The organism is Microbacterium sp. GCM10027623 (assembly GCF_042666935.1).
Classification (GTDB): domain Bacteria; phylum Actinomycetota; class Actinomycetes; order Actinomycetales; family Microbacteriaceae; genus Microbacterium.
In genome coordinates, this window is record NZ_JBHTHE010000002.1 from 610,342 (window position 1) to 723,281 (window position 112,940).

The following is a 112,940-nucleotide window of genomic DNA, read 5'->3' on the forward strand; positions in this document are numbered from 1 at the left end:
GGCGTTCTGGGCGGCGTCCGCGCAGGGAGCCATCGAGGGGGAGCTCGTGCTGCACGCGTCGTGGCTCACACCGGACACAGGGGTCTCGTCCGCCACCTTCGCCGTCCCGCCGAGCGCCGCGACCTCCGCCTACCTCGATCATCTGCGTGCCGTGGCCTTCGACGGGGACTACGCGGTGCTGATCTCCGCACTGCTGCCGTGCTTCTGGCTGTACACCGACCTGGGCGTGCGTCTGCAGGCGGGGGAGTTCGGCGAACGGACGCGCGATCCGCAGCATCCGTACTCGTCGTGGCTGGCCACCTATGCCGATCCGGCTTTCGCCGCCGCGACGGAGCAGGCGATCGGGCATGTCACCCGTGCGGCGGCTCGAGCGGACGAGGAGCGGCGCCGGAGCATGCATCGGGCGTTCGCCACGTCGTCGGCGCACGAGCGGGCCTTCTTCGACGTGTGACGCGACTGCGGGCATGTGACGCCGCCGATTTGCGGAGGCGGCGGAATCGGCGCTACTGTCACGGCATGCCTTCGGTCGCCTCGCTCTCGCTCCTCTCGAGCGTCGCAGACGTGCGCCGACGCCGCCTCGGCCGCCGATTCTAGGCGACCCCGCGCAACTCGAGCCGTCGCGGTTCGAGGTCGAAGCCGGTGTCGCCGCCCCGGCCAGGCCCGTCATCGGGCGCACCTCGACCGTTAAGGTAGATCTATGACGTACTCCGTCGCCGTCTCCGGCGCATCCGGCTATGCGGGAGGCGAGATACTGCGGATTCTCGCAGCCCACCCCGACATCGAGATCCGCACGGTGACCGCGCACTCCAACGCCGGCCAGCCGCTGATCGACCACCAGCCGCATCTGCGCTCGCTGGCGCACCTCACCCTGCAGGACACCACCCCCGAGATCCTCGCCGGGCATGACATCGTCTTCCTCGCGCTGCCGCACGGCCAGTCCGGCCAGTACACGGACGCCCTCGGCGATGTGCCGCTGATCATCGACGCCGGAGCCGATCACCGACTCACCTCGCAGGCATCCTGGGACGCCTTCTACGGGGGAGCGTTCCACGAGCCGTGGGCGTACGGCGTGCCCGAACTGCCGGTGGCCGCGGTCTCCACGGGCGATGTCGCGAAGCAGCGGGAGGTGCTGCGGACCGCGACGCGCATCGCCGCCCCCGGCTGCAACGCCTCGACGGTGAGCCTCAGCCTCGCGCCGGGGGTCGCCGCGGGCGTGATCGATCCCTCCGACATCGTCAGCGTGCTCGCGGTGGGGCCCTCGGGGGCGGGGAAGAGCCTGAAGACCCACCTGCTCGGCTCCGAGATCCTGGGCACCGCCAACCCCTACGCGGTCGGTGGCACGCATCGGCACATCCCCGAGATCCGTCAGGCGCTGGCGGCCGCATCCGGCCCGGCATCAGGCTCCGGCGGCCAGGATCCGGAGAGCATCCGCATCTCCTTCACCCCGGTGATCGTGCCGATGGCGCGGGGCATCCTCGCGACCTCCACCGCGCCCATCGTTCCCGGCGCGACCGACGCGCAGATCCGGGACGCGTGGCAGAGCGCGTACGGCGACGAGACGTTCGTGCACCTGCTCCCCGAGGGCGGGTTCCCGCGCACCGCCGACGTGCTGGGGGCGAACACCGCGCTGATGGGCCTGGCGATCGACCGGGCGGCGAACCGCGTGGTCGTGGTGACCGCCGTCGACAATCTCGTCAAGGGGACCGCCGGCGCCGCCGTGCAGTCCATGAACCTCGCGCTGGGCCTTCCCGAGGACCGCGCCCTCACTGTGAACGGAGTGGCGCCGTGAGCGTGACCGCACCCCAGGGCTTCGAAGCATCCGGCGTCGCCGTCGGGCTCAAGAGCACCGGCCGACCCGACGTCGCCGTCGTCGTCAACCGCGGCCCGCGCAAGGTCGGCGCGGCCGTGTTCACGACGAACCGCGCCAAAGCCAACCCCATCCTGTGGTCGCAGCAGGCCATCGCCGACCGGACCGTCGAGGCCATCGTGCTGAACTCCGGCGGGGCCAACTGCTTCACCGGTGCCTTCGGCTTCCAGACCACCCACCTCACCGCGGAGCGGACCGCCGAGCTGCTCGACGTCAGCGCCGGCGACATCCTGGTGTGCTCGACCGGTCTGATCGGCACGGGCGACGAGGTCTTCCGCGGCAAGGTGCTCGACGGCGTCGAGCAGGGGATCGCCGCGCTCAGCACCGACGGTGGGCCCTCAGCCGCCGAGGCGATCATGACCACCGACACGGTCTCGAAGACCGCGGTGGTGGCCCGCGACGGCTGGACCATCGGCGGGATGGCGAAGGGCGCGGGCATGCTCGCGCCGGGACTGGCGACCATGCTGGTGGTGATCACCACGGATGCCGACCTGGAGGCGGCCGAGGCGGATGCCGCGCTGCGCCGGGCCACCAACGTGAGCTTCGACCGGCTGGATTCCGACGGCTGCATGTCGACCAACGACCAGGTCACGCTTCTGGCGAGCGGCGCCAGCGGCGTCCGCCCTGATCTCGACGATTTCACCGCCTCCCTCACCGAGCTCTGCGGCGAACTGGCGCGGAAGCTGCAGACGGACGCCGAGGGCGCCAGCCACGACATCACCATCGAGGTCAGGAACGCCGCCACCGAGGAGGAGGCCGTCGAGGTCGGCCGCTCCGTGGCCCGCAACAACCTCTTCAAGGCGGCGATCTTCGGCAACGACCCGAACTGGGGTCGGGTGCTCGCCGCCATCGGCACCACGAGTGCGCAGTTCGACCCCTACGACGTGGACGTGACGATGAACGGCGTGCGCGTCTGCACGGCCGGTGGCCCCGACCGCCCGCGCGAGGAGGTGGATCTCACGCCCCGCGCCATGCACCTCGAGATCGACCTGAAGGCCGGCCCGACCACGGCCACCATCCTCACCAACGACCTGACCCACGATTACGTGCACGAGAACAGCGCCTACGCCTCATGACAGATCTGCAGGACACCGCCCCCGAGGAGGCCGCCGTCAAGGCCGCCACCCTCATCGAGTCGCTGCCGTGGCTGAAGCGCTTCCGCGACCAGATCGTCGTGGTCAAGTACGGCGGCAACGCCATGGTCAGCGAAGAGCTGCAGGACGCGTTCGCGCAGGACATCGCCTACCTCCGCTATGTGGGGGTGCAGCCGGTGGTGGTGCACGGCGGGGGCCCGCAGATCTCGCAGATGCTGGACCGCCTGGCGATCCCCAGCGAGTTCAAGGGCGGCTACCGCGTCACCAACACCGAGGCGATCAGCGTGGTGCGGATGGTGCTCACCGGACACGTCAACCCCACACTCGTCGCGAAGATCAACTCGCACGGGCCGATCGCCACCGGGCTCAGCGGTGAGGACGCCGGTCTGTTCGGCGGACGTCGCCGCGGGGTGATCGTGGACGGCGAGGAGGTGGACCTCGGCCGCGTCGGCGACGTGGTGCAGGTCGATCCGACACCGGTCATCGACCATCTGGCCGCCGGTCGCATCCCGGTCGTCTCCTCCATCGCGCCCGACCTGGACCACCCCGGTCAGTCCCTCAACGTCAACGCCGACGCCGCGGCCGCCGCGCTCGCGACCGCGCTGGGCGCACGCAAGCTCGTCATCCTCACCGACGTCCCGGGACTGTACGCCGACTGGCCCAACCGCGAGTCGCTCGTCTCGCACATCACCACCGCAGCGCTCACCGAGCTGCTGCCGTCGCTGGAGTCCGGGATGATCCCGAAGATGCGCGCCTGTCTGGACGCCGTCGAGGGCGGAGTGGACGCCGCCGCGATCATCGACGGACGGGTGCCGCACTCGGTGCTCGTGGAACTGTTCACCAGCAAGGGAATCGGCACGGAAGTGGTCGCACAATGAACTGGAACGATGACGCCGCACGCGATCTGATGAGCCTGGGTGGGCGGCTCGCGCTGCTCACGCACGGCGAGGGGTCCTGGGTCTACGACGCGGATGAGAACCGCTATCTGGACTTCCTCGGCGGCATCGCCGTGAACTGCCTGGGTCACGCGCATCCCGTGTTCGTGGAGGCTGTCACGCGTCAGGCCGCGACCCTCGCACACGTGTCGAACTACTTCGCCACCCCGGGGCAGCTCGAGCTCGCCGCGCGCCTGAAGCGACTGGCCGGCACGGGGGAGCAGGGACGGGTGTTCCTGGCGAACTCGGGCACCGAGGCCAACGAGATGGCGATCAAGCTGGCACGTCTGCACGGCGCGCCGTCCGGCCGCACGACGATCCTCGTCCTGGAGGGCGCCTTCCACGGCCGCACCATGGGCACGCTGTCGCTGACGCCGAAGGCCATGTACCGCGATCCGTTCCTGCCCGCCGTGCCCGATGTGGTCACCGTGCAGCACTCGCTCGAGAGCCTCGAAGCGGCTTTCGCCGCGGGCGGCGTGGCCGCGATGATCGTCGAGCCGATCCAGGGCGAGGCGGGAGTCGTCGAGCTGCCCGAGGGCTTCCTCGCCCGCGCCCGCGCGCTCGCCACCGCTCACGACGCGCTGCTCATCCTCGATGAGGTGCAGACCGGTTCCGGACGCACCGGGGAGTGGTTCGCGTTCCAGCGGGAGGGGATCGTGCCGGATGCCATCACCCTGGCCAAGAGCATCGGCGCCGGCTTCCCGCTCGGTGCGCTGATCACCTTCGGCGCCGCCAGTGACCTGTTCTACCCGGGAACCCACAACTCCACGTTCGGCGGCAACCCGCTGGCCAGCGCGGTCGCCAACGCCGTCCTCGGACACATCGAGGACGAGAACCTGCTCGAGAACGTGACGGCCAGAGGAGCCCAGCTCCGCGCGGGCGTCGCGGGACTGCCGCTGGTCGAGGGCACGAGCGGAGTCGGACTGCTCATCGGCATCCGTCTGTCCGCACCGGTCGCCGGGGAGGTGCGCGAAGCCGCCCACGCGCGGGGCCTCATCATCAACGCGCCGACCGCCGATGTCATCCGCATCGCACCCGCCTTCACCATCGGCGACGCCGAGGTGGCCGAGTTCCTCACGATCTTCCGCGCGGCACTGGACACGGTCGCATCCGCACACGACACTCTGGAGACCCCCGCATGACCCGTCACCTGCTTCGCGACGACGACCTGACCCCCGCCGAGCAGAAAGAGGTGCTCGATCTCGCCGTCGAGCTGAAGAAGGACCGCTGGGCCAGCAAGGCGCTGGAGGGGCCGCAGACCGTCGCGGTGATCTTCGACAAGTCGTCCACGCGCACCCGCGTCTCCTTCGCCGTGGGCATCGCGGATCTCGGGGGCTCGCCGCTGATCATCTCGACCGCCAGCAGTCAGCTCGGCGGCAAGGAGACCCCCGCCGACACCGCCCGCGTGCTCGAGCGCCAGGTCGCGGCGATCGTCTGGCGCACCTACGCCCAGTCGGGCCTGGAGGAGATGGCGCGGGGAACCCGCGTGCCGGTCGTCAACGCGCTCTCCGACGATTTCCATCCCTGTCAGCTGCTGGCCGATCTGCTGACGATCCGCGAGCACAAGGGGGAGTTGAAGGGACTCACGCTGACCTTCTTCGGTGACGGACGCAGCAACATGGCCCACTCCTACCTGCTGGCCGGGGTCACCGCCGGAATGCACGTGCGCATCACGTCCCCGGAGGCCTACGCGCCGCGTGCGGATGTCGTCGTGGCCGCCGAGAAGCGCGCCGCCGAGACGGGCGGTTCCGTCACTCTGCTCACCGACCCCCGGGAGGCGGCGCTCGGCGCGGATGTGGTCGTCACCGACACCTGGGTGTCGATGGGCAAGGAGGAGGAGAAGATCGAGCGCCTGCGCGACCTCGGCGGGTACAAGGTGACCCACGAGATCATGGCGCTGGCCGACCCCGAGTCGATCTTCATCCACTGCCTGCCCGCCGACCGCGGCTACGAAGTCGACTCCGAGGTCATCGACGGCCCGCAGAGCGTCGTCTGGGACGAGGCCGAGAACCGGCTGCACGCGCAGAAGGCGCTCCTGGTCTGGCTGCTGGGCAAGCAGAGCGAGCGGAGCGGGACGAAGTGAGCGGCGCGCACGGTACGAATGACGGCGCACTCTGGGGCGCTCGCTTCGCCGGCGGGCCGTCGCCGGAGCTCGCCGAGCTGAGCCGCTCCACGCATTTCGACTGGATCCTCGCCCCCTATGACATCGCCGGTTCCCACGCGCACGCCAAGGCCCTGGAAGCGGCGGGCTACCTGAACGCCGATGAGGCGCGCATCATGCACGCCGGCCTCGATGCGCTCGCCGCCCGGATCGCCGACGGCACGCTGCTGCCCGATCCGGGCGACGAGGATGTGCACGGCGCGCTGGAGAAGGCGCTGATCGCCGAGATCGGCCCCGAGGTGGGCGGCCGGCTGCGGGCGGGTCGCAGCCGCAACGACCAGATCGCGACCCTGGTGCGGATGTACCTGATCGACCACGCCCGGGTCATCGCCCGTGACCTGCTGCGCGTCATCGACGCGCTCGTCGCGCAGGCCGAAGCGCACCCCGATGCCATCCTGCCCGGACGCACGCACCTGCAGCACGCGCAGCCCGTGCTGCTCGCGCATCACCTGCAGGCGCACGCGTGGCCGCTGGTGCGCGAGCTGGAGCGCCTGGTCGACTGGCGTCGTCGCGCCGGCTTCTCGCCCTACGGCGGGGGAGCGCTCGCCGGGTCCACGCTCGGTCTCGATCCCGCGCTGGTCGCACGGGAACTGGGCCTGGACCGCCCGGCGGAGAACTCCCTCGACGGCACGGCCGCGCGCGACGTGGTCGCCGAGTTCGCGTTCATCGCCGCCATGACCGGCATCGACCTGTCCCGGTTGAGCGAGGAGATCATCCTCTGGAACACGCGCGAGTTCGGCTTCGTCACCCTCGACGACTCGTACTCGACGGGTTCGAGCATCATGCCTCAGAAGAAGAACCCCGACATCGCCGAGCTCGCCCGAGGCAAGTCCGGTCGCCTGATCGGCAACCTGACGGGCCTGTTGGCGACGCTCAAGGCTCTGCCGCTGGCATACAACCGCGATCTGCAGGAGGACAAGGAACCCGTCTTCGACTCCGTGCAGACCTTGGAGGTGGTGCTGCCGGCGTTCGCGGGCATGATCGCGACGCTGCGCTTCGACACCGACCGCATGGCGGGTCTCGCCCCCCAGGGGTTCTCGCTCGCGACCGACGTCGCCGAGTGGCTCGTGAAGCGGCGGATCCCGTTCCGCGACGCCCACGAGATCTCCGGAGCGCTGGTGCGCGCCTGCGAGGAGCGCGGCATCGGACTGGAGGATGCCGACGATGATCTGCTGCGTTCGGTCTCGGAGCATCTGACGCCGGAGGTGCGCGAGGTGCTCTCGATCGAGGGATCGGTGGCGTCGCGTGAGGGTGCCGGTGGCACCGCACCGGTGCGCGTGGCAGAGCAGCGGGCCGAGCTCGTCGCGCGCGCTCAGGCGGCTGCGCACGCGCTGGGCCTGTAGGAGGGCCCCGACGCCTCGCTGATAATCCCAGTACATCAGAATATTCCTTATGAATCTGGATTATCAGTGATACGCTGATGCAATGACCATCGCTGTGACAGCCGACATCATCGGCTCCCGTCAGCTCTCCGACAGGGCCGCCGCCCAGCGCGCCTTCGACGCGGCGATCGCCCGCGTCGAGAAGGATCTGCCGGTAGCGGTGCGCGGGCTCCGGCCGACCGTCGGAGATGAGCAGCAGGCGGTCTATCCGACGCTCGAGGCCGCGATCGCCTCCGTGCTGCTGCTGCGACTGGCACTCCCCGACGGTGTGGAGTTCCGCTACGGCATCGGGATCGGCGAGGTCGGCGTCGTCCCCTCGTCAGCGGCGGCAGCAGGCATCCCCGACGGACCCGGCTGGTGGGCGGCTCGCAACGCCATCGACCAGGTGCAGACGCTGCAGAAGCGCACGGCGCCGCAGGCGCGCAGCTGGGTCGTCGCTCACGAGACGGCGAAGGAGGTGCCGCCGGATGCCGTGCGCTGGATCAACGCGTACCTGCTGGCACGGGACGAACTCGTCGGCGCGATGAGCGAGCGCACCCGCCGGCTCACCTACGGGCGCTGCCTCTCCAGGACCCAGGCGGAGCTCGCCGCGGAGGAGGGCATCACCCAGTCCGCGGTCTCGCAGGCGCTGTCCTCCTCAGGCGCGGGGAGCATCGTCGAGGGCTATCGACTGCTCGGGCCGCGCTGAGCCGCCGGGCCGGCACTCAGACCAGGACGGCCGGTTCTCAGACCAGGACGAGCCGGTTCTCAGACCAGGACGAGCCGGATGACCGTGCCGATGGAGCCGGCCCAGAGCAGACTGGCGAGCGTGCCGATGATGAACCGCTCCCGCGCCTCCGACTCGGCCAGCTCCGGGAAGCGGCCGATGCCCTTCACCGCGATGATCGCGGCGATGGCCTCCGGGAAGCCGACGGCGATCGCGATGACCGTGCAGATGCGCTCCAGATAGCCGATCACCGTGCCGCCGCGCATCAGCGTCCGCGTGTGCGCGGGGTCGGCATCGTGCGCGGCGATGATCAGGATGCCGCCGTCCTCGGTCTCCCGCACGCGCTTGCCGGTGGCGATGTCGAGCGCCCTGCGCGTGAACGGGTTGCCGCCGATGGTCGCCGCCGCGAACCCCAGCACCGTCAGCGGGATGCCGAACACGGGTGCAGCCGAGGGCGGCAGCACGATCACGAGGGCCACGGCGGCGGCGACCAGCACTCCGGCCGTGGCCATCACCGCCGTGCTGGGCGTCCGCACGCTCAGCAGCGACAGCGCCAGCACCGCGACCAGCGCCACGATGATCGCGATGGACAGGACCGCGGAGAGCAACGGATCGACGAGCGCCATGCCGCCAGCTTGGCACGAGCGTCCGACGTCACGACGGCACGGAGGCCGCGATCCGCGCTGATAACCTGGAGCGCGTGTCGAATACCGCTCTGACGACAGCTCCGCAGGCGATCGATCCCACGTTCGAGAACGTCTGGGATGAGATCGTCTGGCGCGGGCTCGTCCACGTGTCCACCGACCAGGAGGCGCTGCGCGCCCTTCTTTCCAGGGACCCCATCACGTACTACTGCGGCTTCGACCCGACCGCGCCCAGCCTGCACCTCGGAAACCTCGTACAGCTGCTGCTGCTGCGTCGCCTCCAGCTCGCCGGACACCGCCCGCTCGGGCTGGTGGGCGGGTCGACCGGACTGATCGGCGACCCTCGGCCCACCGCCGAGCGCACCCTGAACACGCCCGAGACCGTGGGGGAGTGGGTCGATCGGCTGCGCGCGCAGGTCGAGCGGTACCTCAGCTTCGATGGCGACAACGCCGCCCGCATCGTGAACAATCTCGACTGGACGGCGCCGATGTCGGCGATCGACTTCCTGCGCGAGATCGGCAAGCACTACCGCGTGGGCACGATGCTGAAGAAGGATGCCGTCGCCGCGCGTCTGAACTCGGATGCCGGCATCAGCTACACCGAGTTCAGCTACCAGATCCTGCAGGGGATGGACTTCCTGGAGCTGCACCGGCAGTACGGCTGCGTGCTGCAGACCGGTGGCAGCGATCAGTGGGGCAACCTCACCAGCGGCACCGACCTCATCCACCGCGTCGAGGGCGTCTCCGCACACGCGATCGGCACCCCGCTGATCACCAACAGCGACGGCACCAAGTTCGGCAAGAGCGAGGGCAATGCGATCTGGCTGGATGCCGAGATGTGCAGTCCGTACCGGATGTACCAGTTCTGGCTCTCGACCGCCGATGACGACGTCATCCAGCGGCTGAAGATCTTCACGTTCCTCACCCGCGCCGAGATCGAGGAGTACGCGGCGCTGGTGGAGTCGGAGCCCTTCCGGCGCGCCGCGCAGAAGCGCCTCGCTCTCGAGGTGGTGGCGACTGTTCACGGCATCGATGCCACGCAGGCCGTGATCGCCGCGTCCGAGGCGCTGTTCGGTCAGGGAGACCTGTCCGCACTCGACGCCGCGACACTGCGCACCGCGCTGGAGGAGCTGCCGAACACGACGGTCGCCGCCGGCACGCCGGTCGTGGACGCACTGGTCGCGACCGGGCTGGTGTCCAGCGTCTCGGAAGCGCGACGCGCCATCAGCCAGGGCGGTGTCAGCCTCGACGGCGAGCGCGTGAGCGACGACGCGGCCGCGGTGCAGGGCACCCTGCCCGGCGGTGTCTCCGTGCTGCGTCGCGGCAAGAAGACGCTGGCCGGCGTCTTCCTCGCCTGACCTCGCGGGCAGCGGATGCCGTTCACACCCAGCCATGCCGTCGTGGCGCTGCCGTTCGTGCGCACCCCGCTGGTGCCGGCGGCCGTCGCGATCGGAGCGATGACACCTGACCTGCCCCTGTTCGTACGGGGCGCCGGCTTGTCGTACGCATTCACCCACCAGGCGGTCAACATCCTCTGGACGGCGCTGATCGCCTTCGCGCTGCTGCTGGTGTGGCGCGTGGTGCTACGCCCCGCGTTCGTCTCGTTGGCGCCCGATGCCCTGGCAGCGCGTCTGCCGGAGGAATGGCTGACCACAGGTCGGACTGCGGTGCTCGGCCTCGTCGTTCCCCGCCGGCGGCCCGGCGACCCGCTGCTGCTGGCGACGTCATTGCTGATCGGCGTGGCCTCGCACATCGCCTGGGACCTGTTCACGCACGAGGGGCGGTGGGGTGTGGACGCCGTGCCTCTGCTGCAGCAGGATTGGGGACCGCTGTCCGGATACAAGTGGCTGCAGCACGGCTCGAGCGCGATCGGGCTGCTGATCCTCGCCGTCTACGCCCTGCTCTGGGTGCGTCGGCGCCAGGTCGTGCACCGACGACGGTCGCTTCCGGTCTGGGCGCGGTGGGCCTGGTATCTCAGCCTGCCGGTCTTCCTGATCTCCGGGTGGCTGTGGGGACTGGCGGTGCTCGGACCGCTGACCGACGAGTTCACGCTGCAGCACCTGGCGTATCGGGTCCTGCCGCCGGCATCCGGGCTCTGGGGCGGGATGACCGTCCTGCTGTGCGTGGCGATCGTGATCTGGCCCGGTCGCCGAGCGGACTGATCGCCCCCGCGGACTGATCGCCCCGTACCTGATCGCCCGGACGCGATCACCCGTACGCGATCACCACCATGCCGCGGCGTCCGCTCCCCAGGGGCGCGGTGCCGCGAACCGTTCGGGTGCGCCGGGCCAGGTGACGGCCGGCACGACGGTGGTCACCTGCTGCCCGGCGACGTCGAAGGTCTGGGTGCGCGGGTGTTCCTGCGCCGTCTGCGTCGGTTCCGAACGGGGCATGCCGAGCAGTTCGGCGGCGACGCGCCGCAACGATGTGCGCACGTACCACGCACCGCCGTGATCGCTGCGCCGGCGCACTGCCACCGCGATGCCCGCTGCGAGGAGATAGCCGGCGGAGTGATCCAGAGCCTGAGCGGGCAGGGCGCCGGGACTGGTGCCGTCGGCGGACTCGATCCACGAGATCCCGCAGTCCGCCTGCACGATGCTGTCGAAGCCGCGCGGGGAGTCCGGCCCCGGCCAGGCGCTGAGCTGGGCGATGACGAGATGCGGATGCCGGTCCGCCAACTCTCGGGGGTCGAGGCCGAGCCTGCGCAGGCCGCTGCGCCGGTAGCCGAGCACGAGCACGTCGGCGTCGGCGAGGAGCCGGTCGAACCGGCGGGGTTCCGCCGCGATGTCGAGCAGTGCCGTCCGCTTGCCGTGCCCGGTGTCCAGATGCTGCAGCGGGATCTCGGCGTTCCCGGGCGGGTCGATGCGCAGCACGTCGGCGCCGGCGAGGGCGAGGGTGCGCGTCGCGACGGGGCCGGCGAGGACCCGTGTGAGGTCGAGGACCCGTATGCCCGCGAGGGGAAGCGCGGCGTCTCCGGTGAGGGGGCGACGGGGGCCGTCGCGCAAGGGGGTGAGGGCGATCAGCGGATGCCGCCGGAGCACCTCGTCCGCGTGCGGGTCCTCCGGCCGCACGACGACACCGATCCCCGCCGCCGCGGTGATGGCGGACGCCGCCTGCGTAGCCGTCATCGCCTGGAGCACGGCGGCGAGGTCATCCGGACCGGCGTCATCGGCGAGCCCCAGCGAGCCGTGCAGCGCCGCCGCGTGATGCGGGTAGTTCGCATGGGTGCGGATCCAGCCGTCGGCCGTGCGCCAGAACCCCGAGAGCGGAGACCACACCTCGGGCGATCGGCCGTCGATCCGCAGGTGGCGGTCGCTGCGGTAGGCCGCGGCCACCAGTCCCGGTTCCGGGGAAGACGGCGGACCCGACGCGAGAGCCGCACCGGCCATCGCCGCACTCGACCAGGCCAGCTCACCGACGGACAGTCGGGACGGTAGCGGTGCAGGGGAGGGAGTCACCGCGTCGAAGCGACGCGCGTCGAGCCCGAGCTCGCGGGTGAGCCGCCCGAGAAGCCCGGAATCACGGGCGTGCGCACTGTCTGGCATGGGGAGACACTACGCCGCGAAGCTCGCGTCCGCCGCCCTGCAACGGGCGCGACACGCCCGGGATGCCGCACGGATTTGCCCGATGCGCGGAGCCCACGTAAATTATTACTTGTTCGCCCCAAGCGGTTGAGCGGAAGGCCTGAAGGGCCTGGCTCCCCTCCAAGAGGCGGACGAGACCCCCATCTTCCTCCGACGGAAACGTTGGTGTAAGGTAGGGAGTCCGACTCCGGTTCGGCTGCTCGTCAGCCCCGGTCCTGTCGGACGACATGATTGTGAAGTTGCCCTGCGCTTCTTGCCTTGGTTGGTGGGTGTGTGGGTGCGTCCGATCCTTGAGAACTCAACAGCGTGCACTTGTCAAATGCCAAATTATCCTCGTCCAGCTTTTTGCTGGGTTGAGAATTCCTTTGGATCAAAGTCCAGGCCTTTTTGGTCTGGCGTATGGATATGTCAGCAATGATTTATTCATTTTGGTCATGATTGAACTCGCTGCGTTGCACTGTTTTCCCGGTGTGCGTGGCAATCGTTTTTTACGGAGAGTTTGATCCTGGCTCAGGATGAACGCTGGCGGCGTGCTTAACACATGCAAGTCGAACGATGAAGCCCAGCTTGCTGGGTGGATTAGTGGCGAACGGGTGAGTAACACGTGAGCAACCTGCCCCTGACTCTGGGATAAGCGCTGGAAACGGCGTCTAATACTGGATATGTCCCGTCACCGCATGGTGTGCGGGTGGAAAGATTTTTCGGTTGGGGATGGGCTCGCGGCCTATCAGCTTGTTGGTGAGGTAATGGCTCACCAAGGCGTCGACGGGTAGCCGGCCTGAGAGGGTGACCGGCCACACTGGGACTGAGACACGGCCCAGACTCCTACGGGAGGCAGCAGTGGGGAATATTGCACAATGGGCGCAAGCCTGATGCAGCAACGCCGCGTGAGGGATGACGGCCTTCGGGTTGTAAACCTCTTTTAGCAGGGAAGAAGCGAGAGTGACGGTACCTGCAGAAAAAGCACCGGCTAACTACGTGCCAGCAGCCGCGGTAATACGTAGGGTGCAAGCGTTATCCGGAATTATTGGGCGTAAAGAGCTCGTAGGCGGTTTGTCGCGTCTGCTGTGAAATTCCGAGGCTCAACCTCGGGCTTGCAGTGGGTACGGGCAGACTAGAGTGCGGTAGGGGAGATTGGAATTCCTGGTGTAGCGGTGGAATGCGCAGATATCAGGAGGAACACCGATGGCGAAGGCAGATCTCTGGGCCGTAACTGACGCTGAGGAGCGAAAGGGTGGGGAGCAAACAGGCTTAGATACCCTGGTAGTCCACCCCGTAAACGTTGGGAACTAGTTGTGGGGTCCTTTCCACGGATTCCGTGACGCAGCTAACGCATTAAGTTCCCCGCCTGGGGAGTACGGCCGCAAGGCTAAAACTCAAAGGAATTGACGGGGACCCGCACAAGCGGCGGAGCATGCGGATTAATTCGATGCAACGCGAAGAACCTTACCAAGGCTTGACATACACGAGAACGGGCCAGAAATGGTCAACTCTTTGGACACTCGTGAACAGGTGGTGCATGGTTGTCGTCAGCTCGTGTCGTGAGATGTTGGGTTAAGTCCCGCAACGAGCGCAACCCTCGTTCTATGTTGCCAGCACGTAATGGTGGGAACTCATGGGATACTGCCGGGGTCAACTCGGAGGAAGGTGGGGATGACGTCAAATCATCATGCCCCTTATGTCTTGGGCTTCACGCATGCTACAATGGCCGGTACAATGGGCTGCGATACCGTAAGGTGGAGCGAATCCCAAAAAGCCGGTCCCAGTTCGGATTGAGGTCTGCAACTCGACCTCATGAAGTCGGAGTCGCTAGTAATCGCAGATCAGCAACGCTGCGGTGAATACGTTCCCGGGTCTTGTACACACCGCCCGTCAAGTCATGAAAGTCGGTAACACCTGAAGCCGGTGGCCTAACCCTTGTGGAGGGAGCCGTCGAAGGTGGGATTGGTAATTAGGACTAAGTCGTAACAAGGTAGCCGTACCGGAAGGTGCGGCTGGATCACCTCCTTTCTAAGGAGCATCTGATGCCCGTTGTTCGTTGAACTTCGTGGTGTCCAGAACCCGGTTCGAAGGCGTCTGTTCTTCGCTGGGAGCTCATGGGTGGAACATTTGACATGGCATTCGAGCCAATGGTTTGAGTTAGTACGCTGCTTCGGCAGTTGGAATGCTTGGCCGGCGGTGCGGGTGTCTGCACGCTGTTGGGTCCTGAGGGACCGGGCCGGCCTTATGGTCGTTCTGAACCTCTTGGCCCCTTTCGTCGTTCCTTTCGGGGTTCGGTGTGGGGGGACCGCCCGTACTTTGAGAACTACACAGTGGACGCGAGCATCTTAAAGAATTATTGATCATCAGTCTTTTCCTGGACTGGTGGTTACTCATGTGATTTCAAGTCTTTAAGAGCAAACGGTGGATGCCTTGGCATCTGGAGCCGAAGAAGGACGTAGCAATCTGCGATAAGCCTCGGGGAACTGATAAGCGAGTTTTGATCCGAGGGTGTCCGAATGGGGAAACCCCGCCAGGCGTTTTGCGACCTGGTGACTCCCGCCTGAATATATAGGGCGGGTAGAGGGAACGTGGGGAAGTGAAACATCTCAGTACCCACAGGAAGAGAAAACAACAGTGATTCCGTGAGTAGTGGCGAGCGAAAGCGGATGAGGCTAAACCGGGTGTGTGTGATAGCCGGCAGGCGTTGCATGCCCGGGGTTGCGGGACTTTTCTGATCATTCTGCCGAGTGGTCGACGTGATGTGACGATATAGACGAATGGTCTTGAAAGGCCAGCCATAGTGGGTGCCAGCCCCGTAGTTGAAATGTTGTGCGCAGCGTGAAGAGTATCCCAAGTAGCACGGGGCCCGAGAAATCCCGTGTGAATCTGTCAGGACCACCTGATAAGCCTAAATACTCCCAGATGACCGATAGCGGACAAGTACCGTGAGGGAAAGGTGAAAAGTACCCCGGGAGGGGAGTGAAATAGTGCCTGAAACCGTTTGCTTACAAACCGTTGGAGCCTCCTTAGTAGGGGTGACAGCGTGCCTTTTGAAGAATGAGCCTGCGAGTTAGTGATATGTGGCGAGGTTAACCCGTGTGGGGTAGCCGTAGCGAAAGCGAGTCTGAATAGGGCGATTCAGTCGCATGTCCTAGACCCGAAGCGAAGTGATCTATCCATGGCCAGGCTGAAGCACGTGTAAGAACGTGTGGAGGGCCGAACCCACTTAGGTTGAAAACTGAGGGGATGAGCTGTGGATAGGGGTGAAAGGCCAATCAAACTTCGTGATAGCTGGTTCTCTCCGAAATGCATTTAGGTGCAGCGTTGCGTGTTTCTTGCCGGAGGTAGAGCTACTGGATGGCCGATGGGCCTCAACAGGTTACTGACGTCAGCCAAACTCCGAATGCCGGTAAGTGAGAGCGCAGCAGTGAGACTGTGGGGGATAAGCTTCATAGTCGAGAGGGAAACAACCCAGACCACCATCTAAGGTCCCAAAGCGCGTGCTAAGTGGAAAAGGATGTGGAGTTGCTTAGACAACCAGGAGGTTGGCTTAGAAGCAGCCACCCTTGAAAGAGTGCGTAATAGCTCACTGGTCAAGTGATTCCGCGCCGACAATGTAACGGGGCTCAAGCACGCCACCGAAGTTGTGGCATTGACATTATTGGTAGGCCTTCGTGGTCCAGCCGTGTTGATGGGTAGGAGAGCGTCGTGTGGCGCGTGAAGCGGCGGTGTGAACCAGCCGTGGACGCCACACGAGTGAGAATGCAGGCATGAGTAGCGAAAGACGTGTGAGAAACACGTCCTCCGGAAGACCAAGGGTTCCAGGGTCAAGCTAATCTTCCCTGGGTAAGTCGGGACCTAAGGCGAGGCCGACAGGCGTAGTCGATGGACAACGGGTTGATATTCCCGTACCGGCGAAGAACCGCCCAAGCTAATCCAGTAGTGCTAAGTATCTGAATCCCAGTGACTGATCCCTTCGGGGTGACGCTCTGGGCCTAGCGTACGACCCCATGCTGGTGCGGTTAGCGTATTAACAGGTGTGACGCAGGAAGGTAGCCCAAGCCAGGCGATGGTTGTCCTGGTGCAAGCGTGTAGGCCGAACGGTAGGCAAATCCGCCGTTCATGATGGCTGAGACGCGATGCGGATAAAAAGTGGGTGATCCTATGCTGCCGAGAAAAGCATCGACGCGAGGTTCAAGCCGCCCGTACCCCAAACCGACTCAGGTGGTCAGGTAGAGAATACCAAGGAGATCGAGAGAATCGTGGTTAAGGAACTCGGCAAAATGCCCCCGTAACTTCGGGAGAAGGGGGGCCACCCGCTTATACCCACTTGCTGGGAAAAGGGTGTGGTGGCCGCAGAGACTAGTGGGTAGCGACTGTTTACTAAAAACACAGGTCCGTGCGAAGACGCAAGTCGATGTATACGGACTGACGCCTGCCCGGTGCTGGAAGGTCAAGAGGACCGGTTAGCCGCAAGGCGAAGCTGAGAATTTAAGCCCCAGTAAACGGCGGTGGTAACTATAACCATCCTAAGGTAGCGAAATTCCTTGTCGGGTAAGTTCCGACCTGCACGAATGGCGTAACGACTTCCCAACTGTCTCAACCGCGAACTCGGCGAAATTGCATTACGAGTAAAGATGCTCGTTACGCGCAGCAGGACGGAAAGACCCCGTGACCTTTACTACAGCTTGGTATTGGTGTTCGGTGTGGCTTGTGTAGGATAGGTGGGAGACTGTGAAGCGGATACGCCAGTATTCGTGGAGTCATTGTTGAAATACCACTCTGGTCACTCTGGATATCTAACTTCGAACCGTGATCCGGTTCAGGGACAGTGCCTGGTGGGTAGTTTAACTGGGGCGGTTGCCTCCCAAAAAGTAACGGAGGCGCCCAAAGGTTCCCTCAACCTGGTTGGTAATCAGGTGGCGAGTGTAAGTGCACAAGGGAGCTTGACTGTGAGACTGACAGGTCGAGCAGGGACGAAAGTCGGGACTAGTGATCCGGCAGTGGCTTGTGGAAGCGCTGTCGCTCAACGGATAAAAGGTACCTCGGGGATAACAGGCTGATCTTGCCCAAGAGTCCATATCGACGGCATGGTTTGGCACCTCGATGTCGGCTCGTCGCATCCTGGGGCTGGAGTAGGTCCCAAGGGTTGGGCTGTTCGCCCATTAAAGCGGTACGCGAGCTGGGTTTAGAACGTCGTGAGACAGTTCGGTCCCTATCCGCTGCGCGCGTAGGAAGTTTGAGAGGATCTGACCCTAGTACGAGAGGACCGGGTTGGACGAACCTCTGGTGTGCCAGTTGTTCCGCCAGGAGCACCGCTGGTTAGCTACGTTCGGGATGGATAACCGCTGAAAGCATCTAAGCGGGAAGCCGGCCTCAAGATGAGACTTCCATCACCTTCGGGTGGAGAGGCTCCCAGCCAGACGACTGGGTTGATAGGCCAGATGTGGAAGCACCGCAAGGTGTGCAGCTGACTGGTACTAATAAGCCGATGACTTGATAACACCAATTCTTTCCAAAGATGAACGCGTCCACTTTGTGGTTCTCGACGTACGGTCGGGAATCAAACAACACACACTTTCGTTGTGATGTTGCCTGAAACGTCAATAGTGTTTCGGCGGCCATAGCGTGAGGGAAACGCCCGGTCACATTCCGAACCCGGAAGCTAAGCCTCACAGCGCCGATGGTACTGCAGGGGGGACCCTGTGGGAGAGTAGGACACCGCCGGACTTCTCTTAAGCAAGATGGCCACCCAAGGTTGGGTGGCCATCTTGCGTTAACAAGCAAACAGGGAGTCAGAATGTCGGAAGAGCAGCGGGACCGCCGAGACGGTGAGGGCGCGCGCGATCGACGTTCGGACTCCGAGCGCAAGCCACGCGATTCGGACTCGTCGTCACGCGGCGCAGGCGGCGAGCGTCGCCCCCAGGGCGATCGTGACCGCTCCGGTGAGCGTCGTCCCTACGGTGACCGTAGCCAGTCGGGTGAGCGTCGTCCGTATGGTGATCGCGATCGCAGCCGGGGTGACCGTCCGCAGGGTGAGCGCCGTCCCTACGGTGACCGCGACCGCAGTCAGGGTGACCGCCCGTACCGGGGTGACCGTCCTCAGTCGGGTGAGCGTCGTCCGTATGGTGACCGCAGCCAGTCGGGCGAGCGTCGTCCGTATGGCGATCGCGACCGCAGCCAGGGTGACCGCTCGTACCGGGGTGATCGTCCTCAGTCCGGTGAGCGTCGTCCGTATGGTGACCGCAGCCAGTCGGGTGACCGCCCGTACCGGGGTGATCGTCCCCAGTCGGGTGAGCGTCGTCCGTATGGTGACCGCAGCCCGTCGGGCGAGCGTCGCCCGTATGGCGATCGTGACCGCAGCCAAGGAGACCGCCCGTACCGAGGCGACCGTCCTCAGTCCGGTGAGCGTCGTCCCTATGGTGACCGCAGCCAGTCGGGTGAGCGTCGCACGTACGGTGACCGTGACCGTCCTCAGGGTGACCGCCCGTACCGGAGCGATCGTCCCCAGTCGGGTGAGCGTCGTCCGTACGGTGATCGCGACCGCAGCCAGGGTGACCGCCTGTACCGGGGTGATCGTCCTCAGTCCGGTGAGCGTCGTCCGTATGGTGACCGTAGCAAGTCGGGTGAGCGTCGTCCCTACGGCGATCGCGACCGTCCTCAGGGAGACCGCCCGTACCGGGGCGATCGTCCCCAGTCGGGCGAGCGTCGCCCGTATGGCGATCGCGACCGCAGCCAAGGAGACCGCCCGTACCGAGGCGACCGTCCTCAGTCCGGTGAGCGTCGTCCCTATGGTGACCGCAGCCAGTCGAGTGACCGCGACCGCAGCCAGGGAGACCGCCCGTACCGGGGCGATCGCCCCCAGTCGGGTGAGCGTCAGTCGTTCCGGGACCGTCCGCGCGGCGGCGTCGACCGCCCGATCAACGAGTTCGCGCCCGTACGCGAGCACATCCCCGAGCCGCCGCTGCCCGATGAGGTCACCGCTCGTGACCTGCCGAGTGCCGCACGGAACGAACTGAAGACCCTCAGCAAGGAGAACGCCGAGCAGACCGCACGCCACCTGGCCATGGCTGCGCAGCTGATCGACGACGAGCCGGACCGCGCACACGAGCACGCCCTGGCGGCATCTCGACGAGCCGGCCGAATCGCCGTCGTCCGCGAGACCCTCGCGATCACGGCCTATGCCACCGGGGACTTCGCCCTGGCGCTGCGCGAGCTGCGTACCGCGCGTCGGATCTCGGGCAAGAACGACATGATCGCTCTGATCGTCGACAGCGAGCGCGGAGTGGGCAAGCCCGATCGTGCGCTCGAGGAGGGCCGGACGGTCGACCGTGCCGAGCTGACGCCAGAGGTGCGCGTCGCGCTCGCGATCGCGATGTCCGGCGCACGACTCGATCGCGGCGAGACGGAGCTCGCGCTCGGTGAACTGGAGATCCCGGAGCTCGACCCCGACCGTGCGTTCGAGTGGAGCCCCGCGCTGTTCTCGGCTCGCGCCGCCGTGCTCGAAGACCTCGGTCGCGCCGACGAGGCGGCCTTCTGGGCCGATCGCGCCGAAGTCGCGGCAGCCGCGCTCGGCCTCGACGGTCAGTTCGACGAGATGATCGTCGAGGACGGTCTGGTCGAAGACGGTCTGGTCGAAGACGGTCTGGTCGACGGCAACCACGATGACGCGGCGGATCACGATGACGCGGCGGATCTCGATGACGCCGCCGCCGCGGAAGAGGAGACCACCGAAGAACTCACCTCTGACGATGAGATCGCTCATGCGGAGATCTCCGGGGAGGAGATCTCCGCAGAGAAGATCACCGAGGAGGCAGAGGCCGACGTGCACGATGAGGAGACCGACGACTGATGGCACTGTTCCGCCGGGCGAAGCCGGCCGCCACCCCTCTGACCGATCGTGACGCGCTGCTCGCGGACCTCGACGGCGTCGTCTACGCAGGGCCCGGGGCTCTGCCGCACGCCATCGAGAGCCTCAACCGCGCCGGCGAATCGATGCGCCTCGGCTACATCACGAACAACGCCTCGCGCACCGACGCGACCGTCGCCGAGCACCTGACCAGTCTCGGGCTGACCGTGGCGCCCGATGACGTCGTGACCAGCCCGCAGGCTGCGATGCGCCTGCTGGCCACGATGGTCCCGCCGCCGGCGACCATCCTCATCGTCGGGGGAGACGGACTGGTCGATGAGACGCTCAAGGCGGGCTACACGGTGACCCGCAGCGCCGAGGACTCACCGGCGGCCGTCGTGCAGGGCTTCGCCCCGGAAGTCGCCTGGACGGACCTCGCCGAAGCCGCGTTCGCGCTGCAGCTGCCGGAGGACGAGGGCGGGATCCCCTGGATCTCCACCAACACCGACTGGACCATCCCGCGTGAGCGCGGCGTGGCGCCGGGAAACGGCACCCTGGTGTCGGCCGTGCACACCGCGATCGGCCGACTGTCGATCGTCGCCGGCAAGCCCGAGAAGCCGATCTTCGAGGTGGCCGTCGAGCGCTTCGGCGCTCAGCGTCCCCTGTTCCTCGGCGACCGTCTCGACACGGACATCTCCGGCTCGACGCGCGCCGGCATCGACTCCGCGCTTGTGCTCACCGGCATCGACCGTCCCAAGCACGTGCTGGCAGCACCGCAGGGTTCGCGTCCGGACTACATTCTCAGCGATCTGCGGGAGCTGCACGAGCCGTACCCGCAGACCATCGAGAAGAACGGCGTGTTCACCGTCGGCAGGTCCTCTGTCCGGGTCGTCGACGCCGACGTGCAGATCATCGCCGCGGGCGACTCGCAGATCGATCTGCTGCGCGCTGGTGCCGCGGCCATCTGGGCCACCGGGCTCGCCATCTACGCGTTCCGGGTTCCCGAGCAGCTCTACGCGGATCCTTTCCACAGGCCCTGAGCGTCTCCCGGCACGCCCCGGCCCCTGGCGTTACAGTGGTCGGATGGAGCAAACGCACGACGAGCCCACCGACGCCCTCTGGAGCCGGCTGCGTCTCATCGAGGGCCAGCCCCTCGCTGCGCGTGCCGACGCGTACGGCGCCGTGCACGACGAGCTCATGAAGCGTCTCGAGAGCGCTCCGCGCGGCGACGCCGCACCGGGGAACCGATGACCAGACTCGACGCCGCCCTCGCCGCGCGCGGGCTCGCACGCTCGCGCACGCACGCCGCCACCCTGATCTCCGAGGGGAGAGTGCGCGTCGACGGCGTCCCGGTCGTCAAGGCGTCCACACCCGTCGACGACGAGGACGTGATCCACGTCGACGGCGACGACCACTACGTCAGCCGCGGTGCGCACAAGCTGATCGCCGCTCTCGACGGCTTCGGCATTGCCGTACCCGGGCGCCTGGCCCTGGACATGGGCGCCTCCACCGGAGGATTCACGCAGGTGCTCCGCGAGCGCGGAGCGCGCCGGGTGCTCGCAGTCGACGTCGGCCACGGCCAACTCGCGGATGCCGTCGCAGCCGACCCCGGCGTCACATCCGTCGAGGGATTCAACGTCCGCCACATGACCGCCGCGAACCTCACCGAGGCGACCGGCGAGAGCGAGCGGCCCGACCTCGTCGTCGGCGATCTCTCCTTCATCTCCCTCGAGCTCGTGCTGCCCGCCGTCGCCGGCGTCGTCGCACCGGGCGGTGACGTCGTGCTGCTCGTCAAGCCGCAGTTCGAGGTGGGGCGCACCGCCGTGCGCGGCGGGCTGGTCACCAACCCGACCCTCCGCATCGACGCCGTGGAACGCACGCTCTGGGCCGCACACGACGTCGGACTGGGGATGCTCGGCATCCTCGCCTCTCCGATCCGGGGAACGCACGGGAACGCGGAGTACCTGGTGCACGTCGCGCCCGGGCGGGGCAGCGATCCGTCAGAATGGACCAAGCAGATCACACGCGTGGCAGGAGGACGATGAACGAGCGCCGCATCCTGGTCGTCGCCCACGCCAAGCGGCCCGACACCGTCACCGCCGCCCTGCGCGTCATCGACGCGCTGCGCGAGGCGGGAGCCGTACCGGTGCTGCCCGCATCCGACGGTGACGAGCTCATCGCCGCGCACCCCGGCTTCGCCGGGATCAGCCTGCACGGCGACGACGAGACTGCCGACGACCTGGAGCTGGCGATCGTCCTCGGCGGCGACGGCACGATCCTGCGGGCGGCCGAGCTGGTGCGCGATTCCGGCGCTCCCGTGCTCGGCATCAACATGGGCCACGTCGGATTCCTCGCCGAGATCGACCGCGAGGACATGGATGCTGCCGTGCACAGGGTCATCGACCGCGATTACGAGGTCGAGGAGCGGCTCGCACTCTCCGTGCGCGTCAAGGACGTCGCAGGTCACGTCGTCTACGAGACGTGGGCGCTGAACGAGGCGACCGTCGAGAAGGCCAGCCGCGAGCGGATGATCGAGGTCGTCATCGAGATCGATGGGCGCCCGCTGTCGAGCTTCGGCTGCGACGGGATGGTCGTCTCCACCCCCACCGGGTCGACGGCTTACAACTTCTCAGCTGGCGGGCCGGTCATCTGGCCGACCGTGGAGGCGATCACCGTGGTGCCGCTGTCCGCGCACGCCCTGTTCGCCAAGCCGCTCGTGGTGGGGCCGGAGGCCTCCGTCGCCATCGAGATGCTCGAGCGCACCGACGGCTCCGGCATCCTCTGGTGCGACGGCCGCCGTTCTCACGACCTGCCGCCGGGAGCTCGCGTCGTCGTGCGCCGGTCGTCCCGGCCCGTGCGACTGGCTCGTCTGCATCCGACCGCCTTCACCGAGCGGCTGGTCCGCAAGTTCCAGCTGCCCGTCGCCGGATGGCGGGGAGCGTCGTGATCGACGAGATGCGCATCCGCGGTCTCGGCGTCATCGACGACGCCGTGCTGCCGCTCGGGCCCGGATTCACCGCCGTGACCGGCGAGACCGGCGCCGGCAAGACCATGGTCGTCACCGGGCTCGGCCTGCTGCTCGGGGCACGCGCCGATTCCTCCGCCGTGCGCGCCGGCGCGGCGCAGGCGTCGGTGGCCGGCGTCTGGCTGGTTCCGCAGCAAGGCCCCGTCGCCGAGATCGTCACGGATGCCGGCGGAGAACTGGAACCGGCAGGCGATGCCGCCGAGCTGTACGTCTCCCGCACCCTCAGCACCGAGGGACGCAGCCGTGCCAGCGTAGGCGGGCGCGCCGCCCCGGCATCCGTGCTGGCGGCCCTCGCCGACGAACTCGTCGTCGTGCACGGCCAGTCGGACCAGCTGCGCCTGCGATCCGCGTCCGCGCAGCGGGAGGCGCTCGACCGCTTCGGAGGAGAGCGGGTCGCCGCAGCCCTGGCCGCCTACACCGAGCGGTTCGACGCGTGGCGGCGGCTCGATGCGGAGATCGCCGACCTCACCGAGAACCGCGATCGCCGTGCGGCGGAGGCCGCGGCGCTGCGCGAACAGCTCGCCGAGATCGAGCAGGTCGAACCCCAGGCGGGGGAGGACGTGGCGCTGGGCGAGCGCGCCGAACGCTTGGCGAACGCCGAGGAACTGCGCGTGGCCGCATCCGTCGCGCGCTCCGCACTCTCCACCGACGACGATGAGCCGGACGTCGCGCTGCTGCTCGCCGAGGCGCGCCGCTCCCTGGAACGGGCCGCCGACCCGCAGCTGGCGGAGATCGCCGAAGCCCTCGCCGATCTCGGCTACCGCGCGGCCGATCTCGCCGGACAGCTCTCCACCTATCTCGCCGACCTCGATGAATCCGGGCCGCATGAGCTCGCAGCCGTCGAGGAGCGCCGCGCCGCGATCGGCGCGCTCATCCGGCAGCACGGCTCCCTCGAGGAGGCGCTGGAGGTGTGGCGCACCGGATCACTGCGCCTGGCGGAGCTCGACGACGACGGCGACCGCATCGAGCGGTTGACCGATGAGGCCTCGGAGGCCCGCGCCCGGCTCGACGACGCAGCGGCGGCCCTCACGTCCGCGCGCACCGAGGCCGCGGTCAGGCTGTCCGCCGCGGTCACCGAGGAGCTGCGGGCTCTCGCCATGCCGGACGCCCGGCTCGAGGTGCGCGTGGCCGACGGCGGCGAGACTCTGCACGGCCGCGACGATGTCGCGATTATGCTCGCCCCTCACCCGGGCGCCGAGCCGCGGTCGGTGTCGCGGGGAGCATCCGGCGGTGAGCTCTCGCGCGTCATGCTGGCGATCGAGGTCGTCATGGCGGGAACCGATCCGGTGCCCACGTTCGTCTTCGACGAGGTCGACGCCGGGATCGGGGGCGCCGCGGCGATCGAGGTCGGCAGGCGCCTCGCGCAGCTGGCCCGCACCTCGCAGGTCATCGCCGTCACACACCTCGCTCAGGTCGCCGCCTTCGCCAACAACCACCTGTCGGTGGTGAAGTCCAGCGACGGCGCCGTGACCGCCTCGAGCGTCACACGTCTGTTGGGCGAGGAGCGCGAGGCGGAGATGGCGCGACTGCTTTCCGGACTCGCGGACTCGGACGCCGCTCTCACCCACGCCCGCGAACTCCTGAGCCTCGGCTCCGAATCGAACTGATAGGATAAAAGCCCGTGATGAACTCTTCTGTTGCGGGGCCCAAGAACGACACCACCAGACACATCTTCGTGACCGGCGGTGTCGTTTCGTCGTTGGGGAAGGGCCTGACAGCGGCCAGCCTGGGGAATCTGCTGACCGCACGCGGTCTGCGCGTCGTGATGCAGAAGCTCGACCCGTATCTGAACGTCGACCCCGGCACGATGAACCCGTTCCAGCACGGTGAGGTCTTCGTCACCGACGACGGCGCCGAGACCGATCTCGACATCGGTCACTACGAGCGCTTCCTCGACATCAACCTGTCGCAGGCGGCCAACGTCACCACCGGCCAGATCTACTCGCAGGTGATCGCGCGCGAGCGGCGCGGCGAATACCTCGGCGACACGGTGCAGGTCATCCCGCACATCACCGACGAGATCAAGCGCCGCATGCGCCTGCAGGCGACCGAGGAACCCCGCCCCGACGTGATCATCACCGAGGTCGGCGGCACGGTCGGCGACATCGAGTCGCAGCCCTTCCTCGAGGCGGCGCGGCAGCTGCGCCATGAGCTGGGCCGCGGCAACGTCTTCTTCGTGCACGTCTCTCTCGTGCCGTTCATGGGTGCCTCCGGCGAGCAGAAGACCAAGCCGACCCAGCACTCCGTGGCCGCCCTGCGCCAGGTCGGCATCCAGCCCGACGCCCTCGTGCTGCGCAGCGACCGGCCGGTCAGCTCGAGCAACCGCAACAAGATCGCGCTGATGTGCGACGTCGACATCGAAGGCGTCATCAACACCGTCGACCTGCCCAGCATCTACGACATCCCCTCCACCCTGAACGACCAGGGCCTGGACTCGTACATCACGCGTCGGCTCGACCTCGACGACAAGGCAGGCGAGGTCGACTGGTCCCGCTGGCAGAACGTGCTGCACGCGGTGCACAACCCCAAGCACGAGGTCACCATAGGTCTGGTCGGCAAGTACATCGACCTTCCCGACGCCTACCTCTCCGTCACCGAGGCGCTCAAGGCCGGCGGGTTCGCCCAGGAGACGAAGGTCAACATCCGGTGGATCCCCTCCGACTCCTGCGAGACGCCCGAGGGCGCTGAGAAGGCGCTGGGCGACCTTGACGGCATCTGCGTGCCCGGCGGCTTCGGCATCCGCGGCATCGAGGGAAAGCTCGGCGCGCTGCGCTTCGCGCGAGAGCAGGGCATCCCCACGCTCGGTCTGTGCCTGGGGCTGCAGTGCATGGTGATCGAGTACGGCCGCACCATGGCGGGCATCGAGGGCGCGTCGTCGACCGAGTTCGACCCGGAGACCTCTGAGCCGATCATCGCGACCATGGCCGAGCAGGTCGAGATCCTCGATGGCGGGGACCTCGGGGGGACGATGCGTCTGGGACTCTACGAGGCGGCACTCGGGGAAGGAACGCTGGCACGCGAGCTGTACGGCTCGGACGTGGTATCCGAGCGCCACCGTCACCGCTACGAGGTCAACAACGCCTACCGCGACCGCCTCTCCGCGGCCGGCCTGGTCTTCTCGGGACTCAACCCCGACCTCGACCTCGTTGAATACGTCGAGCTGCCGCGCGACGTGCACCCGTTCTACATCGCCACGCAGGCGCACCCCGAGCTGCGGTCGCGCCCCAGCTCCCCGCACCCGCTGTTCCGCGGCCTGGTCGGAGCCGCCATCGAGCGCTCCCGCTCCAGCGAGCTGTTCGACGATGTCGACGCCTGACACCGGGTCGGCTGTCGACGACCTGAAGGACGAGCCCTTCGAACCCGAGATCCTCTCCAGCGACCTGGTGTTCACGGGCTGGGTGTGGGATGTGCGCTCGGACCGGGTCGCCTACGGCGACGGCGAGATGGTGCGCGAGTACGTCGCGCACACCGGCGCCGTCGCGGTCGTCGCCCTCGACGACCAGGACCGCGTGCTGCTGATCCAGCAGTACCGCCACCCGATCCGTCATCGCGACTGGGAGCTGCCGGCAGGGCTGCTCGACATCCCGGGGGAGGACCCGCTGCTCGCCGCGCAGCGGGAGCTGGCAGAGGAGGCGGACGTCACCGCCAGCCACTGGGAGCACCTCGTGTCGTCCTGGACCACGCCGGGCGGCAACGACGAGATGATCCACATCTACCTCGCCACCGGCATAGCCGCGGCGGAGGCCGCGCACCAGCGGGAGGACGAGGAGGCGGACATCCGCGTCGAATGGGTGCCGCTGTCCGAAGCCGTGGATGCGGTGCTGGCAGGTCGGATGCACAACGGCATCCTCTCCATCGGCGTGCTGGCCACCGAGCGGCGGCTGCGCGAGCGGACCTGAGATGCGGCTCGATCGGGCTCTCAACGCGTATCTGCGTCACGTCACGATCGAACGCGGTCTCTCGGAGCACTCCATCGCCGCCTACCGGCGCGATCTGAACGGCTACCTCGACTGGCTCGCCGAACAGGGCATCGAGGACACGGGCGACATCACTCCGGCGGTCGTGTCGGCGTTCATCTCCGAGCGCTCCTCGACGGAGCCGCCGCCGGCGGCCACCAGCCTGGCGCGCCTGCAGTCCTCGGTGCGCGGCTGGCACCGCTTCCTCGCACGCGAGGGGATAGAGCAGGACGATCCGACCGGCCGGATCCGGCCGCCGAAGATGCCCCGCCGTCTTCCCAAGGCGCTCACGATCGAGCAGGTCGAGCGGCTTCTCGCCGCGCCCTCGCCCGACGAGCCGCTCGGCATCCGCGATCGCGCGCTGCTCGAGCTGCTGTACGCGACCGGCGCCCGCGTCTCGGAGGCCGTGTCGCTCGACGTCGACGACCTGGCGTACGGCGATGTGCTGCGCCTGCGCGGCAAGGGCGACAAGGAGCGGATCGTGCCCGTCGGCTCGTACGCCCGCGCCGCGGTCGACGCCTACCTCACCCGCGTGCGCCCGCAGCTGGCTGCCAAGGGGCGCGCCTCCGCACGGCTCTTCCTCGGGGCGCGGGGAGCCCCGCTGTCGCGGCAGAGCGCATGGCTGGTGATCCGCGCGGCGGCCGAGCACGCCCAGATCGTCGCCGAGGTGTCGCCCCACACGCTGCGCCATTCCTTCGCCACGCATCTGCTGCAGGGCGGTGCCGACGTGCGCGTGGTGCAGGAGCTGCTGGGCCACGCATCCGTCGCGACGACCCAGATCTACACGCACGTCTCCGTCGACGCGCTGCGCGACATCTACGTCACATCTCACCCCCGGGCCCGCTGAGAGCGCCGCGCGCCGCGCGGCGAGCCTGAGCCCGCCCGCCCTGCGGCTACAATCGAGCAAGCACGAAGGAGCAGGAGCACTGGTGGCGGAGAAGGCGACGAAGTCCAGGTCGAAGGCGACGAAGAGGGATGACACCCCTATCGGTCCGACCGGCCGTCCCTATCAGGGCTTCGCGACCCCGGAGCCGCTGGACTCCCACGGACCGGCGCGGATCATCGCGCTGTGCAACCAGAAGGGCGGCGTCGGCAAGACGACCACCTCGATCAACCTGGCCGCGGCGCTGGCCGAGTACGGCCGCAAGGTGCTCGCGGTCGACTTCGACCCGCAGGGCGCACTGTCCGCCGGCCTCGGCATCATCGTCCATGACGTCCCGACGGTCTACGACCTGCTGCTGGACACCAAGCGCGACCCGCGCGACGCGATCGTGCACTCCGCGACGCCGAACCTCGACGTGCTGCCGGCCAACATCGATCTGTCCGCCGCCGAGGTGCACCTGGTCAACGAGGTCGCACGCGAGACGATCCTCTCGCGCGTGCTGCGGCAGGTGGCGGGCGAGTACGACGTGATCCTCATCGACTGCCAGCCCTCGCTCGGTCTGCTCACGGTCAACGCGCTGACGGCCGCGCACGGCGTGCTCATCCCGCTGGAGTGCGAGTTCTTCGCGCTGCGCGGGGTGGCCCTGCTGATCGAGACCATCGACAAGGTGCGCGACCGGCTGAACCCCGCCATCACCCTCGACGGCCTGCTCGCGACCATGTACGACCCCCGCACGCTGCATTCCCGTGAGGTGCTGGAGCGCGTGGTCGAGGCCTTCGGCGACGACGTGCTGGAGACCGTGATCGGCCGCACCGTGAAGTTCCCGGACGCCTCCGTGTCGGGGGTTCCGATCACCGAGTTCGCGCCGGAGCACGCAGCCGCCCAGGCCTACCTGCGACTGGCTCGGGAGCTGGTCGCCCGTGGCGCCGTCGCCTGAAGACCGGGATGCTGTCGCGGTTCCTGAGCCGGTCGCGGTCCCTGAGCCGGTCGGGGTCCCTGAGCCCGTCGAAGGGTTCCGCGTCTCGCTGTCGAACTTCGACGGGCCCTTCGACCTGCTGCTGAACCTGATCTCCAAGCATGAACTCGACATCACCGAGGTGTCGCTGAGCAAGGTGACCAACGAGTTCATCGCCTACCTGCGCGAGCTGGACGGGGACGAGGAGCTCGATCAGGCCTCCGAGTTCCTGGTCGTCGCGGCGACCCTGCTCGACATGAAGGTCGCGGGACTCCTGCCGCAGGGCGAGCTGGTGGATGCCGAATCCGTGGCCCTGCTCGAGGCGAGGGACCTGCTGTTCGCGCGCCTGCTGCAGTACCGCGCGTTCAAGGAGGTCTCGGCCTGGTTCGCGCGGTGCCTGCAGCGCGAGGACCGTCGTCACGTGCGCGCGGTGCCACTGGATGAGAAGCACCGCAGCAGGACGCCGGAGCTGGTCTGGTCCCTGAGCCTGGACGACTTCGCCGCTGTCGCGCTGCTGGCCTTCGCTCCGAAGGAGCTGCCGACCGTCGGACTCGACCACCTGCACGCCCCGCTGGTCAGCATCCGGGAGCAGGCGGCCGTCGTCGTGACGCTGCTGCGCAGCGCCGAGTCCCTCACCTTCCGGGAGCTCGTGAGCGGTGTCGGCGAGCCCGGCATCATCGTCGCGCGCTTCATCTCGGTCCTGGAGCTGTACCGCCATGCCGCCCTCTCGTTCGAGCAGCTCGAGCCGCTGGGCGAGCTCACTCTGCGATGGTCGGCGGAGACCTGGTCCGACGAGCAGTTGGCGACGTTGGGAGCCGATTATGACCGATGAGACGATGAAGATCGAAGAGACGGATGCGGAGGCGGATGCCGAGGCCCGCACCGGCACGCCGCTCTCGGAGCGGGTGGAGGCGATCCTGCTGATCGTCGACGAACCCATCGCACTGGTGGCGCTGGCCGCCGCCGTGCACGCGCCCGTCCCCGCCGTGCGCCAGACGCTGGAGACGCTCGTCGACGACTACGACGGGCGGGGGAGAGGACCGCGGCGCGGGTTCGAGCTGCGCGAGGTCGGCGGCGGCTGGCGACTCTATGTGCGCGAGGACCACGACGACCTGGTGGCCGACTTCATCGGCGGGCAGGCACCGGCGCGCCTGTCGCAGGCGGCTCTGGAGACGCTCGCCGTGATCGCTTACAAGCAGCCGGTGACCCGCGGTCAGGTGGCCTCCATCCGCGCCGTGAACGTCGACTCCGTGGTGCGCACGCTGCTCGCCCGCGGGCTGATCACCGAGCTCTTCGCCGATTCCGAGACCGGCGCCATCAACTACGGCACGACCGATCAGCTGCTGCAGCACCTGGGGATCAACTCGATCGACGAGCTGCCCCCGATCTCGCCGCTGCTCGACGACGGCGCCGAGGGATTCGATGAAGGAGTGATCCGATGACGGGCCCGACCGGTTCGCACGCCGAGCGAGTGCGTCTGCAGAAGGCGCTGGCGAACGCCGGCGTGGCCTCGCGACGCGTGATCGAGAACTACATCGTCGAAGGGCGCATCCGGGTGAACGGCCGCACCGTGACCGAACTCGGAACCCGCATCGACCCCGAGACCGACCTGATCGACGTGGACGGCACGGCCGTTCAGCTGGACGTGTCCAAGCGCTACGTCATGCTCAACAAGCCGACCGGCATCTACAGCACGATGCGTGACGAGAACGGGCGCCCGGACCTGCGCCGGTACACGAAGGACTGGCCGGAGCGGCTGTACAACGTGGGCCGGCTGGATGCGGAGACCAGCGGGCTGCTGATCCTCACCAACGACGGCGACCTGGCGCACGTGCTCGCCCACCCGTCGTTCGGGGTGACGAAGGTGTACATCGCGAAGGTCAGCGGTGAGGTCACGGCGCAGACCATCGCGAAGCTTACCCGCGGGTTCGACCTGGACGACGGCCCGATCAAGGCCGACAAGGCGAGGCTGCTGGACGTGTCCCGCGGCGCGAGCCTGGTGGAGTTGACGCTGCATTCCGGACGCAACCGGATCGTGCGCCGCATGATGGCCGCGGTGGGGCATCCCGTCGAGGATCTCGTGCGTCGGCAGTTCGGCCCGCTGCACCTGGGAACTCTCCCGGTCGGGCAGACCCGCGAGCTGAGTAAAATCGAACGTGGCGCTCTGCTGACTCTGTCGCGCCAGGATTCTCCCGCGGCCGCCGGGGACGACGACACGCAGGAGACCGAGTGATCGATTCCACCAACGCACGCGAAGCGCGCGTCTCGGGCACCGTGCGCATCGTCGGCGCCGGCCTGCTCGGATCGAGCATCGGGCACGCGCTGCGCGCGAAGGGCGTCGACGTCGTGCTCGCCGACGCCTCGCCTTCGCAGCTGCGCCTGGCGATCGACTACGGCGCGGGGCGTGCCGCGCGCGTGGACGACAGCCCTCGCCTGATCGTCGTCGCCGTGCCGCCGGACGTCACGGCCGACGTCATCCAGGCCGAGCTGGCCGCGCATCCGACCGCGGTGGTCACCGACGTCGCGAGCGTCAAGCTGGAACCTTTCGACCAGCTGCGCCGGCGCGGGGTGGATCTGACCCGCTACATCGGCTCGCACCCGCTCGCCGGGCGGGAGCGCGGCGGGGCGATCTCCGCCCGTGCCGACCTGTTCGTCGGCCGTCCCTGGGTGGTGTGCCGCGACGGCGAAACCCGTGCGGCCGATCTGGCGCTGGTGGAAGCGCTCGCACTCGATGTGGGCGCGATGCCGGTGGAGATGAGTCCCGAGGAGCATGACCGCTCGGTCGCGCTGACCTCGCACGTGCCGCAGGTGGTCGCGAGCCTGCTGGCGGCTCGGCTGGCATCGGCCGACGAGGACTCGCTGAGCCTGGCCGGCCAGGGCGTGCGCGACACGACTCGCATCGCGGCGTCGGCGCCCGAGTTGTGGGTGCAGATCCTCAGTGCGAACGCCGAACCGGTCGTGGAGGTGCTCGACGCACTCGCCGACGACCTGCGGACACTGACCGCGGCGTTGCGCGAGCCGGACGCGCCGGGGGCTCGGCGCGTGGTCGCGGATGCCATCCGCCAGGGCAACGAAGGCGTGGACCGGCTGCCGGGCAAGCACGGCCAGAACCGCCGCTTCGAGCAGCTCGTCGTCATGGTGGACGACACCCCCGGTCAGCTCGGACGCCTGTTCGGCGAGCTGGGCGAGCTGGGCGTGAACGTGGAGGATCTGCGCCTGGAGCACTCTCCGGGCGCGCAGTTCGGCCTGGCCGAGATCAGCGTGGCGCCGGCCGCGCTGCGCGGCGCCATCGAGGGCCTGGAAGAACGCGGCTGGCGGATTGCGGGGAACACCAATGACTGATGCGCAGAAGTTCATCGCGATCGACGGACCGGCCGGTTCCGGCAAGTCCAGTGTCTCCAAGGCGATCGCGCGCAGACTCGGCTACGGCTACCTCGACACCGGGGCCGCCTACCGCGCGCTGGCGTGGCACGTGCTCGAGCAGGGCGCGGACACGGCGGATGCCGACGCAGTGCGCTCCGCAGCATCCGACTTCCCCCTGAACCAGCGACTGGACCCCGACGACCGACGGGTGCTGGTCGGCGAGACGGACGTGACCGACGCGATCCGCGCCCCGCGCGTGTCGGCGGCGGTCAGCGGAGTGGCACGCGTGCCCGAGGTGCGCGTGCAGGTGAACGAGATGTTCCGCAGGGTCGTGGCCGAAGCCGCGTATCCCGCGGTGGTCGTGGAGGGCCGCGACATCACGACCGTGGTCGCCCCGGATGCGCCCGTGCGCATCCTGCTGACCGCGGCCCCCGAGGTGCGGGCCGCCCGCCGCGCGGGGGAGCTCGCCGGTGAGAACGCGGCGGCCGTCGCCGAGGCGCTGCACAAGCGCGACGCCTCCGACAGCAGTGTGGTCGACTTCCTCAACGCCGCCCCCGGCGTGGACGTCGTCGACTCGACAGAACTCGATCTGATGCAGACCATCGATGCCGTGCTCGCAGTGATCGAGCAGCGGCGCGATGACGATAAGGAGCTTGACCATGGCTGATGACGACTACGAAGGCGGTCCCGACGACCTCGCCGAGAAGATGTCGGAACTCGACGAGGAGCTCGCTGAGAAGCGCGCCGACCTCATGCGGGCGACCCTCGCCGACTACGACCTGGACGAGGACGACGCCCACCTCCTGGACGGGGTGACCCGCGGCGAGGACGGCATCGAGTACATGCCGGCGCTGCCGGTCGTCGCGATCGTGGGCCGCCCGAACGTGGGCAAGTCGGCTCTCGTGAACCGCATCCTCGGCCGCCGTGAGGCGGTCGTGGAGGACACCCCCGGTGTCACCCGCGACCGCGTCACCTACAAGGCGGAGTGGATGGACCGTCGGTTCTCCCTCGTCGACACGGGCGGCTGGGAGCCGGATGCGAAGGGCATCGACCGCTCGGTCGCCGCGCAGGCCGAGGTCGCCATCGACCTGGCCGACATGGTGCTGTTCGTCGTCGACGCGAAGGTGGGCGCCACCTCGACCGACGAGTACGTCGTGAAGATGCTGCGCAAGAGCGGCAAGCCGGTCTTCCTCGTGGCGAACAAGATCGACGACGCGCGCCAGGAGCCGGAGGCGGCGGCGCTGTGGAACCTGGGTCTCGGGGAGCCGTACCCGGTCTCCGCGATCCACGGGCGCGGCGTCGCCGACCTGCTGGACAAGATCATGGAGAAGCTGCCGGAAGTGTCGGCTGTGGCCAAGGCCGAGATCGGCGGGCCGCGCCGCGTGGCGATCCTGGGACGGCCGAACGTGGGCAAGTCCTCGCTGCTGAACAAGGCGGCGAAGGAGGAGCGCGTGGTCGTCAACGACCTCGCCGGCACCACCCGCGATCCGGTCGACGAGATCGTCGAGCTGGGCGGCAAGATGTGGCGTCTGGTCGACACCGCCGGCATCCGCCGCCGCGTGCACCTGCAGCAGGGCGCCGACTTCTACGCGTCGCTGCGCACGTCGGCCGCGCTGGAGAAGGCCGAGGTCGCGATCGTCGTGATCGACGTGAGCCAGTCGATCAGCGTGCAGGACCTGAACATCATCGACATGGTGCTCGAGTCGGGCCGTGCGCTCGTCCTCGCGTTCAACAAGTGGGACCGCCTGTCGGACGAGGACCTGGAGAACGCCGACCGGCGCCGGTACCTGGAGCGCGAGATCGAGCAGGACCTCGCGCACGTCGCATGGGCGCCTCGGGTGAACATCTCGGCGAAGACCGGATGGCACTTCGACAAGCTCGTGCCCGCGTTGGAGCGCGCCCTGGAGAACTGGGACCGCCGCATCCCGACCGGCAAGTTCAACGCGTTCCTCACCGAGCTCGTGGCCGCGCACCCGCACCCGCTGCGCGGTGGCAAGCAGCCGCGTGTGCTGTTCGGCACGCAGGCGAGCACGCGTCCGCCGACGTTCGTGCTGTTCACGACCGGTTTCCTCGACCCGGGCTACCGCCGGTTCATCCAGCGCCGCCTGCGCGAGCTGTACGCGTTCGAGGGCACGCCGATCGTCATCAACATGCGTGTGAGGGAGCGGCGCCAGCGCTGAGCACTCTCTGAGGCGGCCCGCCGCTGACTGAGGCACAATGGGAGCGGATGCCATGATCCCGGCATCCGTTCCCGCCTGGCCCACGAGGCCCGCCGAAGGAGACTGCGATGACGCACACCCTGCCCCTGCCCGATTTCGCCCACGAGCGGGTGGAGGTGATCACGGGTTCGCGCAGCGGTCTGTTCCTGGCCGTGGCGCTGCATTCGTCCGTTCTCGGCTCCGCGCTCGGTGGTGCGCGACTGTGGACGTATCCGCAGTGGAGCGACGCCCTCGGTGACGCGCTGCGGCTCTCCGCCGCGATGACGCTGAAGAACGCCGCCGCGGGGCTGGATGCCGGTGGCGGCAAGTCCGTGATCCGCCTGGCCCCGGGCGAGACGTTGGATGCCGACCGCCGTCGCGCCGCGTTCCTCGATCTCGGCGACGCCGTGGAGCTGCTGGATGGGCGCTACCGCACGGCGGAGGATGTCGGATCGACCACGGATGACATGCTCACCGTCAGTGAGCGCACGCAGCACGTCGTCGGCCTGCCCTCGACCGTGGGCGGCTCGGGCGAGCCGGCCGGTCCCACCAGTCTGGGCGTGTACGCGTCGCTGCAGGCGGTGCTGGAGCGCGTGACCGGGTCGGCTTCTCCGGAGGGGCGCCGGGTGACGATCTCAGGACTCGGACAGGTGGGTGGACGTCTGGCGTCGCGCCTCGCCGAGCACGGCGCTCAGCTGACGGTCACCGACATCAACCCCGCTCGGCAGGCGTTCGCCTCGGAGATCGGTGCGACGTGGGTGGAGCCGGGCAGTGAGCACCTGGTGGCGGGCGACGTCTTCGTTCCCGCCGGTATCGGCGGCGTGCTGACGGATGAGGTCATCGATGCGCTGGATGTGAAGGCCGTCTGCGGTCCGGCGAACAACCCGCTGGCCTCGCGTGCCGGCGCGGACCGCCTGGCCGCGCGCGGGATCCTGTATGCGCCGGACTTCGTGGTGAACGCCGGTGGGGTGATCTACCTGGACCTCGAGGCGAAGCAGCTCGGCACCAGCGAGGAGATCATGGCGCGTGTGGCCGGAATCGGTGACACGGTGCGCACGATCCTCGACGGCGCGGAAGAGCGCGGCATCACACCTCTGCAGGCCGCGGAGGAGCTGGCCGCGTCGCGACTGCAGGCCGGTGCCGAAGTCGGGGTCCGGTAGGACTCGGGGCCGCGCAGGACGACGGCGGTAACGCGCCGACTCGTGCCGCCGGGTGCGGCGAGGCTGTGAAAGGCTGGAGGGGTGACGATCATCCCTCCAGCTCCCGGTGAGCCGCGCCGACCCGACGGTCCGCGAAACAGCGGGGATGCCTGGGTCGTCGCCCCGACGGGGGAGAAGTACTGGGGGCGCTACGGCGCGGCCGGACTGCTCGCCGTGGACGCGGAGCGGGGCGTGCTGCTGCAGCACCGCGTCGGCTGGAGCCACTTCGGCGGTACCTGGGGCATGCCAGGTGGCGCACTGCACGAGGGTGAGAGTCCGCTGGCCGGTGCGCTGCGCGAGGCGCAGGAGGAGGCCGGGATTCCCGATGGCGCCGTCCGGGCGCGGTTCGCCAGCCTGCTGGATCTGGGCATCTGGTCGTACACGACCGTGGTCGCAGACGTCGTCGTGCCCTTCGACCCGGTGATCAGCGACCCGGAGAGCCTGGCGTTGGAATGGGTGCCGGTCGATGAGGTGGACGAACGTCCGCTGCATCCCGGTTTCGGTTCGTCCTGGCCGATGCTTCGCTCGTTGCTGCCGGTGCGTCCGGTGATCGTCGTGGATGCCGCGAACGTCGTCGGTTCGGTGCCCGACGGCTGGTGGAAGGATCGGCCAGGTGCGGCGGTGCGGCTGCGCGACCGGCTTTCGTCCTGGGTCGCGGGTGGTGTGTCGCCCGATGAGCTCGGGCTCGACGCCTACCGCTGGTTCCCGCGGGTGTCTCTGGTGGTCGAGGGCGAGGCGCGGGCGATCTCGGAGGCGGACGACCGGAACGGTCTGCGTGATCGGGTCGAGGTCGTGCGTGCGGACGCCGGTGGCGACGACGCGATCGTCGATGAGACGCAGCGACTGCTCTCCGGCGGCGCGCGAGCGACGGTCGTGACGAGCGATCGCGGCCTGCGTACCCGGATCGAGGCGCTCGGCGCGGAGGTTCATTCCGCCGGCTGGCTGCTGGGCCTGCTGGGCTGAGGCTCGCGCTCCCGTGGGGTGCTGGGGCGTTGGGGTGCTCGGGTGCTGGGGCATTGGGGTGCTCGGGCGCCGTGCGCTCCGGCGCTATCGAGTCGCGATGCGGCCCAGCCGGATGCATTGAGGCCAGGTGCGTTCCGGTCGGTCGGTGCAACCCAGTCAGAAGGGTGCGTCGGCCATGGCGGGTGTCACTTCGGTATCGAAGGCGAGGCGCTGCCCTGGCGGTGGTGGTGCGTGGGGTGGTTCGGCATTCGGTGGTTCGGCATTCGGTGGTTCGGATGGTGTGAACATGACGCGCCGCGGTGCGGGGTCGGTGTAGTCGCGGCCGGTAGGGCTGGTCCACGTGACCGTCTGGTCGGGGAGTTGTCGGGCTGTCCACCGGTGTGCGTCGGGGATGTCGGGATGTTTGAGCGTGTGATGTGCTCTGCAGAAGTGCGCGAGGTTGTCGATCGCGGTACGCCCGCCCAGGGCGTGGTCGAGGTTGTGATCAGTGTCACAGCGGTGAACGGGTTGTCGACACCCGGGGAAGCGGCAGTGCTGGTCCCGAGCACGCAGATACCGGCGCATGGGCTCGGGAGGGGTGTACGTGTCGGTCTGGGTGACGAAGCCGCGAGGGCTCAAGAACAGGCGCGTCCATCCAGTACGGGCTCCCGCGAGCGTGCGGGCGATGTCGGGGTGCAGCGGACCATGGCCGTCGAGTTCAGCGGGCAGATCATCGGCTCCGGTGAGGGTCGAGCCTGCAACGGTGACCTGGATGGTCGCACGGATGTCGTCCAGGCCCGCGCCGTGCACCTCGTCGGGAGCGCCGGCGAGCAGGAGGTCGGTGAACAGGTCGGCGCGGAGCTGATCCATCGTGCGGGGGTCGGCCGGGATGTGGACGATGAGCGGACTGTCATCGTTGAACCGCGGATCCGTGGCAGGGTCGGCTTCCACGGCCTGCGCATCCCTGATAGCTGCGGCCTCGGCCTCGAAGTCGTCGCCGTCCTGCCGAGACAGGGGATCACTGATGAAGGTGTCGCCCGCGAAGATCCTGTCGGCGAAGGCGTCGGCTGCGCGCGCGTGGGCGGCGTCGGTCTCGGCATCCCATCCCGCTTCCTCGGGGGTGACGGGCGGCAGAGCGGGGTCGCGATCGTCGGGGTGCCGGGCCATCGCGGTGAGCCGGTCGAGGATGCCGATCGCGAGGTGTTCTGGCAGTACGGCCTGCAGCAGGGCGAGTCCGTCGCCGACCGAGCGGACGGTCACCGTGCGCTCTTCGGTCGCCTTCTTGTGCCGCTCCACGATGGTGAGGCCGGCGAGGGCGGCGGCGACCTGTCGGGCGTGCGCTTTGGTGCGGGCGGGGGTGTCATGCTCTGCGACCTCCAGCACCGCTGCCTCGTACAGGGCGAGGGTGTCTGCAGCGACATCCCCGGCGCTGACCGCGTCGCGCACGGCCTGCGACTCCCGGATGATCTCCCGCACATGCGCCGGCGTGAGCCTCCCACCCTGGAACGCGGTGCGGACGAGATCGAACTCGGCATGCAGCAGGCGGGCGTCGGTGAACGCGAACTCCATCGACCCGTTCGAGAGGTGTCCGGCTGCCGAATACTCCGCGGTCATCGAGCGCTCGATGACATCCCGATGCAACGGAGCCGCCGCGATCTCGTCCTCCATCAACGCCCACCGCTGCGCCAGTAATCCGGCCGCCTCGGCCTGCAGCATTGCGATCTGTCTCTGCGTGTCCCGCCACGCATCCAACAGCGCCACGCGCCGTTCGATGAGAGTGGAGACGTCCTCGGCCATATCCCCAGTTTAGAACAAAACTACGAAGAACGGAAGGGGATCCGTGACTGTGGATAACTCAATCCTCGCCCGAATCCCGGCCCCTCAGCCGGTCGATCTCACGGCGCTCCCGCTTGGTCGGGCGCCCCGCTCCACGGTCGCGCACGCCGAGCATAGCAACCGGATCGCGGGGAGGGGTGCGATCGTCGTAGGCGGTCACGGCGATCGGTGCGCCGACGCGCTTGACGAGGGTCTGCTTCACGCCGAGGATCCGGTCGAATCCGGCGATGCGCACTCGCACCTCGTCTCCCGGCTTGACGGTCTGCGCGGCTTTCGTCTTCTCTCCGTTGACGCGCACGTGCCCGGCACGGCATGCGGTGGTGGCTGCCGAGCGGGTCTTGTAGATCCGTATCGCCCACAACCAGCTGTCCACGCGGACCGGCTTCACCGCATCCGTCATCTCGACTCCCGCTTCGCGAGTGTGCGGAGCACGCCCCAGACGATCAGTCCCTGGCCGATCGTGTAGGTCGCCATGACCGCCGGGCTCGTCCAGTCGGGCATGCTTGCGGGCAGGAAGAGTCGGAAGGCGAGGATCGAATCGCTGGCGAGGAAGAACGCTCCACCGACGGCGACGACCGGGTGGCAACGGGCGGAGGTGGCGGCGGTGCCGGCCAGGATGAGTCCGTAGCCCGCGACCGCGGGAAAGAGGTCCTCGGTGTGCGGTCCGAGGGCCGCCAGCATCCCGACCCACCACGCGACGTAGACGAGGGTCCACCAGGGCAGTCGTCGGACGCGCGCGAAGCGCTGGAACACGGTGATGTAGCCGATGTGCGCGATGCCGAAGAAGAGGAGCATCAGCGGCAGTTCCGGCCCGTCGGGGAAGAAGGCTCCCGCACCGTCGCCGAGCCAGGAGAAGGCGATGGCACCGATCAGCAGAGCGAGGAGGAGAAGCGAGCGCAAGCGGGGCGCGGCGAGCAGGACCGGGATCGCCAGCAGCGGCATCAGTGCCAGCTTGGTGGGCCCGGCGAGGGGGCTGACGACCGAGAGGGCCAGGACGTGGATGACGGACAGTGCGAGGTACGGGACCCAGGCCACGACGTCGAGGGCGCGGATGCCGACGGAGCTTCCCGCATCGCGGATCGTCGACGGGGCAGGGGCGGTATTCACGACTCGACCGTGACCCCGGTGACGGCGCCGTCTGCGTCGAGGTGCGCGGCCGGCCAGTATCCCTCGGGGAAGTGCTCGCCGCAGGTGTCGGCGAAGTGCAGCACGAACGTTCCGTCAGCCGCCGTCTCGATGGCCTCCAGCTGCAGATCCTGTGCGCCTTCGTCGAGCTCGTGCTGTTCGGGTTCGATGTCGCTGAACTGCGTGACCACGGCATCGGATGCAGTGCGGCGGATGCCGTCGAGGTCTGCGACCACGACACGCAACCGGGGGAGCAGCGTCTGCACGGATTCGGTGTCGGTGCCGTCGATCATCAGCTCGATCGCGGAATCGCCGTCGCGGATGCTGCCGACGTACCAGTCGTGGACGGCGACGGTTCCATCGTCGAAGACGCTCTCGCCTCGGACGAGCTTTCCGAGGACCGGATCGTCGAGGAAGGGATGCTGTGCACTCATGGCTTCACGGTAGCGCGGGGCGTCACGTCAGCTGGCGAACCACGAGCACGCGTCCTCGGGTCAGGGGCTCTGCCTCCTGGAATCCGCGGGAGAGGAACGTCGAGAGGGTGCCGTGGAACAGATCGTTGGAGCGGTGCTCCCCTTCGGAGGTGTCGACGGGGTACGCCTCGATCATGCGGGCACCCGACTCCTTCGTATAATCGATCGCGGCGTCGAGCAGCTGACCGTTCAGGCCCATGCCGCGGAACTCGCGGCGCACGACGAAACACGTGACAGCCCAGACGCTCGGGTCGTCGAGAGGTTCGTCGGTGGCGGCCACGATCGCCCTCGTGCGGAGGATGCGAGTCTGCACCGTGCGAGGTCCGATGCGGATCCATCCGGCGCCCACGCCGTCGACATAGGCGAGGAGCCCGGGCGGAGGACCGGAGGAGATCTCGTCGTGCAGCATCCGCCGGCGCTGTTCGAGGTTCGTCGCCTCCCAGTCCTTGTTGCTCACGACCGGCCAGATGCACTGACAGCTGCGCCCGTCTCCGCCGCCGGAGAGAGAATGCTGCACGTCGTCCCACCGAGTGATCGTCGCGCGTTCTGTGGTGATCGTCGCCATGCTGGCACGCTACGCGCGGTGGCCGACATCGGCAACGGATGCCGCGCACCACGCCCGACCAGCACGGTTCGCGACGGTGTTTCGGGTGGGCTAGGATAGTGGAGTTGCCCGCGCGAAAGCGCGGACTGCCACGGGCTGTGGCGCAGCTTGGTAGCGCACTTGACTGGGGGTCAAGTGCGGTAACGACTCGGTACGGCTCGAAAATAGAACAACGGGATGTGGCGCAGCTTGGTAGCGCACTTGACTGGGGGTCAAGGGGTCGCAGGTTCAAATCCTGTCATCCCGACAGAAAAGCCCAGGTGAGAGGAGGTTTCTCACCTGGGCTTCGTCGTTTTGTTGTCCTTTCGGAGGGGTTTATGGAAGCATCCATCCTCGGGTGCTGATGCCTTCCGAGGCGCTTCGAATGCAGCCGTTGCGACGAGCCGGGACCTGGCCGGGACCTGGAACCCGCTTTGGCCCCCGATCGGGCGCCTTTTCATCGACGAAGTGCCGTCGGGCGACTGGACGGAGCGGGGCTGTCGCGGTCGGGGTTGTCGTGTCCGTCGAGGAACGCGTTGGCGCGTGCGGCGGCGTCGGTGAGGTGCCTGGTGTCGGGGTGGAGGTAGCCGCGGGTCGTCTCGATGGATGGGGTCTGATGCAGGAACAGGTGACAGTTCTGGTTAGGCCGCGAGGGCCAGTTCTTGGTTCATGATGGTTTCGAATTCGATGGGCGTCAAACGGCCCAGGCGTGCTTGCCGGCGTCGGCGGTGGTAGGTCCGCTCGATCCAGGTCACGATCGCGATGCGCAGGCCCTCGCGTGTGGTCCAGGAGCGCCGGTTTAGGACGTTCTTCTGCAGCAGGCTGAAGAACGATTCCATTGCCGCGTTGTCCCCGCATGACGCGACTCTGCCCATCGATCCGACGAGGTTATGCGTGGCGAGTTCTCGGCGTAGTTTCCGGCTTCGAAATTGCGATCCTCGATCCGAATGGACGATGCAGCCCGCAACGTTGCCGCGCATCCGGGCGGCGTTGCGGACAGCGCGGACCGCGAGTGGCGCTTTCATCCTGGAGTCGATCGAGTAGCCCACGATCCGGCCGCTGAACGCGTCTTTCACGGCGCAGAGGTAGAGCTTGCCCTCGGCGGTCTTGTGCTCGGTGATGTCGGTCAGCCAGAGCTGGTTCGGCCGGGAAGCGGTGAACTGGTGTCGTTCGCGTCCGTGCTCGTCGATGACGACGCAGAGGTCGTCGTGAACGGCAGGACCCGGCTTCTTGCCGTTCTTGCTCCGCTTCTTCCCGAACACGCTCCACCAGCCATTCTCGGATGCGATCCGCCAGGCTGTCCGGTCCGACATCGCCTCGCCCTCGTCGCGGGCTTCATCGGCGAGGAGCCGATACCCGAACTCGGGGTCGTCGCGGTGAGCATCGAACAGTGCATTCGCACGATACGCCTCCTCGAGTTCCCGCTGACTCACGGAGTTGCGCAACCAGCGGTAATACGGCTGACGAGCAAGCTTCAATACCCGGCACGACACCACGACAGGAATCCCGTCCGCGGCGAACTCGCTCACGAGCGGGTAGAGCCTTTTCCCGGTAAATGAGCCTGAGACAGATACGCGGTCGCGCGACGCAGGACCTCGACCTCTTGCTCGAGGAGGCGATTGCGCTTGCGGAGTTCACGCAGCTCCGCGGATTCCGACGACGTCTGTCCGGGCTGCTCGCCAGCCTCGATCCGCGCCTGACGCATCCACTTATCAAGCGTGCCGACATGGACACCGAAGTCTTTCGCGATCTGCGCGAGAGTGACCTCTGGATCACGGTGCTCCGCAACGCGGATCACATCGTCACGGAACTCCTTGGGGAACGGCTTGGGCATGATGACATCCTTCCAGGCCAGCCCTCTCGGCTAGCCACGTTAGATGTCACCTGTTCCTGCATCAGACCCACCAGGGAGAACCTGTATGTCGCGCTCACCCGCGGCCGGGAGACGAACATCGCCTACGTCGCCACCGACAAGCCCGACGACTCCCACCAGGCAGCCCATCCCGGCGACAACACCGAGGCCACCGCGAGGTCGGTGCTGTTCGGGGTGCTCGCACACGTCGGGGCTGAGCTCTCCGCGCACGAGACCATCACGGTCGAGCAGGAGGCCTGGGCGAACATCGGCCAGCTCGCCGGCGAGTACGAGACGCTGGCGGCCGCAGCGCAAAGCGACAGGTGGGCGAACCTCGTCCGCACGTCCGGTCTGACCGACGAGGAAGCCGAGGACACAATCGCCTCCCCATCGTTCGGGGCGCTGACCGCCGAGCTCCGCCGCGCCGAGGCCAATCACCACGATATCGAAACGCTGCTGCCCCGCCTCGTGCGCGCACGCGGCTTCACCGACGCCGACGACATCGCCGCCGTCCTCCACTACCGCGTCGCACGAGCCAGCACCAGGTCAGCGGGTTCCGGGCGCGCACGGAAGACACCCCGCCTGATCGCCGGCCTCATCCCCGAAGCCACCGGCAGCATGAGCACCGAGTTCCGGCAGGCGCTCACCGAACGCCGCGACCTCATCGAGACCCGCGCCGACGCGCTGCTGGACACCGCTCTCACGCAGCGCGAGAGCTGGACGAAGGCGCTTGGTGCGCCGCCGAGGGACGCCAAGACCGCCGCGACGTGGCGGCGCCACGCCCGCACGGTCGCCGCCTACCGTGACCGCTACAGAATCACCGACCCCACCCCGCTCGGCGCGGCCGTCGAGGATGACGCGCAGAAGATCGACCAAGCGCGCGCCGCTGCCGCATTGCGGGCCATTGCGCAGGCGAAACAGGTTCCCGTGCTTGAGCGCCGACTAGCCAGACAAGCGGCTCGCGGACTCGGGTTCTGAGGCGGATCGTGTCGGCCTGTCATCCTTATTGGAGACGGAAGGACGAGGATGACGCAAGCGGAGTTGGCAGCCGATGTGGCGCGCCGCCTCGGCGTCGTCGCCCACCCCGCCGTGACGCAGATCGCCGAAGCAGTCGCCCTGTTCGCTCCGCTGGGATGGGCGATGTGCGATCGCTGGCACCAGGCCGGAACCGTCCGCGTCCTACGCCTTGCCGCGAAGGGAGCCGAGCCCGCAGCGATTGATGAGGCGATCACCGAGGTCTGGAACTCCGACAACCAGGTGCTTCTCCGCCACGCTGCGGCACCGATCCGCCGATGGTCGAACTCTCACTACCCGTTCAAGCAGGTGCTCTGGGATCGTGTGGCTCTAATCGAGAAGGCGATCGAGCACCATCTTGCGGGTGCTTACGAGGCGTCCATCCCGATCATCCTGGCGCAGATCGACGGGATGAGCCGCGACTTGACCGGGCAGTCCTTCTTCTCCAAGGCCAACGCAGACCCGTACCTTGATGATGCGACGCTGGCCGGGATGGAGGAGAACCTGCCGGTCGTCCGCCGCGTCTTCTCTGAGAAGGTCGATGAGTCCGGCAGCTTCGGCCTCGTCTCGCGCCACGGTGTCCTGCACGGTCGAGACCTTGGCTACGCGACGCGAGTGAACTCGACCAAGACGATCGTGCTCGTCGCCGCCCTGGCCGAGTATTTCCCACGGATCGCCGACGACGCGGGCGCCCGATTGCGCCGACTCCACGAAGAAGCCGTCGCAGGCTCAGCAGAGCTCGATTACGCGGGCCGCCTGGTCGATGACCGGCACATCCCCGAGCTGCTGAACTTCGCCTACGACTTCGACACCGAGTACCTCAACGCCGTGCTGCTCCGCCCCGGTTCGTTCGACGCTCACAAGACCCTCGTGCAGGTCGCAAGAAAGCACACCCTTGATCCCGATGCCTTCACCGCCGGGCGAGATCAAGTCGGATGCTGGTGGCACTACACCGTCCCCGCAGGACAGACCCTCGGCTACGCGGCCCGGCCGACAACCAGCACCGAACGGCGCCACCCCGACGTGTGGCGCTGGGATGCCGCGGAACGGCCCAGCGTGCCGCCGTGGACGGACCCGGCGGGGTGGCGCTCTGATGATGACTTCCCGCGTTCGCCCAACTGCGGACGCGATCCCGTCATCTGAACTCAACCGTCGCCGGTCGCTATGTGAGGCGAGTGCCCCCTTTCCGATGTCAGAGCGGCGTCGTACAGTGGATTGCGAGGCGGCCTCTATTGGCGCTGTCGCTCCCCGTGACGGTATGACCATCCCGCACGCTGCGGGCGGTCCTTTCAGGTTCTTGTCGCCGAACCCCTGGAAGGACTGTGCCCATGTTCCGGCTCATCTGGGCGGCCAGCGTCCGCACCCACAGCATCCTCAGCTACGCGCCCACCAACCTGCTCATCGCCGCCACTCGTACCCGCCGCGGACTGCGCTGGGGTATCCCCGCGATGCTCCTCGCGATCCCGTACCTCCTCGCCGCCTACTGGTGTGTCACGACCATTGAGGCTGGCGGTCCTAGCTGGCTCAACCTCTTGGTGCTGCTGTGCGCGTGGAACTCGATCAAGCTGATCCTCAACGGCCCGATCACCGTGATCCTGCTGATCCGTGCCACTCTGCGCGACCACCGGGCACACGGCGCTGCGCGAGGCGTCGAGCGTGGCAGCCCAACCCCAGCGTGATGCCTACTGACGGCGCAGATGTGTCGATGGCGGGCTGACCAGGAGTTTTTTCGAGCGTCTGGGGTGGGGCAGTAGAGTGGCCCTGGGGTCATGTCGGCCCGGCGCGTCGTTCACCCTCGACGGTATCGGTCGTGTTCTCCTGGAGGTGAACGCCAAAGTCTGGAAGGAGTGCTGACGCGTGGCCAAGTATGCAGTGAAGCTCGAACGCTCAGCGCCTCTCACCCTTCCGAGACATCCGGATGCCCCCGATGACGAGAAGTTCGCCGAGTGGTGCGCCGCCGAGAAGGAAGCTGGACGCCCGCTTGCCATTGACCTGTTCTCCGGAGCAGGAGGCCTCGGCGCGGGCGTGGAGGCAGCCGGATGGAGTGTGGTCACCGCTGTCGACCACGACAAGGCCGCCCTAGAGACGCACCGCGCGAACTTCCGCGGGCAGGCTCTCGACGTGGACATGTCGGATCAGGCTCAGGTCGGCGCGCTGATTGAGAAGCTACGTCCGTTGGGCATCGATCTCATCGCAGGCGGGCCGCCTTGCCAGCCGTTCAGCAGGGCCGGCCGGGCCAAGATTCGCAGCCTCGTCGAAGACGGCGTGCGTGATGCGGTCGACGCCCGCAAGGAACTGTGGCGCTCCTTCATCGACGTCGTGACCGCGCTGCAGCCTCGCGCCGTGCTCATGGAGAACGTCCCCGATATGGCGATCGGCGATGACCTCATCGTGATCCGAGAGATCGCGGAAATCCTCGAACGAGCCGGCTACATGGTCGATTACCGGCTACTCGACGCATGGCGGCATGGTGTACCGCAACACCGCAAGAGGTTCATCCTTCAAGCCCGACGCGACGGCGCCGTTCCCGAGTGGCCATCGCCCAGCCCCTACCGTCCGACCGTCCGCGATGCCATTGAGGATCTCCCGTCCTTGAATGACACCACCGGCGGTCGGGAGCTTCCACACTCCGGCGAACCCAGGAGCGAACTCGCGAAGGCGCTACGTGCCTCCGCCGAGACAGGCGTCATCTACGACCATATGACTCGTCCCGTGCGCGCAGACGACAAGGAAGCTTTCGAGCTCATGACGTCGTCCACTCTTTACTCGGACCTTCCGGACCGTCTCAAGCGCTATCGCTCCGACACCTTCAACGACAAGTACAAGCGTCTGCCCTGGGACGATCTGAGCAGGACAATCACCGCCCACATAGCGAAGGACGGTTACTGGTACATTCACCCGGCCGAGCACCGGACGCTGACAGTGAGAGAAGCTGCGCGCATCCAGACGTTCCCTGACGACTTCCGATTCGCGGGCACTAGGAGCGACGCGTTCCGACAGATCGGGAACGCTGTTCCTCCGATCCTCGGCCGCGTCGTCGCGGAGATGGTTCTCCCGCTTGACCTTCCGCGGACGGACGTCGCTTCCCTGCCCGCGATGCGCGATCGACTCACCGCATGGGGACGACAGCAGCGCGAATCCACGTGGTGGCTCTATCCCGGACCCAAGATGACTGCCGCTTCCGCGGCGGTCGTCGCGTTGCTTGACCTCCATCGCCTCCCGAAGGAGTCCGCCGCTTCCATCATGCATCCGCTCCAAGGAGTGCAAGACCTCTCCATCGCGTCGCTCCAGCACATCGACGTACACGCGCTGAGCAAGACGAAGAAGCAGTCGCTTCGCGAGCTTCGCGAGATGCTGCGCGGGCCGGGAGCCGTGGACTGGACCCCCCTAGTGGCCGCCTCGCTGGGAACGGCGCAACGCAAGCTCTTCTCCCTCCTCAGAGGAGGGAACGAACTGATCGTCAACGAACGCGTGAAGAACGTCGTCGCCATGCTCATGGACCTGCCTGAAGCGCAGACCGGCCTCCACACCGACATCAAGGTCGCTCTCGCTCAGCTTGTATCCAGCGGTCCTGACGCCGCGCTCAGAATGAGCGCGCTGCGTTTCATCACCGTGTCCGAGGCCCGCGCGCTCATCAAAGCCACGCCGAGCACGACTACCAGAACGAAGGCGGCCTTATGAATGACGACGCCTCACAAGCAACCAGAGACGCTCCTGACGGAAGGGGCGCGCTGCGGCCCCGCGCACGCCTGCTCCGCACCCTCGGCAATGACCTCATCAGCAGTGACAAGGTTGCTCTAATCGAACTCGTCAAGAACTCTTACGATGCGGACGCCACCACGGTCCTAATCCGATTCGAAGGTCCGCTGGAAAGCGGAGAAGGCCGCATCGAGGTGTGGGACGACGGGCATGGGATGGACGTGCCCACACTTCAACGATCCTGGCTCGATATCGCCACCGACACGAAACGACGCAAACCCAAGAGCGACGGCGGACGCCGAGTCCTCGGCGAAAAAGGTATCGGGCGACTGGCGGCTGCGAGGCTCGGCGACGAGCTTCTGCTGGTCACACGGAAAACCGATGGCCGCGAAATCAACCTCCTCATCGACTGGTCACAGTTCGATGAAGAGGACGCCTATCTTGACGAGATCGAGGTGGCCTGGGAGATCAGCGACCCTGACACCTTCTCGGAGGACGGCCAAGCCGCCTCTGTCTTCTCCGAGTCCGGCAGCGAGACCTGGACGCACAGTCGAGGGACACTCCTCCGGATCGAGAAGCTCACTCACGCATGGGATGCGGACGATTTCATCGAGCTCCGCACAGCATTGACCCGGCTGATCCGTCCACGTCCAGCCGACCATGCCGCGACAATCGACGCGGTCGAGGCGAATGGCTCCGAAGAAGGCCAGAAGGCAGCGCAACCCGACTTCCAGATCCTCGTAGAGCTTGAGGATGTCCCTGAGTCGCTACAGGGCTTTGCGGGTCCGATCGATCCGTCCAGCGACCTGAGGACACCGCATTACCGGCTGAGCGGGTCGGTCGACGCCAACGGGGTTGCTACCCTTCGTTACGTCCAGCAGGAACCGGCGGTTGACGACGACCTCGGCGAGAAGACGCTCTGGAACAACGACAAGCGTGCCCCGCAAGCCGGACCGTTCGAGTTCGAGATCAACGTCTGGGACCGAGACAAGGACGCGATCCAGCGGACGCTGACAGCGTCGAGCCCGGACGGGCCGCCGCCAACGCCGAAAGACCTAAAAGGATTCCGGGAGACTCTCGACGATGTTGCCGGCGTCAGCATCTACCGAGACGGTTTCCGCGTCCTGCCCTTTGGCGAGAGTGGCGACGACTGGCTCGGCCTTGACCTCAGACGAGTCCAAAGTCCGACCCTCCGACTCTCGAACAATCAGATCGTCGGCCACGTGTTCATAGGCGCCGATGCCAATCAAGGGCTCAAGGACCAGTCCAACCGCGAAGGTTTCCTCGCTGGCACGGCCTACTCCGATCTCCAAACGCTCGTGCGGGCGGCGCTCAACGAGCTCGAGCGTCGTCGCTACGAGGCACGCCATCCCGAAAAAGCGCAGCCCGAGAAGAAGGGCGGCCTATTCGAGCGGTTCGATCTGGGGGAGATTCGTGCCGCACTCGCAGCGAACTATCCCGGAGACTCCCGTTTGATCGGGCTGATCGACGACAAGAACCGTGACATCCAGGAAGGCGTCGTCGAGGTGCAGCAAGTCCTGTCCCGGTACTCGCGTCTTGCGACGCTGGGATCGCTCGTCGATCGAATCCTTCACGACGGGCGAACCGTCGTGACGCGCTTGAAGAACATCTCGCGCTTCGGCAAACGCGACCTGGGCAAGACGACTCTGTCAGCCGCCGAAAAGATCGCTATCGCTCAGAAGTCGATGGGGGAGACCGCGGACCAAGCGGACATACTGGCGGCGCTGTTCAACCAGATCGAGCCCTTCGGCGGGCGCAAGCGGGGACGTCCAAAGGAAGTACGGACTCGCGAGCTGATCGAAAAGGCGATCTCGATCATGCAAGTTGAGGCGGACGACCGCGGTGTTAGTCTCGCGGCCGGGGATGCGGATATCTCAACACGGCTCGACGAGGCGGAAGCACTGCTCGTGCTCGTCAATCTGATCCAGAACGCGATCTACTGGGTCTCTACGCAGCCACGAGACGCAGATCGCAGAGTCATGGTGGACGCCCGCAACAACGCCGACTCGTCGCTCACGCTGATCGTCAGCGACTCCGGCCCAGGCGTGGCCGACGATCTTCGCCACCGCATCTTCGACCCCTACTTCTCGACCAAACCAGACGGTGTCGGCCTTGGCTTGAGCATCGTGGGGAACATGGTCGAAGACATCTATGGTGGTGAGCTGGCTCTCGTCCAAGAAGGTCCCCTCGGCGGAGCGACGTTCGAGGCCACGTTCAGGAGGCGCGTCTGATGACTGGGAAGACATGGCGCGTGCTCATCATCGACGACAATCCTCAGATGGCGGCAGACGCCCAGCGCGAGATCGTCGACGTGTTCGAGCAGAATCCAAATATCGACGTCGAGGTTTCGATCGAGACTGACTTCGAGAAGGGCTTCAACATCGTCAAGGACGGCGGGAGCGATGTGGTCGTCCTCGATGTTCGACGCGATGCCACGAACTTGACTCCGGTTGACGAGACCGTGGGGCACACGGTGTTCCATGAGATCAGGGAAGCGAGATTCGCTCCGGTCATCTTCTGGACCGCTCTTCCCGAGAAGGTCGAAGAAGAGGCCATGGCGCCGCTTGTCGCTGTGCTCGGCAAGGGCGACATCGAAAAGCTGCCGGCTGCTGTCGAGGCGGCCATCACAAGTCGTACAGTCGACACGATCGCCGACATCGAGAATCATGTGACGTCCGTGCTCACGAAGCACATGTGGACCGAGCTCGGCCCGCATTGGTCGGAATACACGGATGGCGTAGACCCGGCCACGGTCGCGCAGGTGCTCATCAGCAGGCTTGCGCGCATTCTGGACGAAGACCGCGAGCATTCGTTCACCGCCCATCCAAGCCACCGCTACATCTACCCGCCCGCATCGGATACGCGTGCCCCAGGTGACGTGCTCCGGGAGCCGGGTGGCGACTGGTGGGTGGTCTTGACGCCGGCGTGTGACTTCGAGCAGAAGAAGTTCGAGTTTGTCCTCCTCGCTCGCGCGGGACAGCTCAAGACACACAAGAAGTACCTCGACTGGATGGCGACGAAGTCCTCGGGAAAGTGGGGAGAACTTCGCAAGGATGTCTTGATGGCAACGCAGGGTAGGTACCACTACCTTCCTGCATTTCGAGACATACCGGACCTCGTAATCGACCTTGAGAACATCCGATCCGTCACAGCAGATGCGCTAGAGGCGATGGAGGCGGTCGCTTCTCTCGTGAGTCCCTTCTCGGAAGCACTTCTTGTTCAGCACAGTCACTTCCGAGGGCGCATAGGTGTGCCCGACCTTGACCCGGAACTGATGAAAAAGCGCCTTGAGTCGGCACCGTCGGCCAGTGCGTAGTGCAGGTTCGGCCCCGCCGTGAAGTGGACCAATGAAGTGACAAACGGCCTGCAAACCCTGCAAAACGTGACGCGCAGAGCGCGCTCCTGAAACGTAAAACCCCTGGTCAGGCGGGCTAAGACCCATCATCCTGGCACCTGGGGGTCAAGGGGTCGCAGGTTCAAATCCTGTCAGCCCGACCGATCTAGGCCCGGAAACTCTGAGGAGTCTCCGGGCCTTTTGCATTCCCCGAAAACGTGTGAGACTCCAAAAAGACCCCGGTTATCCACAGGGACATGCCAGGATATGGCTGTGAGTGTTCCTGCCAACGCCGAGATCGTCGCTGGGTTCGAAGCGTCGATACCAGAGGCTGAAAAGGCTGTCATCATGGCGGCGCGAAACGTCGCTACCTATGCCGAACAACGCGGTGACGTGGATGTGCTGCGCATCTACGCGAACCTCCAGTTCTTCATCACTCAGGTTGAAGGCGAATGGGGCGGCGGAATCGTCACAACACGCATCGGAAAGTGAGTCAGCGCCGAGACGGCTCGACCATCCACGCGGACTCTCCACCGTCTTGGGTCTGATGGAGACTCGGGGTATGTGATTCCGGATGAGGAAGCCTGCCGTCCGCATCCCGACACCGAGTGCAACCGTGTCACGAAGACCCGGTGAGCGCACGAATATCAGGAAGTCAGTCGATCCTGCCCGACTTCGATGCCGAGGTCCTGCATGTACTGGGCATAGTCTGCTTCTGCGCTCGCCGCTTGGCCGTGGGCGCCGATGGAGGTCAGAGCGTGAATGAGACCCTCATGCGCTCGCCGCTCGTACACGTCGAACCTCAGGATGCGCCGGTACGCATCGATTCGGCTGAGATGATCGCCCTGCTCGCTCGCCGCCAGCGCGAGGGCGTAGGCGGCCTCGAGGAAGGCGTCGTGGACTTCACGCCGGTAGTGGAGTACCCATGGTTCGTCGGGTTCGTCGATGAGAACGTCACCCTCGTAACTGTCCAGTGCGGTCGTCAACAGGTCGATGCGCGTCGGCGCATCCGTCGTGGGCTTGAGTGCGGCTCTCACAGCGCTCATGAAGCTCTCGGCATCGATCTCGATCAGGCGGGTGTTCACACGCACGACATCCCCGCGAGTCTCCACGAACGTGTTCGGGGAAAACTCTGTCGCGGAGTCGAGTGCTCGACGGATCGTGCTGATCGCGACGGCCAGCCGGTTGTTCAGCCGGTCGATCTGCTCGTCGGGCCACAGCAGGTCGATGAGACGCTCCCGCGTTATGGGGGCGCCTCGTCGAGCGACGAGGATCTTCAAGAGCTCGCGCGCCTTCTTCGATTGCCACCGAACCGGCTCTCCCTGCACCGAGATGGTGTCGAACGCTCCCAGAATTCGGATCGCGGGTCTGGCGTCCGGATCGGGGGAATCGACGCCCCGAGCATCGCGGTCGCGGTGTCTGCGGATCGACGCGAGCAGGGACGCGGCAAGTTCTTCGAGTCTTCGCAACCGCAGTGAACGAGCCGCAGCGAGTGCCTCGGCGGCGAGTGTCTCTGCCTCCTGCGCACCCGCTGGGTCGTCACGTTGCAGGAGCAATCCGGCCAGGCCGATCTGAGCTTCGGCCAGCCAGGGGTGCGCCGCGAGTTTCGCGGTGAAGGCGATGCCGGCTCGATAGTGATCGATGGCCTCGTCATCATCGCCGAGGAGAAGACTCAGGCGCGCGAGGGGAAGATGCACGGTCCCCAGGCAGGTCACGCTGGAACCCATCATGATGAGCCGGTCGCGGAAGGGCCGCAGCGTCGTACGAAGCAGCGCCGCGCTGTGACGGTCGCCGAGCTCTGCACTCACCGACGCGAAGAGGCTCAGCGTGGCCAGCCAGTTGCGATCCCGTATGAGCGTGTCGGCTGGGGGGATGGTCTCGAGCAGCGCACTCGCTGCGATCCGCCGCCCTTGCTGTGCCCAGACCCACGCGAGATGCACAGCCCAGAAATGCTCATTCGGCGCGTTCTGGCGAGCTTCGAGAACGAGGGATTCGAGCTCACCGCTGCGGTCCTGAAGCCAGCAGATGACGGCGAGGGGTCCGAGCCAAAGACTCTGGCCTCCTGGTCGTTCAGCAGGCGGCGCAGCGCTCTGCCCCGCCTTGATGATGGCTTCCGCACGGTCCGTCTGTCCGTCCAGGATGGCCCGCAGACATCGAAACCGCATCGTCGCCTCGTCATCCTCCAGCCAGGGAGCTGCTGTCAACAGGGCTCCGGCCGGATTCAGGACGCGGTCGAGTTCCGCCATGGCGCCGCTCTCAGCGAGCTCGACCAGCAGCAGGAAATACGCGCCGGAGAGAAGCTCGCGGTCGCGACTGTTCCGCGCGATGAGCAGCGCTTCTTCGCCGTTCGCCAGACGCTGCTCGAGTGATGACCCCGGCGAAGGCGCGACGCAACCGGCGAGCAGCGACCACCCGACCGAGCGATCGTCCCCGGCCGCCTGCGCGTCCGAGTGCGCAGCAACAGCGGCCTCCCGTGCGGCAGACGGGTCGATTTCGTGCAGGACGCACGCGCGGAGCGCGTGGATCCGGGAACGTTCTGCGTGGGCGTGCGGAGGAAGCTGCGCCAGTGCTGCGGAGAGATCCTGCGCCTGCGCCACGGCCTCCGCAACAGAGGAGCGCAGCAGTGAAACGACAGAGAAGCTCATGCAGCAGACGATACGAACGTCGATGAGAATCTTCTGTCACTCGGTGGCGCCCGCGTGAAAGGCGCCTTTCACGATGCTTGAACTCGCCGCCGATACGTTGTGGGGCAGTGCAGCATCGCCCGCCCTTTCCGCTCGGTGAAGACGAGAGGTGTGCGCACACAGATCTGGAAGGAATCTGATGACGACACGTCACACGCAGGAGTTCCCGCGACGACGGGAACGACGAGCTCGGAAGCTGACCCTCGGCATTGCCGCCGCCGGAACGATGACCGCGAGCGCCCTGGCTGCCACACCTGCGCTGGCCGCTGACTTCACTGTGTCCACGGGTGCGGAGCTGATCCAGGCGATTGCGGATGCGAACGCGACACCCGGGCTTGACTCGATCACCATCGACGGCTCGATCGTGCTGGAGGCCGACCTGCCGCAGATCACGGATGACCTGGTCATCCAGGGGCAGAACGGTGCGACCGTGGACGGGGCTGCAGGCGCGTACCGAGGGATCCTCGCTGAGGAGATCGACCTCTTGAGCATCGAAGGCGTTGACTTCCGCGCGCTCGCGGGCACGGCGATCGATGCTTCTGACGTGCAGGAACTCGTGGTCTTCAGCGTCGGCATCGAGCAAGTCACCGGGTACGGGGTCAACGTCTACGCCAACGGCACGAGGGTCGAGATCGCTGATCTCGACGTGCGCGAGTCGCGCTACGACGGCATGCGGATGCGCCTGTTCAATGGCGCCTTTGCCGATGTTCGCAACGTGTCGGTCCGCGACTCCGGTCGTGTCGAGGCAACACAACCCGCCCGCGACCGAGGTGGTGTTTCTGTGCAGGCGATGCATCGCGCTACTGCGGAGCTTGCCAGGATCGACTATCTCGAGAGCACTGATGCGCGGGACCGTGGGGACGTGAGTCGCGATTTCGCCGGGGTCGTCCTGAGCAGTTCCGAGAATGCCAGGGTGACCGTCTCTGATGCGACCATCATCGGACCGATCGACGTCGCGCTGCAGCTCACCGGTGCAGGTGACAGCGAGATCAGCATCGCGGAGCTCTCTATCGAAGGTGTTCCGTTGCGCACCGAGCATGCCGTCGACATCCAGGCCTCCGAGACGGCGCAGGTCGACGTGAGTGACTTCCGTGCCGTCGGCAGTGGTTCGCTCCTCGCGGAACTCGGCGACAGCTCGCAAGTGCGTCTGTCTCGGGGTCTCTTCGACGGTTCGGGTACCGAAGCCGCGATGGCTGCCCACGGTAGCGACCCGGCGGCGAACGGTCGGTTCGAAGCACGCGAGGTGACGATCCGAAACGCACCGTGGACGGGGTTGTGGGTCGATGGCGTCGCTGACACCGACCTGACGTCGATCACTTTGGCTCACAACGGTACGGCGGAGCCCGGCCCCGCACTGACGCTGAGAGGCAACGACACTGTGCGAGTCACCAATTCCACCATCAGCGACAACGACGGCCAGGGTGTCATCGTCCGCAGCTCGGACGCGCCGCAGCAAGTGCTGATCAACTCCACGACGATCGCCGACAACACTGCCGAGCAGTTCGCGGTGCTGCGCGCTCAGGGGGCGCAGACGCCGAGCGTGAAGCTGCGCAACAGCATCGTCTCAGGAGCCGCGGAGCTGGAGTTCGAGGGGCCCCTCGACGGCTTCGAACGGGACCAGAGCGGTGTGACGAGCAGCTACAGTCTGTGGAACGGAGTCTCCGCAGACTTCGCCGACCACATCGCCGCCTCGGGTAGCGGCAACATCCTGAACGACGATCCGCAGCTCGGGGCTCTGGCCGACAATGGCGGATTCACCCTGACACGGTTGCCCGCTGCCGACAGTCTTGTCATCGATGCGGGAGACCCCGACCCGACGGGCACACCGGCCACTGACCAGCGTGGTGCCGCCCGCATCGACGGAATCATTGACATGGGGTCCGTCGAAGCCGGTACTCACGATGGGGGCTCCGGTGATGGGGGCTCCGGTGACGAGGGCTCCGGTGACGGTGGGGCCGGTGACGGTGGGGCCGGTGACGAGGGGTCCGCTGACGGGGGGTCCGCTGACGGGGGGTCCGGCGAGTCGGAGTCTGGACTCGGTGTCACTGGGCCTGACGCCAGTGCGGAGGAGCTGGCCGCGACGGGGGCTGCCAGGATGACGGGGCTTCTGCTGTCTGGCGGTATCGCGGCGGCAGCTGGACTCGTGCTGCTCCTGTCGACGCGTCTGCGACGACAGTCGACCTGATCGGGGTCACGGTAGGGCGCTGGGGAGAGAGCGGATGCTTCTCTCCTCAGCGCCCTACCCGTTCCCCTGAGAGGTGCGCGAGCGCGTCGACTCGCCGTCAAAGACGGCGTCAGCGCGTGGAGGCGTCAGCCGAGCAGATGGCGCGTATGCGCGGCATGGTCGCGCACCTCGACGGCCCAATCCGCGTAGGGCTCTTCGGAGAAGGCTGCACCGCGGTAGAGCCGCTTCGCGGCGAGCCTGCCGGCCTCGTCCTGTCTTCCGGCCAACGAGAGGAAACGCTCCAGATCGATCTCCACGTGCTCGGTCTCCAGCCGGATGGAATCGCCTTCGGTCACCACGTGATGCTGCGTCGGCCGCATCCGCTCGGGGTCGAGCGCGCGGCGGATCACATTCACCGCGACCGAGAAACGATTGCTCAGCGCGATCGGATTCTCGCCGGGCCACAGCACGTCCATGAACACCTCCCGCGAAGTCGGAACCCCCCGCGCCGCGATCAGCATCTTCAGCAGCTCACGTGCCTTCCGCGAGGTCCATACAGCACGCTTGCCGCAGAGGGAGACGACCTCGAAGCTGCCGAGCACCCTGATGTGCGGGCGATGCATGGCTCGTTGCGCGAGGGCGGCGAAGCCGCGAGCCTCTGACGTCATTCTGGCCTCGGCGAGCAGCTCGTATGCGGGGATCTCCGCAAGACCGTGACGCAGAGCGAACTCGGCCAGCTCGATCTGCGCCTCGGCGAGCCATGCCAGAGCACCGGTGCGCCCGCTTGTCTCGATTGCCAGCTCGAGATGTGTGCGGGCGGCATCGAGCAGCCCGAGACGCTCCTCGAGCAGCCCCAGCGTACGGGCCGCGGTTCCCCAGAACGACACCCCGATCCCCACGGGCACAAGATGGTCTGCGAAGGGCAACAGCAGCTCACGCAACTGCATCGCATTCTCCCGCGTGCCGCCGCGCACCGCGATCTCGGCGAGAACGGTGATGGTGGAAAGCCAATATCTATCGCGAGGGATCTCAGGTGGCGGCGGCAGCGACCTCAGCATGGTCTCGCTCGAGGTGCGGCGCCCTTGAAGATGCCACAGCCAAGCCAGGGACGCGGACCAGAGGAGTTGTTCGGGGTATTCCCGACGGGAGGCGAGGAAGCCCTCTTCGACACCGTCGACACGTCCCTGCATCCATCGGATCATGCCGAGCTGGGTGGTGTACAGCGCCCGGGCGACGGTGCCGCTGCGTGGAGACTGCTCGAACAGAGTCTCTGCTTGCTGCTCGGCTTGCGCGGCCTCGCCGTCGAGGATCAATCGCAGGCAGCGAAACCAGACCACCGGGTTCGCGTACGGCTTCTCGCGCAGTTCGGCCATGGCGGCACGGCGCTCGAGCAGTTCGGTGTCGAGTGAGCGAATCTCGCCCTGCTCCAGAAGGCCCGTCAGCAGTAACGCGTATCCCACCGGGATCAGGGCGGTCTCGCCGTGCCGGCCGGCGATATCGAGGACTTCCTCAGCCACCTCCACGCGACGCGACGTATGTTCCGGGCCGGGCCGGGTCATGCCCCAGGCAGCCAGCGCATACGCGCGGGCGATCTCGTCCCCCAGCAACTGCGCCCCGCGCGACAGCTCCGTGGCAGCGGTGGCGGCGGTGTCCAGGTCGCACTGCGCAGATCGCAGCGCGGACGGGGCGATGAGCGCGGCGGATCGGAGCTTGAGGGCGAGAAGAGGATCGAGTTCGCCGAGCTCCTCGAGAAGTTCCTGGCAGCGCCGCTCATACTCGGCGGCGGCAGCGACAGTCAGTCCGAGCGGAATTCCCTCTTCCAAAAGCCTTACCGCACTCCACCGCGCTGATGCAGCTGGCAGTGATCCGTCGACAGTTTTGTTCAGCATATGTCTCAGACCATAGCGTGACTGCGGGTTTACCATTGTCGTTGCCGTGCCAAGGGGTTTTCATTTTGCTCACAGACGGCGTCCTACCCTGGCGTCTATGAAGCAATTCTCCGTCCTGGTCTGCGCTGGTGTGGTCACGAGCATTCTTGCGGGCTGCGCCGGCCCTCCGGATCACGCTGCGCCCTCGACGACTCCGAACACAACGTCGGCCGCTCAGCAGACAGAGCAAGAGGCCGGAGCGGATCAGCTCCCCGCCCCTGCAGATCCACTGACGTGTCTACACGGCACCTGGCTCGCCGATAATGCGTTCTTCTTGGAGCGCATCAGAGAATTCGGCGACGAGGTCCGTGAGGTGAGCGGACAGGTGCTCCTCCGATTCGATGCCGATGGCGCTCTCGCCACCGAGTATCAGGACTGGACCATCTCTGCCATTGCGGAAGGCGTGGATGTGGAGATCGTTCGTGCCGGGGTGGACATCGGGACCTACGTCGCGAGCGGTGGCGATGTTCACCTCAACGAGACCGAGATCGGCTCCATGCTGACCGTAAGGCGAGGCAGTGTGGAGATGCCGATCCACCCTGCCCCTGCGACATATCAAGCGGCTGCCTATTCCTGCAGCGAAAATGCCGCAGAGATTCGAACTGCCGACGGTGCACTCCGACTCAGCAGGAACTAATCCGCACTCTACGCAAAAAAGGAGAGGGATGCGCTTTCTCACTCAAGTACGGAACCGCTTCGGTCGCGGTGTCGACGTGACGATGAATATTCCCGAGGACTTCGCATGGGAAGACCGGGAGATACCGGTCGATCTGAATCTCAGAAGCCGCCCAGGCCAACCGGATACGACGGCAGAGGTGTCTTTTCACCTTTATGACGAACCGCAGGGAACCCGGGCGAACAGCGGCACCGAGGACGGTGTCAACTATCGTTGGGCGATGGACGAACGGATCGATCTGGCGTCGGGTATTTCACTTGCTTTTCCGGTCCGCATGCCGCTCCCATTCGATGGCGAGGCGATCGCCGAAGCGACCGCCGCCGTCCGAGACGGAGAATCGATCGGTGCGAAGCTGGCTGGACGGCTCATGCTCGGTGCCGCGCTTCCACCGACCCATCTTCGGTGGTTCCGTCTCTGTGTCTCCGTGAAAGTCGAAGGCGCGCTGCTGGGCGCGCGCGCTTCGGGAAAGATCCGTTGCAGGGACGCCAGGGCGCAGTTCTCCGTCGGCCCTTTCCGGCTCTGACGAAGCTGCCGCTGAGAAGGATCAGTCCTTCTCAGCGGCGGTGACGCTCACGCGCTGCTTTCCATCAGCGTGCACATCGTTGAGAATCGTCAGGTAGCGAGTGCCGTTGATGAAGCCGTCCGCTGCAAGCGATGCCTGGTTCGTGAGCTCACCCGGTGAGTACGTGTACGCGTCGAACCCCGCATCCTTCAGCAGGGTGAGATATGTCGCTGCAGCATCCTTCGCTTCGCCGGGATACTCGACGCTTCCATCCACCGTGATGTCCTTGCCGAGCTTGCCCTCGACGAACTCGTCGAGCACCGCCCACCCTTCGGGAATCGGAAACGGGAACTCGGCGCTGGCCGCGTATGCGCCGGCGGGAATCGTGATCTCCGTGGAATCGACATCGGCCGCGGAGTCAGTCCTGGGTTCCTGAGGGGTCTCATGTGTGGTGTTCGTCGCTGCACCCGTAGCGTCGGATGCGCTCTGCGGGCCGTCGGACGCGCAGCCAGTTAGCACGAGAAGGACAGCGATCCCGACGGCGAGTGGTGTGGTTCGTTGTGCACGCATGGTCACACCGTACGGAGGGTTCTGTGAGCATTATGAAAGCCTCACACCTCTGCAGTGGCCACGCCCGTACGCATTTTCATCATGCTGACAGAGTGATTTCTATCATCCTGAGACATGGATGCTTCTCGATTCACAAGCGCGCGCCTGCACCGTCTAGCTGCTCTCGCCCTCGCGTTCCCCCTCGCGCTGACCGCGTGCAGCGCCCCGCACAGCCCGGCGTCGACATCTCCCGCCGATGAGAGCACTTCCGCGTCGGCCGTCGAATCTCCGCCTGCCGCAGCAGCCACCGGCGACGCGGGTGCGACCTTCCGGATCGGCGGAGACACCTTCGAGTTCTCGCCCATGACGTGCCTGGTGGGTGAAGAGGACATCGTGGTGCAGGGGCCAGGCCGCAACACGGGGAACGGGGAGATCGCATTCCTCGACGTCGACCTCACCGCCTACGAAGGCAGTCACGTCGGTGGCGCAGACATCGAACTGGGAACCGACAGGCCGTTCACTTCACCGGATGACTTCTACCGGCTTGACGCACTGGTCGACGATGCCGGCTTCGCCCTCTCTCTGGACGGCGAATCGTTCACCGTGGACGGGACCTTCTACGGACACGGCTCCGCGCGTCTGCCGGATGGCGACTCGGCGCCGGGGGTCCTGACGGTGCGCTGCGACGGAACATAGTCGCAGCGAGCATGCGGGTGGGGCATCTCGTACATTCGCGGTCGGCCGCGCGAAGCACCCGTCCCGTCAGCGCATCACCGTCGCGGCGACGGTAGCGCCGAGTTCGGCCGCGCGATCGAGGTGCTCCGGCGTCACCTCTCCCGTGAACACGACCGGCTCGGCGGCGAGCGTCCAGCCATATCCGGTGGTGATCGCGGTCAACGCCCGCTCGGCTCCGGTCGTGTCGTAGCCTCCGTGGATCCAGTACGAGAACGGGCGCTTCGCGGTGTCCTCCCGCACCTGGTAGTAGGTCGTGTCGAAGAAGTGCTTGAGCGCACCGGAGATGTATCCGAAGTTGGCCGTCGTGCCGAGGAGGATGCCGTCGGCGGCCCGCACGTCATCCGCCGTGGCCTCGAGTGCCGCCCGCTCGACGACATCGACGCCGGAGATGCCGGGATGCCGGGTGCCGCGCAGGACGGCGTCCGCGATGTCCCTCACCCGTGGTGAGGGGGAGTGGTGCACGACGAGCAGGCGGGGCATGGTTCCTCCTGCCGAGACTCTACGCGGCGGCGAGGGAGGTGCGATTCATCCGAGTCGCCGGGAAAGTTTTTTTGTGACATTCGCCCCACGCGCTCCGTCTCAGTCCATAGAGCGTCGCACATCGCTCGCTGGATGGTGTGGCTGTGGCCGCGCCAGTCGATTGTGGAGGTAGTTCAGGTGGCTACGGATCAGACGAACACGGCGGTTGCATCTGAGGCGACTGTGCCGGAGACGCGCGCGGCCAAGGTGCCGGGCGCCACGTCCCGGGTGGACCACGTGACCTCGGCCGCCCGTGTTCCGGCGGGGGCCGAAGATCAGCCGACGGGTCGTACGACGATCGCCGAGGGCGTGGTGGCGAAGGTCGCGGGCATCGCTGCGCGTGAGGTACCCGGCGTCTACGCGCTCGGTGGGGGCGGCGCAAGGGCACTGGGGGCGATCCGTGACGCTGTGAACGCCACAGATCTGACACAGGGGGTCAGAGTCGAGGTGGGGGAGACCCAGGCCGCGGCTGACATCACCATCGTCGTGGAGTATCCGACGCCGATTCAGACCGTCGCGGAGAACGTCCGCACGGCGGTGACCGACGCGATCACTCGTCTCGTCGGTCTGCAGGTCGTCGAGGTGAACGTCGACGTCAACGACGTGCATCTGCCCAGCGACGATGCAGACGACGACACCGAGTCCCGCGTCTCATGAGCACCACGCTGAGCGGTGCGCTGATCGGCGCGGTGCTGGCGTTCGCAGCGTTGACCTTCGGATTCTGGGGGTTCGTCCTGGTCGCGGCGCTGATGGGGATCGGCGCTCTGACCGGGCGGGTCGTGTCGGGGCAGTTGGACCTGCGCGCTCTCGCCGGGGCGTTCACAGGCCGACGCACCTCGTCGTGAGCGCACTGCTGACCGAACCCTCCTCTGGGGACATCCAGCGTCGCCGGGAACACGACATCCATGATCGGCGGGAACGTCTACATCTCGACGAAGGCCGCCCTCGAAGCCCACTCCCGCAACCTCGCCGCAGAACTCGATGGCACCGGTGTCACGGTCAACGCCTACCGGCCGGGCGGCGTCGACACCGACATGCAGAAATGGATCCGCACCCAGAGCCCGGAGCGCATCGGCGCCCTGCGCGATCGGTTCGCCGGCCGCTATGAGGCGGGGGAGCTGATCAGTGCGGAGGAGTCCGCAACCCACCTCCTCGACCACCTCCTCGGTTCGGATGCCGAGGCGACCGGCGCGATCTGGGATCTCGGCCACACGGTGCCGAGGTAGGACAACCGCCAAGAACACACCCGACCAGCCCACCATCCAGGAGAAGAGGAAGAACATGCCCACTGTCGAACTCACCGACGAGAACTTCGAGACCACCATCACTGACAACGACATCGTCCTGGTGGACTTCTGGGCGGAATGGTGCGGCCCGTGCCGTCAGTTCGCGCCGATCTTCGAGACGTCTGCGGAGGCCAACCCTGAGATCGTGCACGGCAAGCTCGACACGGAGGCGGCCCGTCGCGTGGCGGCAGCTGCCGGCATCACGGCGATCCCGACCCTGATGGCGTTCCGAGAAGGAGTTCTCGTGTTCAACCAGGCCGGGGCTCTTCCTGCGCCTGCTCTCGCGCAGGTCGTCGAGGGCGTGAAGAATCTCGACATGAAGGAAGTCCACGCCGACGTCGCTGCTCAGACGGACGGGTCGACCTCGGAGGGGTGATGCGACACGATGACTGAGGCGTCGAGCGAGCTGAACGCGCTCCTCCGGGTGATTCCCGAGGGCTGGACGCGCACCGAGATCGACGGGAGCAGCTGGGCGGTCACCCGGACCACGCGAGCAGGAGGCAAAGTCGTCTCCGTCGACGCGGAGCAGCTCGGCACCGCGGAGCGGTTCGGAGCGAACGTGTGGATCACGGACGACGAGACGATCCTGAGACCGTGCGAGGTGCCCGCGGAGAAGGTGATGCGGTTCCTGCGCGCCGCAGCGGCCACTCTCTCCGCGTGAGCCCGGCCGCTCACTCCGCGTGAGCCCGGCCGCTCACACCTCCCGACCGCGTACCGACGATCGGATCATCGCCGGATCCTCACCTCGGATGCTCGTGGTGAACGACGCGTCTTCGCGTTCGACGTCGGCCGCCAGCCGGAACGCCTCATCGGCGAGGCCGGCGGGGACGATCACGGCACCGGCCGCGTCGGCATGCACGACGTCGCCGGGCAGCACCGTGACGCCGCCGACGACGACAGGCACGTTCGCGGCGACGGGCATGACATCGGCGGTGCCCGCCTTGATCGTCTCGCCGCCGCAGTAGAACACCGGGTCGAAGTCGGCGAGCTCACCGAAATCGGTAACCATGTCGGTGAGCTTCGCGCGATCGGCCGCGGTCTCCGCGCTGGCCGTGATCCCGCCGTCGATGAATCGGTCGACGTGCGGTTGCGGTCGGTATCGTCCAGCGGGACGACGATGGCGGGGCGACGGCGCGGGACGTCCCGGTCGGCGTCGAGCCGATCAGCGAGTCGGTTCCTCGTTCGGCTCCAATTGGGCGCGCACATCATCCGCGACGCGCAGCCCGCGCTGCTGCAGACTCGCGATGAATCTGGCCGCCAAAGGATCAGGATCGGCCGCTGTCACGGCGAACACCTGTCGCCGCCATGCCGGTGCGAACGGTCGCACGGCGCCGGGGAATCCTGCGCTGAGAGCGCTCACCGGGCTCACGGCGATTCCCAGCCCGGCGGCCGCCAGCTGCGGTGCCGCCGACGTCACGGCCGTTCTCATCGAGACCTCCGGCCGAACGCCGGCATCCGCAAGCGCGCGATCGAGCCAGGCGCTCAGTCCGTTCTCGGGCGCGTAGTGCACGAGAGGGACACCCTCGAGCTGGTCGAGGCGCACTGCCGGTGCGCCGGCCAGCGGGTGATCCGTCGCTGCGCTCAACACGATCTCCTCCACGGCCACGACCGACCCGGTCAGGCGGGCGGGAGGGGCGCCGGGGATCAACGAGATGTCGACCTCGTTCGCCTCGACGGCTCCGAGGAGTTCGCTCATCGAGGTGGATTCGCGCAGACTCACGGTCACCTCCGGATGCTCGCGGCGCCAATCCCGGATGATCGGTGCGAGCAGCGCCACGCTGAGGCTCTGGACGCACGCCAGCCGCAGTGCCCCACCGCTCGCATCGCCCACGGCGCGAGCCGACCGCACTGACGCGGCGGCCGCCTCGACGGCCCTGCGCGCCTCGACGACGGCGGCTCGCCCCGCGGGTGTCAGCGTCACTCCTCGCGCCTCCCGGCTGATCAACGCGGTACGCGCCTCGCGCTCGAGTGAGGAGAGCTGATGGGAGACGGCGGGCTGGGATGCATGCAGCAATCGTGCGGCCTGGGTGATCGACCCGGTGTCGGCAACCGCGACGAGGCACTCCAGAGCGCGGAGGGTGGCCATTCGCTCGTCCTCTCGCCGTCGTTGTTCGCAAGACCTCAATGATACCGATGGCTCAGATCGAAAGTATGAGGTTTATGAAGGGAATCTCGAGCGTCCTCCGGACGCTGCACCCCGCAGACGGCGCGACTCCACGCACCTCATACGACGAAGGACACGAAACATGCCTCTGGCGCTCATCCCACTCGCGGTCGCCGCCTTCGGGATCGGACTCACCGAATTCATCATCGCCGGCCTGCTGCCGGACATCGCCGGCGACTTCGCCGTGGACGCCCCGACCGCGGGCTGGCTGATCTCCGGCTATGCGCTCAGCGTGGCCGTCGGAGCTCTGGGCATCACCGCCATGACCATGCGCTTCACGCGGAAGAAGGTGCTGGTGTCCCTGATGATCGTCTTCGTCGTGGGCAACCTGCTCTCGGCTGCGGCTCCTGACTACGGTGTGCTGCTGGCCGGTCGGATCATCGCGGCTGCCAGTCACGGCGCGTTCTTCGGCGTGGCGGCGGTGGTCGCGGCCGGGTTGGTGCCGGCCGAGCGGAAGGGGAGAGCGGTCGCGCTGCTGTTCTCCGGCCTCACGGTCGCCAACGTGCTGGGAGTGCCGCTCGGCACCGTTCTCGGCCAGCAGCTCGGCTGGCGCAGTGCGTTCTGGGTGATCACGGTGGTCGGGATCGTCGCCCTGGCGGGTGTCTGGGCGCTCGTGCCCTCGGACCACGAGGTGGACGCGCCGGGGGTGCTGCGCGATGAGCTGCGAGCGTTCCGCTCCACGCAGGTGTGGCTGTCGCTCGTGATCACGGTGCTCGGCTTCGGCGGGATGTTCGGTGCGCTCACCTACATCGCCTTCACGCTGACCGAGGTGTCGGGCTTCGCCGCCTCCGCCGTGCCGTGGCTGCTCGTGGTGTTCGGCGTCGGTCTCGTCTTCGGCAACTACGCCGGTGGGCGCCTGGCCGGCAGATCGATCGACGGCACGCTCGGATGGTCGCTGGTCGGCTTGGTGATCGCGCTGATCGTCTTCGCCCTGACCGCCGCGAACCCCGTGATCACGGTGGCGTCGATGCTGCTGGTGGGCGCGTTCGGTTTCGGGCCGCTCTCGGTCTACATGGTGCGCGTCATCCACTACGCCGGCGACGCGGGTACGCTCGCTTCGGGTGCGACCATCGCCGCGGGAAACGTCGGGAACGCCATCGGCCCGTGGCTGGGCGGCCTGGCGATCACCGCAGGCTTCGGCTTCACGGCGCCGCTGTGGACCGGAGCGGCGACGACGGTGCTGGCCGTCGCCGTGCTGCTGTACGCCACGGCGGCCGTCCGTCGTGATCTTCGGCTCACAGCGGCGACGACCGTCGTCGAACCTGTTTCAATCGAGGAGTGACCATGCCCAGAACCGTTCCGACCTACACGGTCGCCGAACTCGAGTACCTCAACGACATCGATCTCGCGGCCTTCGGCAACGACGATGCCGTCCGCCTCGGCCAGATCGCCGTGGAGGTCATCACCGAACGCGATCTGAATCTCGCGGTCGACATAGTGCTGGCGGGTGACCTCGTGTTCCGCGCGAAGCTCGGATCCACGGGGCCGGGGAACGATCCGTGGCTGGCGGGCAAGGCCGCCGCCGCGCTCATGTTCGGCGAGTCCTCGATGCTCGTCAAGCTGCGCCACCTCGACGCGGGGACTCCGTTCGACGAGCGCGACGATGTGGACCACGGCGTGGTCAAGGCGTATGGCGGCGCGATCCCCCTGAAGGCGGGCGGTGAGATCGTGGGAACGATCACGACGTCCGGCGAGGCGGATGCCGTGGATCATGAGGCGGCCGCAGAGGCGCTCACCCGGTACGTCGCACGCTTCCGACAGTGATGCCGGGCCTCTCTCGCTGCGGATCGGAGCAGTATCCTCACGCGTCTTGACGCGGTCAAGCCCCTCCTCGCCGTGCCTGTGCAGGCCCTAGGTTCGAGAGACCCAACACAAGAGGAGACACGATGAGCGATCCGTCGAACACACAGGGAACTCCCGGACCGGACGAGGAAGCGGACATCGCCTCGGGCGGTGCCCCGGAGAAGCCGGACGACGTGCTGGAAGAGGAGACCACCGACGAAGACGGCAAGCCGCTGGAGAATCCTTCGGGCGGTTGACCGGATGCCGACCCCCGCAGCTGACCGCATGGTCGGCTGCGGGGGTCTTTCGTCTGCCTGTCCGGCCGATCCACAGACACGGGTGGACGACCGTGTCGGAGTGGCACTGGCTCGATCCTCGGCTACGTACTGATCCGCGTGGTGCGGCTGCGGTGAGGCGACCGATGCGCTTCCGGAGTACGCCTGGGCTGGATCCTTGATGCGCTGCGGACCGAGCAGGGGTGATGACGCATCACCGAATCACAGCAGATCCACAAGCTTCCGGGACCAATCCGGGGCACTGCCGCGTTATCCCCGATGACGCCGCAGCCAGCGACGCCGACGAAGGAGAGACATCATGTCGCACGAGTACCGCAAGACCCCCGAGGCGCTGAGCCGTCTCACCGCCCACCAGTTCGACGTCACCCAGAACGGCGGCACGGAGCCGGCGTTCCGCAACGAGTACTGGGACAACCATGAGGACGGCATCTACGTGGATGTCGTCTCCGGCGAGCCGCTGTTCTCGTCGAACGACAAGTTCGAGAGCGGCACGGGCTGGCCGAGCTTCACCAAGCCGATCGAGGCGGACGCCGTCCGCTCGAAGACCGACTACTCCCACGGGATGATCCGCACCGAGGTCCTCTCGGTCGGAGCCGAGAGCCACCTCGGGCACCTCTTCGACGACGGGCCCGTGGAGGCGGGAGGACAGCGCTACTGCATGAACTCCGCATCGTTGCGCTTCGTGCCGGCTGCGCAGCTCGAGGCCGAGGGGTACGGGCAGTTCCGGTCGCAGTTCGAGATCACCGATGAGGAGAAGGCATCATGACCAGCGGAATCCATGACAGCGGAGAGATCACGCGCGATCCTGGGACGGAGACCGCCGTCCTGGCCGGCGGCTGTTTCTGGGGTCTGGAGGATCTGATCCGACGCCAGCCGGGCGTGCTCGACACGCGGGTCGGCTACACCGGCGGAGACAACGACCACGCGACCTATCGGAACCACCCCGGACACGCGGAGGCCGTGGAGATCGTGTTCGACCCGACCGAGACCACCTATCGCGACATCCTGGCGTTCTTCTTCCAGGTGCACGACCCGACGACGAAGAACCGTCAGGGCAACGACGTCGGCACGAGCTACCGCTCGGCGATCTTCCCGCTCACGCCCGAGCAGGAGACCGTCGCACGGGAGACCATCGCGGATGTGGATGCGTCCGGCCTGTGGCCGGGCCGCGCGGTGACCACGATCGAGCGGCCCGGGCCGTTCTGGGAGGCGGAGCCCGAGCATCAGGACTACCTGATCACGTATCCGAACGGGTACACGTGCCACTTCGTCCGCCCGGACTGGGTGCTGCCCCGTCGCACCGCGGCCTGACGACCCCGCGGCCTGACCGCTGCGGGAGGGGCGTGCGCAGCGCGCCCCTCCCGCCGTGCCACCTCGGCTCTCACGGACTGCCGGACTCCGAGCGCGCGCGTGCCACGACGAGTCCGCGCTGCGACGTGGGGAAGCGCTCCAGCATCGCGCGCAGCTCACCCGCATCCACGTCGGCGCCGAAGGCCTCGCCACCCGGCTCCAGCATGATCCCGGACGCGAGGTCACCGGCGACGACCGGATCGAATCCGAGATCGTCGACCAGCCGCGCCACCTGCGCCAGGTCCTCGGCGTCATCGCCGGCGATGGCGATCGCCTTGCGCCCCGCGGCTCCGGCGGGCCGAGCCTCGTCCTCGAGATCCTGGTAGCCCATGTGCCCCAGTGCCTTCACGACTCTGGCGCCCGGCAGGAACTCCTGGACGAGCTCACTGGTCGAGGTTCGCGGGTCGGTCAGATCTGGTCGGACCCCGTCGGCTCCCCACCAGTAGTTCATGGCGTCGATCACCAGCATCCCGCGCAGCCGGTCCGCAGGCAGTGTCCGGTAGCTGCCGAGGGGGAGGGCCAGGACCACCGCATCCGCGTCATCGATGACCGACGCGATGGTCCCGACCGATGCGCCGAGCGCCGTCATGGCCCTGGCGATGGGCTGGGGGTCGCCGGAGCGCGCGACCCGCACGCGGTACCCGGCCGCGACGGCGAGCGAGGCGAGGGTCGTGCCGAGTCGTCCCGCACCGATGATTCCGAGGGTGCGGATGCCGGTCTCCATATCGCCATGCTACGGCCGGGATGCCCCCGGCCCGGGCCGGTCATCCGGTCATGCGACGAGCAGTCGCTCCTCGTGGGCGACTGCTCCGAGCGCATCCCGCACACGGCAGCGCGCGTCGTACGTGCCGTCGGGAAGGGCACGCAGGGCCCTGACGTCCTCGAACGCGAGTCCGTCGCGCACGGCCTCGCGGACCAGGTCGTCGCGTGTGGCGGGGTACTCCATCGCGGCGAGGAAGTGCTCGAGGTCGGAAGTCGCCTGTGCCATCTGTTCGTTCCTTTCCTTCGTCATGAGGGAGGGGGGGAGGGGGCGGAGCCGTGAACGGCCCCGCCCGCTCCGGATCATGCCGCCGCGATCTCGCTGCGGTCGTCGAGCGACTCCACGGCGATCTTGCGCGGCTTGGCGCGGTCGCTCACCGGGATGATGACCGAGAGCACGCCATTCGAGTAGGAGGCGCTGATGCGGTCCGCGTCCACGCCGTCGCCGAGCATGAACTGGCGCAGGAAGGATCCCGAACTGCGCTCGCGCGTGAGCCAGCGCGATCCTTCGGCCGTGTCCGCCGTGCGCTGCGCGCGGATGGAGAGCTGCGCGCCGTCGACGTCGACGTCGATCGAGCCCGGATCCACGCCCGGAAGATCGGCGTGCAGCACGTACCGCTCGCCGTCACGGAAGAGGTCCACCGGCATCAGGCGGGGTGACCGAACGGAATCCAGCACGCTCGCGGCGAAACGATCGAGCTGGCTGATCGGATCGAATGTCATTCCCATGATGTACTCCTTTCCTTCGGCCCGTAGAGGGCGATCTCGGTATGCAGATTATCTGCATCTGACGGTGTAGATTTGTTATAGATGAAATTTAGGATGTTCGCAACCCGTCCCGAAGGAGGGATCTCAGCTGTGACCGAACCCGACATCCGGACCCCGCTCTACGGCATCGCCGTCGCCGCGCAGCTCGTGGACATGCCCGAGGCGACCCTGCGCCTCTTCGAGCGTCGTGGGCTGCTCACGCCGTCGCGCAGCGACGGCGGCACGCGCCGATACAGCAAGGGCGATATCGAGCGCCTGCGGCGCGCCGGCCGGCTGCGCGAGGAGGGCATGAATCTCGCCGGGATCGGGCGGATGCTGGACCTCGAGGATGAGAACGCCGACCTGCGCGAGGAACTCGCCGCGGAACGCGCACAGAACAAGCGGCGCTGACTCAGCGCTGCCCGAAGGCGCTGTGCGCGCTGGGTGGGTGCCGAGGGTGGCTGGCGCGGGGGCGGATCAGGCCGTGACGAGCTTCCGGTGCAGAGTCGCCAGCGCGTCTCGCACACGCCGTCGTGCGTCGTAGCCGCCGTCCGGCAGGCCGCCCAGTGCGGCGATCTCCGCCGGGGTGAGTCCGTCACGGAGCGCCTCGCGGAGGAGGTCGTCCTTCGTCGCCGGGTACTCCATGTCCGTGAGGAACCGCTCGAGGCGGGAGGTGGCGGTGGTCATGGTGTGTCGTTCCTTTCCGGGGAATGCACCGAGAGCCCGAGGTCGCGGATCAGTGCTCGCGCAGCATCTTGATCAGCTCGTCCTTCTTCTTGCCGGAATAGCCCTCGATGCCCAGTTCCTTCGCGCGGTCACGAAGCTCGTCGACGGTGCGGTCCTCGTAGTCCTCGGCCTCGCCTCCGCGGTGCCCGACCGCCGAGCGTCCGTCGCGGGCGGCGGCGTTCGAGATGCGCGCGGCCTTCTCCTTCGAGGCGCCGTCATCACGGAGCTTCTCGTAGAGCTCTTCGTCCTTGAGTTCCGGCTGGTCGGGCATGGAGTGCCTCCTCGAGTCATCGGACGCCGCGCTCCGCGGCACCTGCGAAGCTATCCCGCAGCCGCGGGGCGCACCAACGCCCTTGACACCCGCTGCGGGCTGAACTAGGCGCCGCTCGGCCGCAGCCCTGTTACGGTCGGGGACGAGGAGAATCACGTGCACATCGAACGAACCGGACCCCCTGACGGGCCGCGCGTGGTGCTGCTGCACGGCGGGGGCGTCGCGGGGTGGATGTGGGAACCGCTGCGACAGGCCCTTCCCGCCGACCTGGAACTGATCATTCCGGACCTGCCCGGTCATGACCGCAGCGCGCAGGACGAGTACGTGTCGCAGGACCGCACGATCCAAGAGCTGCGGCGGTATCTGGACGCGGAGGTCGGCGCGCCGTATGCGGTCGTCGGGTTCTCCTTCGGCGCGCAGCTCGCCGTGCGCCTCGCCGCCGAGAGCGCCGGGGCCGTGTCGCACGTCACCGTGATCAGCGCTCAGGCGAAACCGGCCCGCTTTCCCGCGCTCACCCTCGGGCTCCTCGCGGCGGCCGCACCCCTGGCGAGACGGCCGGCGTTCGCGCGCGCTCAGGCGAAGCAGCTGTTCATCCCCGACAGCCTCCTCGACGACTATGTCCGCACGTCGACCGAACTGGCCGTCTCCACGCTCACCAGGATGGTCGGTGACAACATCCGCTTCACCATCCCCGCGGGGTGGGACTCGTACACCGGGTCCGCCCTGATGCTGATCGGTCGGGACGAGCGCCGGGTCATCGCCGATTCCGCCCGCGCCCTTCAGCGGAAACTGCCAGGCAGCGACCTGGAGATCGTCGACGGCTGCGGACACGGCATCCCGTTCCAGCGCCCCGCATGGCTCGCCGCGCGCCTGGCCGCTCAGTGGACTGCCCGCTGACGGACTCGTCTCAGCGGTCCGGAAGCGCGCGCTCCCAGGAGGCCACGCCGCCGGGCACGACGTGGAAGAGCGGGTGCGGCGAGGGTTCCGCCGCGCGCCAGCGCTCCGCATCGGCGGGACTGCGCGCCTGCAGCTTGGCGCCCAGGTGCGCCCACTCCAGCGTCAGCTGACCGTCCGTGACGGCGATGCCCGCATCCGGGGTGGCGGGGGACAGGATGCGCGATCGGTCGAAGCGGTAGCCGCGGGCGTCGGCCTCGGCCGCGATGCCCACGAGGTAGGCGCCGACCGCGGTGAGCGGGTCCGCCTGCTCGCGGAACCGCTCCAGCTGCGGATGCCGGAGGTAGCCCCGCGTGCGTCCGGCAAGCACCGCCTGAGCCAGCAGCGTCTCCCGCCAGCAGGCGATCAGAGCCGCGCGATCCAGATGCGCCGGATGCAGCGACCAGATCCTCACTCCGTCCGCTCCTCCTCGGCACGCGCGGTCCCGGCCGCAGCCGCCTCGTCGACCTCTCGACGACTGAGGCGCGACGGCCACCAGATCGCCCGCCCGATGTCGTGGCTCAGCGCCGGCACGAGCAGCGAGCGCACCACGAAGGTGTCCAGCAGCACGCCGAAGGCGACGATGAAGGCGATCTGCACGAGGAACAGGATCGGGATCACCGACAGTGCGGCGAAGGTCGCGGCCAGCACGAGGCCGGCCGAGGTGATCACACCACCCGTCACGGCGAGCCCGCGCAGGATGCCCTCGTGTGTGCCGTGGCGCTGGGACTCCTCGCGCACGCGCGTCATCAGGAAGATGTTGTAGTCGATCCCCAGGGCGACGAGGAAGACGAACCCGAACAGCGGCACGGCGGGGTCGGCTCCGGGGAATTGGAACACCCCGTTGAACACCAGCGCCGCGACTCCCAGTGCGGAGCCGAACGAGAGCACGGTGGTGAGGATGAGCAGCACCGGCGCCAGCACGGCGCGCAGCAGCAGCATGAGGATCACGAAGATCACCACGAGGATCACCGGGATGATCAGGTTGCGGTCGTGGATCGACGCCGTGTTGGTGGCGATCGACGTGGCCGTGACCCCACCGACCAGGGCATCCATGTCCTCGAACTCGCCGCGCAGGGCGTTCACCGTGTCCTCCGCGTCCGTGGAGTCGGCGGCCGCGGTGAGCGTGCCCTGCAGCAGCACGCGCCCGTCGACGACCGTCGGCTCAGGGGCCGGGGTTCCGGGAGGGCCGAAGGCCTGGACGCCGTCTTCGGTGACGGGCGCGCTGCCCGAGGCCGAGTCGGACGAGGTCACCGAGACGCCGTCGATGCCGTCATCGCCGAGGAGCACGTCGGCGGCGTCCTGCATCCGCGATTCGTCGACCAGCACGTACACCGGACTCCCCGACCCGCCGGGGAAGTGCTCGCCGAGCACAGCCTGGCCGTCCCGTGCCTCGGACTGGCCGAGCACCAGGTCGGACTGGGGGATGCCGCCGGCCTGCAGCTGCACCACGCCGGCCGCGGCGATCGCGAGCACGACAGTGGTGGAGATCCAGATCAGTCGAGGGCGACGGCGCACCAGGCGGGTCAGCCGCGGCCAGACCCCTCGTGCGTCCAGCGGGTTCTCGTCGGCGGCGCGCTGGGGCTCGAACGCCGGACGGCGCGGCCAGAACACGGCCCGGCCGAAGAGCGCCAGCAGGGCGGGGAGCAGGGTCAGAGCGGAGAGCATCGCGAACACGATGCCGATGGCCGCGACGGGGCCGAGAGTGCTGTTCGACTTCAGGTCACTCAGCAGCAGGCACAGCAGTCCCGCGATCACCGTTCCCCCCGAGGCGAGGATCGGCTCGAAGGAGCCCTTCCACGCGGCGCGGACGGCAGACCACTTGTCATCGGTGGAGCGCAGTTCCTCCCGGTAGCGAGCGACGAGGAGCAGCGAGTAGTCGGTCGCGGCGCCGATCACGAGGATGAACAGGATGCCCTGCGTCTGCCCGCTGAGCAGCAGGATGTCGAGCTTGGCCGCCCACCACACCACCAGCAGTGCCACGCACAGGGCGAACAGGCTGGTGCTGAGCACGACGACCGGCAGCAGGAGCGACCGGTACACGATCACCAGGATCACGAGCACAGCCAGCAGGGCGACCAGCAGCAGAATGCCGTCGATGCCCGCGAAACCGGCCACGAGGTCGGCGGTGAACCCGGCCGGACCGGTGATGTGCACGGTGATGCCGTCCGGCACGGCGTCGCGCAGATCGGAGGAGAGCGCGGAGGAGACGTCGCCGACGTCGGCATCCGCGTCGATGGGGACGAAGGCCTGCGCGGCGAGTCCGTCCTCGGAGACGATCACGGGCGAGGGGTCGTCCTTCACTCCCTCCGCGGTGACGGCGTCGTCGAGGGCGGCGCTGAGCTGGTCCCTCAGCGCGTCGTCGATGGTCGTCTCGGATTCGAAGACGACGACCGCGGGCAGAGAGTCCGAGCCGAGGAAGTCGTCGAGCGCGTTCTGCACCTCGGTCGCCTGTGCCGAATCCGGCAGGTAGGCCGTGCGGTCGTTCGAGGAGACCTCGTCGATCTTGCCGAACAGGGGGCCGCCCAGCCCGGCCAGTGCCAGCCACAGCAGGATCAGCACAGCGGACAGGAGGGTGCGCGGCCAGGATCGGCGGTGGTTCTCAGTGCGAAGCGACATGCGGCCCTTTCCAGAAGAAACTCCTGAAAAGCGTATTGCTAGCCAGGCGAGAAAGCAACATGGGGTGAGTTCGGTAGGATGACGCCATGAGTGCGGATGCGCGACCGGAACCGGACCGTCCGGTCGATGTGCGACGGCGCGCGACGTCGACCCCCGACGGTCTCGCACAGGGGGCGGTCTACGACGTCGACTCCGGCGACCCGCAGCAGATCCTCATCGACCGCACGGGGATGGCCGGCTCCGATGTCCGCCAGATCAGCGAGCTGATGGCTGCACTGGGGGAGCTGCGCACCGCGGAGGAGATGCTCTCCGAGGCGTCCCGCCGCTACATGCAGCTCAATGAGACCGACATGCGCGCGCTGCACTATCTGATCGTGTGCGCGCACCAGGACCTGATCGCCACGCCGGGGGGCATCTCGCATCACCTGCGGATATCGTCTGCGTCGACGACCAAGCTCCTTGATCGTCTGGAGCGCGGCGGGCACATCGTGCGCTCTCCGCATCCGACCGACCGGAGGGCGCTCGCCATCTCCATCACACCGGAGACGCACCAGGCGGCGATGGAGACCGTGGGAAGGCAGCAGTCCAAGCGCTTCTACGCGGCCGCCCGACTCACCCCCGCCGAGCGGGATGTCGTGATCCGCTTCCTCAGGGACATGGCTCAGGAGATCACGCCGGGAGACGAGCCCTGGGCGCAGCGCACAGGAGAGTGACGATCCGGATCACGCCGCCCGCAGTCCGTCATCCGTGCCTAGAGTGTGGTCATGGAGAAGAATCGACCGGCGGAGTCCCTGCGTCCGGCTGCGGCTGACGCGGAGGCCGCGCTGCGCGATGCGGATGCCGCCGCGGAGGCGGCGAAGGCGGAGGCGGATCGCTGGGGCGGTGCCGACAAGCCCCCCGCCCAGCCGGCGGACAGGTTCTGGTGATCGGACCTCACCGGAAATCCCTGGATCGGTGCGCGAGACCGGTGCGCAGATCCTCGAAGGCGTCCGCCAGCACGTTTGCGACGCCCTCGGGCGAGCGCTCCAGGATGCCTCGGACGATGAGTGCGGGAGAGTCGCGGGCGACCCGGCGATAGCGGGCCCACACGCCCGTCGTGCAGATCACGTTCACCAGCCCGTGCTCGTCCTCGAGGTTGAGGAACGTCACCCCGCTGGCCGTGGCCGGCCGCTGCCGGTGCGTGACCACGCCGGCGACCTCGATGCGCCGCCCCGACTCATGGGTGCGCAGCCGATCGGAGGCCAGCACACCGCGCTCGGTGAGCGCTGCGCGCAGGTGCGCCATGGGGTGATCGTCCGTGGAGACGCCGGTGGCCCAGAGATCGGCAGCCAACCGCTCGTACCCGCTCTGATCCGCGAACAGCGGCGGCTGCACGGCGACGGCCGTGCCGGGCAGGAAGCGCGCGCGGTCCTCGGCGGCGGCGCCCGCCAGCCAGATCCCCTCGCGTCGGCTCAGTCCCAGGCACTCGAACGCCCCGGCGGTGGCCAGCGACTCCAGCTGGCCGGCGGTGGCATCCGTGCGCCGCACCAGGTCGTGCAGGTCGCGGAACGGCCCGTGCTCCGTGCGGGAGGAGACGATCCTCTCGGCCAGCTTCGTCCCGATCCCGCGGATGCCGCTGAGTCCCAGCCGCACGGCGAACCGGCCGTCACGGCGGTGCGCGGCCGATTCGTCCAGTGCCGCAGGGTCGAACGCGCCCGTCGGGGGCTGCGGCACGAGAAGACACGAGTCCAGGCCGGTGGGCTCCGCTTCCGGGGCCGTCCGGTCCTGGTCGATCGGCTCCAGACCGTCCAGCGAGCCGGAGAGATGCAGATCCGGCCGCAGCACCCGCACCCCGTGATGACGGGCATCGGCGGTCAGCGAGGCCGCCGAGTAGAACCCCATCGGCTGGGAGCGCAGCAGCCCGGCCAGGAAGGCCGCCGGGTAGTGCAGCTTCAGCCAGGAGCTGGCGTAGACGAGCAGGGCGAAGGACAGCGAGTGCGACTCGGCGAAGCCGAAGTTCGAGAAGGCCTGGATCTGCGCGTAGATGCGGTCTGCCGTCTCCGCGCTCAGGCCCTTCTCACGCATCCCCGCGTACAGGGAGTCCCGGATCTTGTCGATCCGCTCCAGTCCGCGCTTGGAGCCCATCGCCCGCCGCAGCAGGTCCGCCTCGTCGGCGGTGCAGTCGCCCAGCACCGTCGCCATCTGGATCAGCTGCTCCTGGAACACCGGAATGCCCAGGGTGCGCTCCAGCACCGGCTTCAGGACAGGATGCGCATAGGTCACCTCGTCCTGGCCCAGCTTGCGCCGGACGAACGGATGCACCGCGCCGCCCTGGATGGGACCGGGCCGGATCAGGGCGATCTGGATGGCCAGCTCGTAGAACCGCCGTGGGCGCAGACGCGGCAGCAGCCCCATCTGCGCCCGCGACTCCACCTGGAACACACCGATGGAGTCGGCTCGGCAGAGCATGTCGTACACCGCGCCCTCCTCCTTGGGGATGCTGTCCAGCGTCCACACCTCCCCGGTGGTCTCGGCGATCAGGTCGAAGCAGTGCCGCAGGGCGGACAGCATCCCGAGCCCCAGCAGATCGAACTTCACCAGCCCCATCCAGGCGGCGTCGTCCTTGTCCCACTGGATGACCGTGCGATCCTGCATCCGGGCATGCTCCACCGGCACCACCTCGCCCACAGGCTGGGCGGTGAGCACCATCCCGCCGGAGTGGATGCCGAGATGCCGGGGCGCCTTCAGCAGCTCGCCCGCATAGGCCAGCACGTCGTCGGGGATGTCGTTGCCCTCCGGGGCCTCGATCCCCGCACTCCAGCCGTCGACCTGCTTCGACCAGGCGTCCTGCTGACCAGGGGAGTGCCCCAGAGCCCGTGCCATGTCGCGCACGGCGTTCTTCGGCCGGTACTGGATGACGTTCGCCACCTGTGCCGCACGCTCGCGCCCATAGGTGCGGTAGACCCACTGGATGATCTCCTCGCGGCGGCTGGAGTCGAAGTCCACATCGATGTCCGGCTCCTCGTTGCGGGTGGTGGCGAGGAACCGCTCGAAGGGCAGGCCATACAGGATCGGATCGACCGCGGTGATGCCCAGCAGATAGCAGACCGCGCTCGCCGCGGCCGACCCGCGCCCCTGACAGAGGATGCCGCGGCGCCTGGCCTCCTCGACGATCCCGTGGACGATGAGGAAGTATCCCGGGAAGTCCTTCTCGGCGATGACGTTCAGCTCGCGCTCGATACGGCTGCGGCCTGCATCGTCGATGCGGGGGTACTTGGACGGGACCGCTGCCCAGACCAGTGAGCGCAGATGACTCATGGGCGTCTCTCCCTCCGGCACCTCTTGCCGGGGCAGTGCGGGCTTGGCCCTGCGCAGCGGGAAGGCGCAGTCCGCGGCGATGCGCAGGCCGTTCGAGATCGCGCCGGGGTAGCGGCGGAACCGTGCGGTCATCTCGGCGCCGCTGCGCAGATGCGCGGAGGCGTGGGCGGGCAGCCACCCGTCGAGCTCATCCATGCTGCGGGTGGCCCTGACCGCGGCGATGGCCTCCGCGAGGCCCGCCTTCTCGGGCGTCGCGTAGTGCACGTTGCCGGTGGCCACGACCGGCAGGTGCAGGTCGGATGCCAGCGAGGCGAGAGCGTCGTTGCGACGGCTGTCGAGCGGATCGCCGTGGTCGATCAGCTCGACGGCCACCCTGTCCCGGCCGAACAGGTCGACCAGCCGGCGCAGCGGGCTCTCGGCATCGCCCTGCTCCATCCCTCGGCGCACGCCGCCCTTGCGGCATCCGGTCAGGATCGTCCAGTGCCCCCCGGCGCTCTCGACGAGGTCGTCCAGGTCGTAGCGCGGCCGTCCCTTCTCGCCGCCGCGCAGCTGGGCGCGGGTGATGGCCCCCGCGAGGCGGTGATAGCCCTCGACGCCGTTCGCCAGCACGAGCAGATGCTCACCCACCGGGTCGGGAGTGCCCGTGCGGCCCTGCGTCGGGCTCAGAGACCCATCTCCCAGGAGGAGACCGTCCGAGTCCCCGAGGGAGAGCTCGGCGCCGAAGACGGTCTGCACTCCGGTGAGCTCGGCGGCCTCGGCGAAGCGCGCGGCACCGTAGAACCCGTCGTGGTCGGTGATCGCCAGCGCGGTCAGGCCCAGACCCTCGGCCTCGGCGAGCAGGTCGTCGGGGGAGGAGGCGCCGTCGAGGAAGGAGTACGACGAGTGCGCGTGCAGCTCGGCGTACGGCACCGCGTTCTCGGGGCGGGGGGTGACAGGACGGGATGCCGGCGGTCTGTGCCTGCTCAGCGGGGTGGGCGCCTCGCGCTGCGCAGGGGGCTCGGCGGACACCGGTGCGGTCGGCGCGTTCAGCGTCCGCGCCAGCTCCGACCACGGCAGCTTCGGATTGTTGAAGCCCATCAGCGGTACCGCCCTTCCGCCCACCAGCCGTCAGCGGAGTGCAGCACCAGCCAGGCGCGGTGCCGTGCATCCAGCAGCTGGAAGCGGTGACCCGATCGGCTGCGCGCGGCATCCCAGCGATGCTCGTGCACCGGCCAGGGGCCGGCCCAGCCGATCACCTCGCTGTCGTCGATGCGGGCGGGAGGATGCGACATCTCACCGCGCTCGCCGATGGTCACATCGGCTCCCTCGGCATCCGTCACCCGCACCGGGCGCAGAGGAATGAAGATCTCGGCGGGCAGCGGATCGGGCAGACGCCCCGGCCAGGGCAGAGAGGGATCGCGCTCCACGATCGGCCGCTCGCCCCACGGCGTCAGCACCTGGCGATCGGCGAGCAGGCGCCCTCCCGACACGGCGGCGGTCGTGACGGCGGTGTGCCCGAGCATCGTCTGCACCCGCGAGACGGCATGGTGCAGACGCTCATCCGTGCCCGATCCGAACAGGCCGATCTGATGGTGGGCGGCGTCGTCCACCGCCACGGGCGCGATGCGCACACCGACGATCCCGCGGAAGGAGTGCGCGGCGTCGGCATCCTCCCCGGCCTGCGCGGACCTGGTGGTCTCCGCCGCGAGTGCCTCGAGCTGCCAGCGGACCCTGTCGACGAGGTCGCCCTCGTCGAAGCAGGTCGGGTGCAGCCAGGTGCGCGAGGAGACCGCCCCGTCGTCGTCGGTGAGATCGATGCGCACCTCGGTGCACACCGCGGAGGCGTCGGCGAGAGCGAGCATCACGGCGTCCGCCGACTGCCGCACGGCGAAGGCGATCTGGTCGGACTGCCCGAGCGGCGTCTCGAACGCGACCTCCCTCGCCAGCTGCGGGTCGGGTGGCCGGGGTTGCAGCGGCCGGGAGTCGGCGCCGCGTGCGAGGGCGTGCAGGCGTGCGCCGTGCTCACCGAAGCGCTCCCGCACCGCCGTGGTCTCCAGCGCGGCGAACTCGCCGAGCGTGGCGATGCCCAGACGGCGCAGCAGATCCTCCAGCTCCGCCTCGCCGAGCACGTGCAGGGGGAGCGGCGCGAGGAACCTCCTGGCCTCGCCCGGCGGGATCACCGTCCAGGCGGGGCCGCCGTCCGCCGTGGTGGTGCGCGCGGCCAGCTCGGCCGTGAACATCCCGTCGGCGACGCCGATCCTGGTCTCGCCGTAGCCCGCCTCGGCGAGGATGCCGAGCAGGGCCACGGCGGCGCCCTCCTCGCCGCCGTGGTAGCGCGAGATGCCGCGGGAGCGGAGGGCGGCGAGCCCGGGGCGCAGCAGATGCACCCCGGGAGCGTGCTCCTCGATCAGACGCAGCACCGGCAGGAAGGCGCGTTCATCCTGCGCGGGGTCGTGCGGCAGCATCCGCAGCGAGGGCATCCTGCTCTGCGCGAGCCGTCTGCGCTGCCCGACCCGGACGCCGTGCGCCCGGGCGGAGTCCGTGCAGGCGGTGACGACACCGCCGTGCACGAGGGCGGTGGCCGGATGCGGCGGGGCCGTTCCCAGTGCGGCGCGCAGCGGCCAGTCGGGGAGCCACAGCACATGCATCCGCACGGTCTGCGCAGCCTCCGTCACGCGGTCGCCCATCACGCCACCGCCCAGCGCGGGTGCGCGGGCCCTTCGTCCCCACGCCCCACTCCCGCCGCCGCTTCGCGTCGTCTCGAGCCTCCGGGGCGCGTGGGCGCGAGCTCAGGGACCCGATCCTCCTCGGTCGCGGGAGCCGCCTCGACGGCTCCGAGTCCGCTCGGCAGCTGCACCCGCAGGCTCTGCGGACGCGGGGCGGACCGGGTCTGCGCGGTCACTGTCACCGTGCGCTCCGCCAGCAGCCCCCAGCCCTCGCCGAGACCCTCCCAGTGCGGATCGTGCAGGCTGATCAGCCCTTCGCCCTGCGGCCAGGGGGAGGTGGTCAGCAGCGTGCAGCCCCGGTCGCGCAGGCGGGCGGCCAGCCGTGCGGCATCCGCATCGCGCGCCCCGGAGGCCGGATTGACCGCGATCAGCGGCACCACCTCGGCCAGTGCGGAGACCACCGCCAGCCACCGCTCGGCGGGAGAGGGAACCAGGATCAGCCGCGACAGATCGATGCCGAAGCCCGCGGCGGCCTCCAGCCCGAGGGTGGGCATGCCGACGGCGGCGCACCAGCTGCCTCGCTGGGAGACGGCGCTCATCAATGCGAAGATCAGACTCGGCGAGGGGGAGACCGAGTACACCGCGCCGGTCAGCAGCCCGCGCTCGGGCAGCAGATCCTGGAGGACGGGGTGCAGCGGCAGTGTCGCGTCGTCGCTGCGACGACGCTGCATGCGCCCGATCTCCCTGCGCAGGCGAAGGATGTCTCCCGCCCGTTCATCGGCGGGGGAGAGCGCCGCGATCGTTCCGATCCCCATGCATCCATCCTCGAAGAAAGGTTCGAACAGTTCAAGTGCTTTCAGCAGACTAGTTCGTACATCGGACATCGTCGAACGCCCGGGACGCGGCTACGCTGAGAGCATGCGGATCGAGTTCGAGAGCGAGGTCACGCTCTGGGATGCCAGAGCCGAATCCTGGTTCTTCGCGACGCTGCCCGAGGAGCTCTCCCTCGAGATCCGCGAACTGCCCGCTCCGCGACGCGGCTTCGGATCTCTGCGAGTGCAGGCCCGGATCGGGCTCACGGCGTGGACGACCTCGATCTTCTTCAACGGATCCGCCTTCGTGCTGCCGTTGAAGAAGCAGGTGCGTCAGGCGCAGGGGATCGCGGCGGGAGACGTGGTCACCGTCGATCTCGACATCCTCGACGTCTGAGCCGGCTGGCGTGGGGTTATCCACAGGCTCCCGCGGGCGCCGGATGCTTTCGCCTAACCTGCGAGGGTGTCCGCTCACTCCGTCGCCGTGCTGATCGCGCACCTGGCACTGGCAGGGGTGGGGCTGTGGCTGGTCGTCATCGACGCCCGCACGCATCGACTGCCGAACCGCATCGTGCTGCCGACGCTGGGCGCTCTGATCGTGCTGGTGGTCGTCGAGGCGCTGGTCACGGCAGACGTGCAGCGGATGCTGCGCGCCCTGCTGGGAGGGCTCGTCCTCGGCGCCTTCTACGCCGTGATGCACCTGGCCTCCCGGCAGGGGATGGGCGGCGGCGACGTGAAGCTCGCCGCCGTGATCGGACTGGTGCTGTCCCGGCACGGCTGGGCGACCCTGGTGATCGGATCCGCCGCGGCCTTCCTGCTCGGGGCGCTGTTCGCCCTGACGCTGATGCTCCTGCGGCGCGCGGATCGCTCCACGCGCATCGCCTTCGGCCCGTGGATGATCCTGGGCGCCGTCCTCGCGATCGCGGCGACATGACCACGGACCTGCGCGGCGACCGCACACGAGGGATAGTGTGAGCACATGGCAATCGCACGACTTCACGGCGGCCCGCTCGACGGGCAGATCATTCCGCTCGACGACGAGACCCAGGACTCCCTGATCCTGCCCTACAGCGAAACCCAGCTCACGTATCAGCGCGAAGGCGACGCGGCGAACACGGGCGCTCACGACGGCCCGACCGAGGTGGGCTTCCGATTCCTCCAGTCCGAGGACGACATCTCGCCCAGTGCCGATCAGAACCGCGAGGACGACTGATCCGGTGGCATCGCAGCCGACGGACGAGCCGCAGCGCACCTTCGAGATCGAGCGCAAGTACGACGCCGACGCCGACACCGCCCTGCCGGACTGGGGGCGCGTTCCCGGTGTGATCTCGGTGAGCGAGGGCGAGCCGCGCGAACTCGACGCCCGCTACCTGGACACCGCGGATCGCGCCCTGGCGCGCAGCGGCGTCGCCCTGCGCCGTCGCACCGGCGGACCCGACGCGGGCTGGCACATCAAGGGGCCGCGCCAGGGCGACGGCCGGCTCGAACTCGGCTGGCCGCTGGACGAGGACGGCCGGATGCCGGATGCCGTCGCCGAGACGGTCGCGCAGTGGACCGGCGAGGAGCTGCAGCCGATCGCGCGCATCGAGAACTCCCGTACCGCCTACCGGTTGGTCGGGGAGCACGGCGTGATCGCCGAGTTCGTCGACGACCGGGTGCGCGCCACCGATCTGGGCAGCGGCATCCGCAGGGAATGGCGCGAATGGGAGATGGAGCTGGGACCGGCCGCTCCGGCGGACGAGGCGGGCCGCGAGCGGTTCTTCACCGCCGTCGAACAGGCGGTGCTGGCCAGCGGAGGACGCCCGCCGTCCTCCGGCTCCAAGCTGGCGCGCGCGCTCGGACTCTGAGACCGCCGCCATATCGCAGAGTCCCGCGTTCGACGCAAGCCCTATCCACCGGGGTTCCGCGGATGGTGGAATGACCGCATGAGCCCCACCGTGCAGCTCCGTTCCCTGCAGACCATCGTCCCCGACATCCCGCTGGACCAGGACACCGTGCGCGACGTCTTCGCCGGCCAGCCGGCGCTGAGCAGGCTGGCCCAGCGGCTGGTCACCGCATCGTTCAACGGGTCCGGGATCGAGACGCGGCACACGGTGCTCGGCGAGCTCTCCCTGGATGCCGAGACCTCCACGCCGATGTTCTACGACCGCGAGAGCGGGGAGCTGCTCGCGCCGGGCACCAAGGCGCGCAACGAGATCTACATCCGCGAGGCGGACCGGCTCTTCGTCGACGTTGCCCGTCGTGCGCTGGACGCCGATCCGGACCTCACCGCCGCCGATGTGACGCATGTGGTCACGGTGTCCTGCACCGGCTTCCATGCCCCAGGACCCGACTTCGAGATCGTGCGCGCACTGGGAATGTCGGATGCCGTGGAGCGCTATCACCTGGGCTTCATGGGCTGCTACGCCGCGATGCCCGCGCTGCGCGCGGCACGGCAGTTCTGCCTCGCCGACCCGGATGCGGTGGTCCTGGTCGTGAGCGTGGAGCTGTGCACGCTGCACCTGCGCTCGGCGGAGGATCCCGACATGATCATCGCCTCGTCGCTGTTCTCCGACGGCGCGGCGGCCGGCCTGGTCACCGCGCGTTCCCTCGACTCGAGCGTCCCGGCGTTCAGCCTGGACCGCTTCCGCACGGCGATCGCGCCTCAGGGGGAGAAGGACATGGCCTGGACGATCGGGGACAGCGGCTTCGAGATGGTGCTGTCCACGGCCGTGCCGCAGATCATCGGGGAGAGCATCCGCACCGCGCTGCGCCCGCTCTGGTCCGATGACCAGGACCTCGCCGCGGCGTTCGAGGACGACCGCATCGGCGACCCGGTGGCGCACTGGGCGATCCATCCCGGTGGGCGCAGCATCCTCGACCGGGTTCAGGAGCGCCTGCATCTCACCGACGAGCAGCTGCATCCCGCCAGGGACATCCTGCGTCGGTACGGCAACATGTCCAGCGCGACGGTGCTCTTCGTGCTGCGCGACATCCTGCAGAGCGCGCAGGCGCAGGCGGGCGACCGGGTGGCGGCGATGGCCTTCGGGCCCGGACTGACCGCCGAGAGCGCGATGCTCACCGTGCTCGCGCCCGGGGCATGATCCCGGACCTGACGCATCGCGCCGCCGGGGCGCGGGAGCTGATGGACGAGCCCGACGCCGATCAGGGCATGCTCGATCGCACCTACACGCTGTTCCCGCTCGTCAACGCGGTGGTGTCGGGGTGGCGCGGGGTGTACCGGCGCGACATCCGCCCGCTCGCTCGCCGAGGGCGCCTGCGCGTGCTCGACATCGGCGCGGGCGGGGGAGACGTCACCCGGCTGATCGCCGGGCTGCTGAGACGTGACGGCTGCGACGCCGAGGTGACCGGACTGGACATCGATCAGCGCGCGGTCCGCTGGGCGGCCGCGCAGGACGGCCCTCCCGGCCTGCGCTGGGTGTGCGCATCGGCTTCCGACCTGGTGTCCGCCGGCGAGAGCTTCGACGTCGTGCTCTCCAACCACATGCTGCATCACCTGACCTCCGATACGCTCTCGCGCATGCTGGTCGACTCGCTCCGTCTCACCGCGCCGGGCGGAGCGGTCCTGCACGGCGACATCGCCCGCGGTCGCACGGCGTACGCGCTGTTCGCGGCGGCGACCCTTCCGCTGGAGCGCACCCTCCTGGCCGGCTCGTTCATCCGGTCCGACGGGCTCACCAGCATCCGTCGCTCGTTCACAGCCGGGGAGCTGGCAGCCGTCGCCGGAGACGGATGGCGCGTCGAGCGGCGGGCGCCGTTCCGGCTGCTGCTGCGCGCTCTGGACCCGCAGTCCGCGGGGCAGGATGACGATGGCTGACGTGGTCATCGCCGGTGCCGGGCCGGTCGGCCTGCTCCTCGGGTGCCTGCTCGCCGGTCGCGGCGCCGACGTGCTCATCGTCGAGAAGCGCCCCGGCGCGGACCCGCGCTCGCGCGCCATCGGCATCCATCCGCCCGGCGGCGCCGCTCTCGACGCCGCCGGCATCGGCGCGGCGGTGCGCGCAGAGGCCGTCGCGCTCGACCGCGGCGAGGTGCACGCCCGTGGACGGATGCTGGCCTCGGTGCGCTTCGGCACGGCACGTCCGGTCCTGACCCTGGCGCAGCAGCGCACCGACGCCCTGCTGCGTGCCCGACTGCAGGAGCTCGGCGGCACGATCCGTGCGGGCAGCTCCGTCGTCGGCTTCCGGGATGAGGGCTCCCGCGTGCTCGTCCACACGACCGACGGCGATCTCTCCGCGCCCTTCCTGATCGTCGCGGACGGGGTGCGCAGCGCGCTGCGTCGGGCGGCCGGAGTCGGGTGGATCAGGCGCGGCGGACCGGCGCCGTACGCGATGATCGACATCCCCGACGTCGACGGTGAGGACCGGGTGGCGCGCATCCACTGCGAACCGGCCGGCCTGGTGGAGTCGTTCCCTCTTCCCTCGGGAACGAGGCGGTGGGTCATCCGCCGCACGGATGGCGGGGACACGGTGACGCCGGACGGCTTCACCGAGGCGATCCGGTCCCGGACGGGCATCGGCATCCGCATCCCCGAGGGTCTCGCGCCGACGGTGTTCGCGGTCGAGCAGCACCGCGCCGTCCGCATGGCACGGGGGAGGGTGGCGCTGCTCGGCGACGCCGCCCATGAGATCAGCCCGATCGGCGGACAGGGCATGAATCTCGGCTGGTCGGATGCCGTGATGCTCGCGCCGCTGCTGATCGAGGGTCTGCGCAGCGGGACGGCGCGGCTCGAGGGCTACGCGCGACGGGCGTCCGCACGCGCGGTCGGCGCCCAGCGGCGCTCCGCGTTCTACATGGCGATGGGAGCGCCGATGCCACCGACGGCGCAGCGGGTCAGGGAGGGCGTCATCCGCGTGCTCGGATCCGCACCGCTGCGGGAGCGCGCCGCGGTACTGGTCACCATGGGCGGGGTCTGAGCGGGAACGACGAGAGCCCGGTCCGAACGGACCGGGCTCTCGAACCGCGCGTCGGGATCCGAGCGCTCAGAGGTTGATCATGTGACCGGCGAGGCCGTGGAAGCCCTCCTGCAGCGCCTCCGACAGAGTCGGGTGCGTGTGCACGTTGCGGGCTGCCTCGAGCGCCGTCAGGTCCCACTTCTGCGCCAGGGTCAGTTCGGGCAGCAGCTCGGAGACGTCCGGGCCGATCAGGTGACCGCCGATGAGCTCGAGGTGCTCGGCGTCGGCGATGAGCTTGACGAAGCCGATCGGCTCGCCCAGTCCGTTCGCCTTGCCGTTCGCGCTGAACGGGAACTTCGCGACCTTGATCTCGCGTCCCTCGGCCCTGGCCTGCTCCTCGGTGAGACCGAAGCTGGCCACCTGCGGCTGGCAGAACGTGGCACGCGGCATCATGCGATAGTCGCCCAGCGTCTGCGTCTCGGCCCCGGCGATGGTCTCGGCCGCGACGACGCCCTGCGCCTCCGCGACATGCGCCAGCTGCAGCTTCGCCGTCACATCGCCGATGGCGTAGATGCCCTCGACGTTGGTGCGCATGTGATCGTCGATGTCGATCGCGCCGCGCTCGGTGAGCTTGACGCCGGTCTTGTCCAGGCCGAAGCCGTCGATGTTCGGCGCGAATCCGACGGACATGAGCACCTTGCCCGCGTCGAGCTCGCCCGTCTTGCCGTCACGGGTCTCGTAGGTGATGTGCACGGAGGAGCCGTTGTCGGTCACGGTCTTGACCGCGGTGGAGGTGAGGATGTCGACGCCGAGCTTCTTGTACTGGCGCTGGATCTCCTTGGAGACCTCGGCGTCCTCGTTCGGCAGTGCGCGATCGAGGAACTCGATGATGGTGACCTTCACCCCGTAGTTGACCAGCACGTAGGCGAATTCCATGCCGATCGCGCCGGCGCCGACGATCGCGATCGACTCGGGCAGCTCGCGGCTGAGGATCTGCTCCTCATAGGTGACCACGTTCTCGCTCAGCTGGACGCCGGGCAACAGGCGCACGGCGGAGCCGGTCGCGATGATCGCGTTGTCGAAGGTGACCTCTTCGGTGGTGCCGTCCGACTTCGCCACCGAGATGGCCTTGGGGCCCGTGAACGTGCCGCGACCCTCGTACTCGGTCACCTTGTTCTTCTTCATCAGGAAGTGGATGCCCTTGACGTGGGTCTCCGAGACCTTGCGGCTCCGGTCGAACGCCGCACCGAAGTCGAAGTGCACATCACCCGAGATGCCGAAGAACTCGGCCTTGTGGGTGAACGTGTGCGCGACCTCCGCGTTCTTGAGAAGCGACTTGGAGGGGATGCAGCCCACGTTCAGACACACACCGCCCCAGTACTTCTCCTCGATGATCGCGGTGGACAGGCCGAGCTGAGCGCTGCGGACGGCGGCGACGTATCCGCCAGGGCCCGCGCCGAGGATGACGACATCGTAATGTGGCATGACTTCAGCCTATCGTCTGCACGGCGTGGCGAGCCGTCCGGAGAGGACGGATGAGCACGAAGAAGTGCCGGATCGCCCTCCCTGGCACCCGATCCGATCAGATAGGCTGGAGGACCGGAGGAGGGAGAACCGTGACAGACGACAGCACGATCGGCGCCGGAGGCGCGATCCACCGCAACAGCGGACAGCGGCACGATGTGACACAGACGTTCGGTCACGAATCGGACCTCTCCTTCGTGCCGTTCGGCGCGGACCTCACCGAGACCGAGAGCGCGGCGATCGCCGCCCTCCCCGCCGGGTCCGCGCTTCTGCTCGTGCGTGCCGGCGCTCTCGCCGGCGCCCGCTACCTGCTCGACGCGGACGTGACGACCGTGGGGCGCCACCCCGAGGCGGACATCTTCTTCGACGATGTGACGGTGTCGCGTCGCCACGCCGAGATCACGCGGTCCGGCTCCGTGTTCGAGATCATCGACCAGCGTTCGCTGAACGGCACCTATGTCGACGGCGAGCGCGTGGATCGCAGCGAGCTGCAGAACGGCTCCGAACTGCGCATCGGCAAGTTCCGGATGAACTTCTTCGCCTCCCCGATCGACCTGGCGAACAACTGATGCCGGCGGCTGGCGCCGCCCGCGAGCGCTCCGCGCCCACAGGGCTCCTCAGCATCGGGCAGGTCCTGGCCCGCCTCACCCCGGAATTCCCCCAGCTGACCTCCAGCAAGCTGCGCTTCCTCGAGGTGCAGGGGATCGTCAGTCCGTCGCGCACCGAGTCGGGGTACCGCAAGTTCTCGGCATCCGACCTGGACCGGCTTCGCACCGCGCTCACCCTGCAGCGCGACCACTATCTTCCGCTCAGCGTCATCCGCGAGCAGCTGGACGAGGCCGAGGCCAAGGGGGAGGGATGGGGCGACATCGCGCCTCCGTCGATCACCCCGCCGACCCGACGGCACCGTCGTGACGAGCTGATCGCCCGCACCGGAGCCACGCCTCAGCTGCTGAACGACGCCATCAGCGCCGGTCTGATCGCCGCGACGGAGCACTACACCGACCAGTCGCTGTCTCTGCTGTCCGGACTGGTGACCCTCGCCCGCCACGGCATCGAGCCGCGCCACCTGCGCAGCCTGCGTCAGAATGCCGAGCGCGAGGCCGCGCTGATCGAGTCGGCGCTCTCCACGCTGCTGCGCCGCACCGATGCCGCATCGCGCGGGCGGGCGGCGGAGCTCGCCCCCGAACTCGCGACCCACATCGACGAAGTGCGCAGCCTGATGGTGCGCCAGGCGCTGGATCGAGCCCTTTCGTAACGAACGGGTTGCGACACACCTTCCCGGTGGTGCGGATGTCGTTGCCGGGCCGGGGGCGCTGCTCTAGCGTGGAGGTAATCGTTGAGGGAGAGGACCACGTATGAATGCGGACGAGCTGACAGGCGACCCGCGGTTCGTCACCGAGCTCCTCTTCACCGACGGGCTGCCCGCGATGGACGACGAGGTCGGCTATCGCGGTGCGGTGGCCGCGCGTGCGGCGGGCATCACGTACCGTCAGCTGGACTACTGGGCACGCACCGAGCTCGTGGTCCCCACGGTCCGCGGCGCGTCCGGCTCGGGATCGCAGCGCCTTTACGGCTTCCGTGACATCCTCGTCCTCAAGCTGGTCAAACGACTGCTGGACACCGGTATCTCGCTGCAGCAGATCCGCACCGCGGTCGAGCAGCTGCGGGTCGCCGGCATCCGCGACCTGGCAGGCACAACCCTCATGAGCGACGGGGCCTCCGTGTACCTGTGCACCTCCAACGACGAGGTCATCGACCTCGTCAGCCGGGGTCAGGGGGTCTTCGGGATCGCCGTGGGCAAGGTGCTGCGGGAGGTGGAGTCCACGCTCGTCGATTTCGACTCGACGGCTCCGGACCCGGTCGACGAACTGGCTGCACGCCGGTCCAAGCGCACCGCCTGAGCTCCACGCCTCGACGAAGAAGCCGCACCCGAGGGTGCGGCTTCTGCTGTCTGGGAGGCTGTGCGGGTCAGGCCTGGACGCCGGTCTCCGGAACCGGCACGCGCCCGGCGCGGATGATGCGGTCCAGCAGCAGGTCGAAGTCGGCGGCCAGCTCCTGGGCGGAGTCGCCGGGCCAGATGTGCAACGGCTTCGCCGCGCCCTGCGCCTGCTGCAGCGAGGTGCGCTCCGGCAGCTGAGGCGCAAGGACCAGCGGGCCGAACATGTCGCGCAGCTCCTTGATGCGGAACTGGTGCTCGATGGACTGCGGACGCACGCGGTTGACCACGATGCCCAGCGGCTGCAGGCGGGGGGAGAGCCCGCGACGGATCTCCTCGATGGCGCGCAGCGCGCGGTCGGCGGCTGCCACCGAGAACAGGCCCGGCTCGGTGACGACCATGACGCGGTCGCTGGCGGCCCAGGCCGTGCGGGTGAGCGCATTGAGCGAGGGTGCGCAGTCGATGAGCACGAGGTCGTACTCGCCCTCGACGGTCGCCAGCGCCTCCTCGAGCTTCCAGACATCGCGCACACTCGGGTGCGGGCCGTCGAAGTTGATCGCGGACGGGCTGCCGATGAGCAGATCGATCGTGCCCGGATGCACCTTCGCCCACCCACTGGTCGTGATCGCCTGGCGGACGATCTTCTCCTTGGGGTTCTCCAGCACGTCGGCGATGTTCAGCCTGCCGGCGATCTGGATGTCCATGCCGGTGGAGACGTCCGACTGCGGGTCGAGATCGACCACGAGGGTGCGGATGCCGCGGGCGAAGGCGGCGGAAGCGAGACCGAGAGTCACGGTCGTCTTCCCGACGCCTCCTTTGAGGGAGCTGACGCTGAGTACGTGCACGTCCTACACGTTACCGTGCCCTAGTCTGAGGGGACACTCAGCCCCCGCCCCGCGCGTGCTGTTCGGCGCGCTTCGACCTCTGAAGAGGTGTGCATGTTCCAGAAGATCCTGGTGGCCAACCGTGGTGAGATCGCGATCCGCGCGTTCCGCGCGGCATATGAAGTGGGCGCGCGCACAGTCGCGGTGTTCCCGTACGAGGACCGCGGTTCCCTGCACCGTCTGAAGGCCGACGAGGCCTACGAGATCGGCGAGCGCGGACATCCCGTGCAGGCCTACCTGGATGTCCAGGGGATCATCGACGTCGCCCTCGACGCCGGTGCGGATGCGATCTACCCCGGTTACGGATTCCTCTCCGAGAACCCCGATCTGGCGGAGAAGGCGGCCGCGGCGGGGATCACGTTCATCGGACCGCCCTCGCACGTGCTGGAGATGGCGGGCAACAAGGTCGAGGCCAAGCGTCATGCGATCGAGGCCGGTGTGCCGGTGCTGCGCTCGACCGAGGCGTCCGACGATGTCGACGCGCTCGTCGCGCAGTCCGACGAGATCGGCTTCCCGCTGTTCGCCAAGGCGGTCGCGGGCGGCGGAGGCCGCGGGATGCGGAAGGTCGACACCAAGCAGGAGCTCGCGCCGGCATTGGCCGAGGCGATGCGCGAGGCGGGAGCGGCTTTCGGGGACTCGCGGATGTTCCTCGAGCAGGCGGTCCTGCGGCCGCGGCACATCGAGGTGCAGATCCTCGCCGACGGGCAGGGGAGCACCGTGCACCTGTTCGAGAGGGACTGCTCCGTGCAGCGCCGTCACCAGAAGGTCGTGGAGATCGCCCCCGCACCGAACCTCGACGACGGCATCCGCGCGGACCTGCACCGGCATGCGATCGCGTTCGCGCGCTCGATCGGGTATCAGAACGCCGGCACGGTCGAGTTCCTGCTCGAGACCGAGGGCCCGCGCACCGGTGAAGTCGTGTTCATCGAGATGAACCCGCGCATCCAGGTCGAGCACACCGTGACCGAGGAGGTCACCGACGTCGACCTCGTCCGCGCCCAGATGCAGATCGCCGCCGGGGCGACCCTCGCCGAACTCCGCCTCGAGCAGGACGACATCCAGCTGCGCGGTGCGGCCCTGCAGTGCCGCATCACCACCGAGGATCCGTCTCAGGGGTTCCGCCCCGACACCGGCAAGATCACCACCTATCGCTCACCGGGCGGTGCCGGCATCCGCCTCGACGGCGGCACGACGGCGGCGGGCTCCCAGATCAGCCCGTACTTCGACTCGATGCTGTCGAAGCTCATCTGCCGTGGACGCTCTTTCGAGAGCGCCGTTTCACGGGCACGCCGCGCCCTGGCGGAGTTCCGCGTGCGCGGTGTCTCGACGAACATCCCGTTCCTGCAGGCCGTGCTGGATGACCGCTCGTTCGCCGCGGGCGACCTGTCGACCTCGTTCATCGACGAGCGTCCGGAGCTGCTGCGCGGACGGGTCTCGAAGGACCGCGGGTCCAAGATCCTGAACTGGCTCGTGGACGTGACCGTCAACAAGCCGCACGGCGAGAACCCCCTGGCGATCGCCCCGGCCCACAAGCTGCCCTCGCTCGATCTCACCCAGCCGGCTCCGGACGGCAGCAGGCAGCTGCTGCGCGAGATCGGACCCGCGGCCTTCGCTGCCGCTCTGCGCGAGCAGAAGGCGCTGGCCGTCACCGAGACGACGTTCCGCGACGCACACCAGTCGCTGCTGGCGACCCGCGTGCGCACCCGCGACCTCGTCGCCGTCGCGCCCTACGTGGCGCGCCTCACGCCCCAGCTGCTGTCGGTCGAGGCATGGGGCGGTGCGACCTACGACGTCGCACTGCGCTTCCTGGGCGAGGACCCCTGGGAACGGCTGGCCGCACTGCGCGAAGCACTGCCGAACATCAGCATCCAGATGCTGCTGCGGGGGCGGAACACGGTGGGATACACGCCGTACCCCACCCAGGTGACCGACGCGTTCGTCCGCGAGGCGGCCGAGACGGGCGTGGACATCTTCCGCATCTTCGACGCGCTCAACGACGTCTCGCAGATGCGTCCCGCGATCGAGGCCGTGCTCGGCACCGGCACCGCCGTCGCCGAGGCGGCGCTCTGCTACACCGGCGACCTGCTCAACCCCGCCGAGGACCTGTACACACTGGACTACTACCTGCGTCTGGCGGAGCAGATCGTCGACGCCGGAGCGCACGTGATCGGCATCAAGGACATGGCAGGGCTGCTGCGCCCGGCCGCCGCGGCCAAGCTCGTCACGGCGCTGCGCGAGCGCTTCGACCAGCCGGTGCACGTGCACACGCACGACACCGCAGGAGGTCAGCTCGCGACGCTGCTGGCCGCCAGCGCGGCCGGAGCGGATGCCGTCGACGTGGCCTCCGCGCCGATGTCGGGAACCACCAGTCAGCCGTCGCTGTCGGCGCTCATCGCCGCCCTCGCGCACACCGAGCGCGACACCGGACTCGACCTGCAGGCGGCATCCGACCTCGAGCCGTACTGGGAGGCGACGCGCCATCTGTACCGGCCCTTCGAATCGGGCCTGCCGAGCCCCACCGGCCGCGTCTACCACCACGAGATCCCCGGCGGGCAGCTGTCGAACCTGCGCCAGCAGGCGATCGCCCTGGGCCTGTCTGACGACTTCGAGCTCATCGAGGACATGTACGCGGCGGCCGATGCGATCCTCGGCCGCGTGCCGAAGGTGACGCCCTCGTCGAAGGTGGTCGGCGACCTCGCCCTGCACCTCGCGGCCGTCAAGGCGGATCCCGCCGACTTCGCGGAGAACCCCGAGCGCTACGACATCCCCGATTCGGTCGTCGGATTCATGGCGGGGGAGCTGGGCGACCTGCCGGGCGGGTGGCCGGAGCCGTTCCGCAGCAAGGTGCTGGCAGGGCGCGCGCCGAAGGCCGGGGTCACACCGATCACCGAAGCGCAGCAGACCGCCCTCGCGGGGAGCTCGGAGGAGCGACGCGGCATGCTCAACGAGCTGCTCTTCCCCGCGCCGACCAAGATCTTCCGCCAGGGCCGCGAGGAGTACGGCGACCTCTCGGTGCTGGACACCGCGGACTACCTCTACGGTCTCGTGCCCGGCGCCGAGCACGCGGTCGAGATGGAGCGCGGCGTGCGTCTCTACGTGGGTCTGGAGGCGATCGGCGAAGCCGACCCGAAGGGCATGCGCACGGTCATGACCACGCTGAACGGCCAGCTGCGGCCCGTCTCGGTGCGGGATCGCTCGATCGCGGTAGACGTGCACGAGGTCGAGAAGGCGGACACCTCCAAGCCCGGCCAGATCGCCGCACCGTTCTCGGGTGCGGTGACGCTGAAGGTCGAGGAGGGCGCGGTCCTGAAGGCCGGGGACGCGGTGGCATCCATCGAGGCGATGAAGATGGAAGCGGCGATCACGACACCGGTCGACGGGATCGTGGAGCGGCTCGCGATCACCGAGACCCAGCAGGTCGACGCCGGCGATCTTTTGGTCGTGATACGTCCGGCGCACTAACCTTGGGCGGGCGCATGTGCGCTCGGCTGGGAGTGAGTGACCGTGACTTCGAAGAACACCGCTGATCCCGACGGCGATGATTCGCTGGGCGTGCTCGACGACACCGCGTCGTCGGACACGTCGGCGATCGGGCTGCTCGGCGGCACTGCACAGGTGCGTGTCTCGCTGCCCACCGGCGGCGAGGACGACGACCTCGTGGACGATGAGGTCGTCGACGGCGAGATCGTCTCGGACCTCATCATCGACACGTCCGCCGTCGCCGACGCCGACACCCTGGCGCGCATCCAGCAGGATGCGTCGGAGATCGTGATCGAGTTGCCGGCCGAGGACGTCCAGCCCGAGGCGGCGGAGGATCCCGCTGTCGTGGTCGAGGTCGTGGACGAGGATGCGACGCCGGATGACGACGCGTCCGCTCCACTCGCGGTCGCGGCGCCGACGACACCCGACACCCGGCCCGCGGAGAAGCCAGGGACCGCGTCCGGTGAGAAGTCCGCATCCGGGACCGGACGCAAGCCGCGGGCGAAGTCCGCGTCGGACGTCCAGCCGGATCCGGCCGGTGACGCGGGACCCCCGAACGCCGAGCCCGCCGCGGGTGAGCCGGCCAAGTCCAAGCCGGCCAAGACGAAGTCCGTCAAGACCAAGCCCGCCGGCAAGACGAAGCCCGCAGCCGAGGCGAAGGGGGCCACCGAGGCGAAGGCGGCCACCGAGGCGAAGCCCGCCGCCGAGGCGGCACCCGCTGCGGATCCGGCTGCGGACAGGGCGCGGGCGGACGCGGCGACCGCCTCGAGCGCAGCGGCCGAGACGGCGGAGAAGGACGAGCCGGCCGCCGATCAGCCCGCCGTCGACGCGTCGGGGCTCTCCCACCTCGAATCGGTGGTCGCAGCGGCGAAGGCCGAGCTGCAGGAGGCCATGTCGCCGGCACCCGTACGCACCACCGGCGCCGCCCCGGACAAGCCCGGAAGACCAGAGGAGGTCCGTCCCGTGACGACGAACGACCCCGTACCCGCCTCGCGTCCCGCGAGCGAGACCGGCGCACATTCCGCAGCCGACAAGCCCGAGGTCGTACTGACCTCGAAGCGACTCGACGATCTCGGAGACGGAGGCCGCGAGAGCGCCGACCTGCTCACCGCCGATCGCCTGCTCGACCCGTCGAGGGTGTCCAGGCCGGAGCCGGAGGGCGCCTGGAGCCACCTGCTCTATACGATCACGGGTGGCCGCATCAACATCGGCGACGGGCGCAAGGCGCGCGAGCGCAAGCAGCTCAGCGCCCGGATCGCGGCGCCCATGCCGGGCAACGCGCGGTTCGTCCCCGTGCTCTCGCGCAAGGGCGGCGTGGGCAAGACGACGATCACGGCGCTGCTGGGCATGGCGCTCGCGGATGCTCGCGACGACCGCGTCATCGCGGTCGACGCGAACCCGGACCGGGGAACGCTCGCCGAGCGCGTCGTCGGCAGCCACACGAAGTCCGTGCGCGACCTCGTACGCGCTCAGCACGACATCCGCGGCTTTTACGACATCTCCGCGCTCGTGGCGCGCGACGAGACGCGCCTGGACGTCCTCGCATCCGACTCCGACCCCCGCGTGTCCGAGGCGTTCGGCGACGGCGACTACCGCGACGTCGCCACGGTCGCCGCGCAGTACTACTCGCTCGTCCTCACCGATTCCGGCACCGGCATCGTGCACTCGGTGATGGGCGCCACCCTCGACCTCGCCGATCAGCTCGTCATCGTCTCGGGCCTCAGCGTCGACGAGGCGCGACTGGCATCCGAGACGCTCACCTGGCTGGAGACCAACGGCCACGCCGCGCTCGCGCGGGAGGCCATCGTGGTGCTGAACCAGTCCACGCCGGGTGCACCCCTGGTGCGGCTGAGCGAACTGGAATCGCATTTCTCTACGCGCGCCAAGCACGTGCTGCGCGTGCCGTACGACCCGCAGATCGCCGGTGGCGGAGCCATCGACTTCGGCAACCTGCAGCCGGAGACCCGGCGTGCCGCGCGCGAGATCGCCGCGACGCTCGTCGAGGGACTCCGGGCGAAGGCGGCGTGATGGCGGTCCGTGAGATCCGCCTCTACGGCGACCCCGTCCTGCGTCAGGTGTGCGCGCCGATCGAGCACATCGACGACGGCGTGCGCGCACTCGTCGCCGACCTCATCGACACCGTGCAGCTGCCGGGGCGTGCGGGCGTCGCAGCCAACCAGATCGGCGTCGCGCTGCGCGCCTTCAGCTACAACATCGACGGCGACATCGGATATGTGATCAACCCGGTGCTCACTGAAGTGCGCGGCGAGCCGCAGCCCACGGGCGAGGGCTGCCTCTCGGTGCCGGGCTTGTGGCACGACACGATGCGCCACCCGTGGGCACGCGTCGAAGGCATCGACCTGGAGGGCGCGCCGGTCGTGCTGGAGGGGGAGGGGCTGCTCGCTCAGGCGCTGCAGCACGAGACCGACCACCTGGACGGCATGGTCTACCTGGGACGCCTCGAGGGCGAGACCCGTAAGCTCGCGATGCGTCAGGTGCGCGAGAGCGACTGGTTCTAGTCCTTCGACGGGCTCAGGGACCGTTCGACGGGCTCGGTGACCGTTCGACAGGCTCAGGGACCGTTCGACGGGCTCGGCGACCGTGGTCGCCGAACCCGTCGACGCATCAGCCCAGTGGCGTCGTCGTGGTGTGCACGGGCGCGTCGTAGATCTCGGAGATCTCGTCGGCGAAATCCTCCAGGATCACATTGCGCTTGATCGACAGCTTCGGGGTGAGATGCCCGCTCGCCTCGGTCCACTCGATCGGCAGGATCGTGAACTTGCGGATCGACTCGGCACGAGAGACGCCCTTGTTCGCACGATCGACGGCGCGCTGCACCTCCTCGTGAACGGCCGGGTGGCGGCTGGCGTCCGCCAGGGACATGTCAGACGGCAGCCCGTTGTTCGACAGCCATGCGGGCAGCATCTCCGAGTCGAGAGTGACCAGAGCCGAGATGAACGGCTTCTGATCGCCGAGGACCACCACCTGCCCCACGATCGAGTTGGCACGGATCGGGTCCTCCAGCATCGCCGGAGCGACATTCTTCCCGCCCGCCGTGACGATGATCTCCTTCTTGCGTCCGGTGATCGTCAGGAAGCCCTCGGAGTCGAAGGTGCCGATGTCGCCGGTGCGGAACCAGCCATCGTGGAATGCGGCCTCGGTGGCTTCGGGGTTGTTCCAGTACTCCTTGAAGACGTTGATGCCCCTGACCTCGATCTCGCCGTCCTCGTCGAGCCGGATCCCCACGCCGGGCAGCGCCGGGCCGACGGTGCCGATCTTCGACTTGTCGGCCAGGTTCACCGTCGCCGGAGCGGTGGTCTCGGTGAGGCCGTAGCCCTCCAGTATCACGACGCCGAGGCTGTGGAAGAAGTGTCCCAGGCGCGCGCCGAGCGGAGCGGATCCGGAGACCGCGTACGCCACGTTCCCGCCCATGGCCTCACGCAGCTTGCTGTACACGAGCTTGTCGAACAGGGCGAACTTCAGCCGCAGCCCGAGCGGGACCTTCCGCCCCTCCTCGCGCAGCGTCGAGTGCTCCACCGCGACAGCGGCCGCCGCCCGGAAGATCTTGCCCTTGCCGCCGGCCTCGGCCTTCTGCTCGGCGGAGTTGTAGACCTTCTCGAACACGCGCGGGACCGCCAGCAGGAAGGTCGGCTTGAAGGACCCGAGCGCAGGCAGCAGCTGCCTGGTGTCGGGCTGGTGTCCGGTGCGCACGCCCGCGTGGATGCCGAGCACGGAGATGAAGCGCGCGAACACGTGCGCGGTCGTGATGAACAGCAGCGTCGAGGCGCCGGGCATCGAGACGACGGCGTCGAGGGCCTTGGCGGAGTTGCGCGACAGCTCGACGAAGTTGCTGTGCGTCAGCACGCAGCCCTTCGGACGCCCGGTGGAGCCGGAGGTGTAGATCAGCGTCGCGATGTCGGAGCCGACGGCGAGGCCGCGTCGGCGCTGGATCTCGGCATCCTCGACAGCCGCGCCCTGGGCGGTGAGGGTGTCGATGGCGCCGAGGTGCATCTGCCACACCTCGCGCACCAGGGGAAGGTCGCCGCGCACCTCGTCCACGCGGGCGAAGTGCTCGGGCGACTCGACGATGAGCGCGGTGGCACCGGAATCCTCCATGATCCACTGGATCTGAGAGGGGGAGCTGGTCTCGTAGATCGGCACCATCACGGCCCCGGCGTAGAAGAGCGCGAAGTCGATCAGCGTCCACTCGTAGGTCGTGCGTGCGATGAAGCCGACCTTCTCGCCGGGCTGGATCCCTGCCGCGACGAAGCCCTTGGCGAGAGCGATCACCGCCGTCTCGAAGTCCTTGGCGCTGATGTCGCGCCAGCCGGCGCCCTCGGGCACCGAGAAGAGCGCCAGATCCGGCGTCTGCTGTGCGCGGATCGCGAGCAGATCGGAGGTGTTCGCCTCAGGGTCGGCGGGGACGATCGCGGGGACTTCGAACTGGACCACGGCAGCTCCTTCGGTACCGGATGGACGGGTTGCGTTCGAGTCTAGGTCATGACATCGAGTCGCAAGAACAAGGAAACTCGGTCGCGATGGTGCCGCGGCGATAGACTTCCTGACGATGTTCTACTGGCTGATGAAGTACGTCGCGATCGGACCGCTGGTCAAGGCGATCTTCCGCCCCTGGGTCGTGGGGCGGGACAACATCCCGACCACCGGCGCGGCCATCCTGGCGAGCAATCACCTCTCGTTCGCGGACTCCATCTTCCTGCCGCTCATGATCGACCGCCCGATGTCGTTCCTGGCCAAGAGCGACTACTTCACCGGTCGGGGCCTGAAGGGGTGGGCGACGAAGGTGTTCATGAAGGGCACCGGCCAGATCCCCATCGATCGCTCCGGCGGCAAGGCCTCGGAGGCCTCGCTGAACACGGGTCTGCAGATCCTCGGGGGCGGCGATCTGCTCGGCATCTACCCCGAGGGCACGCGCAGCCCGGACGGCCGGCTGTACCGCGGCCGGACGGGCATCGCACGGATGGCACTGGAAGCGAGGGTCCCCGTGATCCCGGTGGTGATGGTCGACACCGACACCGCGATGCCCATCGGCAGTCGCGTACCGCGCGTCATGCGGGTCGGAGCCGTCATCGGCGAGCCGCTCGACTTCTCCCGCTATGCGGGCATGGAGAACGACCGCTACATCCTGCGCGCCGTGACCGACGAGATCATGATCGCCCTGCAGCGCCTGGGAGCGCAGCAGTACGACGACGTGTACGCCTCCACGGTGAAGGACCGACTGCCGCAGAAGGCCTCCGCGCGGCGCTGAGACCCGATGGCCGGCTCGTCATGCGGCGAGCTCACGACCACCGCGGCCAGTAGGCTGGGTGGATGCTTCACTCGCACCCCGAACTCGACGCGTGGCGCTCACTTCCGATCAAGCAGCAGCCGCAGTGGCCGGATGCCGAGCGGGTGTCGGACGTGTCGGGGCAGATCGCCGCACTGCCGCCGCTGGTGTTCGCCGGCGAGGTGGACAACCTCCGGACACGTCTTGCCCGTGCGGCATCCGGGAAGGCGTTCCTGCTGCAGGGCGGTGACTGCGCCGAGACATTCGCCGGAGCGACCGCGGACCAGATCCGCAACCGCATCAAGACGGTGCTGCAGATGGCGGTCGTGCTGACCTACGGCGCGTCGATGCCGGTCGTGAAGATGGGGCGGATGGCGGGGCAGTTCGCCAAGCCGCGATCCAGCGACAGCGAGACGCGCGGCGATGTCACCCTGCCCGCCTACCGGGGCGACATCGTCAACGGCTACGACTTCACCGAGAAGTCCCGCGCGGCCGATCCCGGGCGGCTGCTCCAGGGATATCACACCGCGGCATCCACGCTGAACCTGATCCGGGCATTCACGCAGGGCGGTTTCGCCGACCTGCGCGAGGTGCACTCCTGGAACCGGGGCTTCGCGCAGAACCCCGCCAACCAGCGCTACGAGCGGATGGCCGCCGAGATCGATCGGGCCATCAAGTTCATGGAGGCGGCGGGAGCCGACTTCGACGAGCTCAAGCGGGTGGAGTTCTTCACCGGTCACGAGGGCCTGCTGATGGACTACGAGCGCCCGATGACGCGCATCGACTCGCGCACGGACACGCCGTACAACACCTCCGCCCACTTCCTGTGGATCGGAGAGCGCACCCGCGACCTCGACGGCGCGCACGTCGACTACTTCTCGCGCATCCGCAACCCCATCGGCGTCAAGCTCGGTCCGACGACGTCGCCGGAGACCGCGCTCGCCCTGATCGACAAGCTCGACCCGAACCGGGAGCCCGGGCGCCTGACGTTCATCACCCGCATGGGCGCCGGCAGGATCCGCGATGCGCTGCCGCCGCTGCTGGAAGCCGTGAAGGACTCCGGAGCGACCCCGCTGTGGGTGACCGACCCGATGCACGGCAACGGCATCACCACCCCCACCGGGTACAAGACGCGTCGTTTCGACGACGTGGTCGACGAGGTGCGCGGCTTCTTCGAGGCGCATCGCGCCGTCGGGACGTTCCCCGGCGGCATCCACGTCGAGCTCACCGGAGATGACGTCACCGAGTGCCTGGGCGGGTCCGAGCAGATCGACGAGGCGGGCCTGGCCACCCGCTACGAGAGCCTGTGCGACCCGCGCCTGAACCACATGCAGTCGCTGGAGCTCGCCTTCCTGGTCGCGGAGGAGCTCGAGAAGCGCTGACGCCTGCGATCGGCCCACGAAAGGAGCCGGATGCCGGTTCTGAGCCCTCAGAACCAGCATCCGGCTCCTTTTCCGTGTGGGTTCAGCCGCTGACGTTGAGGACGACGTAGATCTCGGTTCCCTTGCGGCGCATGGCGCCCGCTTCGGGGTCGGTGCTCTGCGCCTTGGTGAGACCGTTCGGGACTCCGTTCCAGAACGGGGCGTAATCCACCGTGAACCCCGCGTCCTCCAACTTCTTGGCCGCCTCATCCCGGGTCAGGCCCGCCACATCGGGCACCGCGAACAGCTGCGGCCCCTTGGAAACGGTCAGTGTGACGGTGTCGCCAGGACGCCAGCTGCCGCCTCCGGGGCGATCGGCGGTCTGTGAGATGACGCTGCCCTTCGGGACGGAGTCGCTCCACTGCTCAGGAGTCTTCCCGTCCACCTTCAGGCCCGCGTCCCCGAGGATCCGCTTGGCGTCGGCGAGCTCCTTGCCGGTGACGTCGGGCACAGCGCCGAGCGAGACCTGGATGCGTGCGTCGTCATCCTCGAACAGATCGCAGCCGTCGCCGCACGCATACGCATCGCCGCCGGCGCGCGGGGTGATCCGTACGTTCAGGACCAGGCCCTTCTCGAGCGCGGCGAAGTACTCCTCGACCTTCTCGTCGACGTTGACGCCGTTGGCCTCGAGGGTCTGACGCGCCTGGTCCTCGGCAAGGCCGCTGAGTTTGCTGACCGTGTGCTTGGCCGGTCCGGACGAGACGATGAGGGTGACGGTGCTGTCCTTCTCGACGCGCTCGCCCTCACCGGGATCCGAATCGATCACGTCGCCCTTCGCGACGTCGATGGACGACCTCTCGCTGGTCGCGGGCTGCAGCCCCTCCGCAGCGATCGCGCTCTGCGCCTCCGCGACCGTCAGACCGGCGACGGGGGGCACGGCGATCAGCGACCCCGGACCGGACCCGAACCACCATCCGACGCCGCCGGCGGCGACCGCCAGCAGCAGCACGAGCGAGAGCAGCAGCGCACCGCGCGCACGCCGGGTCGCGGTGCGCCGGCGCAGTCGGGTGCCGTTGTCCGGCGTCTCCGCGGACACCGGCGCCGTGGTGGTCGAGGCCATCGCCGTGCCGGGAAGGATCTTGGTGACGGCCCCGGAGTCGTGCTCGGCCGTCGACGTCGTCATCGTGGTGGTCACCGGGCTCACGCCGAGGTCGCGCTCGATCTCGCGCAACCGGTCGAGCATCGCCTGCGCATTCAGCGGACGATCGTCCGGAGTCTTCTCCGTCGCCCACAGCACCAGCTCATCGAGCTGCTCCGGCACACCGGGATTGCGGGCGCTCGGACGGGGGACCTGCTCCGTGGCGTGCTGGAACGCGATCTGCATGGGCTGCTCGCCCTTGTAGGGCTGCTCGCCGACGAGCATCTCGTACAGCATGATGCCCAGTGCGTAGATGTCGCTGCGGGCATCGGCGGTTCCACGCGTGACCAGTTCCGGTGCCAGATAGGCGATCGTGCCCAGAAGCTGCGCGCCGGTGGCCGTGTTCGCGCTGGTCGCGCGTGCGAGCCCGAAGTCGCCGATCTTGATGCGGCCGTCCTCGGCCAGCAGCACGTTCTCGGGTTTGACGTCCCTGTGCACGATCCCCGCGCGGTGCGCCGCGGACAGCCCCGACAGGATGGCGTCCATGATCGTGACGGTCTGGGTGACGGTGAGCCGTTTCTGCTCCCGCATGAGCTCGCGCAGCGTGATGCCGGGAAGGTACTCCATGACGAGATAGGCGAGTTCGCCGTCCTGGCCCTGGTCGAACACGTTCACCACATGCGGATCGGCCAATCGGGCCGCCGAGCGGGCCTCCTGGATGAACCGGCTCTGGAAGGCGGAGTCGTCGCTGAGGTGCGCGTGCATCACTTTCAGCGCGATGCGGCGCTCCAGCCGCATGTCGGTGGCGACGTAGACCGTGGCCATGCCGCCGCGGGCGATGCGCGCTCGCACGCGGTAGCGACCGTCGACAAGCCGCCCGATGAGTGGGTCGGCCTGCTGAGTGTTCACGAATCGAGTCTATGAATAACCGGCTGTGTGCCCCGGCAACGGCGCACCTCGGCCAGGTTTCGATCCGGTGACGAACCGCGTGTCGCCGAGCCGATCGTCACCGCAGTGACGCCAGCCAGTCGTGCGCCTGCGTCTCCCACTGGCCGTAGCGATCGGGGTACGCCGAGATCTGCACGGCCTGCGCCGCATCCGTGAAGGACTTCTTCTGCCATCCCGGAAGATCCAGCAGTCCGCGGCTGGCGGAGCCGTTCGGATCGCGCGGGCCGCCGTAGAACACGCGGATGCTGCGGTCGGCATCGAGGATCTGCTTCGCGGTGCCCCAGCCCTGACTGGGTCGCTGCTGGAAGAGTCCGAGCGAGTCGCGGTCGCCGTGATCGAGATTGCGCAGCGACGATTCGACCATCGCCGTGGCCAGCGCGATGGCGATGCCGCGGTCCGGCACGCCCAGTTCGCGCCCGACGCGGACGATGTGCGCGGCATGGGCACGCTGCGTCGCATCCAGCTTCGCGAAGCGCTGCGCGGGCGCCGGGGGAGCCAGGCGCAACGACTGGCCGGGGTAGATGATGCTTCCTTCGCCGAGCCCGTTGGCGCGCAGCAGTGAGGCCACGCTCGTGCCGTACTTCTTCGCGATGGCGAACAGGGTGTCGCCGATGACGACCTCGTGGGAGGCCGCGGCCGTCGAGGCCGGAGCGGAGGAGGACTTGGCGGGCGCGGCCTTCGGCGTCGAGGACTCCGGCCTGGAGGCACCGGCGGGCGCGGCGCCGATCCGCAGCTTCTGCCCCGGATGGATCACGGCGGAGCCGCCCAGGCCGTTCGCGGCGATGATCTTCGCGACCGTGGTGCGATACCGGCGGGCGATCGCGTAGACGGTGTCACCGCGCGCGACGGTGTGAGTCGTGACGGCGGGGGTCGGAGCGGCCGCCCGCGCGGGGGCAGGCTTCGCGGCGGGTTTCGCGGCGGAGGACTTCGACGTCAGCCGCAGCGTCTGGCCGGGGTAGATCACGGACCGCCAGCCCAGCCCGTTCCAGGCGAGTACGTCAGCGGTGCGCAGCCCATGGCGGATCGCGATGGCGGTGACGGTGTCGCCGGGTCTGACCGTGTAGGTGGTGCGCACGGTGGCCGCCTGGCGTACGGAGACAGCGGCGGTCTGCGGCACGCCGCTCGGGAGCGCGGTGTGCACGCGCGCCGACGGCGCGGCGCTGCGCACCTGTTCGGCGGCGTCCGCGGGCGCGGCGGTCAGCACGCTCGCGAGCGCCCCGATGACCGCCACAGGAGCCGTCATCTGGGCTGTTCGAGCGCGAGCGGAGCGAGTATGCATGTGGATCCCCCTGTTTGCCTCCTGACACGCTGACACGGTTGTAAACAGAAGTCAACAGAAGTGACTGGTGTGACTGGAGTTGTCTCGGGCGGCCGGGGCACGGCGTTCGTTCGCCGATGCGCCCGCCCCGGTGCGAAGCAGTCGGCGCGGATGAGATAGTGGACGGGTGCCTGAGAACGTCTCCGAAAACCTCGTCTGGCTGACCATCCCCGAGCTCGTCGAGGTCCTCGACGAGACTCCCGGCCGCGTGCGTCGGCTGCTCGACGAGCACTATCTGATCGGTTCGCGACGCAACGGCGTCTTCGCCGTGCCCGCGATCTTCATCGTCGACGGTCGGCCGCTGTCGTCGCTGCGCGGCACGGTGATCGCCCTGCAGGATGTCGGATTCGACGATGACGAGGTCATCGACTGGCTGACGACCGAGGAGGAGACCCTGGGAAGGACCCCGATCGCCGCTCTGCTCGACGGTCACAAGAGCGCCGTACGGCGTATCGCGCGCACGCTGGCCTGAGACCGGCGCCTGCCGGGGCTCGCGCTGCCGCGGCGGTCCGGCGCGACCTGTCAGGCCGAGCGGGTGATCGCGGCCTCGGCGAGCGCGCGCAGGCCTGCCGCGGCGCGGTCGTCGAGGTTCGCGGATGCCAGCGCCCGCTCCGCCTCGTCGGTGCAGTCGGAGATCATGCGTTCGATGCGCTCGGCCGCGCCGGTGTCGTGGATGAGCTCCTGCAGGGCCCCCACGGCGGCGGGGGAGAGCCCGCGGTCGCCGAGTGCGGCGTCCAGCTCCGCACGGCGGGCATCCGACAGCTGCTCGCGTGCCAACGCGATGAGTGCGGTGCGCTTGCCCTCGCGCAGGTCATCGCCGGAGGGCTTGCCGGTGACGTCGGGATCGCCGAAGACCCCGAGCAGATCGTCGCGCAGTTGGAAGGCCATGCCGACCGGATGGCCGAACGCGCGCAACGAGGCGAGCAGGCCTTCGTCCGCTCCCGCCAGGGTCGCGCCCAGCACGAGCGGCTCCATCACGCTGTACCGCGCCGACTTCAGGGATGCCACCCGCAGCGCGCGCTCGAGCAGGTCGGCGGGCGGACTCACACTCCACGCCGATTCCTCCGTGATGTCGAGCATCTGTCCCACGGTCACGTCACGGCGCATGCGGGCGTATTCGGCTCGCGTGGCGGGTGCATGGGGATGCTCGCGCAGCGCATCCTCGAGCAGGTCGTCGCTCCACGCGACGAGGAGGTCGCCGAGCAGTACGGCGGCCGAGCGGCCGAACGCCTCGGCGTCGCCGTGCCACCCGGCCGCTCGATGAGCGGCCTCCAGCGCCCGATGCGGGGCGGCGCGTCCTCGACGGGTGTCGGAGTTGTCGATGAGGTCGTCGTGCACGAGGGCGGCGGACTGGAAGACCTCCAGTGCCGCGCACAGGCCCCACAGCGGGTCCAGGTCCGCGTCGGGTGCGGCGTTCGCCGCCTGCCATCCGGCGTGGCAGAACCGCGCGCGCAGCCGCTTGCCCCCGCTGAGGGTGTCCCGCGCGGCATCGAGGAAGAGGGCGGATTCGGGGCCGTAGTCGGCGCGATCGGCCTGCAGGGCGACCAGGAATGTCTCAAGCCGTGCGGCGACCGCGTCGCTGACGAAGGTGGAGGGCACGATTCCCAGCCTAGATGCAGGAATCCCACGGCGATCGGCTAGCCCGCCGCCGTCCGCGCGGGTAGAGTAGATGGACCGAACCGAGGGGGTTGGACATGCCTCTTTCCGAACAAGAGCAGCGAATGCTCGACGAGATGGAACGCCATCTCCTGCAGCACGATGCCGACGTCGTGAGCGCGCCGTCTGGTGACCGCGCGCTCAGCTATCGTAATCTCGTCTACGGCGCCCTGCTTCTGCTGGCCGGCGTGGGCGGCCTGATCGCCGCCGTCGTCGCCAGCGGCGATCTCGGCGCCACGTGGAGCATCATCATCGGCGTCATCGCATTCCTCGCGATGCTGGGCGGTGCGATGCTCGCCTTCACACCGGTTCGACGGACCTCGATCGATGCGCGCCCGGACCACTCGTCCGACCGGCACGGCGTCCGACCGCGCGACACGTCGTTCATGGACCGCATGAACGATCGGTGGGATCGGCGCCAGGACGAGCGCTGACGCACCGCACGGAGGCGACTCAGAACCGAGCGGCCGCAGCCCTCATCTGAGACGAACACGAAACCCGGATGCCCCGCATCCGGGTTTTTTGGTGTGTGAGGGGCACAGACCTCCACCAGGGCCCCACCTGTCCTCCACTTTCCCTCCACTCAGCTCCACCCCCGAGATCCGCGTGATCCCGGGGGTTTTTGCGTCTCTCTGCGGAAAGAACCCCGATCGGTACGGAATTGTCGTAGGAAAGTGGAGGGGAGTGGAGTAAAGTGGTGCGCACCTCGAGTGGGCCGGACGAAGAGGGGGTGATGGCCGATGCTGCTGGGAACGCATACACCGAAGCTCGACGACAAAGGCCGTGTCATCCTCCCCGCGAAGTTCCGCGAGGATCTCGCCGGCGGGATCGTCGTCACCCGCGGACAGGAGCGCTGCCTCTATGTGTTCAGCACGGCCGAGTTCGAGGCCATGCACGAACGCATCCGGCAGGCGCCCCTGAGCAACAAGCAGGCCCGCGACTTCCTGCGGATGTTCCTCTCCGGTGCGAGCGCCGAGATGCCCGACAGCCAGAACCGGATCACCCTCCCCGCGCACCTGCGTCAGTACGCGGGGCTCGAGAAGGAGCTGGTGGTCACCGGCGTCGGCGCCCACGCCGAGATCTGGGACGCGTCCGCATGGAACGCGTACCTGGAGGGCAACGAAGAGTCCTACGCAGATCTGGAACAGGAGGTGATTCCCGGATTGTTCTGACCACGGCTGTGATGCCTCGCCGCTCCGCCCCGACACACTTCCCCGGTGCCGGGTCGAGCGGAGAGGAATCAGAGCCGGAGGTCACGGGAAGAAGATCATGAGTCTCCGCGACATCCACACCCCGGTGCTCCTCGAGCGCTGCATCGAACTGCTCGCTCCGGCGCTCGCGACCGACGGCGCCGTGCTCGTCGACGCCACCCTCGGCATGGGAGGGCACTCCGAGGCGTTCCTCGAGCGCTTCCCGAACATCCGTCTCATCGGCCTGGACCGCGACACCGACGCCCTGCGGATCGCGGGGGAGCGGCTCGCGCCCTATGCCGATCGGATCAGTCTGGTGCACACCGTCTACGACGAGATCGGCCTGCACGCCCAGGGCGCCTCGGCGATCCTCTTCGACCTCGGCGTCTCCTCGCTGCAGCTGGACGAGTCCGATCGCGGATTCGCGTACTCGAAGGATGCGCCGCTGGACATGCGCATGGACCAGACCAGAGGCCGCACGGCTGCGACGATCCTCGCCGAGTACAGCGAAGGACAGCTGCGCCGCATCTTCGAGCGCTACGGCGAGGAGAAGCTCGCCGGCCGCTACGCCCGGTTCATCGTCGAGGCGCGGCAGAAGCAACCCCTGACCCGCTCCGGCGAGCTCGTGGATCTGCTGATCGCCGCCACCCCCGCGGCCGTCCAGCGCGCCGGTCATCCCGCCAAGCGCGTGTTCCAGGCGCTGCGCATCGAGGTCAACTCCGAGCTGAGTGTGCTGGCCGACGCGATCCCGTCGGCAATGGACGCACTGAACGTCAAGGGCCGCATCGCCGTCATGGCTTACCAGTCGCTGGAGGACCGCCTCATCAAGCAGGCGTTCGCCGCCGCATCCGCCTCCACGGCTCCTGCGGGTCTCCCGGTCGAGCTCCCCGAGCACGCTCCGCGATTCCGGATCCTCACCAAGGGGGCCGAGATGGCGGACGAAGCCGAGCGGGCGGCCAACCCCCGCGCCATACCCGTGCGCCTGCGCGCGGCCGAGAAGCTGAGGGAGACGGCATGAGCCTGCCCGCCGCGCGCATCCAGCCGCACACCGACCCTCGTCCGGCCCGCACGCCCTGGTTGCGTCCGGTCACCGCTCCTGCCGCGCGTCGACGCCCGAAGCTCGCCGGAGCGGCACTGGCTGTGGGGGGAGCGCTGGCCATCGGCGCCGCGCAGATGGGGATCTCCCTCGCGGCCACGCAGGACGCCTTCGTCCTCGCCGGACTCAACACGCAGCAGCATGAGCTGAACCTGCAGAAGCAGGCGCTGACCGACGAACTCGTCGGACTCAACTCACCGCAGGCGCTGGCGAGCAAGGCCGACGGCCTGGGCCTGGTCGTGGCGGGACCGGCGTCCTACCTGCGACTCAGCGACGGCGCGGTGCTGGGTGCGGGCCGCGGCGCCGACTGGCTCTCGACCGTCGACCCGAACGGCTCGACGAAGGTCGGCAACTCCCTGATCGCTCCTCCGCCCCCTCCCACCACGGCCGTGCCGCCGGCGGATGCCGTCGCGCAGAACACCGAACCCGACCTGCCTCCCGCGATCACCGACGGCCTGCCGTCCCCGACCACCCGCTGACCCGGCCAGGATGGAGACCGCCCCGTGAGCACTCGAGCAACCCGCGGAACGAGACGGCGCACCGTCGTCGCGCTCGCGGTGATCCTCACCGTCCTGTCGGCGTTCGTCTTCCGCCTGGTCGACATCCAGGTCGTGCACGCCGACGATCACGTCGCCGATTCGCTCAAGAACGGGAACATGGGGGCGACGACGACCATCGCCGGCTCTCGCGGGGACATCGTCGACGCCAACGGGACGGTGCTGGCCCAAGGGGCGTTCGTCTACGACTCGCAGCTGGACCCGAAGCTGATCAACGACTTCGAGACCAATCCCAAGCTGAAGGCCAAGGCGAAGATGCCCTGGGCGCAAGCCAGCGAGAAGATCGCCGAGATCGTGGGGATGACCACCGACGAGATCCGCGGGGCTGTCGCCGCAGCGCTGGAGAAGAACCCGAACAGCCAGTACGCCAAGCTCAAGAACGGGCTCTCGACCGAGCAGTACCTCGCGTTGCGCGACCTCAAGCTCGCCTATGTGCACAGCAAGGCGCGGCCGGTGAGGGTGTATCCCAACGGCGCGGTCGCCGGCAATGTGCTCGGCTTCCTGAACGGAGCAGGCAAGGCCGAGTACGGCATCGAGCGCATGCAGGACAGGTGCCTGGCGGCGACGGACGGATCCAACACGTTCCGGCGCGGCCAGGGCGGCGTGCGCATCCCGGGCAGCGAGCGGATCGTGCCCGCCGTGGACGGCGGCACCGTGCAGCTGACCATCGACAGCGACCTGAACTGGTACCTGCAGCAGATGATCGCCGAGGAGGCGCAGCGTCAGGGAGCGATATCGGGCAGTGTCACGGTGGTCGAGGTGAAGACGGGCAAGATCCGCGCCGCGGCCGAGTACCCGTCGGTCGACCCCAACGACATCAACGCCGTCGATCAGACCTACTGGCGCTCGCACATCTTCTCCGACGCGCACGAGCCCGGCTCGACGTTCAAGGCGGTCACCGCCGCCACGATCATCGACCAGGGCAAGGCCACCTGGTCCTCGCACGTCAGCGCCAAGTCCCGTGAGAAGTTCCCCAACGGAGCCGTCGTCAACGACCCCTTCCCGCACCCGCAGTACGAGTACACCCTCGCCGGCGCGCTGATCGACTCCTCGAACGTGTCGCTGTCGAAGTTCGGCACCATGGTCGATCCGCGCACACGTGCCGACTACCTGAAGCGCTTCGGCGTCGCCCGCAAGACCGCGGTCGGCTTCCCGGCGGAACAGGCGGGGTACTTCCCCCGGGACTCGAAGGGGAACGAGATCGACCCCGCCAAGTGGGACGCGCAGACGCTGTACACCACGACGTTCGGCCAGGCGTTCACCGTCACCCCCGCTCAGCTGGCCGGCGCCTACCAGGCCCTCGGCAACTACGGGAAGAAGATCGAGCTGTCGCTGGTGGAGTCCTGCACCGACGCCGACGGCACCGTGCACAGGGCGCCGACGCCTGAGAGCGAGCAGATCGTCAAGCCGGATACCGCGAAGGAAGTGCTGCGGATGCTGGAGAACGTCGCCGTGCAGGGAGGGAACTCCCGCGCCATCGAGATCCCCGGTTACCGCATCGGCATCAAGACGGGAACCGCGCAGAAGACGGATGGCAAGGGCAACTACAAGAAGGGCATCTACTTCACGAGCATGATCGGCATCGCGCCGATCGATGACCCGCAGTACGTCGTGGAGGTGACTCTCGACGAGCCGACTAAGATAAGGAGTTCGGCCGCGGATGCCGTCGCCTTCCAGCAGGCGATGACCCAGGTGCTCAAGACCTACCGCGTCGCGCCGTCCTCGCAGCCGATGGATGAGCTGCTTCCCAAATTCAACTAGCCGGCGCTGCGCCGCGCATGGAGATGTCACATGATCGCTCTGTCGCTTGCCGAGATCGCCGAGATCCTGCAGGGTGAGCTGCGCCTGATCGGCACCGACACGCCGGAGACCGTCGTCGACGGCTCCGTCGACACCGACTCGCGCGAGATGCGCGCCGGATCGATCTTCGTCGCCAAGCCCGGGGAGACGACCGACGGGCACCGCTTCGTCGGCGCCGCCGTCCAGGCCGGCGCGGTGCTCGCGATCGTCGAGCGTCCTGTGGATGAGGCCGTCACGCAGATCGTCGTGGCCGATGCCGTCGCCGCTCTCGCCGACCTCGCGCGCGCGGTGGTCGCCCGCGTGCGCGCAGCCGGGCGGCTGCGCATCGTGGGGATCACCGGTTCCAACGGCAAGACGACGACGAAGAACTTCCTGGCGCGCATCCTGCAGGACAGCGGCGAGACCGTGGCTCCGGTCCGCTCCTACAACAACGAGGTCGGCGCACCGCTGACCATGCTGCGCGTGACGGAGACCACCCGGTACCTGGTCAGCGAGTTCGGCGCGGCCGGGCCCGGCAGCATCGCCCGGCTCGCGGGACTCGTCGAGCCCGACGTCTCCGTCGTCCTGATGGTCGGACTCGCCCACGCCGGCGGCTTCGGCGGGATCGAGGGGACCGCGCGCGCCAAGTCCGAGCTGGTGCAGGCCGCCCACCGCGGCGGAGCCGCCGTGCTCAACATGGACGACCCGCGCGTGTGGGCGATGCGGGAGATCGCCGCGGAGCGCGAGCTGACCGTGGTCTCCTTCGGGCAGGGCGAGGGCGCCGATGTGCGCGCCGAGGACATCGTCGTCACCGCGTCGGGGACATCGTGCACGGTCGTCCACGACGGCCGGCGGATCCCGCTGCGACTGCAGGTCCTCGGTGCGCACCACATCGCGAACGCGCTGGCGGCCGTCGCCGCGGCGAGCGTGCTCGGCATCTCGGCATCCGATTCCATCGCCCGCCTGGAGACGGTGCAGCTCGCCGAGCGCTGGCGCATGCAGCCGATGGGCAGCGACCGCGTGCGCATCATCAACGACGCCTACAACGCCAGTCCCGACTCGATGGCGGCGGCTCTGCGCACGCTCGCCCAGATCACCGGACCGGAGGAGCGCACCGTCGCCGTGCTGGGGGCGATGAGCGAGCTCGGCGAGGCGGCGGGCGAGGAGCACGACCGCATCGGGCTGCTCGCCGTGCGGCTGAACATCCGGCGCATCGTGGTCGTCGGCCAGGAAGCCCGCCGTCTGTATCTGTCGGTCGTCGGCGAGGGGTCCTGGGACAGCGAGGCCGTGCACCTGCTCGATCAGGATGCTGCCTTCGAGTACCTGAAGACCGAGCTGCGCGACGGCGATCGCGTGCTGGTCAAGTCGTCCAACTCCGTGGGCCTCCGGCATCTCGGCGATCGTCTGGGAGAATGGTTCTCGTGAGGTCCTTGCTAATGGCGACGGCGATATCGCTCGCCTTCTCGCTCTTCCTGACTCCGGTGTTCCTGAAGGGGTTCCGCCGGATCGGCTGGGGACAGGTCATCCGCACCCCCGAGGACATCGCGAACCCGAGCCACGAGGCGAAGCGCGGCACGCCCACGATGGGCGGCGTCATCTTCATCCTCGGCACGATCGTCGGCTACTTCGCCGGCACGTTCTTCGGTGGCACCACCCCGGCGCTGTCGGCCGTCCTCGTGCTCTGGCTGATGGTGGGCTTCGGTGTGGTCGGCTTCATCGACGACTACATGAAGGTGCGCAGTCAGCGCAGTCTCGGTCTGTCCGGCTGGCGCAAGATCGTGGGGCAGCTGGCCGTGCTGATCCCGTTCGGCGTGGTCGCGCTGAACTTCCCGAACTCGCTCGGTCAGTACCCGGCCAGCGGATTCGTCTCCCTCTTCCGCGACATCTCCTGGCTGAACCTGTTCGCCTTCGGTGCCGTGCTCGGCTGGATCCTGTACCTGATCTGGATCTCGGTCATCGGCGTCGCCACCTCCAACAGCGTCAACCTCACCGACGGGCTCGACGGCCTGGCAGCCGGCGCCGGCGTCTTCGTGGTGGCCTCGTACGGCCTGATCGCGTTCTGGCAGTTCAAGCAGTCCTGCGTGGGGGAGGGCATGAACGCGGTCGGCTGCTATGAGGTGCGCGAGCCGCTGAACCTGGCGACGGTCGCGGCGGCCTTCGCCGGCGGTCTCATCGGATTCCTGTGGTGGAACGCGCCCAAGGCGAAGGTCTTCATGGGCGACGTGGGGTCGATGGCCATCGGTGGTGTGGTCACCGCGATGGCCGTCCTGACACGCACCGAACTGCTCCTGCTCGTCATCGCCGGCATCTTCGTGATCTCCTCCGGGTCGGTGATCCTGCAACGGGCCTACTTCAAGATCACCCGCGGCAAGCGCCTGTTCCTGATGAGCCCCTTCCACCACCATCTCGAGATGCGCGGCTGGGCCGAGGTCACCATCGTGGTGCGGCTGTGGATCATCGCCGGCCTGCTGGCGGCATCCGCCGTCGGGCTCTTCTACGTGGACTGGTTCGCCCAGGCCTCGAACGGCTGACCCGTGGGTGCCGATCGCCTTGACGCTCTGACCAGCTGGCACGCGGACTGGAGCGGGCTCCGTGTGGCCGTGCTCGGTCTGAGCGTGACCGGCTTCTCCGCGGCCGACACGCTCACCGAGCTGGGCGCCGAGGTGCTGGTGCTCTCCGAGGACGCCTCGGAGGAGTACGCGCGGCTGGTGCCGGTGATCGGAGCCCGTCTGGAACTCGGCCCCCTCGCCGAGGTGCCCGACGTGCTGCGCGACTTCGACCCGGAGGTGATCATCGCCTCGCCGGGGTTCTCGCCCTCGCATCCGGTGATCGTCTGGGCGCAGCGGAGCGCGATCGCGCTCTGGGGAGACGTCGAGCTCGCCTGGCGCGTGCGCGACAAGGTGCTCCGCCCCGACGGCACCCCCGCGGAATGGGTCCTCATCACGGGCACGAACGGCAAGACCACCACCACGCAGATCACTGCCACGCTGCTCGCCGCGGGCGGGCTCCGTGCCGCCCCGTGCGGCAACATCGGCGTCCCCGTGCTGGACGCGGTGCGCGATCCGGGCGGTTTCGACGTGCTGGTCGTCGAGCTCTCCAGCCACCAGCTCTGGTACATCGGGCAGTCCGCACCGGCCGGCCAGCTCGTCCCGTATGCGGCCACCTGTCTCAACCTGGCCGACGACCACCTGATCTGGCACGGCAGCGCCGACGCCTACCGCGCCGCCAAGGCGTTCGTGTACCGGCATACCAAGGTCGCGTGCGTGTACAACAAGTCCGACCTCGCGACCCAGCAGATGGTCGAGGAGGCGGATGTCGTCGAGGGCGCGCGCGCCGTCGGATTCGATCTCGGGACCCCCGGGCCCAGCGACGTGGGCGTGGTCGACGGCATCCTCGTCGATCGCGCCTTCCACGACGACCGCCGCCACAGCGCATTGGAGCTCACGACGGTCGACGAGCTGCGCACGGCCGGGCTGGCGGCTCCGCATGTCGTACAGAACATCCTGGCGGCATCCGCTCTCGCACGCTCCCTCGGCGTCGCGCCCTCGGCGATCCACGACGCCCTGGAGACCTTCCGCATGGATGCCCATCGCATCCAGATCATCGCCGAGCATCGCGGCATCCGATGGGTCGACGACTCCAAGGCCACCAACCCGCACGCCGCGGCCTCGTCGCTGCGTGCCTACCCCGGTGCGATCTGGGTCGTCGGCGGAGACCTGAAGGGCGTGGATCTCAGCGAGCTCGTCTCGGACGCCGGCGGTACCGCCGGCGGCGCCATCGTGATCGGC

General features: G+C 68.2%; 108 protein-coding genes, 1 tRNA gene and 3 rRNA genes (2 of these 112 only partly in view). 81 read left to right on the forward strand and 31 right to left on the reverse strand.

The window, feature by feature from the left end; all coding sequences use genetic code 11:
- From ACFQY2_RS10255 to ACFQY2_RS10290, 8 genes are all read left to right on the forward strand, one after another.
- Positions 1–451: the 3' end of a bifunctional hydroxymethylpyrimidine kinase/phosphomethylpyrimidine kinase gene (locus ACFQY2_RS10255; RefSeq protein WP_378745678.1), read on the forward strand. It extends 1,673 nt beyond the left edge of the window; 451 of the gene's 2,124 nt are visible here — the last part of the coding sequence; the start codon falls outside the window, past its left edge; the stop codon is at positions 449–451.
- Positions 452–697: 246 nt separating this feature from the next.
- The gene (argC, locus tag ACFQY2_RS10260) at positions 698–1,789 is read left to right on the forward strand and encodes an N-acetyl-gamma-glutamyl-phosphate reductase (protein WP_378745679.1); all 1,092 of its coding nucleotides are present in this window, start codon (positions 698–700) and stop codon (positions 1,787–1,789) included.
- Positions 1,786–2,943 (forward strand): bifunctional glutamate N-acetyltransferase/amino-acid acetyltransferase ArgJ, encoded by a 1,158-nt coding sequence (gene argJ, locus ACFQY2_RS10265; protein ID WP_378745680.1) that lies wholly within the window; start codon positions 1,786–1,788, stop codon positions 2,941–2,943. Before argC ends, argJ begins: the two co-directional genes overlap by 4 nt.
- Positions 2,940–3,839 carry an acetylglutamate kinase gene (argB, locus tag ACFQY2_RS10270; protein ID WP_378745682.1) on the forward strand — a complete coding sequence of 300 codons (900 nt, stop codon included), beginning with the start codon at positions 2,940–2,942 and terminating at the stop codon, positions 3,837–3,839. The genes argJ and argB overlap by 4 nt, the downstream gene beginning before the upstream one ends.
- A complete protein-coding gene (locus ACFQY2_RS10275; RefSeq protein ID WP_378745683.1) occupies positions 3,836–5,038 on the forward strand; it encodes an acetylornithine transaminase in 1,203 nt (400 codons plus the stop codon). Before argB ends, ACFQY2_RS10275 begins: the two co-directional genes overlap by 4 nt.
- Positions 5,035–5,979: an ornithine carbamoyltransferase gene (gene argF, locus ACFQY2_RS10280; protein ID WP_378745684.1), complete on the forward strand. Its 945-nt coding sequence runs from the start codon at positions 5,035–5,037 to the stop codon at positions 5,977–5,979. The genes ACFQY2_RS10275 and argF overlap by 4 nt, the downstream gene beginning before the upstream one ends.
- A complete protein-coding gene (gene argH, locus ACFQY2_RS10285) occupies positions 5,976–7,400 on the forward strand; it encodes an argininosuccinate lyase (RefSeq protein ID WP_378745685.1) in 1,425 nt (474 codons plus the stop codon). Before argF ends, argH begins: the two co-directional genes overlap by 4 nt.
- Before the next feature lie 82 nt (positions 7,401–7,482).
- Entirely contained in the window at positions 7,483–8,127 is a 645-nt protein-coding gene (locus ACFQY2_RS10290; protein ID WP_378745686.1) for a SatD family protein, read from the forward strand.
- Between the two features lie 59 nt (positions 8,128–8,186).
- Here ACFQY2_RS10290 and ACFQY2_RS10295 read toward each other — a convergent pair whose 3' ends face one another.
- Entirely contained in the window at positions 8,187–8,771 is a 585-nt protein-coding gene (locus ACFQY2_RS10295; protein WP_378745687.1) for a hypothetical protein, read from the reverse strand.
- 74 nt (positions 8,772–8,845) lie between these two features.
- Here ACFQY2_RS10295 and tyrS point away from each other — a divergent pair, with 74 nt between their 5' ends.
- Both tyrS and ACFQY2_RS10305 read left to right on the forward strand, forming a co-directional pair.
- Positions 8,846–10,147: a tyrosine--tRNA ligase gene (tyrS, locus tag ACFQY2_RS10300; protein ID WP_378745688.1), complete on the forward strand. Its 1,302-nt coding sequence runs from the start codon at positions 8,846–8,848 to the stop codon at positions 10,145–10,147.
- Between the two features lie 15 nt (positions 10,148–10,162).
- Positions 10,163–10,951, forward strand: coding sequence for a DUF4184 family protein (locus ACFQY2_RS10305; protein WP_378745690.1), 789 nt, complete (start codon positions 10,163–10,165; stop codon positions 10,949–10,951).
- A 60-nt stretch (positions 10,952–11,011) separates the two neighbouring features.
- Here ACFQY2_RS10305 and ACFQY2_RS10310 read toward each other — a convergent pair whose 3' ends face one another.
- Positions 11,012–12,334 (reverse strand): CoA transferase, encoded by a 1,323-nt coding sequence (locus ACFQY2_RS10310; RefSeq protein ID WP_378745691.1) that lies wholly within the window; start codon positions 12,332–12,334, stop codon positions 11,012–11,014.
- A gap of 526 nt (positions 12,335–12,860) precedes the next feature.
- On the opposite strand from ACFQY2_RS10310, the gene ACFQY2_RS10315 reads away from it, so the two are divergent.
- From ACFQY2_RS10315 to rrf, 3 genes are all read left to right on the forward strand, one after another.
- Positions 12,861–14,383: ribosomal RNA gene (locus ACFQY2_RS10315) — 16S ribosomal RNA — on the forward strand.
- A 370-nt stretch (positions 14,384–14,753) separates the two neighbouring features.
- A 23S ribosomal RNA gene (locus tag ACFQY2_RS10320) occupies positions 14,754–17,859 on the forward strand.
- A 109-nt stretch (positions 17,860–17,968) separates the two neighbouring features.
- Positions 17,969–18,085: ribosomal RNA gene (rrf, locus tag ACFQY2_RS10325) — 5S ribosomal RNA — on the forward strand.
- Together the 16S, 23S and 5S rRNA genes form the textbook arrangement of a ribosomal RNA operon.
- Before the next feature lie 163 nt (positions 18,086–18,248).
- Here the strand turns inward: rrf and ACFQY2_RS10330 are convergent.
- A complete protein-coding gene (locus ACFQY2_RS10330) occupies positions 18,249–19,463 on the reverse strand; it encodes a hypothetical protein (protein ID WP_378745692.1) in 1,215 nt (404 codons plus the stop codon).
- Between ACFQY2_RS10330 and ACFQY2_RS10335 the strand changes: the two genes are divergently transcribed.
- From ACFQY2_RS10335 to ACFQY2_RS10420, 18 genes are all read left to right on the forward strand, one after another.
- Positions 19,422–20,207, forward strand: a complete 786-nt coding sequence (locus ACFQY2_RS10335; RefSeq protein ID WP_378745693.1) for a hypothetical protein — start codon at positions 19,422–19,424, stop codon at positions 20,205–20,207. The genes ACFQY2_RS10330 and ACFQY2_RS10335 overlap by 42 nt on opposite strands.
- Positions 20,207–21,244: an HAD-IIA family hydrolase gene (locus ACFQY2_RS10340; protein WP_378745695.1), complete on the forward strand. Its 1,038-nt coding sequence runs from the start codon at positions 20,207–20,209 to the stop codon at positions 21,242–21,244. The genes ACFQY2_RS10335 and ACFQY2_RS10340 overlap by 1 nt, the downstream gene beginning before the upstream one ends.
- A 43-nt stretch (positions 21,245–21,287) precedes the next feature.
- The gene (locus tag ACFQY2_RS10345; protein WP_378745696.1) at positions 21,288–21,455 is read left to right on the forward strand and encodes a hypothetical protein; all 168 of its coding nucleotides are present in this window, start codon (positions 21,288–21,290) and stop codon (positions 21,453–21,455) included.
- Positions 21,452–22,249 carry a TlyA family RNA methyltransferase gene (locus ACFQY2_RS10350; protein ID WP_378745697.1) on the forward strand — a complete coding sequence of 266 codons (798 nt, stop codon included), beginning with the start codon at positions 21,452–21,454 and terminating at the stop codon, positions 22,247–22,249. The genes ACFQY2_RS10345 and ACFQY2_RS10350 overlap by 4 nt, the downstream gene beginning before the upstream one ends.
- Positions 22,246–23,151, forward strand: coding sequence for an NAD kinase (locus ACFQY2_RS10355; RefSeq protein ID WP_378745698.1), 906 nt, complete (start codon positions 22,246–22,248; stop codon positions 23,149–23,151). Before ACFQY2_RS10350 ends, ACFQY2_RS10355 begins: the two co-directional genes overlap by 4 nt.
- Entirely contained in the window at positions 23,148–24,836 is a 1,689-nt protein-coding gene (recN, locus tag ACFQY2_RS10360) for a DNA repair protein RecN (protein ID WP_378745699.1), read from the forward strand. Before ACFQY2_RS10355 ends, recN begins: the two co-directional genes overlap by 4 nt.
- Before the next feature lie 17 nt (positions 24,837–24,853).
- A complete protein-coding gene (locus tag ACFQY2_RS10365) occupies positions 24,854–26,545 on the forward strand; it encodes a CTP synthase (protein ID WP_378745700.1) in 1,692 nt (563 codons plus the stop codon).
- Complete coding sequence (locus ACFQY2_RS10370; RefSeq protein ID WP_378745701.1) at positions 26,532–27,128, forward strand: NUDIX domain-containing protein; 597 nt, start codon at positions 26,532–26,534, stop codon at positions 27,126–27,128. Before ACFQY2_RS10365 ends, ACFQY2_RS10370 begins: the two co-directional genes overlap by 14 nt.
- A gap of 1 nt (position 27,129) precedes the next feature.
- On the forward strand, positions 27,130–28,032 hold the full coding sequence (xerD, locus tag ACFQY2_RS10375) for a site-specific tyrosine recombinase XerD (RefSeq protein ID WP_378745702.1): 903 nt from the start codon (positions 27,130–27,132) through the stop codon (positions 28,030–28,032).
- An 82-nt stretch (positions 28,033–28,114) separates the two neighbouring features.
- Positions 28,115–29,005 carry a ParA family protein gene (locus tag ACFQY2_RS10380; protein WP_378745703.1) on the forward strand — a complete coding sequence of 297 codons (891 nt, stop codon included), beginning with the start codon at positions 28,115–28,117 and terminating at the stop codon, positions 29,003–29,005.
- Positions 28,989–29,855 carry a segregation and condensation protein A gene (locus ACFQY2_RS10385; RefSeq protein WP_378745705.1) on the forward strand — a complete coding sequence of 289 codons (867 nt, stop codon included), beginning with the start codon at positions 28,989–28,991 and terminating at the stop codon, positions 29,853–29,855. The genes ACFQY2_RS10380 and ACFQY2_RS10385 overlap by 17 nt, the downstream gene beginning before the upstream one ends.
- Positions 29,845–30,465 carry an SMC-Scp complex subunit ScpB gene (scpB, locus tag ACFQY2_RS10390; protein ID WP_378745706.1) on the forward strand — a complete coding sequence of 207 codons (621 nt, stop codon included), beginning with the start codon at positions 29,845–29,847 and terminating at the stop codon, positions 30,463–30,465. The genes ACFQY2_RS10385 and scpB overlap by 11 nt, the downstream gene beginning before the upstream one ends.
- Entirely contained in the window at positions 30,462–31,256 is a 795-nt protein-coding gene (locus ACFQY2_RS10395) for a pseudouridine synthase (RefSeq protein WP_378745707.1), read from the forward strand. Before scpB ends, ACFQY2_RS10395 begins: the two co-directional genes overlap by 4 nt.
- Entirely contained in the window at positions 31,253–32,365 is a 1,113-nt protein-coding gene (locus ACFQY2_RS10400) for a prephenate dehydrogenase (protein WP_378745708.1), read from the forward strand. Before ACFQY2_RS10395 ends, ACFQY2_RS10400 begins: the two co-directional genes overlap by 4 nt.
- Positions 32,358–33,053, forward strand: coding sequence for a (d)CMP kinase (cmk, locus tag ACFQY2_RS10405; protein ID WP_378745709.1), 696 nt, complete (start codon positions 32,358–32,360; stop codon positions 33,051–33,053). The genes ACFQY2_RS10400 and cmk overlap by 8 nt, the downstream gene beginning before the upstream one ends.
- On the forward strand, positions 33,046–34,566 hold the full coding sequence (der, locus tag ACFQY2_RS10410; protein WP_378745710.1) for a ribosome biogenesis GTPase Der: 1,521 nt from the start codon (positions 33,046–33,048) through the stop codon (positions 34,564–34,566). Before cmk ends, der begins: the two co-directional genes overlap by 8 nt.
- A gap of 107 nt (positions 34,567–34,673) precedes the next feature.
- Entirely contained in the window at positions 34,674–35,744 is a 1,071-nt protein-coding gene (locus ACFQY2_RS10415; protein WP_378745711.1) for a Glu/Leu/Phe/Val dehydrogenase dimerization domain-containing protein, read from the forward strand.
- 81 nt (positions 35,745–35,825) lie between these two features.
- Positions 35,826–36,746, forward strand: coding sequence for an NUDIX domain-containing protein (locus tag ACFQY2_RS10420; RefSeq protein WP_378745712.1), 921 nt, complete (start codon positions 35,826–35,828; stop codon positions 36,744–36,746).
- A 156-nt stretch (positions 36,747–36,902) separates the two neighbouring features.
- Here the strand turns inward: ACFQY2_RS10420 and ACFQY2_RS10425 are convergent, their stop codons facing one another.
- From ACFQY2_RS10425 to ACFQY2_RS10445, 5 genes are read right to left on the reverse strand one after another with little or no spacing between them, the layout of a single operon-like run.
- Positions 36,903–38,522: an HNH endonuclease signature motif containing protein gene (locus ACFQY2_RS10425; protein ID WP_378745714.1), complete on the reverse strand. Its 1,620-nt coding sequence runs from the start codon at positions 38,520–38,522 to the stop codon at positions 36,903–36,905.
- A gap of 58 nt (positions 38,523–38,580) precedes the next feature.
- On the reverse strand, positions 38,581–38,961 hold the full coding sequence (locus tag ACFQY2_RS10430; protein WP_378745715.1) for an RNA-binding S4 domain-containing protein: 381 nt from the start codon (positions 38,959–38,961) through the stop codon (positions 38,581–38,583).
- A complete protein-coding gene (locus ACFQY2_RS10435; protein WP_378745716.1) occupies positions 38,958–39,668 on the reverse strand; it encodes a lysoplasmalogenase family protein in 711 nt (236 codons plus the stop codon). The genes ACFQY2_RS10430 and ACFQY2_RS10435 overlap by 4 nt, the downstream gene beginning before the upstream one ends.
- Positions 39,665–40,120: a hypothetical protein gene (locus tag ACFQY2_RS10440; protein WP_378745717.1), complete on the reverse strand. Its 456-nt coding sequence runs from the start codon at positions 40,118–40,120 to the stop codon at positions 39,665–39,667. Before ACFQY2_RS10440 ends, ACFQY2_RS10435 begins: the two co-directional genes overlap by 4 nt.
- Before the next feature lie 22 nt (positions 40,121–40,142).
- On the reverse strand, positions 40,143–40,724 hold the full coding sequence (locus tag ACFQY2_RS10445; protein WP_378745718.1) for a GNAT family N-acetyltransferase: 582 nt from the start codon (positions 40,722–40,724) through the stop codon (positions 40,143–40,145).
- Between the two features lie 212 nt (positions 40,725–40,936).
- Between ACFQY2_RS10445 and ACFQY2_RS10450 the strand changes: the two genes are divergently transcribed.
- Positions 40,937–41,010, forward strand: a tRNA-Pro gene (locus ACFQY2_RS10450).
- Between the two features lie 373 nt (positions 41,011–41,383).
- Here the strand turns inward: ACFQY2_RS10450 and ACFQY2_RS10455 are convergent.
- Positions 41,384–42,576, reverse strand: a protein-coding gene (locus ACFQY2_RS10455) for an IS3 family transposase (protein ID WP_378745720.1) whose coding sequence is annotated in 2 segments (ribosomal slippage) — positions 41,384–42,289 and positions 42,292–42,576 — 1,191 coding nt in all. Because the reading frame shifts where the segments join, the coding sequence is not laid out codon by codon here.
- Between ACFQY2_RS10455 and ACFQY2_RS10460 the strand changes: the two genes are divergently transcribed.
- The 7 genes from ACFQY2_RS10460 to ACFQY2_RS10490 all read left to right on the forward strand — a co-directional run bounded on the left by ACFQY2_RS10460 (position 42,520) and on the right by ACFQY2_RS10490 (position 51,154).
- On the forward strand, positions 42,520–43,572 hold the full coding sequence (locus ACFQY2_RS10460; RefSeq protein ID WP_378745721.1) for a hypothetical protein: 1,053 nt from the start codon (positions 42,520–42,522) through the stop codon (positions 43,570–43,572). The genes ACFQY2_RS10455 and ACFQY2_RS10460 overlap by 57 nt on opposite strands.
- Before the next feature lie 48 nt (positions 43,573–43,620).
- The gene (locus ACFQY2_RS10465; protein WP_378745722.1) at positions 43,621–44,751 is read left to right on the forward strand and encodes a hypothetical protein; all 1,131 of its coding nucleotides are present in this window, start codon (positions 43,621–43,623) and stop codon (positions 44,749–44,751) included.
- A 185-nt stretch (positions 44,752–44,936) separates the two neighbouring features.
- Entirely contained in the window at positions 44,937–45,287 is a 351-nt protein-coding gene (locus ACFQY2_RS10470) for a sulfate permease (RefSeq protein WP_378745723.1), read from the forward strand.
- A gap of 178 nt (positions 45,288–45,465) precedes the next feature.
- The gene (locus ACFQY2_RS10475; protein ID WP_378745724.1) at positions 45,466–47,289 is read left to right on the forward strand and encodes a DNA cytosine methyltransferase; all 1,824 of its coding nucleotides are present in this window, start codon (positions 45,466–45,468) and stop codon (positions 47,287–47,289) included.
- Complete coding sequence (locus tag ACFQY2_RS10480) at positions 47,286–49,559, forward strand: ATP-binding protein (protein WP_378745725.1); 2,274 nt, start codon at positions 47,286–47,288, stop codon at positions 49,557–49,559. The genes ACFQY2_RS10475 and ACFQY2_RS10480 overlap by 4 nt, the downstream gene beginning before the upstream one ends.
- Positions 49,559–50,644 carry a hypothetical protein gene (locus ACFQY2_RS10485; RefSeq protein ID WP_378745726.1) on the forward strand — a complete coding sequence of 362 codons (1,086 nt, stop codon included), beginning with the start codon at positions 49,559–49,561 and terminating at the stop codon, positions 50,642–50,644. Before ACFQY2_RS10480 ends, ACFQY2_RS10485 begins: the two co-directional genes overlap by 1 nt.
- Before the next feature lie 291 nt (positions 50,645–50,935).
- Entirely contained in the window at positions 50,936–51,154 is a 219-nt protein-coding gene (locus ACFQY2_RS10490) for a hypothetical protein (RefSeq protein WP_378745728.1), read from the forward strand.
- 155 nt (positions 51,155–51,309) lie between these two features.
- On the opposite strand, the gene ACFQY2_RS10495 is transcribed toward ACFQY2_RS10490, so the two are convergent.
- Positions 51,310–53,307, reverse strand: a complete 1,998-nt coding sequence (locus ACFQY2_RS10495; RefSeq protein WP_378745729.1) for a BTAD domain-containing putative transcriptional regulator — start codon at positions 53,305–53,307, stop codon at positions 51,310–51,312.
- Between the two features lie 403 nt (positions 53,308–53,710).
- Between ACFQY2_RS10495 and ACFQY2_RS10500 the strand changes: the two genes are divergently transcribed.
- Positions 53,711–55,531: a choice-of-anchor Q domain-containing protein gene (locus tag ACFQY2_RS10500; protein WP_378745730.1), complete on the forward strand. Its 1,821-nt coding sequence runs from the start codon at positions 53,711–53,713 to the stop codon at positions 55,529–55,531.
- 125 nt (positions 55,532–55,656) lie between these two features.
- Here ACFQY2_RS10500 and ACFQY2_RS10505 read toward each other — a convergent pair whose 3' ends face one another.
- Positions 55,657–57,435 (reverse strand): hypothetical protein, encoded by a 1,779-nt coding sequence (locus ACFQY2_RS10505; protein WP_378745731.1) that lies wholly within the window; start codon positions 57,433–57,435, stop codon positions 55,657–55,659.
- Between the two features lie 61 nt (positions 57,436–57,496).
- Here ACFQY2_RS10505 and ACFQY2_RS10510 point away from each other — a divergent pair, with 61 nt between their 5' ends.
- Both ACFQY2_RS10510 and ACFQY2_RS10515 read left to right on the forward strand, forming a co-directional pair.
- Positions 57,497–58,075, forward strand: coding sequence for a hypothetical protein (locus ACFQY2_RS10510; protein ID WP_378745732.1), 579 nt, complete (start codon positions 57,497–57,499; stop codon positions 58,073–58,075).
- A gap of 28 nt (positions 58,076–58,103) precedes the next feature.
- Positions 58,104–58,637, forward strand: coding sequence for a hypothetical protein (locus ACFQY2_RS10515; protein WP_378745734.1), 534 nt, complete (start codon positions 58,104–58,106; stop codon positions 58,635–58,637).
- A gap of 21 nt (positions 58,638–58,658) precedes the next feature.
- Here ACFQY2_RS10515 and ACFQY2_RS10520 read toward each other — a convergent pair whose 3' ends face one another.
- Positions 58,659–59,186: a hypothetical protein gene (locus ACFQY2_RS10520; protein WP_378745735.1), complete on the reverse strand. Its 528-nt coding sequence runs from the start codon at positions 59,184–59,186 to the stop codon at positions 58,659–58,661.
- A gap of 114 nt (positions 59,187–59,300) precedes the next feature.
- Here ACFQY2_RS10520 and ACFQY2_RS10525 point away from each other — a divergent pair, with 114 nt between their 5' ends.
- Positions 59,301–59,861 (forward strand): hypothetical protein, encoded by a 561-nt coding sequence (locus ACFQY2_RS10525; protein WP_378745736.1) that lies wholly within the window; start codon positions 59,301–59,303, stop codon positions 59,859–59,861.
- 66 nt (positions 59,862–59,927) lie between these two features.
- On the opposite strand, the gene ACFQY2_RS10530 is transcribed toward ACFQY2_RS10525, so the two are convergent.
- Positions 59,928–60,380, reverse strand: a complete 453-nt coding sequence (locus tag ACFQY2_RS10530) for a flavodoxin family protein (RefSeq protein ID WP_378745737.1) — start codon at positions 60,378–60,380, stop codon at positions 59,928–59,930.
- A 177-nt stretch (positions 60,381–60,557) separates the two neighbouring features.
- Between ACFQY2_RS10530 and ACFQY2_RS10535 the strand changes: the two genes are divergently transcribed.
- Genes ACFQY2_RS10535 through ACFQY2_RS10555 form a run of 5 tightly spaced genes read left to right on the forward strand, consistent with a single transcriptional unit; the run spans position 60,558 to position 62,366 of the window.
- On the forward strand, positions 60,558–61,076 hold the full coding sequence (locus ACFQY2_RS10535) for an Asp23/Gls24 family envelope stress response protein (protein ID WP_378745738.1): 519 nt from the start codon (positions 60,558–60,560) through the stop codon (positions 61,074–61,076).
- A complete protein-coding gene (locus ACFQY2_RS10540; protein ID WP_378745739.1) occupies positions 61,073–61,264 on the forward strand; it encodes a DUF2273 domain-containing protein in 192 nt (63 codons plus the stop codon). Before ACFQY2_RS10535 ends, ACFQY2_RS10540 begins: the two co-directional genes overlap by 4 nt.
- A 24-nt stretch (positions 61,265–61,288) precedes the next feature.
- Positions 61,289–61,645, forward strand: a complete 357-nt coding sequence (locus ACFQY2_RS10545; RefSeq protein WP_378746158.1) for an SDR family NAD(P)-dependent oxidoreductase — start codon at positions 61,289–61,291, stop codon at positions 61,643–61,645.
- A gap of 55 nt (positions 61,646–61,700) precedes the next feature.
- Positions 61,701–62,081 (forward strand): thioredoxin, encoded by a 381-nt coding sequence (gene trxA, locus ACFQY2_RS10550; protein ID WP_378745740.1) that lies wholly within the window; start codon positions 61,701–61,703, stop codon positions 62,079–62,081.
- 9 nt (positions 62,082–62,090) lie between these two features.
- A complete protein-coding gene (locus ACFQY2_RS10555) occupies positions 62,091–62,366 on the forward strand; it encodes a peptide methionine sulfoxide reductase (protein WP_378745741.1) in 276 nt (91 codons plus the stop codon).
- 33 nt (positions 62,367–62,399) lie between these two features.
- On the opposite strand, the gene ACFQY2_RS10560 is transcribed toward ACFQY2_RS10555, so the two are convergent.
- Both ACFQY2_RS10560 and ACFQY2_RS10565 read right to left on the reverse strand, forming a co-directional pair.
- On the reverse strand, positions 62,400–62,714 hold the full coding sequence (locus ACFQY2_RS10560) for a hypothetical protein (RefSeq protein ID WP_378745742.1): 315 nt from the start codon (positions 62,712–62,714) through the stop codon (positions 62,400–62,402).
- A gap of 153 nt (positions 62,715–62,867) precedes the next feature.
- Positions 62,868–63,791 carry a LysR family transcriptional regulator gene (locus ACFQY2_RS10565; protein WP_378745743.1) on the reverse strand — a complete coding sequence of 308 codons (924 nt, stop codon included), beginning with the start codon at positions 63,789–63,791 and terminating at the stop codon, positions 62,868–62,870.
- Between the two features lie 160 nt (positions 63,792–63,951).
- Between ACFQY2_RS10565 and ACFQY2_RS10570 the strand changes: the two genes are divergently transcribed.
- The 5 genes from ACFQY2_RS10570 to msrA all read left to right on the forward strand — a co-directional run bounded on the left by ACFQY2_RS10570 (position 63,952) and on the right by msrA (position 67,258).
- Positions 63,952–65,151, forward strand: coding sequence for an MFS transporter (locus ACFQY2_RS10570; protein WP_378745744.1), 1,200 nt, complete (start codon positions 63,952–63,954; stop codon positions 65,149–65,151).
- 2 nt (positions 65,152–65,153) lie between these two features.
- Entirely contained in the window at positions 65,154–65,633 is a 480-nt protein-coding gene (locus ACFQY2_RS10575) for a heme-binding protein (protein WP_378745745.1), read from the forward strand.
- A gap of 122 nt (positions 65,634–65,755) precedes the next feature.
- Positions 65,756–65,908: a hypothetical protein gene (locus ACFQY2_RS10580; RefSeq protein ID WP_378745747.1), complete on the forward strand. Its 153-nt coding sequence runs from the start codon at positions 65,756–65,758 to the stop codon at positions 65,906–65,908.
- 337 nt (positions 65,909–66,245) lie between these two features.
- Positions 66,246–66,713, forward strand: a complete 468-nt coding sequence (msrB, locus tag ACFQY2_RS10585) for a peptide-methionine (R)-S-oxide reductase MsrB (protein WP_378745748.1) — start codon at positions 66,246–66,248, stop codon at positions 66,711–66,713.
- A complete protein-coding gene (gene msrA / locus ACFQY2_RS10590) occupies positions 66,710–67,258 on the forward strand; it encodes a peptide-methionine (S)-S-oxide reductase MsrA (protein ID WP_378745749.1) in 549 nt (182 codons plus the stop codon). The genes msrB and msrA overlap by 4 nt, the downstream gene beginning before the upstream one ends.
- A 70-nt stretch (positions 67,259–67,328) precedes the next feature.
- Here the strand turns inward: msrA and ACFQY2_RS10595 are convergent, their stop codons facing one another.
- The 3 genes from ACFQY2_RS10595 to ACFQY2_RS10605 all read right to left on the reverse strand — a co-directional run bounded on the left by ACFQY2_RS10595 (position 67,329) and on the right by ACFQY2_RS10605 (position 68,785).
- Positions 67,329–68,021, reverse strand: a complete 693-nt coding sequence (locus tag ACFQY2_RS10595; RefSeq protein ID WP_378745750.1) for an NADPH-dependent F420 reductase — start codon at positions 68,019–68,021, stop codon at positions 67,329–67,331.
- Between the two features lie 48 nt (positions 68,022–68,069).
- Positions 68,070–68,285 (reverse strand): DUF2795 domain-containing protein, encoded by a 216-nt coding sequence (locus ACFQY2_RS10600; protein WP_378745751.1) that lies wholly within the window; start codon positions 68,283–68,285, stop codon positions 68,070–68,072.
- A 74-nt stretch (positions 68,286–68,359) separates the two neighbouring features.
- The gene (locus tag ACFQY2_RS10605) at positions 68,360–68,785 is read right to left on the reverse strand and encodes an Hsp20/alpha crystallin family protein (protein WP_378745752.1); all 426 of its coding nucleotides are present in this window, start codon (positions 68,783–68,785) and stop codon (positions 68,360–68,362) included.
- Between the two features lie 129 nt (positions 68,786–68,914).
- Here ACFQY2_RS10605 and ACFQY2_RS10610 point away from each other — a divergent pair, with 129 nt between their 5' ends.
- The gene (locus tag ACFQY2_RS10610) at positions 68,915–69,214 is read left to right on the forward strand and encodes a MerR family transcriptional regulator (RefSeq protein ID WP_378745754.1); all 300 of its coding nucleotides are present in this window, start codon (positions 68,915–68,917) and stop codon (positions 69,212–69,214) included.
- 66 nt (positions 69,215–69,280) lie between these two features.
- On the opposite strand, the gene ACFQY2_RS10615 is transcribed toward ACFQY2_RS10610, so the two are convergent.
- Both ACFQY2_RS10615 and ACFQY2_RS10620 read right to left on the reverse strand, forming a co-directional pair.
- Entirely contained in the window at positions 69,281–69,490 is a 210-nt protein-coding gene (locus ACFQY2_RS10615; protein WP_378745755.1) for a DUF2795 domain-containing protein, read from the reverse strand.
- Positions 69,491–69,539: 49 nt separating this feature from the next.
- Positions 69,540–69,800, reverse strand: coding sequence for a Rho termination factor N-terminal domain-containing protein (locus ACFQY2_RS10620; RefSeq protein WP_378745756.1), 261 nt, complete (start codon positions 69,798–69,800; stop codon positions 69,540–69,542).
- Between the two features lie 156 nt (positions 69,801–69,956).
- On the opposite strand from ACFQY2_RS10620, the gene ACFQY2_RS10625 reads away from it, so the two are divergent.
- On the forward strand, positions 69,957–70,697 hold the full coding sequence (locus tag ACFQY2_RS10625) for an alpha/beta fold hydrolase (protein WP_378745757.1): 741 nt from the start codon (positions 69,957–69,959) through the stop codon (positions 70,695–70,697).
- 10 nt (positions 70,698–70,707) lie between these two features.
- Here the strand turns inward: ACFQY2_RS10625 and ACFQY2_RS10630 are convergent, their stop codons facing one another.
- Positions 70,708–71,148 carry a pyrimidine dimer DNA glycosylase/endonuclease V gene (locus tag ACFQY2_RS10630; protein WP_378745758.1) on the reverse strand — a complete coding sequence of 147 codons (441 nt, stop codon included), beginning with the start codon at positions 71,146–71,148 and terminating at the stop codon, positions 70,708–70,710.
- Positions 71,145–73,352 (reverse strand): MMPL family transporter, encoded by a 2,208-nt coding sequence (locus tag ACFQY2_RS10635; protein ID WP_378745760.1) that lies wholly within the window; start codon positions 73,350–73,352, stop codon positions 71,145–71,147. Before ACFQY2_RS10635 ends, ACFQY2_RS10630 begins: the two co-directional genes overlap by 4 nt.
- A gap of 86 nt (positions 73,353–73,438) precedes the next feature.
- On the opposite strand from ACFQY2_RS10635, the gene ACFQY2_RS10640 reads away from it, so the two are divergent.
- Both ACFQY2_RS10640 and ACFQY2_RS10645 read left to right on the forward strand, forming a co-directional pair.
- Entirely contained in the window at positions 73,439–74,065 is a 627-nt protein-coding gene (locus tag ACFQY2_RS10640) for a MarR family winged helix-turn-helix transcriptional regulator (protein ID WP_378745761.1), read from the forward strand.
- A gap of 51 nt (positions 74,066–74,116) precedes the next feature.
- The gene (locus ACFQY2_RS10645) at positions 74,117–74,278 is read left to right on the forward strand and encodes a hypothetical protein (protein WP_378745762.1); all 162 of its coding nucleotides are present in this window, start codon (positions 74,117–74,119) and stop codon (positions 74,276–74,278) included.
- Positions 74,279–74,285: 7 nt separating this feature from the next.
- Here ACFQY2_RS10645 and ACFQY2_RS10650 read toward each other — a convergent pair whose 3' ends face one another.
- Genes ACFQY2_RS10650 through ACFQY2_RS10660 form a run of 3 tightly spaced genes read right to left on the reverse strand, consistent with a single transcriptional unit; the run spans position 74,286 to position 80,109 of the window.
- On the reverse strand, positions 74,286–77,726 hold the full coding sequence (locus tag ACFQY2_RS10650) for an error-prone DNA polymerase (protein ID WP_378746159.1): 3,441 nt from the start codon (positions 77,724–77,726) through the stop codon (positions 74,286–74,288).
- Complete coding sequence (locus ACFQY2_RS10655; RefSeq protein ID WP_378745763.1) at positions 77,726–79,315, reverse strand: DNA polymerase Y family protein; 1,590 nt, start codon at positions 79,313–79,315, stop codon at positions 77,726–77,728. Before ACFQY2_RS10655 ends, ACFQY2_RS10650 begins: the two co-directional genes overlap by 1 nt.
- The gene (locus tag ACFQY2_RS10660; RefSeq protein WP_378745764.1) at positions 79,315–80,109 is read right to left on the reverse strand and encodes a hypothetical protein; all 795 of its coding nucleotides are present in this window, start codon (positions 80,107–80,109) and stop codon (positions 79,315–79,317) included. The genes ACFQY2_RS10655 and ACFQY2_RS10660 overlap by 1 nt, the downstream gene beginning before the upstream one ends.
- 103 nt (positions 80,110–80,212) lie before the next feature.
- On the opposite strand from ACFQY2_RS10660, the gene ACFQY2_RS10665 reads away from it, so the two are divergent.
- From ACFQY2_RS10665 to ACFQY2_RS10695, 7 genes are all read left to right on the forward strand, one after another.
- Positions 80,213–80,503: a DUF1905 domain-containing protein gene (locus ACFQY2_RS10665; protein ID WP_378745765.1), complete on the forward strand. Its 291-nt coding sequence runs from the start codon at positions 80,213–80,215 to the stop codon at positions 80,501–80,503.
- Positions 80,504–80,569: 66 nt separating this feature from the next.
- A complete protein-coding gene (locus tag ACFQY2_RS10670) occupies positions 80,570–81,040 on the forward strand; it encodes a prepilin peptidase (protein ID WP_378745766.1) in 471 nt (156 codons plus the stop codon).
- Positions 81,041–81,085: 45 nt separating this feature from the next.
- A complete protein-coding gene (locus ACFQY2_RS10675; protein WP_378745767.1) occupies positions 81,086–81,319 on the forward strand; it encodes a response regulator in 234 nt (77 codons plus the stop codon).
- A gap of 4 nt (positions 81,320–81,323) precedes the next feature.
- Positions 81,324–81,953, forward strand: a complete 630-nt coding sequence (locus tag ACFQY2_RS10680) for a CYTH domain-containing protein (RefSeq protein WP_378745769.1) — start codon at positions 81,324–81,326, stop codon at positions 81,951–81,953.
- 78 nt (positions 81,954–82,031) lie between these two features.
- Entirely contained in the window at positions 82,032–83,189 is a 1,158-nt protein-coding gene (locus ACFQY2_RS10685) for a type III polyketide synthase (RefSeq protein WP_378745770.1), read from the forward strand.
- Positions 83,186–83,923 carry a methyltransferase domain-containing protein gene (locus ACFQY2_RS10690; RefSeq protein ID WP_378745771.1) on the forward strand — a complete coding sequence of 246 codons (738 nt, stop codon included), beginning with the start codon at positions 83,186–83,188 and terminating at the stop codon, positions 83,921–83,923. Before ACFQY2_RS10685 ends, ACFQY2_RS10690 begins: the two co-directional genes overlap by 4 nt.
- Entirely contained in the window at positions 83,916–85,019 is a 1,104-nt protein-coding gene (locus tag ACFQY2_RS10695; protein WP_378745772.1) for an FAD-dependent oxidoreductase, read from the forward strand. The genes ACFQY2_RS10690 and ACFQY2_RS10695 overlap by 8 nt, the downstream gene beginning before the upstream one ends.
- Before the next feature lie 66 nt (positions 85,020–85,085).
- On the opposite strand, the gene lpdA is transcribed toward ACFQY2_RS10695, so the two are convergent.
- Positions 85,086–86,483, reverse strand: coding sequence for a dihydrolipoyl dehydrogenase (gene lpdA, locus ACFQY2_RS10700; RefSeq protein ID WP_378745773.1), 1,398 nt, complete (start codon positions 86,481–86,483; stop codon positions 85,086–85,088).
- A gap of 131 nt (positions 86,484–86,614) precedes the next feature.
- Between lpdA and ACFQY2_RS10705 the strand changes: the two genes are divergently transcribed.
- The 3 genes from ACFQY2_RS10705 (at position 86,615) to ACFQY2_RS10715 (ending at position 88,426) form a co-directional block, all read left to right on the forward strand.
- Entirely contained in the window at positions 86,615–87,091 is a 477-nt protein-coding gene (locus tag ACFQY2_RS10705) for an FHA domain-containing protein (protein ID WP_378745774.1), read from the forward strand.
- The gene (locus ACFQY2_RS10710) at positions 87,091–87,780 is read left to right on the forward strand and encodes a MerR family transcriptional regulator (protein WP_378745775.1); all 690 of its coding nucleotides are present in this window, start codon (positions 87,091–87,093) and stop codon (positions 87,778–87,780) included. The genes ACFQY2_RS10705 and ACFQY2_RS10710 overlap by 1 nt, the downstream gene beginning before the upstream one ends.
- Positions 87,781–87,880: 100 nt before the next feature.
- Positions 87,881–88,426 carry a MerR family transcriptional regulator gene (locus ACFQY2_RS10715; RefSeq protein ID WP_378745776.1) on the forward strand — a complete coding sequence of 182 codons (546 nt, stop codon included), beginning with the start codon at positions 87,881–87,883 and terminating at the stop codon, positions 88,424–88,426.
- Between the two features lie 67 nt (positions 88,427–88,493).
- Here ACFQY2_RS10715 and ACFQY2_RS10720 read toward each other — a convergent pair whose 3' ends face one another.
- Positions 88,494–89,306, reverse strand: a complete 813-nt coding sequence (locus ACFQY2_RS10720; protein ID WP_378745778.1) for a ParA family protein — start codon at positions 89,304–89,306, stop codon at positions 88,494–88,496.
- A gap of 93 nt (positions 89,307–89,399) precedes the next feature.
- On the opposite strand from ACFQY2_RS10720, the gene ACFQY2_RS10725 reads away from it, so the two are divergent.
- From ACFQY2_RS10725 to def, 3 genes are read left to right on the forward strand one after another with little or no spacing between them, the layout of a single operon-like run.
- A complete protein-coding gene (locus ACFQY2_RS10725; RefSeq protein ID WP_378745779.1) occupies positions 89,400–92,807 on the forward strand; it encodes a pyruvate carboxylase in 3,408 nt (1,135 codons plus the stop codon).
- A 42-nt stretch (positions 92,808–92,849) separates the two neighbouring features.
- Entirely contained in the window at positions 92,850–94,853 is a 2,004-nt protein-coding gene (locus ACFQY2_RS10730; protein ID WP_378745780.1) for a MinD/ParA family protein, read from the forward strand.
- Positions 94,853–95,344, forward strand: a complete 492-nt coding sequence (gene def / locus ACFQY2_RS10735) for a peptide deformylase (RefSeq protein ID WP_378745781.1) — start codon at positions 94,853–94,855, stop codon at positions 95,342–95,344. Before ACFQY2_RS10730 ends, def begins: the two co-directional genes overlap by 1 nt.
- Positions 95,345–95,450: 106 nt before the next feature.
- On the opposite strand, the gene ACFQY2_RS10740 is transcribed toward def, so the two are convergent.
- Positions 95,451–97,277, reverse strand: coding sequence for an AMP-dependent synthetase/ligase (locus tag ACFQY2_RS10740; protein WP_378745782.1), 1,827 nt, complete (start codon positions 97,275–97,277; stop codon positions 95,451–95,453).
- Positions 97,278–97,392: 115 nt separating this feature from the next.
- Between ACFQY2_RS10740 and ACFQY2_RS10745 the strand changes: the two genes are divergently transcribed.
- Positions 97,393–98,091 carry a lysophospholipid acyltransferase family protein gene (locus tag ACFQY2_RS10745; protein ID WP_378745783.1) on the forward strand — a complete coding sequence of 233 codons (699 nt, stop codon included), beginning with the start codon at positions 97,393–97,395 and terminating at the stop codon, positions 98,089–98,091.
- A 62-nt stretch (positions 98,092–98,153) separates the two neighbouring features.
- Positions 98,154–99,491: a class II 3-deoxy-7-phosphoheptulonate synthase gene (locus ACFQY2_RS10750; protein ID WP_378745784.1), complete on the forward strand. Its 1,338-nt coding sequence runs from the start codon at positions 98,154–98,156 to the stop codon at positions 99,489–99,491.
- 82 nt (positions 99,492–99,573) lie between these two features.
- On the opposite strand, the gene pknB is transcribed toward ACFQY2_RS10750, so the two are convergent.
- Complete coding sequence (pknB, locus tag ACFQY2_RS10755) at positions 99,574–101,517, reverse strand: Stk1 family PASTA domain-containing Ser/Thr kinase (protein WP_378745786.1); 1,944 nt, start codon at positions 101,515–101,517, stop codon at positions 99,574–99,576.
- 97 nt (positions 101,518–101,614) lie between these two features.
- On the reverse strand, positions 101,615–102,799 hold the full coding sequence (locus ACFQY2_RS10760; RefSeq protein ID WP_378745787.1) for a LysM peptidoglycan-binding domain-containing protein: 1,185 nt from the start codon (positions 102,797–102,799) through the stop codon (positions 101,615–101,617).
- Between the two features lie 202 nt (positions 102,800–103,001).
- On the opposite strand from ACFQY2_RS10760, the gene ACFQY2_RS10765 reads away from it, so the two are divergent.
- On the forward strand, positions 103,002–103,346 hold the full coding sequence (locus ACFQY2_RS10765; protein ID WP_378745788.1) for an Rv2175c family DNA-binding protein: 345 nt from the start codon (positions 103,002–103,004) through the stop codon (positions 103,344–103,346).
- A 50-nt stretch (positions 103,347–103,396) separates the two neighbouring features.
- On the opposite strand, the gene ACFQY2_RS10770 is transcribed toward ACFQY2_RS10765, so the two are convergent.
- Positions 103,397–104,476 (reverse strand): polyprenyl synthetase family protein, encoded by a 1,080-nt coding sequence (locus tag ACFQY2_RS10770; RefSeq protein ID WP_378746160.1) that lies wholly within the window; start codon positions 104,474–104,476, stop codon positions 103,397–103,399.
- Positions 104,477–104,568: 92 nt separating this feature from the next.
- Between ACFQY2_RS10770 and ACFQY2_RS10775 the strand changes: the two genes are divergently transcribed.
- The 8 genes from ACFQY2_RS10775 to murD all read left to right on the forward strand — a co-directional run.
- Entirely contained in the window at positions 104,569–104,964 is a 396-nt protein-coding gene (locus ACFQY2_RS10775) for a DUF3040 domain-containing protein (protein ID WP_378745789.1), read from the forward strand.
- Between the two features lie 306 nt (positions 104,965–105,270).
- Positions 105,271–105,702, forward strand: coding sequence for a division/cell wall cluster transcriptional repressor MraZ (gene mraZ / locus ACFQY2_RS10780; protein WP_286301729.1), 432 nt, complete (start codon positions 105,271–105,273; stop codon positions 105,700–105,702).
- Positions 105,703–105,799: 97 nt separating this feature from the next.
- Entirely contained in the window at positions 105,800–106,738 is a 939-nt protein-coding gene (rsmH, locus tag ACFQY2_RS10785; RefSeq protein ID WP_378745790.1) for a 16S rRNA (cytosine(1402)-N(4))-methyltransferase RsmH, read from the forward strand.
- Positions 106,735–107,295, forward strand: a complete 561-nt coding sequence (locus ACFQY2_RS10790; protein WP_378745791.1) for a hypothetical protein — start codon at positions 106,735–106,737, stop codon at positions 107,293–107,295. The genes rsmH and ACFQY2_RS10790 overlap by 4 nt, the downstream gene beginning before the upstream one ends.
- Before the next feature lie 24 nt (positions 107,296–107,319).
- Complete coding sequence (locus ACFQY2_RS10795; RefSeq protein WP_378745793.1) at positions 107,320–109,134, forward strand: peptidoglycan D,D-transpeptidase FtsI family protein; 1,815 nt, start codon at positions 107,320–107,322, stop codon at positions 109,132–109,134.
- 30 nt (positions 109,135–109,164) lie between these two features.
- A complete protein-coding gene (gene murF, locus ACFQY2_RS10800; RefSeq protein WP_378745794.1) occupies positions 109,165–110,577 on the forward strand; it encodes a UDP-N-acetylmuramoyl-tripeptide--D-alanyl-D-alanine ligase in 1,413 nt (470 codons plus the stop codon).
- Entirely contained in the window at positions 110,574–111,683 is a 1,110-nt protein-coding gene (mraY, locus tag ACFQY2_RS10805; protein ID WP_378745795.1) for a phospho-N-acetylmuramoyl-pentapeptide-transferase, read from the forward strand. The genes murF and mraY overlap by 4 nt, the downstream gene beginning before the upstream one ends.
- A 3-nt stretch (positions 111,684–111,686) precedes the next feature.
- Positions 111,687–112,940, forward strand: the 5' portion of a protein-coding gene (gene murD, locus ACFQY2_RS10810; RefSeq protein WP_378745796.1) for a UDP-N-acetylmuramoyl-L-alanine--D-glutamate ligase. It continues 282 nt past the right edge of the window; the window shows 1,254 of its 1,536 coding nt (coding positions 1–1,254); it begins with the start codon at positions 111,687–111,689; the stop codon falls past the right edge of the window.

Coding starts and splice junctions, on each gene's coding strand:
- argC (WP_378745679.1), top strand. CDS start 698: ATGACGTACTCCGTCGCCGTCTCCGGCGCATCCGGCTATGCGGGAGGC.
- argB (WP_378745682.1), top strand. CDS start 2,940: ATGACAGATCTGCAGGACACCGCCCCCGAGGAGGCCGCCGTCAAGGCC.
- ACFQY2_RS10275 (WP_378745683.1), top strand. CDS start 3,836: ATGAACTGGAACGATGACGCCGCACGCGATCTGATGAGCCTGGGTGGG.
- argF (WP_378745684.1), top strand. CDS start 5,035: ATGACCCGTCACCTGCTTCGCGACGACGACCTGACCCCCGCCGAGCAG.
- ACFQY2_RS10290 (WP_378745686.1), top strand. CDS start 7,483: ATGACCATCGCTGTGACAGCCGACATCATCGGCTCCCGTCAGCTCTCC.
- ACFQY2_RS10295 (WP_378745687.1), bottom strand. CDS start 8,771: ATGGCGCTCGTCGATCCGTTGCTCTCCGCGGTCCTGTCCATCGCGATC.
- ACFQY2_RS10305 (WP_378745690.1), top strand. CDS start 10,163: ATGCCGTTCACACCCAGCCATGCCGTCGTGGCGCTGCCGTTCGTGCGC.
- ACFQY2_RS10310 (WP_378745691.1), bottom strand. CDS start 12,334: ATGCCAGACAGTGCGCACGCCCGTGATTCCGGGCTTCTCGGGCGGCTC.
- ACFQY2_RS10335 (WP_378745693.1), top strand. CDS start 19,422: ATGGCTGCGCAGCTGATCGACGACGAGCCGGACCGCGCACACGAGCAC.
- ACFQY2_RS10340 (WP_378745695.1), top strand. CDS start 20,207: ATGGCACTGTTCCGCCGGGCGAAGCCGGCCGCCACCCCTCTGACCGAT.
- ACFQY2_RS10345 (WP_378745696.1), top strand. CDS start 21,288: ATGGAGCAAACGCACGACGAGCCCACCGACGCCCTCTGGAGCCGGCTG.
- ACFQY2_RS10350 (WP_378745697.1), top strand. CDS start 21,452: ATGACCAGACTCGACGCCGCCCTCGCCGCGCGCGGGCTCGCACGCTCG.
- ACFQY2_RS10355 (WP_378745698.1), top strand. CDS start 22,246: ATGAACGAGCGCCGCATCCTGGTCGTCGCCCACGCCAAGCGGCCCGAC.
- ACFQY2_RS10365 (WP_378745700.1), top strand. CDS start 24,854: ATGAACTCTTCTGTTGCGGGGCCCAAGAACGACACCACCAGACACATC.
- ACFQY2_RS10370 (WP_378745701.1), top strand. CDS start 26,532: ATGTCGACGCCTGACACCGGGTCGGCTGTCGACGACCTGAAGGACGAG.
- xerD (WP_378745702.1), top strand. CDS start 27,130: ATGCGGCTCGATCGGGCTCTCAACGCGTATCTGCGTCACGTCACGATC.
- scpB (WP_378745706.1), top strand. CDS start 29,845: ATGACCGATGAGACGATGAAGATCGAAGAGACGGATGCGGAGGCGGAT.
- ACFQY2_RS10395 (WP_378745707.1), top strand. CDS start 30,462: ATGACGGGCCCGACCGGTTCGCACGCCGAGCGAGTGCGTCTGCAGAAG.
- cmk (WP_378745709.1), top strand. CDS start 32,358: ATGACTGATGCGCAGAAGTTCATCGCGATCGACGGACCGGCCGGTTCC.
- der (WP_378745710.1), top strand. CDS start 33,046: ATGGCTGATGACGACTACGAAGGCGGTCCCGACGACCTCGCCGAGAAG.
- ACFQY2_RS10415 (WP_378745711.1), top strand. CDS start 34,674: ATGACGCACACCCTGCCCCTGCCCGATTTCGCCCACGAGCGGGTGGAG.
- ACFQY2_RS10425 (WP_378745714.1), bottom strand. CDS start 38,522: ATGGCCGAGGACGTCTCCACTCTCATCGAACGGCGCGTGGCGCTGTTG.
- ACFQY2_RS10430 (WP_378745715.1), bottom strand. CDS start 38,961: ATGACGGATGCGGTGAAGCCGGTCCGCGTGGACAGCTGGTTGTGGGCG.
- ACFQY2_RS10440 (WP_378745717.1), bottom strand. CDS start 40,120: ATGAGTGCACAGCATCCCTTCCTCGACGATCCGGTCCTCGGAAAGCTC.
- ACFQY2_RS10445 (WP_378745718.1), bottom strand. CDS start 40,724: ATGGCGACGATCACCACAGAACGCGCGACGATCACTCGGTGGGACGAC.
- ACFQY2_RS10465 (WP_378745722.1), top strand. CDS start 43,621: ATGACGCAAGCGGAGTTGGCAGCCGATGTGGCGCGCCGCCTCGGCGTC.
- ACFQY2_RS10470 (WP_378745723.1), top strand. CDS start 44,937: ATGTTCCGGCTCATCTGGGCGGCCAGCGTCCGCACCCACAGCATCCTC.
- ACFQY2_RS10480 (WP_378745725.1), top strand. CDS start 47,286: ATGAATGACGACGCCTCACAAGCAACCAGAGACGCTCCTGACGGAAGG.
- ACFQY2_RS10485 (WP_378745726.1), top strand. CDS start 49,559: ATGACTGGGAAGACATGGCGCGTGCTCATCATCGACGACAATCCTCAG.
- ACFQY2_RS10495 (WP_378745729.1), bottom strand. CDS start 53,307: ATGAGCTTCTCTGTCGTTTCACTGCTGCGCTCCTCTGTTGCGGAGGCC.
- ACFQY2_RS10505 (WP_378745731.1), bottom strand. CDS start 57,435: ATGGTAAACCCGCAGTCACGCTATGGTCTGAGACATATGCTGAACAAA.
- ACFQY2_RS10510 (WP_378745732.1), top strand. CDS start 57,497: ATGAAGCAATTCTCCGTCCTGGTCTGCGCTGGTGTGGTCACGAGCATT.
- ACFQY2_RS10515 (WP_378745734.1), top strand. CDS start 58,104: ATGCGCTTTCTCACTCAAGTACGGAACCGCTTCGGTCGCGGTGTCGAC.
- ACFQY2_RS10520 (WP_378745735.1), bottom strand. CDS start 59,186: ATGCGTGCACAACGAACCACACCACTCGCCGTCGGGATCGCTGTCCTT.
- ACFQY2_RS10525 (WP_378745736.1), top strand. CDS start 59,301: ATGGATGCTTCTCGATTCACAAGCGCGCGCCTGCACCGTCTAGCTGCT.
- ACFQY2_RS10530 (WP_378745737.1), bottom strand. CDS start 60,380: ATGCCCCGCCTGCTCGTCGTGCACCACTCCCCCTCACCACGGGTGAGG.
- ACFQY2_RS10540 (WP_378745739.1), top strand. CDS start 61,073: ATGAGCACCACGCTGAGCGGTGCGCTGATCGGCGCGGTGCTGGCGTTC.
- trxA (WP_378745740.1), top strand. CDS start 61,701: ATGCCCACTGTCGAACTCACCGACGAGAACTTCGAGACCACCATCACT.
- ACFQY2_RS10555 (WP_378745741.1), top strand. CDS start 62,091: ATGACTGAGGCGTCGAGCGAGCTGAACGCGCTCCTCCGGGTGATTCCC.
- ACFQY2_RS10560 (WP_378745742.1), bottom strand. CDS start 62,714: ATGGTTACCGATTTCGGTGAGCTCGCCGACTTCGACCCGGTGTTCTAC.
- ACFQY2_RS10565 (WP_378745743.1), bottom strand. CDS start 63,791: ATGGCCACCCTCCGCGCTCTGGAGTGCCTCGTCGCGGTTGCCGACACC.
- ACFQY2_RS10570 (WP_378745744.1), top strand. CDS start 63,952: ATGCCTCTGGCGCTCATCCCACTCGCGGTCGCCGCCTTCGGGATCGGA.
- ACFQY2_RS10575 (WP_378745745.1), top strand. CDS start 65,154: ATGCCCAGAACCGTTCCGACCTACACGGTCGCCGAACTCGAGTACCTC.
- ACFQY2_RS10580 (WP_378745747.1), top strand. CDS start 65,756: ATGAGCGATCCGTCGAACACACAGGGAACTCCCGGACCGGACGAGGAA.
- msrB (WP_378745748.1), top strand. CDS start 66,246: ATGTCGCACGAGTACCGCAAGACCCCCGAGGCGCTGAGCCGTCTCACC.
- msrA (WP_378745749.1), top strand. CDS start 66,710: ATGACCAGCGGAATCCATGACAGCGGAGAGATCACGCGCGATCCTGGG.
- ACFQY2_RS10595 (WP_378745750.1), bottom strand. CDS start 68,021: ATGGAGACCGGCATCCGCACCCTCGGAATCATCGGTGCGGGACGACTC.
- ACFQY2_RS10600 (WP_378745751.1), bottom strand. CDS start 68,285: ATGGCACAGGCGACTTCCGACCTCGAGCACTTCCTCGCCGCGATGGAG.
- ACFQY2_RS10605 (WP_378745752.1), bottom strand. CDS start 68,785: ATGGGAATGACATTCGATCCGATCAGCCAGCTCGATCGTTTCGCCGCG.
- ACFQY2_RS10615 (WP_378745755.1), bottom strand. CDS start 69,490: ATGACCACCGCCACCTCCCGCCTCGAGCGGTTCCTCACGGACATGGAG.
- ACFQY2_RS10620 (WP_378745756.1), bottom strand. CDS start 69,800: ATGCCCGACCAGCCGGAACTCAAGGACGAAGAGCTCTACGAGAAGCTC.
- ACFQY2_RS10635 (WP_378745760.1), bottom strand. CDS start 73,352: ATGTCGCTTCGCACTGAGAACCACCGCCGATCCTGGCCGCGCACCCTC.
- ACFQY2_RS10640 (WP_378745761.1), top strand. CDS start 73,439: ATGAGTGCGGATGCGCGACCGGAACCGGACCGTCCGGTCGATGTGCGA.
- ACFQY2_RS10645 (WP_378745762.1), top strand. CDS start 74,117: ATGGAGAAGAATCGACCGGCGGAGTCCCTGCGTCCGGCTGCGGCTGAC.
- ACFQY2_RS10650 (WP_378746159.1), bottom strand. CDS start 77,726: ATGGGCTTCAACAATCCGAAGCTGCCGTGGTCGGAGCTGGCGCGGACG.
- ACFQY2_RS10655 (WP_378745763.1), bottom strand. CDS start 79,315: ATGGGCGACCGCGTGACGGAGGCTGCGCAGACCGTGCGGATGCATGTG.
- ACFQY2_RS10660 (WP_378745764.1), bottom strand. CDS start 80,109: ATGGGGATCGGAACGATCGCGGCGCTCTCCCCCGCCGATGAACGGGCG.
- ACFQY2_RS10665 (WP_378745765.1), top strand. CDS start 80,213: ATGCGGATCGAGTTCGAGAGCGAGGTCACGCTCTGGGATGCCAGAGCC.
- ACFQY2_RS10675 (WP_378745767.1), top strand. CDS start 81,086: ATGGCAATCGCACGACTTCACGGCGGCCCGCTCGACGGGCAGATCATT.
- ACFQY2_RS10685 (WP_378745770.1), top strand. CDS start 82,032: ATGAGCCCCACCGTGCAGCTCCGTTCCCTGCAGACCATCGTCCCCGAC.
- ACFQY2_RS10690 (WP_378745771.1), top strand. CDS start 83,186: ATGATCCCGGACCTGACGCATCGCGCCGCCGGGGCGCGGGAGCTGATG.
- ACFQY2_RS10695 (WP_378745772.1), top strand. CDS start 83,916: ATGGCTGACGTGGTCATCGCCGGTGCCGGGCCGGTCGGCCTGCTCCTC.
- lpdA (WP_378745773.1), bottom strand. CDS start 86,483: ATGCCACATTACGATGTCGTCATCCTCGGCGCGGGCCCTGGCGGATAC.
- ACFQY2_RS10710 (WP_378745775.1), top strand. CDS start 87,091: ATGCCGGCGGCTGGCGCCGCCCGCGAGCGCTCCGCGCCCACAGGGCTC.
- ACFQY2_RS10715 (WP_378745776.1), top strand. CDS start 87,881: ATGAATGCGGACGAGCTGACAGGCGACCCGCGGTTCGTCACCGAGCTC.
- ACFQY2_RS10725 (WP_378745779.1), top strand. CDS start 89,400: ATGTTCCAGAAGATCCTGGTGGCCAACCGTGGTGAGATCGCGATCCGC.
- def (WP_378745781.1), top strand. CDS start 94,853: ATGGCGGTCCGTGAGATCCGCCTCTACGGCGACCCCGTCCTGCGTCAG.
- ACFQY2_RS10745 (WP_378745783.1), top strand. CDS start 97,393: ATGTTCTACTGGCTGATGAAGTACGTCGCGATCGGACCGCTGGTCAAG.
- ACFQY2_RS10750 (WP_378745784.1), top strand. CDS start 98,154: ATGCTTCACTCGCACCCCGAACTCGACGCGTGGCGCTCACTTCCGATC.
- ACFQY2_RS10760 (WP_378745787.1), bottom strand. CDS start 102,799: ATGACGGCTCCTGTGGCGGTCATCGGGGCGCTCGCGAGCGTGCTGACC.
- ACFQY2_RS10775 (WP_378745789.1), top strand. CDS start 104,569: ATGCCTCTTTCCGAACAAGAGCAGCGAATGCTCGACGAGATGGAACGC.
- mraZ (WP_286301729.1), top strand. CDS start 105,271: ATGCTGCTGGGAACGCATACACCGAAGCTCGACGACAAAGGCCGTGTC.
- rsmH (WP_378745790.1), top strand. CDS start 105,800: ATGAGTCTCCGCGACATCCACACCCCGGTGCTCCTCGAGCGCTGCATC.
- ACFQY2_RS10790 (WP_378745791.1), top strand. CDS start 106,735: ATGAGCCTGCCCGCCGCGCGCATCCAGCCGCACACCGACCCTCGTCCG.
- murF (WP_378745794.1), top strand. CDS start 109,165: ATGATCGCTCTGTCGCTTGCCGAGATCGCCGAGATCCTGCAGGGTGAG.